The 115,343-nt window shown below is 38.7% G+C and carries 92 protein-coding genes and 2 pseudogenes (1 of these 94 running past the window's edge); 45 read left to right on the plus strand and 49 right to left on the minus strand.

Features of this window, described 5'->3' with window-relative positions; genetic code table 11:
• Positions 1-245: 245 nt before the first annotated feature.
• Positions 246-590 carry a hypothetical protein gene (locus KTI78_RS01945; protein ID WP_016141667.1) on the plus strand — a complete coding sequence of 115 codons (345 nt, stop codon included), beginning with the start codon at positions 246-248 and terminating at the stop codon, positions 588-590.
• Positions 591-650: 60 nt separating this feature from the next.
• Here KTI78_RS01945 and KTI78_RS01950 read toward each other — a convergent pair whose 3' ends face one another.
• Positions 651-1,262 (minus strand): glutathione binding-like protein, encoded by a 612-nt coding sequence (locus tag KTI78_RS01950; protein WP_182003420.1) that lies wholly within the window; start codon positions 1,260-1,262, stop codon positions 651-653.
• Between the two features lie 207 nt (positions 1,263-1,469).
• The gene (locus tag KTI78_RS01955) at positions 1,470-3,908 is read right to left on the minus strand and encodes an ExeM/NucH family extracellular endonuclease (protein ID WP_262445027.1); all 2,439 of its coding nucleotides are present in this window, start codon (positions 3,906-3,908) and stop codon (positions 1,470-1,472) included.
• Between the two features lie 145 nt (positions 3,909-4,053).
• Between KTI78_RS01955 and trmB the strand changes: the two genes are divergently transcribed.
• Positions 4,054-4,770 (plus strand): tRNA (guanosine(46)-N7)-methyltransferase TrmB, encoded by a 717-nt coding sequence (gene trmB / locus KTI78_RS01960; protein WP_016141670.1) that lies wholly within the window; start codon positions 4,054-4,056, stop codon positions 4,768-4,770.
• Positions 4,771-4,897: 127 nt separating this feature from the next.
• Here the strand turns inward: trmB and KTI78_RS01965 are convergent, their stop codons facing one another.
• From KTI78_RS01965 to KTI78_RS01975, 3 genes are all read right to left on the minus strand, one after another.
• Positions 4,898-13,564 carry a putative Ig domain-containing protein gene (locus tag KTI78_RS01965; protein ID WP_262445028.1) on the minus strand — a complete coding sequence of 2,889 codons (8,667 nt, stop codon included), beginning with the start codon at positions 13,562-13,564 and terminating at the stop codon, positions 4,898-4,900.
• 201 nt (positions 13,565-13,765) lie between these two features.
• Positions 13,766-14,752 carry a hypothetical protein gene (locus tag KTI78_RS01970; protein WP_262445029.1) on the minus strand — a complete coding sequence of 329 codons (987 nt, stop codon included), beginning with the start codon at positions 14,750-14,752 and terminating at the stop codon, positions 13,766-13,768.
• Positions 14,749-15,522 carry a hypothetical protein gene (locus KTI78_RS01975; protein ID WP_224992470.1) on the minus strand — a complete coding sequence of 258 codons (774 nt, stop codon included), beginning with the start codon at positions 15,520-15,522 and terminating at the stop codon, positions 14,749-14,751. Before KTI78_RS01975 ends, KTI78_RS01970 begins: the two co-directional genes overlap by 4 nt.
• 215 nt (positions 15,523-15,737) lie before the next feature.
• On the opposite strand from KTI78_RS01975, the gene KTI78_RS01980 reads away from it, so the two are divergent.
• Entirely contained in the window at positions 15,738-16,364 is a 627-nt protein-coding gene (locus KTI78_RS01980) for a glutathione S-transferase family protein (protein ID WP_262445030.1), read from the plus strand.
• A gap of 13 nt (positions 16,365-16,377) precedes the next feature.
• Here KTI78_RS01980 and KTI78_RS01985 read toward each other — a convergent pair whose 3' ends face one another.
• The 5 genes from KTI78_RS01985 to KTI78_RS02005 form a co-directional block, all read right to left on the minus strand.
• On the minus strand, positions 16,378-17,157 hold the full coding sequence (locus KTI78_RS01985) for a Rossmann-like and DUF2520 domain-containing protein (RefSeq protein ID WP_262445031.1): 780 nt from the start codon (positions 17,155-17,157) through the stop codon (positions 16,378-16,380).
• Positions 17,158-17,250: 93 nt separating this feature from the next.
• Positions 17,251-18,678: an OmpA family protein gene (locus tag KTI78_RS01990; RefSeq protein WP_239968028.1), complete on the minus strand. Its 1,428-nt coding sequence runs from the start codon at positions 18,676-18,678 to the stop codon at positions 17,251-17,253.
• A 213-nt stretch (positions 18,679-18,891) separates the two neighbouring features.
• On the minus strand, positions 18,892-20,127 hold the full coding sequence (locus tag KTI78_RS01995; protein ID WP_239968027.1) for a dihydroorotase: 1,236 nt from the start codon (positions 20,125-20,127) through the stop codon (positions 18,892-18,894).
• 12 nt (positions 20,128-20,139) lie between these two features.
• Positions 20,140-21,156, minus strand: a complete 1,017-nt coding sequence (locus KTI78_RS02000; protein WP_262445032.1) for an aspartate carbamoyltransferase catalytic subunit — start codon at positions 21,154-21,156, stop codon at positions 20,140-20,142.
• 124 nt (positions 21,157-21,280) lie between these two features.
• Positions 21,281-21,625 carry a hypothetical protein gene (locus tag KTI78_RS02005; protein WP_224992465.1) on the minus strand — a complete coding sequence of 115 codons (345 nt, stop codon included), beginning with the start codon at positions 21,623-21,625 and terminating at the stop codon, positions 21,281-21,283.
• 239 nt (positions 21,626-21,864) lie between these two features.
• Between KTI78_RS02005 and rlmKL the strand changes: the two genes are divergently transcribed.
• On the plus strand, positions 21,865-24,075 hold the full coding sequence (gene rlmKL, locus KTI78_RS02010) for a bifunctional 23S rRNA (guanine(2069)-N(7))-methyltransferase RlmK/23S rRNA (guanine(2445)-N(2))-methyltransferase RlmL (protein ID WP_262445033.1): 2,211 nt from the start codon (positions 21,865-21,867) through the stop codon (positions 24,073-24,075).
• Between the two features lie 18 nt (positions 24,076-24,093).
• Here rlmKL and KTI78_RS02015 read toward each other — a convergent pair whose 3' ends face one another.
• Positions 24,094-24,510: a hypothetical protein gene (locus KTI78_RS02015; RefSeq protein ID WP_016141679.1), complete on the minus strand. Its 417-nt coding sequence runs from the start codon at positions 24,508-24,510 to the stop codon at positions 24,094-24,096.
• 261 nt (positions 24,511-24,771) lie between these two features.
• A complete protein-coding gene (gene clpB, locus KTI78_RS02020) occupies positions 24,772-27,351 on the minus strand; it encodes an ATP-dependent chaperone ClpB (RefSeq protein ID WP_005070314.1) in 2,580 nt (859 codons plus the stop codon).
• 300 nt (positions 27,352-27,651) lie between these two features.
• On the opposite strand from clpB, the gene KTI78_RS02025 reads away from it, so the two are divergent.
• On the plus strand, positions 27,652-28,461 hold the full coding sequence (locus KTI78_RS02025; protein ID WP_262445034.1) for a peptidoglycan DD-metalloendopeptidase family protein: 810 nt from the start codon (positions 27,652-27,654) through the stop codon (positions 28,459-28,461).
• On the opposite strand, the gene KTI78_RS02030 is transcribed toward KTI78_RS02025, so the two are convergent.
• The 3 genes from KTI78_RS02030 to KTI78_RS02040 form a co-directional block, all read right to left on the minus strand.
• Complete coding sequence (locus tag KTI78_RS02030; RefSeq protein WP_262445035.1) at positions 28,458-28,883, minus strand: GNAT family N-acetyltransferase; 426 nt, start codon at positions 28,881-28,883, stop codon at positions 28,458-28,460. The two genes, KTI78_RS02025 and KTI78_RS02030, sit on opposite strands and share 4 nt — an antisense overlap.
• A gap of 95 nt (positions 28,884-28,978) precedes the next feature.
• A complete protein-coding gene (locus KTI78_RS02035; protein ID WP_004642007.1) occupies positions 28,979-29,401 on the minus strand; it encodes an OsmC family protein in 423 nt (140 codons plus the stop codon).
• 78 nt (positions 29,402-29,479) lie between these two features.
• On the minus strand, positions 29,480-29,599 hold the full coding sequence (locus tag KTI78_RS02040) for a hypothetical protein (protein WP_002121587.1): 120 nt from the start codon (positions 29,597-29,599) through the stop codon (positions 29,480-29,482).
• Positions 29,600-29,839: 240 nt separating this feature from the next.
• On the opposite strand from KTI78_RS02040, the gene crp reads away from it, so the two are divergent.
• Together crp and KTI78_RS02050 are read left to right on the plus strand one after the other, a co-directional pair.
• A complete protein-coding gene (gene crp, locus KTI78_RS02045) occupies positions 29,840-30,547 on the plus strand; it encodes a cAMP-activated global transcriptional regulator CRP (RefSeq protein WP_016141682.1) in 708 nt (235 codons plus the stop codon).
• 159 nt (positions 30,548-30,706) lie between these two features.
• Positions 30,707-31,756: an NADP(H)-dependent aldo-keto reductase gene (locus KTI78_RS02050; protein WP_262445036.1), complete on the plus strand. Its 1,050-nt coding sequence runs from the start codon at positions 30,707-30,709 to the stop codon at positions 31,754-31,756.
• Between the two features lie 55 nt (positions 31,757-31,811).
• On the opposite strand, the gene KTI78_RS02055 is transcribed toward KTI78_RS02050, so the two are convergent.
• The 6 genes from KTI78_RS02055 to KTI78_RS02080 all read right to left on the minus strand — a co-directional run bounded on the left by KTI78_RS02055 (position 31,812) and on the right by KTI78_RS02080 (position 38,149).
• Complete coding sequence (locus tag KTI78_RS02055; protein WP_016141684.1) at positions 31,812-32,591, minus strand: M48 family metallopeptidase; 780 nt, start codon at positions 32,589-32,591, stop codon at positions 31,812-31,814.
• 114 nt (positions 32,592-32,705) lie between these two features.
• Entirely contained in the window at positions 32,706-33,023 is a 318-nt protein-coding gene (locus KTI78_RS02060) for a hypothetical protein (RefSeq protein ID WP_262445037.1), read from the minus strand.
• Positions 33,024-33,144: 121 nt separating this feature from the next.
• Positions 33,145-34,464, minus strand: a complete 1,320-nt coding sequence (locus tag KTI78_RS02065; RefSeq protein ID WP_016141686.1) for an adenylosuccinate synthase — start codon at positions 34,462-34,464, stop codon at positions 33,145-33,147.
• Positions 34,465-34,529: 65 nt separating this feature from the next.
• Entirely contained in the window at positions 34,530-35,696 is a 1,167-nt protein-coding gene (locus tag KTI78_RS02070) for an ATP phosphoribosyltransferase regulatory subunit (protein WP_016141687.1), read from the minus strand.
• Positions 35,697-35,879: 183 nt separating this feature from the next.
• The gene (locus KTI78_RS02075) at positions 35,880-36,971 is read right to left on the minus strand and encodes a hypothetical protein (RefSeq protein WP_262445038.1); all 1,092 of its coding nucleotides are present in this window, start codon (positions 36,969-36,971) and stop codon (positions 35,880-35,882) included.
• Positions 36,972-37,129: 158 nt separating this feature from the next.
• Entirely contained in the window at positions 37,130-38,149 is a 1,020-nt protein-coding gene (locus tag KTI78_RS02080) for a type I glyceraldehyde-3-phosphate dehydrogenase (RefSeq protein ID WP_262445039.1), read from the minus strand.
• 270 nt (positions 38,150-38,419) lie between these two features.
• On the opposite strand from KTI78_RS02080, the gene alaS reads away from it, so the two are divergent.
• From alaS to csrA, 3 genes are all read left to right on the plus strand, one after another.
• Positions 38,420-41,056 (plus strand): alanine--tRNA ligase, encoded by a 2,637-nt coding sequence (gene alaS, locus KTI78_RS02085; protein WP_262445252.1) that lies wholly within the window; start codon positions 38,420-38,422, stop codon positions 41,054-41,056.
• Between the two features lie 65 nt (positions 41,057-41,121).
• Positions 41,122-42,402, plus strand: coding sequence for an aspartate kinase (locus KTI78_RS02090; protein ID WP_016141772.1), 1,281 nt, complete (start codon positions 41,122-41,124; stop codon positions 42,400-42,402).
• A 246-nt stretch (positions 42,403-42,648) separates the two neighbouring features.
• Positions 42,649-42,903: a carbon storage regulator CsrA gene (csrA, locus tag KTI78_RS02095; protein ID WP_000906487.1), complete on the plus strand. Its 255-nt coding sequence runs from the start codon at positions 42,649-42,651 to the stop codon at positions 42,901-42,903.
• A gap of 67 nt (positions 42,904-42,970) precedes the next feature.
• Here the strand turns inward: csrA and rnhB are convergent, their stop codons facing one another.
• Both rnhB and KTI78_RS02105 read right to left on the minus strand, forming a co-directional pair.
• A complete protein-coding gene (gene rnhB, locus KTI78_RS02100; protein WP_262445040.1) occupies positions 42,971-43,537 on the minus strand; it encodes a ribonuclease HII in 567 nt (188 codons plus the stop codon).
• Between the two features lie 71 nt (positions 43,538-43,608).
• The gene (locus KTI78_RS02105) at positions 43,609-43,992 is read right to left on the minus strand and encodes a hypothetical protein (RefSeq protein ID WP_262445041.1); all 384 of its coding nucleotides are present in this window, start codon (positions 43,990-43,992) and stop codon (positions 43,609-43,611) included.
• 238 nt (positions 43,993-44,230) lie between these two features.
• On the opposite strand from KTI78_RS02105, the gene KTI78_RS02110 reads away from it, so the two are divergent.
• Positions 44,231-44,788, plus strand: a complete 558-nt coding sequence (locus KTI78_RS02110) for a cytochrome b (RefSeq protein ID WP_239968014.1) — start codon at positions 44,231-44,233, stop codon at positions 44,786-44,788.
• Between the two features lie 43 nt (positions 44,789-44,831).
• On the opposite strand, the gene KTI78_RS02115 is transcribed toward KTI78_RS02110, so the two are convergent.
• The 3 genes from KTI78_RS02115 to KTI78_RS02125 all read right to left on the minus strand — a co-directional run bounded on the left by KTI78_RS02115 (position 44,832) and on the right by KTI78_RS02125 (position 47,813).
• Complete coding sequence (locus KTI78_RS02115) at positions 44,832-45,830, minus strand: adenosine deaminase (protein ID WP_224992454.1); 999 nt, start codon at positions 45,828-45,830, stop codon at positions 44,832-44,834.
• A gap of 116 nt (positions 45,831-45,946) precedes the next feature.
• Complete coding sequence (locus KTI78_RS02120; RefSeq protein ID WP_216969224.1) at positions 45,947-47,266, minus strand: NCS2 family permease; 1,320 nt, start codon at positions 47,264-47,266, stop codon at positions 45,947-45,949.
• A 304-nt stretch (positions 47,267-47,570) separates the two neighbouring features.
• Entirely contained in the window at positions 47,571-47,813 is a 243-nt protein-coding gene (locus KTI78_RS02125) for a hypothetical protein (protein ID WP_262445042.1), read from the minus strand.
• A gap of 607 nt (positions 47,814-48,420) precedes the next feature.
• On the opposite strand from KTI78_RS02125, the gene KTI78_RS02130 reads away from it, so the two are divergent.
• Entirely contained in the window at positions 48,421-49,143 is a 723-nt protein-coding gene (locus KTI78_RS02130) for a pirin family protein (protein ID WP_057106166.1), read from the plus strand.
• A 75-nt stretch (positions 49,144-49,218) separates the two neighbouring features.
• On the opposite strand, the gene KTI78_RS02135 is transcribed toward KTI78_RS02130, so the two are convergent.
• Positions 49,219-49,839: a TetR/AcrR family transcriptional regulator gene (locus KTI78_RS02135; protein ID WP_002163161.1), complete on the minus strand. Its 621-nt coding sequence runs from the start codon at positions 49,837-49,839 to the stop codon at positions 49,219-49,221.
• A 525-nt stretch (positions 49,840-50,364) separates the two neighbouring features.
• Between KTI78_RS02135 and KTI78_RS02140 the strand changes: the two genes are divergently transcribed.
• From KTI78_RS02140 to KTI78_RS02155, 4 genes are all read left to right on the plus strand, one after another.
• The gene (locus KTI78_RS02140) at positions 50,365-51,324 is read left to right on the plus strand and encodes a metal-dependent hydrolase (RefSeq protein ID WP_262445043.1); all 960 of its coding nucleotides are present in this window, start codon (positions 50,365-50,367) and stop codon (positions 51,322-51,324) included.
• 64 nt (positions 51,325-51,388) lie between these two features.
• Complete coding sequence (locus tag KTI78_RS02145) at positions 51,389-52,222, plus strand: SDR family NAD(P)-dependent oxidoreductase (RefSeq protein WP_262445044.1); 834 nt, start codon at positions 51,389-51,391, stop codon at positions 52,220-52,222.
• Positions 52,223-52,244: 22 nt separating this feature from the next.
• Positions 52,245-53,768: a flavin-containing monooxygenase gene (locus KTI78_RS02150; protein WP_262445045.1), complete on the plus strand. Its 1,524-nt coding sequence runs from the start codon at positions 52,245-52,247 to the stop codon at positions 53,766-53,768.
• Positions 53,769-53,881: 113 nt separating this feature from the next.
• Positions 53,882-54,757 (plus strand): class I SAM-dependent methyltransferase, encoded by an 876-nt coding sequence (locus KTI78_RS02155; RefSeq protein ID WP_262445046.1) that lies wholly within the window; start codon positions 53,882-53,884, stop codon positions 54,755-54,757.
• A gap of 7 nt (positions 54,758-54,764) precedes the next feature.
• On the opposite strand, the gene KTI78_RS02160 is transcribed toward KTI78_RS02155, so the two are convergent.
• The gene (locus KTI78_RS02160; RefSeq protein ID WP_262445047.1) at positions 54,765-55,778 is read right to left on the minus strand and encodes an AraC family transcriptional regulator; all 1,014 of its coding nucleotides are present in this window, start codon (positions 55,776-55,778) and stop codon (positions 54,765-54,767) included.
• A gap of 136 nt (positions 55,779-55,914) precedes the next feature.
• Here KTI78_RS02160 and KTI78_RS02165 point away from each other — a divergent pair, with 136 nt between their 5' ends.
• From KTI78_RS02165 to KTI78_RS02180, 4 genes are all read left to right on the plus strand, one after another.
• Positions 55,915-57,402 carry a flavin-containing monooxygenase gene (locus KTI78_RS02165; protein ID WP_262445048.1) on the plus strand — a complete coding sequence of 496 codons (1,488 nt, stop codon included), beginning with the start codon at positions 55,915-55,917 and terminating at the stop codon, positions 57,400-57,402.
• A 44-nt stretch (positions 57,403-57,446) separates the two neighbouring features.
• Complete coding sequence (locus KTI78_RS02170) at positions 57,447-58,301, plus strand: SDR family NAD(P)-dependent oxidoreductase (protein ID WP_262445049.1); 855 nt, start codon at positions 57,447-57,449, stop codon at positions 58,299-58,301.
• A 70-nt stretch (positions 58,302-58,371) separates the two neighbouring features.
• On the plus strand, positions 58,372-59,265 hold the full coding sequence (locus KTI78_RS02175; RefSeq protein WP_262445050.1) for an alpha/beta hydrolase: 894 nt from the start codon (positions 58,372-58,374) through the stop codon (positions 59,263-59,265).
• Between the two features lie 28 nt (positions 59,266-59,293).
• Complete coding sequence (locus KTI78_RS02180; RefSeq protein ID WP_262445051.1) at positions 59,294-60,964, plus strand: GMC family oxidoreductase; 1,671 nt, start codon at positions 59,294-59,296, stop codon at positions 60,962-60,964.
• A gap of 63 nt (positions 60,965-61,027) precedes the next feature.
• Here the strand turns inward: KTI78_RS02180 and KTI78_RS02185 are convergent, their stop codons facing one another.
• The 3 genes from KTI78_RS02185 to KTI78_RS02195 all read right to left on the minus strand — a co-directional run bounded on the left by KTI78_RS02185 (position 61,028) and on the right by KTI78_RS02195 (position 66,137).
• Positions 61,028-63,226 carry an OsmC domain/YcaO domain-containing protein gene (locus KTI78_RS02185; protein WP_262445052.1) on the minus strand — a complete coding sequence of 733 codons (2,199 nt, stop codon included), beginning with the start codon at positions 63,224-63,226 and terminating at the stop codon, positions 61,028-61,030.
• A 252-nt stretch (positions 63,227-63,478) separates the two neighbouring features.
• Entirely contained in the window at positions 63,479-64,759 is a 1,281-nt protein-coding gene (locus tag KTI78_RS02190) for an OprD family porin (RefSeq protein WP_262445053.1), read from the minus strand.
• Positions 64,760-64,790: 31 nt separating this feature from the next.
• Positions 64,791-66,137, minus strand: coding sequence for an MFS transporter (locus tag KTI78_RS02195; RefSeq protein ID WP_262445054.1), 1,347 nt, complete (start codon positions 66,135-66,137; stop codon positions 64,791-64,793).
• Positions 66,138-66,513: 376 nt separating this feature from the next.
• On the opposite strand from KTI78_RS02195, the gene KTI78_RS02200 reads away from it, so the two are divergent.
• From KTI78_RS02200 to KTI78_RS02220, 5 genes are all read left to right on the plus strand, one after another.
• Positions 66,514-68,199, plus strand: coding sequence for an arylsulfatase (locus KTI78_RS02200; RefSeq protein ID WP_262445055.1), 1,686 nt, complete (start codon positions 66,514-66,516; stop codon positions 68,197-68,199).
• A gap of 25 nt (positions 68,200-68,224) precedes the next feature.
• On the plus strand, positions 68,225-69,178 hold the full coding sequence (locus tag KTI78_RS02205; RefSeq protein ID WP_262445253.1) for a formylglycine-generating enzyme family protein: 954 nt from the start codon (positions 68,225-68,227) through the stop codon (positions 69,176-69,178).
• 12 nt (positions 69,179-69,190) lie between these two features.
• Positions 69,191-70,378, plus strand: a complete 1,188-nt coding sequence (locus KTI78_RS02210) for an OprD family porin (protein ID WP_262445056.1) — start codon at positions 69,191-69,193, stop codon at positions 70,376-70,378.
• A 232-nt stretch (positions 70,379-70,610) separates the two neighbouring features.
• The gene (locus tag KTI78_RS02215; protein ID WP_262445057.1) at positions 70,611-71,687 is read left to right on the plus strand and encodes an aromatic ring-hydroxylating oxygenase subunit alpha; all 1,077 of its coding nucleotides are present in this window, start codon (positions 70,611-70,613) and stop codon (positions 71,685-71,687) included.
• Between the two features lie 12 nt (positions 71,688-71,699).
• Complete coding sequence (locus tag KTI78_RS02220; RefSeq protein WP_262445058.1) at positions 71,700-72,644, plus strand: PDR/VanB family oxidoreductase; 945 nt, start codon at positions 71,700-71,702, stop codon at positions 72,642-72,644.
• Positions 72,645-72,687: 43 nt separating this feature from the next.
• Here KTI78_RS02220 and KTI78_RS02225 read toward each other — a convergent pair whose 3' ends face one another.
• The 3 genes from KTI78_RS02225 to mhpT form a co-directional block, all read right to left on the minus strand.
• Entirely contained in the window at positions 72,688-73,380 is a 693-nt protein-coding gene (locus KTI78_RS02225; protein WP_079748314.1) for a GntR family transcriptional regulator, read from the minus strand.
• Positions 73,381-73,503: 123 nt separating this feature from the next.
• Complete coding sequence (locus tag KTI78_RS02230) at positions 73,504-73,959, minus strand: MarR family winged helix-turn-helix transcriptional regulator (protein ID WP_262445059.1); 456 nt, start codon at positions 73,957-73,959, stop codon at positions 73,504-73,506.
• Positions 73,960-74,028: 69 nt separating this feature from the next.
• Entirely contained in the window at positions 74,029-75,261 is a 1,233-nt protein-coding gene (mhpT, locus tag KTI78_RS02235) for a 3-(3-hydroxy-phenyl)propionate transporter MhpT (RefSeq protein ID WP_262445060.1), read from the minus strand.
• A gap of 249 nt (positions 75,262-75,510) precedes the next feature.
• Here mhpT and KTI78_RS02240 point away from each other — a divergent pair, with 249 nt between their 5' ends.
• The 7 genes from KTI78_RS02240 to KTI78_RS02270 all read left to right on the plus strand — a co-directional run bounded on the left by KTI78_RS02240 (position 75,511) and on the right by KTI78_RS02270 (position 84,603).
• Complete coding sequence (locus KTI78_RS02240; RefSeq protein WP_262445061.1) at positions 75,511-76,350, plus strand: p-hydroxycinnamoyl CoA hydratase/lyase; 840 nt, start codon at positions 75,511-75,513, stop codon at positions 76,348-76,350.
• A gap of 37 nt (positions 76,351-76,387) precedes the next feature.
• Positions 76,388-77,839, plus strand: coding sequence for an aldehyde dehydrogenase (locus tag KTI78_RS02245; protein ID WP_262445062.1), 1,452 nt, complete (start codon positions 76,388-76,390; stop codon positions 77,837-77,839).
• An 82-nt stretch (positions 77,840-77,921) separates the two neighbouring features.
• A complete protein-coding gene (locus KTI78_RS02250; protein ID WP_224992435.1) occupies positions 77,922-79,808 on the plus strand; it encodes a feruloyl-CoA synthase in 1,887 nt (628 codons plus the stop codon).
• Positions 79,809-79,883: 75 nt separating this feature from the next.
• A complete protein-coding gene (locus tag KTI78_RS02255) occupies positions 79,884-81,023 on the plus strand; it encodes an acyl-CoA dehydrogenase family protein (protein WP_262445063.1) in 1,140 nt (379 codons plus the stop codon).
• Positions 81,024-81,105: 82 nt separating this feature from the next.
• Entirely contained in the window at positions 81,106-82,356 is a 1,251-nt protein-coding gene (locus tag KTI78_RS02260; protein WP_262445064.1) for an OprD family porin, read from the plus strand.
• A gap of 78 nt (positions 82,357-82,434) precedes the next feature.
• Complete coding sequence (locus KTI78_RS02265; RefSeq protein WP_262445065.1) at positions 82,435-82,824, plus strand: PaaI family thioesterase; 390 nt, start codon at positions 82,435-82,437, stop codon at positions 82,822-82,824.
• A 33-nt stretch (positions 82,825-82,857) separates the two neighbouring features.
• Complete coding sequence (locus KTI78_RS02270) at positions 82,858-84,603, plus strand: tannase/feruloyl esterase family alpha/beta hydrolase (protein ID WP_262445066.1); 1,746 nt, start codon at positions 82,858-82,860, stop codon at positions 84,601-84,603.
• 65 nt (positions 84,604-84,668) lie between these two features.
• Here the strand turns inward: KTI78_RS02270 and KTI78_RS02275 are convergent, their stop codons facing one another.
• From KTI78_RS02275 to gudD, 4 genes are all read right to left on the minus strand, one after another.
• The gene (locus KTI78_RS02275; RefSeq protein ID WP_005042034.1) at positions 84,669-85,382 is read right to left on the minus strand and encodes a FadR/GntR family transcriptional regulator; all 714 of its coding nucleotides are present in this window, start codon (positions 85,380-85,382) and stop codon (positions 84,669-84,671) included.
• A gap of 241 nt (positions 85,383-85,623) precedes the next feature.
• The gene (locus KTI78_RS02280) at positions 85,624-87,210 is read right to left on the minus strand and encodes an aldehyde dehydrogenase (NADP(+)) (RefSeq protein WP_262445067.1); all 1,587 of its coding nucleotides are present in this window, start codon (positions 87,208-87,210) and stop codon (positions 85,624-85,626) included.
• A gap of 30 nt (positions 87,211-87,240) precedes the next feature.
• Entirely contained in the window at positions 87,241-88,152 is a 912-nt protein-coding gene (kdgD, locus tag KTI78_RS02285) for a 5-dehydro-4-deoxyglucarate dehydratase (protein ID WP_009387806.1), read from the minus strand.
• Positions 88,153-88,419: 267 nt separating this feature from the next.
• A complete protein-coding gene (gene gudD / locus KTI78_RS02290) occupies positions 88,420-89,754 on the minus strand; it encodes a glucarate dehydratase (protein ID WP_262445068.1) in 1,335 nt (444 codons plus the stop codon).
• Positions 89,755-90,038: 284 nt separating this feature from the next.
• Between gudD and KTI78_RS02295 the strand changes: the two genes are divergently transcribed.
• From KTI78_RS02295 to KTI78_RS02305, 3 genes are all read left to right on the plus strand, one after another.
• Entirely contained in the window at positions 90,039-91,397 is a 1,359-nt protein-coding gene (locus tag KTI78_RS02295) for an MFS transporter (RefSeq protein WP_031947758.1), read from the plus strand.
• Positions 91,398-91,467: 70 nt separating this feature from the next.
• On the plus strand, positions 91,468-93,015 hold the full coding sequence (garD, locus tag KTI78_RS02300) for a galactarate dehydratase (RefSeq protein ID WP_262445069.1): 1,548 nt from the start codon (positions 91,468-91,470) through the stop codon (positions 93,013-93,015).
• A 126-nt stretch (positions 93,016-93,141) separates the two neighbouring features.
• A complete protein-coding gene (locus KTI78_RS02305; RefSeq protein WP_057106428.1) occupies positions 93,142-94,038 on the plus strand; it encodes a DMT family transporter in 897 nt (298 codons plus the stop codon).
• A gap of 14 nt (positions 94,039-94,052) precedes the next feature.
• Here the strand turns inward: KTI78_RS02305 and KTI78_RS02310 are convergent, their stop codons facing one another.
• Complete coding sequence (locus tag KTI78_RS02310; protein WP_262445070.1) at positions 94,053-95,123, minus strand: AraC family transcriptional regulator; 1,071 nt, start codon at positions 95,121-95,123, stop codon at positions 94,053-94,055.
• A 129-nt stretch (positions 95,124-95,252) separates the two neighbouring features.
• Here KTI78_RS02310 and KTI78_RS02315 point away from each other — a divergent pair, with 129 nt between their 5' ends.
• Entirely contained in the window at positions 95,253-96,713 is a 1,461-nt protein-coding gene (locus KTI78_RS02315; RefSeq protein WP_262445071.1) for a coniferyl aldehyde dehydrogenase, read from the plus strand.
• 80 nt (positions 96,714-96,793) lie between these two features.
• Here the strand turns inward: KTI78_RS02315 and KTI78_RS02320 are convergent, their stop codons facing one another.
• From KTI78_RS02320 to KTI78_RS02330, 3 genes are all read right to left on the minus strand, one after another.
• On the minus strand, positions 96,794-98,257 hold the full coding sequence (locus KTI78_RS02320; RefSeq protein WP_224992418.1) for an amino acid permease: 1,464 nt from the start codon (positions 98,255-98,257) through the stop codon (positions 96,794-96,796).
• A gap of 400 nt (positions 98,258-98,657) precedes the next feature.
• Positions 98,658-99,752 carry an arginine N-succinyltransferase gene (astA, locus tag KTI78_RS02325; protein ID WP_224992417.1) on the minus strand — a complete coding sequence of 365 codons (1,095 nt, stop codon included), beginning with the start codon at positions 99,750-99,752 and terminating at the stop codon, positions 98,658-98,660.
• Complete coding sequence (locus KTI78_RS02330) at positions 99,749-100,984, minus strand: aspartate aminotransferase family protein (protein ID WP_262445072.1); 1,236 nt, start codon at positions 100,982-100,984, stop codon at positions 99,749-99,751. Before KTI78_RS02330 ends, astA begins: the two co-directional genes overlap by 4 nt.
• Positions 100,985-101,119: 135 nt before the next feature.
• On the opposite strand from KTI78_RS02330, the gene KTI78_RS02335 reads away from it, so the two are divergent.
• From KTI78_RS02335 to KTI78_RS02375, 9 genes are all read left to right on the plus strand, one after another.
• Entirely contained in the window at positions 101,120-101,542 is a 423-nt protein-coding gene (locus tag KTI78_RS02335; RefSeq protein WP_002120489.1) for an Lrp/AsnC family transcriptional regulator, read from the plus strand.
• 328 nt (positions 101,543-101,870) lie between these two features.
• Positions 101,871-103,301, plus strand: coding sequence for a gamma-aminobutyraldehyde dehydrogenase (locus KTI78_RS02340; protein WP_262445073.1), 1,431 nt, complete (start codon positions 101,871-101,873; stop codon positions 103,299-103,301).
• Positions 103,302-103,329: 28 nt separating this feature from the next.
• Complete coding sequence (locus tag KTI78_RS02345) at positions 103,330-104,100, plus strand: nuclear transport factor 2 family protein (protein ID WP_016141822.1); 771 nt, start codon at positions 103,330-103,332, stop codon at positions 104,098-104,100.
• Between the two features lie 55 nt (positions 104,101-104,155).
• Positions 104,156-104,875 (plus strand): FadR/GntR family transcriptional regulator, encoded by a 720-nt coding sequence (locus KTI78_RS02350; protein ID WP_002120532.1) that lies wholly within the window; start codon positions 104,156-104,158, stop codon positions 104,873-104,875.
• A gap of 65 nt (positions 104,876-104,940) precedes the next feature.
• Positions 104,941-105,648, plus strand: a complete 708-nt coding sequence (locus KTI78_RS02355) for a cache domain-containing protein (RefSeq protein WP_016141823.1) — start codon at positions 104,941-104,943, stop codon at positions 105,646-105,648.
• Between the two features lie 187 nt (positions 105,649-105,835).
• Entirely contained in the window at positions 105,836-107,167 is a 1,332-nt protein-coding gene (locus KTI78_RS02360) for an APC family permease (RefSeq protein WP_224993216.1), read from the plus strand.
• Between the two features lie 19 nt (positions 107,168-107,186).
• On the plus strand, positions 107,187-108,632 hold the full coding sequence (locus tag KTI78_RS02365; protein WP_262445074.1) for an NAD(P)/FAD-dependent oxidoreductase: 1,446 nt from the start codon (positions 107,187-107,189) through the stop codon (positions 108,630-108,632).
• Between the two features lie 146 nt (positions 108,633-108,778).
• Positions 108,779-110,137, plus strand: coding sequence for an amino acid permease (locus KTI78_RS02370; protein WP_224993213.1), 1,359 nt, complete (start codon positions 108,779-108,781; stop codon positions 110,135-110,137).
• A gap of 376 nt (positions 110,138-110,513) precedes the next feature.
• On the plus strand, positions 110,514-110,873 hold the full coding sequence (locus KTI78_RS02375) for a hypothetical protein (protein ID WP_016141827.1): 360 nt from the start codon (positions 110,514-110,516) through the stop codon (positions 110,871-110,873).
• 77 nt (positions 110,874-110,950) lie between these two features.
• Here the strand turns inward: KTI78_RS02375 and KTI78_RS02380 are convergent, their stop codons facing one another.
• The 7 genes and pseudogenes from KTI78_RS02380 to KTI78_RS02410 form a co-directional block, all read right to left on the minus strand.
• Complete coding sequence (locus KTI78_RS02380) at positions 110,951-111,628, minus strand: DUF799 domain-containing protein (protein WP_224993211.1); 678 nt, start codon at positions 111,626-111,628, stop codon at positions 110,951-110,953.
• The gene (locus tag KTI78_RS02385) at positions 111,625-111,993 is read right to left on the minus strand and encodes a DUF4810 domain-containing protein (RefSeq protein ID WP_262445075.1); all 369 of its coding nucleotides are present in this window, start codon (positions 111,991-111,993) and stop codon (positions 111,625-111,627) included. The genes KTI78_RS02380 and KTI78_RS02385 overlap by 4 nt, the downstream gene beginning before the upstream one ends.
• A gap of 17 nt (positions 111,994-112,010) precedes the next feature.
• The gene (locus tag KTI78_RS02390) at positions 112,011-112,682 is read right to left on the minus strand and encodes a CsgG/HfaB family protein (protein ID WP_224993207.1); all 672 of its coding nucleotides are present in this window, start codon (positions 112,680-112,682) and stop codon (positions 112,011-112,013) included.
• A 292-nt stretch (positions 112,683-112,974) separates the two neighbouring features.
• Positions 112,975-113,394, minus strand: a pseudogene (locus KTI78_RS02395) (TetR family transcriptional regulator); the annotation flags it as partial.
• Between the two features lie 233 nt (positions 113,395-113,627).
• Positions 113,628-113,855 (minus strand): annotated as a pseudogene (locus tag KTI78_RS02400) (RHS repeat-associated core domain-containing protein); the annotation flags it as partial.
• Positions 113,856-114,037: 182 nt separating this feature from the next.
• Positions 114,038-114,394, minus strand: a complete 357-nt coding sequence (locus KTI78_RS02405; RefSeq protein WP_224993205.1) for a hypothetical protein — start codon at positions 114,392-114,394, stop codon at positions 114,038-114,040.
• Positions 114,394-115,343 carry the 3' portion of a hypothetical protein gene (locus KTI78_RS02410; protein ID WP_262445076.1) on the minus strand. It continues 301 nt past the right edge of the window, so 950 of the gene's 1,251 nt are visible here — the last part of the coding sequence; its start codon lies off the right edge, out of view — the gene reads right to left on this strand; the stop codon is at positions 114,394-114,396. The genes KTI78_RS02405 and KTI78_RS02410 overlap by 1 nt, the downstream gene beginning before the upstream one ends.

The following is a 115,343-nucleotide window of genomic DNA, read 5'->3' on the forward strand; positions in this document are numbered from 1 at the left end:
TCATTATTGCCACAGGTGAAGGCGCCAAAGCATCACTCTCTGCGTTTGATTACATCATCCGTTCTGGGCAGTAAAATCGGTCAAATCATTATGGTTTAGTTCAAGCCTAGCATTACAAAATGCTAGGCTTTTTTAATAATAGAGTTACAACTTCTTAACAATTTTCGATCTTTATTAATCATTTACTTTATGTTTATATTTTAGACATCCATATTTGGATGCCATGAATTAGAAGGAAAAACACAATGAATAAATTACTTGTTGCTTTAGGTCTTGCTGCGACTGTTGCCCTTGTTGGTTGTAATAAAGATAAAGCTCCAGAAACTGGCGCGACTACAGGTGAACATTTAGAAAATGCTGCTCAACAAGCAAGTGCTGATATCAAGTCTGCTGGTGATAAAGCTGCTGATGATATTGCAACTGCAACAGACAACGCTTCAAACAAAATTGATGCTGCTGCTGACCACGCTGCTGATGCAACCGCTGATGCTGCTGCGCAAACTGAAGCGACAGCTCGTAAGGCAACTGCTGATACAGCTCAAGCTGTTGAAAATACTGCTGCTGAAGTGAAAAAAGACGCTCAACACTAATCGTCTTTAGTATAAAAAAGCCCCTATTGATTAGGGGCTTTTTCATGTCTTTAAAATCTATTATGAAATTAAACCTTCATCACGCATCGCAATTTGTACAGATTGACGTTCTGCAACTTTATTACGTAATGCAATAATGTGCTTATATGGTGTTAAATCATGCTCAATTGAGTTTGACCAATTTGTTAAAACAAATAGATAAGCATCTGCTGGACCGAAATTATCATTTACTAAATAATCGTAATCAGATTCAGACAAATAATTATCGATATATTTTAAAAGACGATCAATTTCTGCATAAGCTTTGTTTTTTTCATCAGTGGTTAACGGCGCCCCAAAGAAGACTGCATAAGCATCATGTAATTCAGAGTTCAAATATCCCAACCATTCCAATACTTTCGCACGGCCCATCCCTGATGGCGGAATTAAATCCTGCTTAGGATCATGCTGAGCAAGGAAAGGTAAAATCGCAACATTTTCAGTTAACATTAAACCCGGATTAATTTCTAATGCCGGTACATATCCCTTTGGATTAATTTCGTAATAGTCGGCGCCTTTTTCTGTTTTATGTGTTTTTAAATCTACTCGTTCTAAGTCAAAATCAACATTAATTTCATTTAAAATAATATGTGCAGCTAAAGAACATGCGCCTGGCGAATAATATAATTTCATATCTGATCCTTGTTATCTCATATTAACGTTTTAAATTGCTTCTAGAAAACCTGCAAGGTTTGCACAATTCCTTAATTGTAAAAAAGCGTAAACTTATAAAATACTTACACCATCTAATATTCTTGAAAAACTTATTCCTTGCAAGTTGTCTTGCGTGACGATTGTTTAAAATATGATAAAACACATTTGCATCACGCAACTTTTCCGTTAATTACGCTTAAAAAGCTGACTAAGCCAATTCATTAATTCAGTTAAGAAATCAAAAATACCGTTTTTCTTATCATCATCAGGATGGCTTGAGTCTTTTCCATTTAAATCTAGATCGACAATTACAGGGTCATGATCTGAAGAACGATAAGCATCTTCACCATAGAACAATGTCTTTTGCTCATCAGTTTTATATTCTTCGTTGTAGTCTAAAGCTGTTGGCTCATCTGCATTGATATGCCATGCAAAGGTTCTTACCACTTTTGGATATAAAGAGGCATCTGCAATTGCATGGTCTAAGTTACCTGCTCCACCATTACCATTGGCATCACTTGCAACACCAAAAACATAGCTATATGCCTGAGCCCCTTGCCCTACCTTGGCGTCATTTAGCAAAACTTTGTAGTTCGCTTTTTCAAATGACAAAATTGGTTCTTCTTTTGCATAGCTGTTCATATCCCCGACAAGTAAAGCATTTTGCTTAGGCACTTGAGTTGGATTTTTCGCGAGCCATTGCACAATTTGATCAACTGCTTTTACACGAGTCGGGTTCCAGCAACCTTGACCATCTTTCTGGTCTGCATCACTTGAGTTAGCCTCAACTCCGCTACAGCTTTTCGATTTCAAGTGGTTTGGAATAACAGTAAAGGTTTTATTGCCACGAACGGCTTGGAAACTTTGCGCTAATGTTGTTCGGTTCTTGTCGCCTAAATCAAGCACAACAGGTTTATTTAAAGGCTTAACACGCTTGCTGTTATAAATAATAGCAACCGCAATTGCATCACTACCTAAGCGATCTAGATTTTCAGGGACGACGTACTTCCAGTCGCTACCTAAAGCACTCGTTAAATGAGCAATTGCACTGTTCGGGCCATAACCATTGTTCGCAATTTCCATTAAACCGTAGACATCGGCATCAATCGCTTTGAGTGCACTCACAATTTTACGGTGCTGTTTATCAAACTCAGCTTGTGTCGTTGCGCCGCGCTCTGTCGGGAAACCAGTTGCACCATTGTCATAGTTCAAAACGTTAAATGAAGCTACGCGAATGTGATTAGCATTTTTGGTAATGACACTTTGACGCGGGTTTGTTTGAGTAATCACTTCAGGTTGATTGCGCCCAAGTACAGGTTGCACACGCCAACCATTAAAACGGTATTCCAAAATACCTTCAGCATTTTTAAGTTGATAACCTGAACGTAGCGTATTGGCAGCGCTAAAATTTGTCGGTAACCACGGAGTACGGTTTTGATTGTTATAGCCGTCATCAAAAATAATTTTCGACAGTAAGTTTTTCTGGGCTAGAGCTTTAGCTTCAGGAGATAACGCTGGGTATAAATTGGTTGGAATATATAAGCGACCTAGACTTAAAGATAGTTCACCATAACGACCATAATTGTAGTTCTCGCTCACCGTTAAAGTCTGAGGTAATTTAACCAACATGCCTTGATAACGCTGCGGTGAATTAAGGGAGCCACTCGTTAAACTAGCAAACGGAAGTTCGAGGCTAATCGGCTGAACCTGATTTGCCATATTGCTATTACAGGCTTGAATATCTTGTTGTAATTGATCTAATTGTAATTGGCTTTGATAAGACGTTAAACGACCACGCAAAATAACTTCATCGCCAACTTGCCCACCTTTCACGGCACTACTATTCGGAATATAAACAAAAATGGCATTGCTGACATTTGCACGTGCTTTCGTATCAGGTGTTTGAACATAAAAACCTGAGAAACCATTGGCATAACGATAGTCGGCAGTAATCACCCCACGTACGGTATAAGTTTGATTTTGAGCTGCGGTTGCTAAATCAGCAATTGGTGTATCGGGGCTTGAACAACTCACTGTTTCAACAGGTGGCTGTGTTGTTGAGCCAGATAAATTTGAAAAGTCATTTCGGTTTGTCCAAGCCGACCATGAATGATCTAAATCAAATGCTGCAGTTGCATCAATGCTTAAAGCTGGGTTCTCTGTTTCAATACGCTTAAAACTATTTCCGAGGCTTGAAACGGCTGTTCCCCATCCAGCAGCTGGGCGTTCACCAATGCGGCCAAAACGATCTACAGGTGTGCCTTTGTACACAAGCACAACGGCATCATCCCCATTAAAAGAAAACGCAGCGACCTGATTTACTTTACTACCAAGCTCAGTTTGCAACTCTGAGCGGCCCACTAAAAACTTCTGCTTACTCGCGAGTGTGCCTTGTAAACGAAAAGCCACTGTCTTTGCTGTACCACCATTATTAAATTGTTGAATTTCATAGTCGGCTAAATTAACTGTAGTGCCGTCTGGATTATAAATTTCCAAACCTTTGCGGTTACTACTGCCGTCAACATATTGACTAAACATGAGCTGTGCTTGTGCCCAAGGACTATAGGTAAAAGCACCCAGTGCCCCTAATAGCACATAAAGTGTGCGTAATTGAAAAGTTTTCATGAGTAAATATGTTCATTTGAAATTTATATAGATTCTTAGATTAAATATTGAACATGACATCTACATGAAGAAAAACACCGAAACATTTGACTTGACCACATGAAGACTTAAAATACCGCATTTGAATTTCAATATTGCCAAGGTTATGTCGATCGATCAGTTAGAAACGCAAATTGCAGACTTAGACAATTTGCCTGAACACCGTGAAATTGTGACGTTTATGCGTCGTTCAGCACCACTTAATACGTCTCAACGCACGGCATTAGAACAACATCGCGATTTAATTTTGGAATATCCTGTTGGTGACTTACGCCAACACTTCGAACATCCAGAACGTCCTTTAACTGTTGAAATCGGTTTTGGTATGGGTCGTTCATTAGTGCTTATGGCAAAAGCCAACCCTGAGCGCAACTATGTAGGTATTGAAGTCCACGTACCTGGTATTGCTCAGTGTCTTTATGAAGCAGGTATGGCGGAACTTAAAAACTTACGTGTACTTGATGCAGATGCAATTCAGGTTTTACGTGAAATGCCAGACAACAGCATTAACTGTGTACAACTTTACTTCCCAGACCCTTGGCAAAAGAAACGTCATTTCAAACGCCGTTTTGTCATTCATGAGCGTATGCAATTGGTTGAACAAAAACTTGAGCTTGGTGGCACATTCCACGCAGCAACAGATTGGGAACCGTATGCTGAATGGATGCTTGATATTTTAGATAACCGTCCAGATCTTGAGAACTTGGCGGGTAAAGGCAACAGTTACCCTCGTCCAGATTGGCGTCCAGTGACTAAGTTCGAACGCCGTGGCATCGAGTCAGGTCATAAAATTAATGACTTTATCTTTAAGAAGATTAAGTAAAATTTGACTACCAGATAGCGAAAAAATAAGGGTATTAAATACCAATATTTAATGCCCTTAATGTTTTGAAATTATTTAAAAAGTTAAGATAAAGACCAAAATACTTTTGATCTTATCATCCTAATTTTTAAATAATAATTTGTTGGTTATTGATTAGATCATTTAAATTAGCGTTTGTATTATTCAATGTTAACAACAATGAACTGCTATACGTCGTTCCTACTCCATCCCTATCAATATACAACTGTGTATTTGAACCACTCACAACCGTTTTGATAAATGGTTCTAAACTAGTAAAATTATAAGTTCCTGAATAACCAATCAATAAATCGCCAATATCAATTTTGTCTGCATTTGTATTTGATGTGGTATTACCCATAGTGAAATCAGACCAGACATCTGTACCATTTCCACCAAGAGCATCAGATTGAACTAATAATTGATATAGTGCGGTATCAGCCCCCGTTCCGCCGGTAAGTTGATCATTTCCTCCTTGCCCATCCAAAATGTCATTACCAGCTCCACCATTTAAAGCATTTACTCCACTATTACCTGTAAGTGTATTATTTAATGTATTACCTGTTGCATTGATGGCTGTTGAACCAGTTAAAGTTAAATTTTCCAAATTACTGCCTAATGTGTAAGTAATAGAACTCAGAACCGTATCCATACCTTCACTAGCATTTTCTGTAACAGTATCACTTGAATTATCAATTACATAAGTATCATTACCTATACCGCCCAGTAATTTATCAGCACCAACTCCTCCATCCAGATAATCATCACCTGCACCTGCTGTTAAAGTGTTAATTGCACTATTACCAGTCAATACATTATTAAGTGTATTACCCGTAGCGTTAATAGCACTTGTTCCTGTCAGGATTAAATTTTCCACATTATTACTTAATGTTAGAGACACTGAACTTCGTATAGTATCAGTACCTTCATTAACATTTTCAGTAATTACATCACTTATATTATCAACAACATAGGTATCATTGCCTAGTCCACCTAGTAATTTATCTGCACCTACGCCACCATCCAGATAGTCATCACCAGCGCCTCCTGTTAGAGTATTGATAGCACTATTTCCTGTTATGGTGTTATTCAGTGTATTTCCCGTTCCGTTGATTGCAGTTGTGCCAGTTAATGTAAGATTTTCCACATTATTTGCTAATGTATAAGTAATACTACTTTGAACAGTATCTGTACCTTCATTAAGGCTTTCACTAACAATGTCGGTTGCACTATCTATAATATAGATATCATCACCTTTTCCGCCGTACATAGTGTCGTTACCAGCCCCACCATTTAGAGTATCATTGCCAGATTGTCCATAAAGAATATCATTACCAGCTTGTCCTGTTATTGTGTCATTACCAGATGCCCCATATAAGGTATCAGCATTACTTGTTCCATTTATAGTCTGGTTCTGCACCATAAATGTTAACTTAAACACATCAGAAACCGATTGGTTAGCAATATCTTTTACTGTGATTTTAATATTTAACGGTACTGTATTATCAGGTGAAGTACCACTCAACACTCTTGTAGTTGGGTTGAAGCTAAGCCACGATGGTAATGGAGAGCCATCTTCTAAGGTAGCCGAATACGTTAATGTATCGCCATCTGGATCTTTAAATGTTGTTGTTGGAATTGTATAACTAAATGCTTTAGCATCCGTCACGCTTTGATCTGCAATTGCATTTAACAATGTTGGGGCTTGGTTCGGCAGACTAACTTTTAAATTAAATGAAGTTGCTGTACTGTAACCATACATATCTGTTCCCCAATAAAAGAACGATAAGTTACCAGTCACACTAGCAGGCGGAGTACCAGATAAAGTTTGTGTTGCTGTATCAAAACTTAACCATGATGGAATAGATTGATATTGCCCACTACTATCTTTAGTCGTTAAGGTAATTTTGTAACTTAAAGAATCCCAGCTATCTTGATCAATAATAATATTATTAGCAAATTTATAGCTAAATTCAGTTCCCTGATTACTTGTAATTAATGGTATAGCTGCATTAACAGTTGGAGCATGATTTGTTAAGGCTCTATTGACTAATGTGTCAATATCATCAACACCCCAAATTTCGCCAGAGTCAAAAACAATCTGGTCCATCCTATATGTTGTATCTTCGGTATCTACAGCATAATAATTTGAAAGCCAAATATGATCATTTGTACCTTTAAAACTGAGATATACACTATCGCCATATTTTTGAGCAGATACATCATTAGCTGAATAATCTTGAATTTTTAATATATTTACAGCATCAATATTATCTTCAAAGCTATAGGTATCTGTACCACCACCTCGACTAAAAATATAAGTATCATTTCCAACTAAACCATCAATATAATTATTCTGCTCATTTCCGACAATAATGTTATCAAGATCATTGCCAAATCCTGTTTTAGCATTACCTTTTAAAATAAGATTTTCGATGTTATTTTCTAATATTTTATAACTGTCTGTTAAAACAGGGTTTCCATTTTCATCTTGACCTATAAAGCGTGCATCTTCCCAACGCTCAAGAGTATCTATTCCACCATCAACATCTTCAACAACTTGGTCACCCTCTATAATGTAAGTATTACCATTCTCATCAGTTTCGATAGTTTCGGTTGTATCAACAACATAATAGTCATTACCTATACCCCCTTGCATATAGTCACTACCTGCATGACCGTCAATATAGTTATTGCCACTATTGCCAATTAATTTATTATCAAACTCATCTCCATAGGCATTAATATTCTGGTTACCCAATAATGTAATAGCCTCAAAATTATTTAATGCAAGATCAAAATTTTTAGCAATATAAATTGTATCGTAACCACCATTTAGATCATTTTCTTCGTAAGTATCTTGTTCATCCACAATAAAGATATCATCACCCGAGCCACCCACAAGATGATCTGTCCCAGCTCCACCATCTAAATAAGCTCCACCATTTCCAGCCTTCAATGTGTCATTTCCATCTCCTCCATATAAAAACTGTATATTTGATGAAAGAGAATAACTTACAATAATATCATTACCATTATCGCCATATGCTTCAGTTTTTTGATTACCTAAATAAATATAATCATCACCCTCTCCACCATAAACAACATCTTTAATATCATAGATATTACGCGCTAAATTTATATTTAAATAGGGACTATTACTAATTTGATTATTAGACAAAGGGTCGTAAGTATAAATTACATCATTACCAGCTCCGCCACTTATTTTGTCAATTGCAAAGACATCAGGTGTAATGATTACATCATCCCCCTCTCCTGCATAAACTTGACTAGATCCTAAACCAGTATTTATTTGATCATTGCCATTACCTGCATAGATAATATCTCCAGATCCAGCACCACCGACATAATCAGTTAAACCTAAAATAATATCATTATAAGCAGTATATTCTGAAATAACTTCACCCTGTGAAATAAAATCACCAAAAGAAAGTTTTGTTTTATTAAAAGCATAGGGATTAGGTTCTAAATTAAATTTAAAACCAGAAATTTCTACATCCATATTTTTCAAATTTTCAATATCATTAGGATTAAAAACTCCACCAATTGAAAACTTATAATCCATATCTTTAATTTCTTTTTGTGATTGATCTCTAATTAATAGTCGAATTTCACCTAATGAAAAATCATAATAGATACTTGAAATCCTTTCGCTATATTTATTATAGTTATAATATTTAACTCCATCATAATCACTTGAAAATTCAGATAAAGAGTTTATAAAAGGACTAATAACCATGTTAGCTTTTTCTTGTACAAAATTGCTTTCATAGATATCAGAAGCATTATGAATATAAATACTTCCTTTAAAATCTGAATCAAATATTTTAGCATTTTTTCCATTTACTTGATAGGAGTCATATCCCTCCCCGCCATAAAATTCACTGTTATTATTCCCTATTAAATTATCGTCTCCGTTACCTCCATAAAGGTATCCAATATTACCTGGATCAACAATAATATCATTGCCATTGCCCCCATATATATAATCAATACCATTTCCACCATAGATTTTATCATCACCATTTTTTGAATATACAGTATTATTAAAATAAAGATTACCGACTATAATGTCATTTTCATCACTACCATTATGAAGAAAATTTATTTTTTTGCTTAAATCTTCTGAATACCATACAGTATCGCTAAATTGTATTTCTTTTATATTATAATTCAAAATAAAATCAGTAATAGTGACGCTTGAATCAACCCCATAAAATATATTTAAATTATTACCAACAATCTCTAACTTTATATTTTCTGAACTTGCAGATAAAAACCTTAATACACTTGCATCTGTATCATTAATTACATTGTTATATCCTAATATATCAAATACATATTCATCTTCTCCATTTCCTCCTTCTAAAATATTATTACCTTGTCCACCACTTAAAATATCATTACCATCCCCACCATATAAATGATCATCACCATCATTACCGTATAGTGAATCTTCCCCCGAACCTCCAATAAGTTGATCATTACCTGTACCTCCTTCAATAAAGTCATTTCCATTGCTAGCTTCCAAGTAGTCATCACCCTCACCACCTTGTAACTGATCATTACCGTCTCCCCCTAGTAACCGATCATTACCTGTACCTCCTATTAATTGGTCATTTCCTTCTCCACTATCAATAACGTCATCACCATTACCACCTTCTAATTGGTCTTCTCCATCACCACCAAAGAGTTGATCGTTTCCTTCTCCACCATGAATAAAGTCATTTTCATAACTCCCATCTAACCAGTCATCTCCCTCATCTCCAAATAGCTGATCTGAACCCTCAAGACCTTTAATTGTATCATTGCCTGTTCCCCCATAAATCGTATCACCAATATCTGAGCCACTTAACTGATCATCTCCACCGAGCAGGTGATATTCATCTGCCTGATATTGCCCATTGGAAATAACATTATTTCTAATTTGTTGAATATCGACAAGGTCGCCTAAATCAGAGTTGCGATAAATCAAGTTATCATTGTCAATATAACTATTTGTAAAAATTAAATAGAGTCCTTGAATACCATGCCAAGATCCATTCCAAATTTTATAACTTAACCCTGCACGCTCTTTCAAATAAGTATCGAGGTGAATAACATAATCATTTTGAATAGTATTATTTAAAATTAAATTTTCATCGTATATACTCTTACTAAAATGAAGATATTGATTATAACCACCCGTAACATTATTCCCATATTCATCTGTGATAATTCCCCCATCAACTGTTGGTTGAGTTTCATGATCATCAAAGAAAGTTAATTTAAATTGAGGTAAAACAGCATTAGGGTCTTGACTTGTTGTTGGGCTAATAATACTAACAGCATTGTTATACCAATAGATATTTATATTTGAAAGATTAAAACTTCCTTTTAAATAATAGTGATTCTCTCCAGAACTATCTAAAACTTTAACTTCCGAATCTCTTACTTGAATATGATAGATATCATTTCCTTCACCCCCAGATAATTGATCATTTCCTTCATTACTTATGAAATAATCATCACCTTTACCACCAAAAATGATATCATCTCCAGCACCACCATCTAAAGTATCATTACCATCAAAACCAGATAAACTATCTTTTCCATTGCCGCCATAAAGCTGATCATCACCATCAAATGCACGGTTATTAATCACATCCCCTACAAGGAAATCATCTCCGTCTCCTCCATATATAATATCTGAACCTCCATCACCACGAATATTATCATTCCCAGCATCACCATATAACGTATCATTATTATGATATTGGATATCTATCTGATTACTATCACCATAAATATAATCGTTATCTTTTCCGCCATATATTATATCTCTGCCACCATCTCCAAAAATTGTGTCATTTCCTTCCCCACCGTAAAGCAAGTCGTCTTTATGATATTGAATATTTATACTAGTTTCATCACCCTCTATATAATCTTCACCCTCTCCGCCATATATAGTGTCTGAACCTCCTTCTCCCCAAATCAAATCATTTCCATTACCACCACTAACAGTATCATCTCCATGATATTGAACATCTATATTAATGCCATCTCCTGAAATTCTATCTTCGCCATCACCACCACTTATCGTATCATTGCCTCCCTGTCCCCAAATTTCGTCATTTCCGTCGTTACCCTCAATATTATCTTCAGCATGGTATTTACCATCTAACTCACTATTATCACCGAATATTAAATCATTACCATTTCCACCTTGAATTGTATCTTTTCCACCATCACCAACAATTTGATCATTACCATTCCCACCATATAAATAGTCATCGCCGTGTATATCCCCAGCTAGATTAGGATGATCTCCTGCGATTTGATCATCATCATCGTCACCATAAATTTCGTCACTTCCTAAATTCCCCCAAATTTGATCTTTTCCAGCCCCCCCATAAACAAGATCATGACCAAAACGACTATAAGTCTTAGGTTCAACCGGCGGAGCTAAGGTATCTATTGAATCATTTAAATCAGCTTGAATAATGTCATCGCCATCACCACCGTAGAGTTCATCGCCCTCTAACCCGCCAGTAAGCTCATCATCCCCTTGCCCACCAATAATTTGATCAGCACCATCGCCACCATATAAGATATCTTTATTTTCTCCCCCATATAAATAATCCTTACCATCCATTCCATAGATAGCATCATCACCCACTTCACCATATAAAAAGTCTGTATCAGATGAACCCAAAATAATGTCATTTCCTATACCGCCATAAGCGATATCACTACCAGCATAGCCATGACCGTAATTTAAAGATTCTAAAAAATTATAAATATAATACTTACCATTTTTCCCTGTATAATAAATATCAAAAGAGGGTAGAATCTGCTCTGTAATTTGTCCTATACTATTATTTGTATAATGTGAAAATCTATTATTATCACCTAAATTAATTTCAAAATTAAAATTTAAAATATTATATTCTTTATCTAAGTCTGTGAGACCTGTATCTGCATCTCCCATTTGATTCAATAATGAATCTTTAACAGCATTTAGTCTGTTTGAAGTCATAATAATATCATTACCAACTCCTCCATAAACCTGATCTCTACCACCACCCGAAAATACAATATTACTATCTTGATCTGAAGTAACTACTCCAGCGTAAATAACATCATTCCCAACACCTGTAGAAATCAGATCATTACCATCACCAGCAATAATTACAGCATCCTCATTGGTTGAATGAATAAAGTCATTTCCTGAAAAACTTGCTACATAACGTTCACCAAAAATAATATTATTACCCTCTGATCCAAAGGCATAAATCGAGGTATTGGATGGTGGAGTACTATTATTCTCTAAATCACCGAAATTAAGTCCTAATGCCCCATTTTTAAAATATTTTATAATAATACTATTGTTGTCATTTTCTTTACTAATGACTACTTTTTGTGTTGTAGCTACCCCATCAAAGTCTTCGACTAAAGCTAGTGAGTATTGTCCGTCAGCACTTTTCCATAGTTTATTATTAATTTTTTCTACAACTGAAAGAGCTATATCATCTATTTTTATTTGACCATTACCATCTAAATCATAGATAGTATCGCGCCCAAAATTCCCATTAAAAATATAAGTATCATTGCCTATTTCATCAATTAAGTTATCATTACCATTTCCGCCATCTAAAATATCATTGCCTTTGCCACCATTGAGGTAATCATTATTTTCAGCACCATTTAACAGATCATCATCACTTCCACCGTATAAAACATCAGAATATTTTGTTCCAGTAAGTGAATCTTCCCCATCACCAGAAACAATAGAAATACCTTTTTGAGTTAATAAACTCTTCGCCAAATTTATAAGGTTAACTAATTGTGCATTGAGACTTAATGAAGAAGGTAAATTGGCTATACTCAATAGAATTGATTTTTGTAAAACTAAATTCGTTAAATCTCCATCGCTCAAATTATCTTGTTCACTTGAACCATAAATGGTTGTACGTCCAGAATTATCTACATAATTAACAATATCATTATTAATTAAAGTTTCTAATGCTTCTAAAAGTTTTCCAGCATCTGGAATAGGTAAATTATTAGGTAAAGATGATGAATAATCTTTAGCTTCTGTAATTAAATCTTGCAAATAATTCTCTTGTTTTATTAGAAACGGTAAATCACTTTTATCAAGATCAATTTTCTGCAATTTTTCTTTTTCATCAAACACCATTTTTACTGTCTTTCCTATATGATATGGATCAATAGCTCCTTCTGTAAGTAAGTTCGTTAATTTAGCAACATTATTATCAGATTTATAATCAAAATTATCATCTACAGGAATTACCGAAATATTTTTAATTTGAAAAGATCCATCTTTTCCAACAATAAACTGAGCATCTGGATTAATGGTAAAGGACATTGAACCAAACACATAAGATCTATCAATATAGTCAATACTACTGGTATCAAGACCATAATTTAAAACCCTAAGCTGAGTTTTTTCATTAGTAGGATAACCTTCATGACCAAGTGCATCGAAAAGTTCACTTGTACTATAAATTTTTCCAATTATTAGTTTATCAGCATACTCACCAGCTAAAAATTTTCTTACTGCCGTAAAATTACCCAAACCTACATAACGTCCAGCTCCACTGGTCATAAATTCTATTGAATTTATATGGGCTTCAGTTACTAAGTTATTACGATCAGAAGAAATAATTTTATCATCAAGTAAATTTTCTGGTTTTGTACGCTGCCCATATAAATAATAACTAATCATTTCAAACATATTAATAATAGAACTCACACATACCCCTTAACTAAAAATAATCATATTAAAAAAAATATTACTTAAAAAATTAAAAATAAATTCACAAGATCATTTCAATACCCCAGCCTTACCAAAAAAAATATAAAATTATTTAAATTAAAAAACACAAAGGCATAACTAATCATCTATATATTTTATAAATATAATATTATCAAAATACTATTTAAAAAATTTAAATTAATATAGTTTATTTCTTTTTCTTAATGAAACATCTTCACCACTTTGAGTTTCACTAGAGTTAAATACTTGCTCTTCTTCTGAAATAGTACCACATGCAGTTACCAATATTCTCCTAATAAATGGATATATATCTTTTCTTAGAGAAGCTATACTCATACGCACCCCATATCTTTGGATTTGTTCTGGCTCATTAAGTGCTAAATTTTCATATAACTTCATAATATAAATATTATCAACATTTTGACCATCAATTTGATCCAAATTTAAATCAGGTTCTTTGGCGCTATAATTTTTTTCACCTTCTTTCATTCTTTTCATATTCCCTATCATTTTTAAATCAATTGTTTTAATTGTTTTAAGGATTTCTTTATTATCACAACAAAGTTTATCAATAGAGTATTCTTCTATACTATAATTACTGTTACTTATTTTCTTCAAACTTGAAAGTGGATAAATTGTTCGTCCATAAGTTATTACAGAATAATTTATTGGCAAGCTTTTCAAATAATCAATATCCACACGATTATCCTTTGTCCATAAACTTTTTAAATTATTCTTATTTTCACTTAAATCTTTGCATCTTCTTTTATCTTTCTTACAATCCTTATTATCATAATATTCCTGCATTGTTGCCACTGCTACAACCCCCATATTATCTTCGAATGTTTTATCTAATTTTGCAGTACTTATTACTTTAATAATTTCCCCCTTATTATTAAAATTAAATTTAGAAATATACATTGCATTATCATACACATTAAATCCTTCACGACCGGCCCTAATCCAATGTTCCATTTCTATAGCCAAAAAATCTGCTTTTAAGTTTCTTAACTTTTCTTCATCAGTAAGATACTTATTCTCACTTGTACAAAAGCCTTTTTCTTCATTTCTATTAATTATATATTCCTGATATTTATTATTAAAAAATTTAAATATCAAGAAAAACACCAATATAGCAAAAAAAAATATTTTATATTTCTTCATTTATAACCTCTTTTATTTTCAAGCAGCCTATTTGGCCTTATTTTCTCCACTTCATCAAACAAACTAAATGTCTGATTCATATAATTGACAACACCAGATATTTGCTCAATATAATGTATAAGCTCAGGAGTTTTTTCTGCTTGAATTAACTTAACTGCTCGTGATGGATCAAAACCATCAAACTGACAATAAAATAAAGGTTCCCCACGTTTTAATATTAAATCCTTTGATGTATCGTGCCATTCAAACGCCCACATTAATGGTCTAGGCCAAATATGAATTGGAAAACGCCCGCCAAAAATAGTTCCAGGTAAGGGATTTTTACGGTAATGTCCAAATGCATCGAGTTGAGTTAAATACACAACTTCATCAGCTATAAAACAGTAAGGTAATTTAAGTTGAAGAATTGGTATTTTGGGTGTACGCCATTCATTTTCATTTACCAACGTTAGCAACTCACGTAATTTATTGGCTCGAACAGGTGATTGGTCACCAAATACATTAACTAATGTCGGTTTTCCGTTTGCATCTCGTGCAAATCTTAAATGAAAATCAAAAGGACAATTCACCACGAAGTAGCGGCTTTCAAGTTGTAATACTGCAGGACAACGACTCGCTGACTTAGCATGCTTGGTTTCAGACTTTGAGCGCATTCGATAAGGTGGTTCATAAAGTAATGCAGACTTATCATCTACCAGAAACCACCCTACTTGGATTACGCCTTCCCCTATGATCTTATCTTGATCATCAATTGTAAAATTAAGATACATTTTGAATTTATATTTTCATTTTCAATACATTATTTTAACACTTAATATACAAAACTGTCTGTATTTTTTACTTCAGCAATATAATAAATATCAAAAAATTATGCTTTTATAAACGGTCTTTGTTCTCTTATCTTTTTTTACTATTAAATCTTAAATAACTAAAAAATTTGTATTACATTCAATTTACTTAAACTCACGAAAAGCCAGAAAACATTATGTTAAAAATTTTAGGGCGCGATAATTCCATTAATGTTCGCAAAGTCTTATGGCTGTGTGAAGAACTAAATCTTGAATATGAACGAGAAGATTGGGGAAGAGGCTTTCGTTCAGCACAATCACCTGAATATTTACAATTAAACCCAAATGGACAAATTCCTGTAGTTTTAGATGGTGATTTAGTCCTTTGGCAGTCCAACAGTATTATCCGTTATTTGGCAAATGCTTACGATAAAGAACATCAGCTTTACCCTACTCAAGCGAAAGAAAGATTTTTTGTAGATCAGTGGATTGATTGGCAAGCAATCGAGCTGAATAACAGCTGGACTTATACCATTATGTCTTTACTTAGACATTCACCAGATCATCAAGATCCAAACTTATTAAAACAAGGTATTGATGACTGGAATCATCATATGCAGATTCTTGATCAACAGCTTACAAAAACTCAAGCCTATGTTGCAGGTTCACGATTTAGCTTAGCCGATATTCCAATTGGGCTGTCTGTACAACGCTGGAAGGCCACTCCTTTTGACCATCCAACGCTTAAGCATGTCGATCAATATTTTGAACTGTTAAATCAACGTGCGGGTTTCTTAAAATGGGGCAATAACGGCGAACCTTAATTTTGAATAAGCCTTAGTCCGAGTGATGGCGCTTTACGATGCCATCACTTAAAAGTTGATACACCTGTTTTAAATCATCCCGCTCTGCTTGAGCTAATAAATCTTGATGCATTGCTAAGATGTTTTGATCACCTCGCATTGCAGGCCCTGTTTGCATTTGCTTTGGATCATTTTCAGTGGCTTTTTTTGCTGTTTCCACAATTAAAGGATAGAGCAAGCTAAAGTCGACCTGCTCTTTATCTACAATCTGCTTTGCCATGTCAAAACAATAATTACTAAAATTACAGGCAAACACAGCTGCCAAATGCAAAGTTAAACGCTGTTTTGAGGTGTATTGATACACTCGATCACTTAGGCTATTTGCTAAATCTACAAGTATTGCTTGATCCGCATCTGTTACCGCTTCAACAAATAAAGGCGTTGCCGACCAATTAACTTCTCTTTCAAAGCTAAATGTCTGTAATGGATAAAATACCCCTGCTCTTTCATGCACATGACTGATGACTTCAATATCTGTGCTACCAGAGGTGTGCACTATAAGTGTTTCAGGAAATAACTCATGAACCTGTTTTGCAAGCTCTGCAATTGCGCTATCTGAAACTGCCAGAATAATTAACTCAGTCGGTTGAAATTCGCGAAGAGACTGACAGGCTTTTGCTTGGATTTTCTCTGCAAATTTCTGGGTCTTCTCAAAATCACGCGCATAGACTTGTACGATGTGATGACCTTGAGCCAAAAGTACTTTTGCCAAATGAAAGGCAACTCGCCCACTTCCCACCAAACTGATTTTCATATCAATCCAACACTATTTGTTTCAACAAAAAAGCTTCTCAAAATGAGAAGCTTTTTTCAAATTAAAATAACTAATTTTTAATTCATCAGAGCATTATTGAGCTACTGAAAACTCGATACGACGGTTTTTAAAACGCCCTTCTTCTGTCGTGTTCTCTGCAACTGGTTGATCAGAGCCATGACCTTGTGCAACTAATTTAGACCCATCTACACCTTTAGATGTTAAATAGTCGACCACAGCTTGAGCACGGCGTTGTGATAAAGCTTTATTTGCCGCAGCATTACCAGTCGAGTCAGTATGACCACCTACATTTAATTTCACACCACTTACTTTATTTAAAAGTGTTGCAGCTTGATCAAGAATGGCTTTGTTATCTGCCGGAATGTCACTAGAACCACTCGCAAAATTAATGATTTGCAAGTTAAGCGCTTTCACTAACGCATTTACATCGACATTGTTCGGGTCAATTGAGCCCAAAGCAGTTTGCGAAGCAGTTAAGCTATTACTTACAGACTGTTCAGTTGTTTCTGGTGCTGTAGAAACGACTTCAGTGTGAGGAACAAGTGCTTTTACTTTTGCGGTTAATGCTGCTAAAGCTGCTGCATCACCTGCTTTCAAAGTAATTTTGTCACCTATCCATTCTAAAGATGCATTTGGCACACCTTTTAATGCACCAAGTACGCCCGCCAGCGCATCTTTGTCTGTAAATCCAGCCGCATAAGTTTGACTAGTATCCACATTACAATCTTGAGTTGATGAGAAAACTTGCTTAACTTGGGTTTGTAATGTTGCTAAGAATCCTTGATCACCAATACCTGCCTGACACTGGCTCACAGCACCTTTATCATCTGTACTTAAAGTTAAACTCGCAGGCGCGGCTGCAGTAGTTGCTTCAACACCACTAGCAGCCGTAGGTTCAGGTGCTGGTACAGCTTCTTTATGCTGGCAAGAACGCCATAACCAAGCAATGATAAGACCCAAAATAATTAAGGCAATAATAGGGAGGAACCCACGAGATTTGCCTGTTTTTTCGCTGGCTGCAGCTAATGGCGGGGCTGCTGAAGTTGCATGTGGAACTGAAGATAAACCTGCACCAAGTCCTAAAGGAGCTAATAGACCTACTGCCCATCCCGGTAAATGCGAACGAATGGTTTCTGCGTGCTGACGTAAATAATTCACAATACTCTGTTGATCATTTCCGGCAACATCCGAAATTGCATTAAGGCTAGGTTTAATTGCACTGTTGAGTGTGCTTTCGATTTCATTATTTGGTGCTGTACCACTTAAATGAGTCAGTACAGTATTCTTGATTTGGTCATTATGAGAAAAAAGGTCTGATAACGAGGGAGCCAAACTGTTTTTTAATTGTCCAATAAGATCAGGTTTAGCAGCTAATAATGAAAGTAAAATGGGATAAAACTTAGATAAAGCATTCGATTTTTCGCCTAGGTATCCGTCCTGGTTATTTAATAATGTTGATGATACTTTTTCTTTAAGCAGTTCTATAGGGTTTATCGACATTGATTATTCTCCCGAATCTTATAAGTCGTAACCAGCAACTTTTGATTATTCAAATACTTCTCTTTGCTGATAGTTTTTTATTCTAATCCGTGCTCAATCTTTTGTTGTTTTTTAAATAATTTATATACAAATTTCCATCTATTATTTACAAAACAGGTAGACCTCATTGATCTACCTGTTTATATTTTAAATTTAATTTAACTAAGCGTTTAATCAATTAGCAAAAGTTTGAAGTACTTTACCCGTAAGGTTTTGACCCAATAATGGGGTGTTTTTCCCTTGTGATAAAATAGTTTCTTTGCTTACCGTCCAGCTTAATTCAGGATCTACTAATACCCATCCTGCTTCATCTTTCCAACGCGTAGTCATATTAGCCACCTGCGCAGGCACGCTGGTCACTTTTTCAACCCACTCTAAAGGTTCGAATAAACCTTCATTAATAAGCTGAATACCTAAAGATACATAGGTATCAAAAGCGGTAATGCCCGGTTGAGTTTCAGCAAACGGCGCCATTTTGGCAGAACTACTTAAAGGCTCATGATGCGTACAAATCGCATCAATCACACCTTCTTTTAAGCCTTGACGTAAAAGTTCTTTATCTTGCTCAGAACGCAATGGTGGACGAACATGCGCAAGCGAATTGAAACCATCCGTTAAATGTTCAGTTAAATGCAACTGATGCATTGCGACATCGGCAGTTACAGGTAAACCTTTTGCTTTTGCTGCACGGATTAATTCAACTGACGCACCACAAGACAACAAACCAAAGTGTGCTTTTACACCAGTTGCTTCAATCATAAGTAAATACTTTGCAATTGCTACAGTTTCAGCAATTGCCGGAATCATTGGCAAACCTTGGCGAGAAGCAATAAAGCCTTCGTGCGCACAACCGTCTTTAGCAATTTGAGGCTCTTCGGCATAAAACACGACTGTTAAACCAAGACCCGCTGCATATTCCAAGGTACGAATAACGACATCATCATTTTCAAAAGCAGCATTTGCGTTAGAAACAGCAGTACAACCACCCTTTTTCAAGCCCGCCATATTCGCTGGTTGTTTCCCATTTAAACCTTGGGTTTGAGCACCAATGATATGCATGTGAATGCCACCATCATGCCATGCCTTTTCAATCAAGCCATGAATGAGAGCACCATTGTCTTGTACAATCGGCTTTGAGTCAGGTGGAGTAATGACATGCAAAATACCATTGCTACGTGCTGCCTTGCCTTCCGACTTTAATGTCCCATGCTGTTGTTGACCCGGTTCACGTAAACGCGCGCACAAATCAACCATGGTTGGCATTAACCATTTACCTTGTCCATCAATAGCTTGTTCAACTTGCTCTACCGGAGCAATCAACTTGCCATTTTCAAGATATACAGTTTGTACGCTGTCTGTTTTCTGGATTGGGTCTAACACACGTACATTTTCAATTTTTACAATACTCATGTGATCCATTCCTTACAACGTAATCGCTTCAATTAAACCTTGCTCTTGGAGTTGGCCTTGCATTGATAACGCCAATACGGCCATACGAACTGCAATACCATTAGTTACTTGTTTCAAAATAACCGACTGGTCTCCATCAGCAACACTTGAATCAATTTCTACACCACGATTCATCGGTCCCGGGTGCATTACAATACAGTCCGGTTTAGCTAAACCAAGACGTTCTTTGTTTAAACCATACATTCTGTAAAATTCAGACTGTGAAGATAATGCTGGAGAGTCAATACGCTCATTTTGAATACGTAAAGCAATAATTACATCACAATCTGTAATTCCAGCATCCATGTTGTTGAATAAGCGAACATGCTCGCCGTATTCAGAAAAGCCCACCGGCAATAATGTATTCGGTGCAATCACACGAATATCTTTACAGCCCAATGTTTGCAGTGCAGCCACATCTGAACGTGCAACACGAGAGTGTTTAATGTCACCAATAATGGCAACGCTTAAATCTTCAAATGGTTTTTTAGTTTCACGGCGAATAGTCAGCATATCGAGCATCGCTTGCGTTGGATGTGCATGACGGCCATCCCCTGCATTAATAATGGCGACTTTTGGACATACATCTTTAGCAATGAAATGTGCAGCACCCGAAGATGAATGGCGAACAACAAAAATATCCGCTGCCATTGCTTCAAGGTTCCAGAGCGTATCTCGCAGTGTTTCACCTTTTGAAGTACTTGAACGTGCAATATCAATGTTCAATACATTGGCAGACAAACGTTTAGCTGCTGCTTCAAAAGTAGTACGGGTACGGGTGGAGTTTTCAAAGAAGAGATTCATAACCGTTAATCCCTCTAAGAGCGGACGGTTAATTAAATTATTATTATCATCTAAAAAGCTTTGTGCGGTATCTAAAATCTTGGTGAGGTTTTCTTTTGAAAGTCCCTCAATCGTTAAAAAATGTTTTAAATTTCCGTCTTGATTGAGCTGAACCTGGCTCGGTTGATGCAACGCTGCAATATGCATAATGGATTCCTATGGGTCGAATCGCGAAAACGTGCATAGTGTAGCTGAATTCCGCTCTTTTCGCAGAAGAACTTTACAGAATAAGGCCCTAAATTGACCAGAAAACTTAGAACCTTATTGGCAATTACCTTAATGCACCAATGTAATGGTGTGGAACTTGTGCCCGATAAATATCTTCGGCGGTAATTTCCGACTCTTCTTCGACTTTCCCAACAGCAATTTTTTCTTTTTGAGAAGGCTCAGATATTGTATCAACCAACGATTTCAATCGCTCAACACATCGTTTTAATTCGTCATCTTCAGTTTCTAGTGCAAGCGCAATGACATATTTGGCATAATCTTTGTTTTGAACCATGTACATTACATCTATTACCCGCCCCGTCACTCTACGCATGCGTACATAGATCTGTGTGGCTACCGAGAAAGCATCTGCATTGGCAATAAAACCATTCCCCATCATGTCTTTCATTTATTATTACCCCATCACTTTAAAATAATAAAATGGTTAAAAAATAGCTTTGTTTGTTAAATAAATAACCATTGATGGGATAGAGTTAGCAAAATACATACCACTTTTACTGTATTAATCTATAAAAATCAGTTTATTGGTTGGATTGTGATAGGTTGCAATAATTTAAAAACCTTTACACATCAAAATAAGTTAAACTTTGCATCGTTAATATTTATATGTTTTGGTCAATCGAGTTTATGAATACCTCTTTACGTTTAAACCACTATTGGATTACTTGTGCTGATGGTTTAGAAGCCCTCTTACAAGAAGAAATAGAACAGCTTGGCACCAAAGTGACAGAACGTAAAGCAGGACGTTTAATCATTGAAGGAACGCTTGAACATGCTTACCGCATCTGTATGTGGTCACGTCTTGCTTCTCGTGTTTTACTTCCAATTCATACTTATGAACTTGAACATACACACGATGCACGTGATGTCGCTGAAGAGCTTTATGAAGGTGCAATTAGCTTTGACTGGTCACTTATTTTTGCACCACAAAGTACTTTTGCAATTCGTTTACATGCAGAGCGTGAAATTAAGGTTAACACTCAATTTGCAACACTTCGAGCAAAAGATGGTGTTGTCGATTCCTTTATGGAAGCTGTAGGTCGTCGTCCAAGCATTGACACCAAACAACCAGAAATTACGCTCTATGTTTTAGCAGGTAAAACTGAACATACCTACTGCCTAGATTTATCTGGTGATTCATTACATAAACGTGGTTACCGTCGTTATATGACGGATGCGCCAATTAAAGAAAACCTTGCTGCGGCAATCTTACAAAAAGCTCAGCTTCAGCAACGTAAGCCAGAGATTGTGCTCGATCCAATGTGTGGTTCAGGTACATTTATTATTGAAGCATTAATGATTTTGACTGACCGTGCACCAGGACTTGTTCGCCGTTTTGGTTTTAATGGTTGGCATGGTCATGACCGCGAACTTTGGCTTTCACTTAAAGCTGAAGCAGCAGAACGTCATGAAAAGGCGCTAGAATTACCTTTACCTAAATTTTATGCCTACGATGCAGATTGGGAAGCGGTAAAAGCAACTCGTGAAAATATTATTGCAGCGGGCTTTGAAAAAGTATTAGGTCAAATTCAAATTGAAGAACGTACTTTAGCTGACTGGCCTGATTTTTCTACTGAAGGCAAAACTGCATTTATTGTGACAAACCCTCCATACGGTGAACGTTTAGGTGATAAAGCATCTAACCGCTCTCTTTACTTAGGTTTATCTGCACTTTTACAAAAACATTTCCCAAATCAATATGCAGCTATTATTGCAGCTCAAATTGAACAAGCCGATGTTTTAGCATTTGAAGCGCCTGAAACCTTGCGTTTAATGAATGGTAAGTTACCGATTTACATTCGTTTTGGTTCAATTAAGCCAGAAAAAGTAACTCAGCCATTTTTAGCAACTTGGCAAGCTCAACCTATTGAAATGGAAGAAGCTCAAGATTTTGCTAACCGTCTGCAAAAAAATATGACTGCCTTGAAAAAATGGGCAACGAAAGAAAATGTTTATTGCCTACGTTTGTATGATGCGGACTTACCTGACTTTAATGTCGCTGTAGATTTATATGGCGATCGCTTACATGTTCAGGAATATGCACCACCAAAATCGATCGATCCTGAAAAAGCAAAAAAACGCTTTAATTTAGCACTCGCTGCGATTCGTGCTGTTACCGGTTTAAACCGCGATGCTATCTTTATTAAGACGCGTGCGCGCCAAACAGGTACTAATCAATATACAAAACAAAGCACAGCTTCAAAACGTTTTATCGTTCAAGAAGGTAAAGCTAAAATTTTAGTGAATCTAACAGATTACCTAGATACAGGTTTATTCCTTGACCATCGTCAAATGCGTTTACGTATTGCTCAAGAAGCTCGTGGTAAGCACTTCTTGAACTTATATAGTTATACGTCTACAGCAAGCTTACATGCTGCTTTAGGCGGTGCTGCAAGTACGACAAGTGTAGACTTATCTAATACCTACTTAAGCTGGTCAAAAGAAAACTTCGTTTTAAATGGTCTTACTGTAGATCATGCAGATGAACAGCACATGTTCTTTGCGAGCGACTGTTTTGAATGGTTAAAAGAAGGTCATGAACAATACGATCTTATTTTTATCGATCCACCGACATTCTCAAACTCTAAAAAGTTCTACGGTACTTTCGACGTCCAACGTGACCATGTTTCACTCATTAAACGTGCAATGAACCGATTAAACAGTGAAGGAACGCTCTATTTCTCAAACAACTATCGTGGTTTTGAAATGGATGAAGAGATCGAAGCTATTTTTCAAGTTGAAGAAATCACTTCTGAAACGATTGGACTTGATTTTAAACGTAATCAGAAAATTCACCGTGCATGGAAAATCCAGCATCCTGGTCTAGATCAATATTAATAAGATTAGAGGTTATTATTACTTCACGGTAATAATAACCTCACCATGAACATTTTTTGATTCAAAATCATATTTGGTAAATCGGTCTGCTCTTTCCGGTAACGCAATCATTTCCAGTTTCTTCTTTTCTTTACTATCTAGCACATGATTCTGTTTTTGTTCTTGATAAGGAGAAAGTACGCTCGTTCTAAGCGCATCCCATCGAACTTGCTGTAAATAATTATCGCCCAATGCCTGACGTGCTTGTTGTTGTTCTACCATAGGTTTTTTAGCATCATCTTGAGCTTTTGCAATAATCACAGGTAAAGCTGCATTTACCGCTCCAGTCTGTGTCGCTAATGCCCCTTCACTCAAAGGCTGCGCTGCCAAAACATTCATTGGTATCAGCGTAATAAGGCCCAAAACACACAGCGCAGATCCTTGTTTATTGTTCATTACATCTATCCTAAATTGTTATTGTTCGTTATATCGAACAAAATTAACAATTTTTTAAACATGTCGCAATCTTATAAATAGACTTCCCGACCATTAACATTGATCATTTTAAAACCTGAAATATTTCACACATATTTTGTGAAGATTCACGTTGTTTTATAGATTTTTATCTTAGGTCTGTACGTCAGTGCCAACTCAATAGAAAATAAAAAAAAAGAGAATATGTTTCCATATTCTCTTTTCGGTTTTAGCAGAACAAGCTTAGCTGAGTTTCATTTTATCGAAGACTAAATGCCCATTTTCGCCTTTAACTAAAATGGTATCACCTGCAACAAAATCACCCGACAAGATTTTTTGAGCTAATGTGTTTTCAATCTGTTGTTGAATCGCACGTTTTAATGGACGCGCGCCATAGACAGGGTCGAAACCAGCATCAATCAATAAATCAAAGGCAGTGTCATCTACAGTTAAACTCATGTCACGATCAACAAGACGTGAACGTAATCGATCCAACTGAATATCGGCAATGCCACGAATTTGTGCTTTTTTGAGTGAATGGAAAATCACAAGCTCATCAATCCGGTTAATAAATTCCGGACGGAAATGCTGACTTACCGCATTCATTACAATAGTACGCACTTCATCGTCTGTTGCACCCTCACCTAGTTCACGTACATCTTGTGAACCTAAATTCGAGGTCATCACAATGACCGTATTTTTAAAGTCAACTACTCGACCTTGTGAGTCTGTTAAGCGTCCATCATCCAACACTTGTAGCAAGATATTGAAGACATCTGGATGCGCTTTTTCAACCTCATCAAACAACACCACACTATAGGGTTTACGGCGAACGGCCTCAGTTAAAACACCACCTTCTTCATAACCCACATAACCCGGAGGTGCACCAACCAAACGGCTCACCGAATGTTTTTCCATGAATTCACTCATGTCGATACGAATCATGGCATCATCGCTGTCAAACAAGAAGTTCGCCAATGCTTTGGTCAATTCTGTTTTACCAACACCTGTTGGACCTAAGAACAAGAATGAACCACTTGGACGATTCGGGTCAGACAAGCCTGCACGTGAACGACGAACCGCATTCGATACAGCTACGACAGCTTCATCTTGTCCAACAACACGGTCATGTAAAAACTCTTCCATATTAAGAAGTTTTTCACGCTCGCCTTGCATCATTTTAGCAACCGGAATTCCTGTTGCAGCACTAACAACTTCAGCAATTTCATTTTCAGTTACTTTAGTACGAATGAGTTTTGGCTCTTCGTTCTCTTCTGCAACTTCATCTTGCTCCAGTTGTTTTTGAAGCTCTGGAATTACGCCATACTGTAAACGTGCTGCCTCAGCCAAATCACCTTCACGCTGAGCTTTCTCAAAAGCAATACGGGCTTTATCAAGTTCAACCTGAGCCTGTTTAGTACCTTCTACCAAAGTTTTTTCAGACTTCCAGATTTCTTCAAGATCGTTGTATTCTTTCTCGACTTCAGCAATCTGTTTTTCAAGATGAGTGACTTCAGCTTTGCTGCCGACATCTTCATCTTTTTTCACCGCTTCCAATTGCATTTTTAACTGGATTAAACGGCGATCAAGTTTATCAAGCGCTTCAGGTTTAGAGTCAATCTCCATTTTAATACGAGAAGCTGCCTCATCAATCAAATCTATTGCCTTGTCCGGTAATTGACGGTCGGTGATATAGCGATGAGACATTTTCGCCGCAGCAATAATCGCAGAGTCTAAAATTTGCACACCATGGTGAGTGGCATATTTCTCTTTTAGACCACGCAAAATTGCAATCGTATCTTCAACACTAGGTTCATCAACCAGTACTTTTTGGAAACGACGCTCTAAGGCCGCATCTTTTTCAATATATTGGCGATATTCATCTAAGGTTGTTGCACCCACACAGCGCAATTCACCACGAGCCAACGCAGGTTTTAACATATTCCCTGCATCCATCGCGCCATCACCTTTACCTGCACCTACGAGTGTATGTAACTCATCAATAAATAGGATGATTTCGCCTTCGTGTTTTGCCAAGTCTTTTAAAACAGCTTTTAAACGTTCTTCAAACTCACCACGATATTTAGCACCAGCCAGTAATGAACCTAAGTCGAGGGATAAAACACGTTTATTTTTTAATCCCTCTGGCACTTCGCCATTCACAATACGCTGTGCCAAACCTTCAACAATAGCGGTTTTACCAACACCCGGCTCACCAATAAGAACAGGGTTGTTTTTGGTACGACGCGATAACACCTGAATGGTACGGCGAATTTCATCATCACGCCCAATGACAGGATCAAGTTTTCCAGATAAAGCCCGCTCTGTTAAATCAATCGTATATTTATTAAGTGAGTCACGTTGGTCTTCGTGATTATTACTCATGACTTTGTCATTACCTCGAATATGTTCAATTACTTTGCGTAAGCTGTCGGGAGTTACACCTACCGCACTTAAAATATTTTTAGTTTCGCCGGTCTCTGCCAAGCCTAATAAAACCCAGTCAGTTGATAAAAATTCATCACCTGCTTTTTGCGCATATCTGTCTGCCAAATTAAGCGCTTTAACCGCTTCCGGGTTTAAGTTGACATCACCCGTTGGATTGGCAATAGTCGGCGCATCTTTTATAGCTTGCTCAAGCTTTTGTTTAAGTTCAGGTAAGCGCGCACCTGCTTGTTGCAACAAACTAATATTTGATGGCTCTTCTAATAAGGTAGACAAAATATGAATACCTGCGATAGCAGTATGGTCTTTACCCATCGCTAAAGATTGAGCATCTGAGAGGGCTTGCTGCAAGCGGTTTGTAAATTTTTCAAAACGCATTCTTGTTATTCCTCACAACAAATTTGTACTTGTCTAATAGATGGGAACACTTCTTCGGATTTCAAATAAATTTTTATATATTTTTCATAATGTTATTTAAATAACAATGAGTAAAACTCCATTATAATATGGGATTGTTTTGTATATATTTCAAGTACAGTTCAGCTACATTTTATTAAAATGCTTGATTATTTAAATTCATGCTTATTCATACTACACTTTTCACAAAGTCTTCATTGAGAATTTAATAATTAAGCTTTAGTTTATCTGGCTAGTTTCCTACTCGTTTTGAAATGAAAAATGCACTTTAAACACATTATATTAACAACAACTTGTCTTTTTACTTCGGCACTGGCAATCGCTCAGCTTCCACAAGATTCCAGAAGACCCGGTGGAATTGCAGTTGTTCCTCTAAGTGCTGATATTACTCAGGTCACTTTTCAACAAAAGCCCGTTTTAATCAGTCAAGAAGGTCAGCAGCGTTATGCTGTATTTGGCATTCCGTTGTCTACTCCAATCGGCAGTATTCAGCTCGACACGAATAAAGCTCCGATTCAAGTAGAAGTTAAGTCTTATCCTTACGCTGAACAACGAATTAAAGTCACTAACCAAGATTATGTGAACCCTAATCAAAGTCAGTTAGACCGTTACGCTCAAGAAGCTAAAGAACAAAATGATGTGTATACCTCATTTACACAAAGTTCATGGCAAACCCTACCAACATTTATACGCCCGACTTCAGGGAAATTTACCAACTCTTTTGGCAGAAAACGCTTTTTTAATGGTGAAGAACGCGCGCCTCACTCAGGGTTAGATATTCCAGCGCCAGTAGGACAAAAAGTAGTTGCTCCTGCAGATGGTGTGGTTATCCAAACTGGATCTTATTTTTTTAATGGACAAACCGTTTTGATTGACCATGGCCAAGGTCTAGTCAGCATGTTCTGCCATTTAAGCGCAATTAAAGTAGAGAAAGGCCAACGCATCCGCCAAGGAGAAACACTAGGTTTAGTAGGCAAAACTGGACGTGTGACAGGCCCTCACCTGCATTGGGGTATGAGCCTTAATAATGCTCGGGTAGATCCTCAACTTTTTCTAAATACAGCTCGTTAATTTAAAGCTTTACGAAAATACTTTGGTGCCTCGACATAACCTTCTCTTAGGTAAAATTGATGTGCCAAAGGTCTTTGCATGCCAGAATGAAGTTCCATTCTGTCACAACCACGTTGTCTTGCTAACCTTTCTGCTTCCTGCACCAGTAAATGTCCCACTCCTTTGCTACGCATCTTCTCGTCAACGCATAGATAACATATTTTGGCAAAGTCACCTTGCAAAGCTATTTGCGGAATAAAGTAGAGAGATAAAAAACCACAAATTTTATCCTCCTCTTCAGCAACTAAAATTTTTGAGTTAGAGTCATTATTTAATAATTCAAATTTTTTTTGAATAAGAGTGAGAGGTTTTAGATATCCCATCTGTTTAAGTAAATCACATATTGCTTGAGTATCTTCCGATTTCGCAAAACGAATATTCACTTTTATTCTCCTTGTTATTTTTTAGTTATTTTTGACAATAAAAAAGCCAACTCTCATGTCAGCTTCTTATAATTACTAGCTATCAAAAAACTGCCTTATTCTGCTTCAATAATTTCGAAGTCATGTGTAATTTCCACACCACCATCAGAAAGCATTTTACTCGCTGAACAATATTTCTCGGCAGACAATTCAACTGCTTTTGCGACCTGCTTTTCTTTCACAGCTTTACCAGTTACCACAAAATGTAAGTGGATTTTAGTAAAGACAGCCGGAATTGCGTCAGCGCGCTCAGCTTTTAAGTTACATACAACATTCGTCACATCTTGACGAGATTTTTTTAAAATGGTCACAATATCAAACGAAGCACACCCACCAAGTCCCATTAATAGCAGCTCCATAGGACGTGGGCCACGGTTTTCACCACCATACTCAGGTGAGCCGTCCATGATGACACTATGCCCACTATCCGATTTCGCTTCAAAAGCAACATTCTCTAGCCAATGTACACTTGTTTGCATTGCAACTACCCAAAAAAAATTATAAATTTAAGCAGGGTCTGTTGACATTTCATCTATGGATTGCGTTATAGCTAAAAATTAATCCAAATAAGACGCAAAACCCAGACAATGGCAATCCTTTGTCCAGTTTTGTAATAAAGTTTGTGAAATTTCAGCCATAATCTGAGTTGCAATTAAAGCAGCGCAGGCATAGCGCAAGACCAAGTTATTTTGTACGTTCCATTGTTAAGATCTATTTATTTAGAATGGCTAAATTTCATAGTTCTTATTTGGTACGTCTAAAAGAATTGTCTTATGTCGCAACCATCTGTGAAATGTCAACAGGCCCTTGTTTTGTACACTAACATAAAATGAGTTGATAAGGAATTTCATCTCTTCTGTGTAATAGCTCATCTCGAGCTTGTGTGAATTGTTTACCCTATTCGGAACATATTAAGCATGACTTCAAATTTTTCACAACTCAGCACAGATGCTTTATCTCCGGGGCAACTACCTGAATCCGTTAAAGCATTGTTAAAACGTGCTCACATCAACAGATATCCAAAACGAACCACAATTGTTGATGCCGGAACAGAGTCAAAATCTTTATATTTAATTTTAAAAGGCTCAGTTTCAATTATTTTACGTGAAGATGATGAACGTGAAATTGTTGTCGCATATTTGAATCCAGGCGATTTCTTTGGGGAAATGGGGCTTTTCGAACCGAACCCTCAACGTACAGCCGAAGTTCGTACTCGTGATGTCTGTGAAATTGCAGAAATTTCATATGACAACTTCCACGAACTTAGCAAACAATATCCAGATTTAAGCTATGCTGTTTTTGCACAATTAGTTCGTCGTCTAAAAAATACAACACGTAAAATGACAGATCTTGCTTTCATTGATGTGTCTGGTCGTATTGCACGTTGTTTAATCGATCTATCTTCTCAGCCAGAAGCAATGATTTTGCCGAATGGTCGTCAAATTCGTATTACTCGTCAAGAAATTGGCCGTATTGTTGGATGCTCACGTGAGATGGTTGGTCGTGTACTCAAAACCTTAGAAGATCAAGGTATGATCCAAACTGATGGTAAAGCTATTCTTATTTTTGATGCTTCATTAGAAGAAAACCCTGTTTCTGATGATGACTACGACGATGAAGAATAATATTCTTTAAATTTTTAATAAAAAGCAAACTTCGGTTTGCTTTTTTTATATGCAACAATGAGTTAATACACAAAACTTACAAACTATTCTAATTTTATGATTTAAGTTGAATACATATTCTCCGTTAGGCTAACTCAAAATTTCCAAGGATTTCGCTGTATGCAATTTAACCCACTTAGTCGCACAGGCCTTAAACTTCCAGAAATTTGTTTAGGCACCATGACATTTGGCGAGCAAAACTCCCAACAAGAAGCTTTTGAACAACTCAATTACGCCTTGGCACATGGTTTATATTTTTGGGATACGGCAGAGATGTATTCTGTTCCACCCAAACCGGAAACCTACGGCGCAACTGAAACGATTATTGGCAATTGGTTTGCTCAGCACGGACAACGTGACAAAGTCTTTCTTGCATCTAAAATTGCAGGCCCAGGCTTTGGAGGAACCCACATCCGAGAAGGCCATACCCGCTTTAACAGCGACCATATTGCCAAAGCCCTAGATGGTTCACTTAAACGCCTCCAAACGGACTATATCGATCTTTATCAACTGCATTGGCCTGAACGTCATACCAACTTTTTCGGTACGCTCGCTTATGGTAACAAACAAGCACAAAATGATTACGACACAACACCTCTAGAAGAAACATTACTCGCTCTACAAGAAGAAATTAATCGCGGACGCATTCGCTATATTGGTTTATCAAATGAAACCCCTTGGGGCACTATGAAATTTTTACATTTGGCCGAAAAGCTAGGTGTCAGTAAATTCGTAAGTGTTCAAAACCCATATAGTCTTCTCAATCGCACCTATGAAATAGGTATGGCAGAGATTGCTAAATATGAAGATGTCGGCTTGCTCGCCTACTCTCCTCTGGCTTTTGGTTACTTAACTGGCAAGTTTAGAAATGGAGCTCGCCCTGCTAATGCTCGTGTAACACTATTTCCGCGTTTTAGCCGCTACAGTAACCCTCAAAGCGAATGGGCAACTGAACAATATGCGCAACTAGCAGAAAAGCATGGGCTAAGTTTGACTCAGATGGCTTTAGCTTTTATTAAACAACAGTTCTTTGTGACCAGTACAATTATTGGTGCCACGAATTTAGCTCAACTTAAAGAAAATATTCAGGCATTTGAAATTGAGTTACCTAGTGAAGTTCTAAAAGGTATTGAAGCCATCCATACCCAACAGCCCAACCCTGCGCCTTAAATAAAAAACGGATGCTGAAGCATCCGTTTTCTTAATCTATAAAGAATTTTATAACTTATCTACGGCTATTATAAACTGCCATTGCTGCAGGTAAGTTTTTACGCATATCACCAATACGTTGAGCGTTTGATGGGTGAGTAGACAAGAAAGATGATCCACTGCCTTCAAGTTTGTTCATTTTTTCCCAAAGCGTAATCGCTGCATTTGGGTTATAGCCTGCACGTGCCATTAACATTAAACCGCCTTGGTCAGCACGGCTTTCCAAACTACGAGAATATGGCAGCCCCACACCCACTTGTGTGCCTAACTGAGCCGCAGCCGTCCCTAGTTGACCCACATTCCCACCATTAATCTGACTTAAGCCAATATTTAATGCTAAATCAGTTAAAGCTTGAGCACCAATTTTACTTTTCGCATGCTCTTCCAAGGCGTGAGTCATTTCATGGCCCATAACAGCTGCGATTTCAGCATCTGTCAGGTTGAGTTTATTCACAATACCTGTATAGAACACTACCTTGCCACCAGGTGCAACGTAGGCGTTAATTGTATCTGATTTCAACACCGCTAACTGCCAGCTAAATGGCTGACCAGTCTGATTCATCTGGTTTGCATATGGTTTTAAACGGTTGAATACAGCATTAATACGGTTATATGTACTAGAACTTGTATCGAGAGCACCCTTACCACGTGCTTCCTGCACCATCTTATTAAAACCTTGAGCAGATTGGGCATTTAAGGTTGCAGTATCTGCACCGGCCATGTCTGCTACTGTTGCACAGCCAGAAATGGTCATCACACTTGCTGCACACAAGCTTAAAAAGAGTTTTTTATTCATAACATGGATCACCTAATCGATAAAAAGCTGTTTATTCTTTTGCACTTATTATAAGAAATACCATTCATGCTTTGAATGTCTGATTTCTTCATGATCATAGTATTTATGTAACGATCAAGTCGATAAAGTCATTAAATAAATCCAGAAAATTAAACAGATTATATTTAAACCCAGATAAACATGACTTAAGGTCTTAACTTTGTCTTCAAGATTAGAACTTTCGCTTTTCCAGAGTAAATAACTATTTTGTATGAGGACGACAGGAATTAACACGCATGCAAACAGAACTGACAAGCTCATAAAAGCGGTCATAAAGAAATCTTCATGATATTTTTGCCCATAAATCACCAACATCGCTAGTGTGGGTGAACCTCCAATAGCAAATAAAAAAGAATAGAAAATTGTTTTTGAAATAGTTGGTTGCAGCTTCATCCTGAGCCCATCATTCCTTATCTATATAGAACGTTTTAATCTGAATCTGATAAAACGAAAACTGCACTTTAGTCGGGTATAAAAAAGCCCCCTGTTAGGAGGCCTTTTTAATCTTTGCTAATTAAGCAGAGAATGGATGACGTAAAACAATTGTTTCTGCGCGGTCTGGACCAGTTGAAACGATATCAATCGGACATTCGATTAATTGTTCAATACGCTTAACATAAGCCAAAGCATTTGCTGGTAATTGGTCGATACTAGTTAAACCAACAGTTGACTCACTCCAACCCGGCATAGTTTCGTAAATTGGCTTCAAGCATTCAAAAGAAACCGCATCTGAAGAACCTACACAACCTGAATCCGTATTTTCATAACCCACACAGATTTTCACTTCTTCTAAACCATCTAAAACGTCAAGTTTAGTTAAGCAAATACCTGAAAGAGAGTTTACATCTACAGAACGGCGAAGAATTTCAGCATCAAACCAACCACAACGACGTTGACGACCAGTAGAAGCACCAAATTCATGACCAACTGTACCTAGGTGTTTACCAATTGGGTCACCAGAATCAGCCGCTGCATCGTAAACCAATTCAGTTGGGAATGGACCGGCACCTACACGTGTTGTATAAGCTTTAGTAATACCTAATACATAATCAAGATGTAAAGGTCCCATACCAGAACCAGCGCTCACGCCACCAGCAGTTGTATTTGAACTTGTAACATACGGGTAAGTACCGTGGTCGATGTCTAGAAGTGAGCCTTGAGCACCTTCAAACATTACCGCTTTACCTTCTTTGCGATAGTCATGCAACACTTTAGTCACATCAATCACTAATGGAGCAAGAACTTCACGCCACTGGTTGCAAAGAGCTAATACATCTTCAAATTTAACTGCTTCTACACCGTAGAACTGAGTTAATTGGAAATTATGTAACTCAAGCATTTCTTGGAGTTTTTCTTCTAATGCTGCACCACCACGAACAAGGTCAGCAACACGCACTGCACGGCGAGCTACTTTATCTTCGTAAGCAGGACCAATACCACGACCAGTAGTACCGATTTTAGCGTTACCACGTTTCTTTTCACGTGCCTGATCAAGTGCAATATGGTTAGGCAAAATGAGTGGACAGTTTGGAGAAATACGTAGACGTTCTTTAACAGGAACACCTTCCGCTTCCAAAATTCCCATTTCTTCAATTAACGCGGCTGGTGAAAGTACTACACCATTACCAATTAAGCACAATACGTTTTCACGTAAAATACCTGATGGAATGAGGTGCAAAACAGTCTTTTTACCACCTACGACAAGAGTATGACCTGCGTTATGTCCGCCTTGATAACGTACTACCGCAGCCGCCTGGTCTGTGAGCAGGTCGACGATTTTACCTTTACCTTCGTCGCCCCATTGGGTACCAAGTACCACAACATTTTTGCCCATAATAGCCTCATTACATCATGCTGTTAAAATTGAAAACCACCAGTAAAAAAACTTACCGTTGGCGATTAAATCTTTTCAATATTCCATTGTCCATTTTGCGACACGAATTGATGGGTCGCATATGGAATAGAACTTAAATCATCATTACCCAACAATTGAACGACACGTAAACCTTGAGCACGTGCATTCGAAATTGCTGAGAGTAAATCCTGTTCTGAACCTTTTGGAGCAACAACAGTTTCGATTTCGGCGAACTGATTTGCACCTAAAGCATATAAATCACAACTGAAGCCAGTAGCAGGACGTGCGCGGCCAAAGTGCTCACCAATACCATCGTAACGGCCACCCTGTGCTAAAGGTGCAGCACGGTTCGGTGCATAGACTGCATACATTAAGCCAGTGTGATAGTGATAACTGCGTAGTTCTACAACATCAATACCGATATTGAGATTTGGCCAACGACCTTTAATTTGCGCAAGCGTTGTTTTAAGTGCATCTAACGCTGACTTAAATTCAGCATCTTGTAAGATGTTTGCACTTAAATTCGCCTGTAATGCTTCTAGATCACTAGAATAGCGGCCAAGCGCATAAAAATCAGAACCCATATTAAGGTTTTGAGTAAATTCAGCTAACTCTGGTAATGCTTTTCTTTGATAAAGATCCGAAAGCTCACGCTCTTCATTTTTTGACAGGCCAGCATACTTTACTAAACTGCGGAACAACCCTACATGGCCCAAATCTAGATGCGCGCCTTGTAGAGTATAGATGTTCTCAATCAACCCCAGCATAACATCGACCATTTCGACATCAGCTTCGATACTGTCATGCCCGTATAACTCTGCACCCAATTGTAGAGGTGCACGCGTGGCATTAAAATTTTGTGGTTTAGTATGTAATACAGTCCCTGAATAACAGTAACGTGCAACGCCTTCAACTGGTCTTACATGTGCATCGATACGTGCAACTTGTGGCGTCATATCAGCACGAACACCGAGTAAACGGCCTGAGAGCTGATCAATGACCTTAAAAGTTACTAAATCCAAGTCTTGATTTGATTCTGATAATGAAGACAACGATTCGATGTATTCAATAAATGGTGTATATACCAATTGATAACCTCGTACCGCGAGGAAATCTAAAGCTTCACGGCGAAGTTTTTCAATGACTTGTGCCTGTTCCGGCAATACATCTGCTACCCCGTCAGGCAGCAACCATGTCTCTGAAATGGTCATATTTCAAGCCTAAAATCTGATCAACGTGGAACGACCCCACATAAAAAAATCGGGAACACACCCGATTTCTCTTAGTGTAGCATGATACTTTCTGCCATGCACCTGACAATTTGCATAAATCTTTCTTAATAAACTCTAAAGTCAAAAAGAAGATTTTATGAATTAACAAGAATATTCAATACCTTATTCTGCTTCACTCACATTATAGGCAAAAGTTCTTCGACCAAAGAATGGGCCAATATCTGAACTATCACCTGGTTGCCAGTTAACTAAATTTAATCTTTGAATAGCTTGAGCTGCTTGAGTATTAAAAGCAAAACAACCTTTTTCAAGATTTGCGATTTTTAGCTTTTGTTTGAAAGCAATTAATGAGTGCACCTCATTAAGCGGGTTATCATCGGCAGAATATAGATGAGACTTCTCATAAGCTAAATTTCTATCAGCATCCCACCGACTACTTGATATAAAATTAATAAAAAAAGCAGACTGGTTATTATTATTTCCCAATGCGCTTTGAATATCACCTGTTTCTAAGTTTTCTAAAACAGTTAAGTTATAGCCGTACCACTGTGAATTTAGAAGCCTAAAATACTTTTTATCTGAACCTAGGTTATTATATCTTTCGATAATTTTCTGCTTTTTCTCACTAAACGATGGATTTGAATCAAAACCAGATATATCTGAAATATAAGATTGATTCCATTGAGTCTCTTTTAAACGATAACAATAACTATTTTTTGGAAATCTAACATTCTTATAGTTTTGATAAAATTCAATTAAATTTTTATCAAGTTGATTATGAAGACCAGTTTCTAGATTTTTATTTTCTTTATAGCCCGGCAATACACGGTCAAAGATATTTTCACTATCCAACTTCACAATTTCAAACTTTAAATTCTTTTTCAAATCAGGTGTTAACTCATAAGTCCAACTGCTAGATGTTAACCTTTTCACAATATTGGTTTGTAAGGTCCCTTTATTTAAAACTTTCTTTTCAGTTAAAACCTCAGTTTCTAACGGCTGGTTATGTGACTTTGCAAAGAAGATTTCATTATTCTTAATTGGATATTGAGTAATTTCAAAAGAATCACTATAGATACCTGAAGAAATATCAGAAGGTTGATAATAAACTTGGTAAATTTTGTCTTCTTTTTCTAAATTATTTTCAGCTTGATCATGGGTATTTTGATCTGAGCCTTCACCACCACAAGCAGCTAAAATAATAGTAGATGTAAAAATTAAAAAACCACTTATTTTTTTTGAGTTAAATTTCATATGAACTCTATAATTAAAATTTTAATGTTTGCGAATCATACAAATAGATATAATTTTACACAACATGAATATTTAGAATTTTAATTATTTTTAAATTATAAATTAATAATCATAAAAAGGATGTTAATTCAACACCCTTAAATGATTTAAATTTACATTTAGAAAGAGTCACACAGATCCAATAATCGATTTGCATAGCCCCATTCATTATCGTACCAGGCGAATACTTTAGCTTGATGTCCAACCACCATAGTTTGGGTTAAATCAACAATGAGTGAATAAGGTGAATGATTAAAATCACTTGAAACCAATGGCTCATCTGTTACTGCCATAATTTCTGCATAGTCTGTTTGAGATGCTTTAATGAGTAACTCATTAATATGATGCACAGTAATTGGAGATTGCGCGATAAAAGTTAAGTCAATTGCAGCCACATTAATAGTTGGCACTCGAATTGAATAACCATCAATACGGTCTTCCATTTTAGGCATAACACGTTTTAATGCGCCGAGTGCACTAGACGTGGTCGGAATAATATTTTGTCCTGAAGCTCTAGCACGGCGTAAATCACGGTGCGCGTGATCAAGTACAGACTGGTCTGCCGTTACTGCATGAATCTCGGTCATAAGCGCAGTTTCAATACCAAATGCATCATCAATAATTTTTACTAATGGCACCAAAGCCTGCGTAGTACATGACACACTCGATATAATTTTATCAGTTACTTTGACTTCATTATGGTTCACACCATAAACAATAGCTGCATCTACATGATCAAAAGGTGCTGCCCCAATAATGACACGCTTCGCCCCTGCTTGTAGATGACGTGTTGCATCGGCATGAGAACGGAACAGTCCAGTACACTCAAGCACCACATCAATATCTAAACTAGACCATGGTAAAAGTTCAGGTTGTTTCTGCTTTAAAACCTCAACTTTTAGTGTTCGTTGATTTGACTGAATATTCAAAAAAACTTTTTCATTTTCAATCAATATTTCTACATTTCCATTGAAACGGCCATGTGTAGAATCATATTTAAATAAATGCACTAATGTCTGGACATCTGCTATATCGTTAATCGCCACGATTTCAAAATGAAATTGTTTTGGGCTCTCGAACCAGGCGCGTAAAACATTACGTCCAATTCGACCAAACCCATTAATGGCGATACGTTGCATGACCTATCCTTATCAACAAAACTACAAACTAAAGAAGGCATATAGTAAAGCACGTCACAGCCAATTGAATATAGATTTTTAGCCAAATCACAGTTTTGTAAGATATTCCTTTTAAAATCGTTGGTTCGGTGGGGTTTTTCCGCTACAATTTAGCGTTTTTAAAAAATAAGCCCCGTATCACATGCTCAGGTTTTGTATAAAACAAACAGGCATTGATACTTTTAGCCAAATTCGAAAATATGGAGTGACTTGGTTGTGAGTACTCGTTTAATGACATCTGCTGAAATTCGTGAAGCATTTTTGCGCTACTTTGAAACGCAAGGGCATACACGTGTCGCGTCGAGTTCTCTTGTTCCTGCCAACGACCCAACTTTATTATTTACAAATGCTGGGATGAACCAGTTTAAAGACTGCTTTTTAGGTCTTGAGAAGCGTGACTATGTACGTGCGACCACATCACAAAAGTGTGTACGTGCTGGCGGTAAACACAATGACTTAGACAACGTTGGTTACACTGCACGTCACCATACATTCTTTGAAATGTTAGGTAATTTCTCATTTGGTGATTATTTCAAACGTGATGCACTTAAATTCGCATGGGAATTTTTAACCAGCGAACAATGGCTCGCTTTACCAAAAGATAAACTTTATGTCACGGTTTACCATACTGATGACGAAGCTTACGACATCTGGAACAAAGAAATCGGTTTAGCGCCAGAACGTATTATCCGTATTGGTGATAATAAAGGCGAAAAATACGCATCTGATAACTTCTGGGCAATGGGTGATACTGGCCCATGTGGTCCATGTTCTGAAATTTTCTTTGACCATGGTGATCACATTTGGGGTGGTTTACCAGGCTCACCTGAAGAAGACGGTGATCGTTTCATTGAAATCTGGAACAACGTTTTCATGCAGTTTAATCGTACTGCTGATGGCGTACTTCACCCTCTCCCTGCTCCATCTGTCGATACAGGCATGGGCTTGGAGCGTATCTCTGCTGTATTGCAACATGTGAATTCGAACTACGATATTGACCTGTTCCAACACCTATTAAAAGCTGCTGCAAATATTATTGGTATTGAAGACCAAGGTCAGCCTTCTTTACGTGTTGTTGCCGACCATGCGCGTTCATGCTGCTTCTTAATTGCTGATGGTGTTAACCCAAGCAATGAAGGTCGTGGGTATGTACTTCGCCGTATTATCCGCCGCGCTGTGCGTCACGGTAATAAACTTGGTGCAACTGGTACGTTCTTCTACAAAATGTTGCAACCTTTAATTGAAGTCATGGGTGATGCATATCCAGAACTTGCAGCTCGTAAAGATGTGATTGAAGCAACTTTAATTCGTGAAGAAGAACAGTTCGCTAAAACACTTGAGCAAGGCTTAAAGCTACTTGAAGGCGAACTTGCTCAATTAAAAGATAAGACGATTCCTGGTGCGACTGTATTTAAACTTTACGACACTTACGGCTTCCCAACTGACTTAACTGCTGATATTGCACGTGAACGTGGCTTTATCATTGATGAAGCAGGCTTTGAAGTGGAAATGGCTGCACAGCGTCAACGCGCTCGTGATGCTGGTAAATTCGCAGTTGACTACAACAACATTGTAAAAGTTGAAGGCGAAACCCAGTTTGACGGTTACATCAACACCACTGGTCAAGGTCAAATTGTAGCGATCTATAAAGATGGCGTACAAGTTGATGAAGTTTCTGAAGGTGATGAAGCACTTATCGTTTTAAACCAAACTCCTTTCTATGCTGAAAGTGGTGGTCAGATTGGCGACACTGGTATCTTCAAAAACGAAACTGGTATTTTTGAAGTTCAAGATACTAAAAAGTCCGGCGGTGCCTTTGTTCATCAAGGTATTGTGACCGTTGGTAGTCTTAAAGCCGAGCAAAATGTTGAAGCGATTGTTAAAGCAGACATTCGTGATGCAACAGCTCGTAACCACTCTGCAACTCACCTATTACATGCTGCCCTTCGTCAAATCTTAGGTTCACATGTACAACAAAAAGGTTCTTTAGTTGCAAGTGATATCTTACGTTTCGACTTTGCTAATGATCAACCTGTAACTTTTGAACAGTTACAACAAGTTGAGCGTTTAGTGAATGCAGAAATTATCGCAAATAGTGCTGTAACAACCGAACTTCTTGACATTGAAGCTGCAAAAGCTAAAGGTGCCATGATGTTGTTTGGTGAAAAATACGGTGATGAAGTACGCGTACTTTCTATGGGTTCAATTATTGATGAGAAAAACTTCTCAATTGAACTGTGTGGTGGTATTCACGTTAAACGTACAGGTGATATTGGTTTATTCAAAATCACTTCTGAAGGTGGTGTAGCTGCTGGTGTACGTCGTATTGAAGCTGTTACAGGTACTAAAGCGCTAGATGTAGTACAAAAAACTGATGCTGATATCCAGCACATTAATGGCTTATTAAAAGCACAGAAAGACCAAACTGTTGAGCGTGTACAAGCCAATGTTGAATTGGTTTCTGCATTACAAAAGCAGATTGAACAACTCAATCAGAAATTGGCAAACTTCCAAGCGTCAGAATTGATTGACCAGGTACAAACCATTGCTGGTCGTCAAACGCTTATTACCACTGTCCAAGGTGTAGATGCAAAATCACTTCGCAACTTACATGACAGTGTTAAATCAAAATTAGAGAATGCAGTTATTGTGTTAGCTGGTGTAGAGGGTGACAAAGTTAGTCTACTTGCTTCAGTTGCATCACAATACACTGCAAATCTAAAAGCAGGTGACATCATCAAACATCTAGCAACTGAGTTAGGTGGTAAAGGTGGTGGTAAACCTGACTTAGCACAAGGTGGCGCGCCACTTAACGAGAAGTTTGGACAAGTGATCGCAGCATTGCCTGCATGGCTTGAACAAAAATAAGACTTCACTTTTTGTGTAACTGACCCTGAAAAGCCTCTCAGGGTCATGGCTTATATGGAACAACTATGGCATTAATCGTTCAAAAATATGGCGGTACTTCTATGGGTACCCCCGAGCGCATTTTAAATGTTGCTCGTCGTGTGAAGCGTTGGCATGATCACGGTCACAAGGTTGTTGTGGTCGTATCTGCAATGAGTGGTGAAACAAACCGCTTACTTGCTCTCGCTAAAGCCATTACCGAAACACCTGACCCACGTGAGTTAGACCAAATGGTTTCAACCGGTGAACAGGTGACGATTTCCATGTTAGCTATGGCACTTAATTCGATTGGTGTGGAAGCTAAATCCTATACCGGACGTCAAGTCGGTATTAAAACTGACAGTGCATTTACCAAGGCGCGTATCGAGTCTATTGATACAGATGTCATGACCAATGATCTAGATGCAGGCCGTGTTATTGTAGTTGCTGGTTTCCAAGGTTTTGATGCCAATGGAAATACTACAACACTAGGTCGAGGTGGTTCAGATACTTCTGGTGTTGCCCTTGCTGCTGCTTTAAAAGCTGACGAATGTCAGATTTATACTGATGTAGATGGCGTTTACACCACTGATCCTCGTGTTGCTCCTAAAGCCAAAAAAATCGACCGTATTTCTTTTGAAGAAATGCTAGAAATGGCATCATTAGGTTCTAAAGTTTTACAGATTCGCTCAGTAGAATTTGCCGGAAAATATCAGGTTCCTTTACGCGTATTATCAAGTTTTGATAATGATGACGACGGCGCATTTGACGACGAATTTAAAGAAAATGTAGGTACACTCATTACTACTGAGGCAGAAGACACTATGGAACAGCCAATCATTGCAGGTATCGCTTTTAACCGTGACGAAGCAAAATTAACAATTTTAGGTGTACCTGATGAGCCAGGTATTGCTTCTAAAATTTTATCACCAGTGAGTGATGCCAACATTGAAGTGGATATGATAGTCCAAAATGTTGAAGAAGATGGCACAACAGATTTTACTTTCACTGTAAACCGTGTTGATTTAGCGAAAGCTGAAAAAATCTTAAATGAAACTGCCAAAAATATTGGTGCACGTGAAGTTTCAACACGTGATGACATCGTTAAAGTGTCTATCGTTGGTGTAGGTATGCGTTCACACGCAGGTGTAGCGAGCAAAATGTTCACTGCCCTTGCTGATGAAGGTATCAACATCCTTATGATTTCAACATCTGAAATTAAGGTTTCTGTCATTATCGACGAGAAATACCTTGAGCTTGCAGTTCGTTGTCTACATACCGCTTTTGGTTTAGATCGTGAACATGGTGAAAGCAGCGCACGCGCTTAAATGTACCGAACGGTCAAGAATTCATTAAAAAATGTTTACTTGTCCGACAATAATCAAAGAAAACACAGAGCCGCTATAGTTTTTTTTATAGCGGCTCTGTTATATTAAACGGAAAGTTTTTTGGCAGAGATTATCAAAATATGACTTTGTTCTCATATTTCTGTTAGAATCTGACTGAAAACTGAGGTTGAGCTTTTTATTTGGGTACCAATATTGCAGTTTTAAGCGTTTAGCAAGGAGATAAACATGCTGATTCTGACCCGCCGTGTCGGGGAAACATTAATGATTGGGGATCAAGTCAGTGTTACTGTGCTTGGCGTCAAAGGAAACCAAGTTCGAATTGGTGTGAATGCACCAAAAGAGGTTTCTGTTCATCGCGAAGAAATTTATCAACGTATTCAACATGAACGTGCAATGCATGAACACCTTCAACATCTTGATCAAGATTATCAAGTTTCTTATGAAGATGATAATTATGCACAGAAAAACTTCAATCGTTAGTATGAAGTTGTTCTCTCCCTAATTAAAGCGACTTTATAGTCGCTTTAAATTTTTTAAGTGTTTGTATTTATAAACCTAAAGCACGTTTAACAGGTGCATAACTACGGCGATGCTGATCAATCACGCCATACACAGCAATCGCTTCAAAGTGCGCTTTGGTTGGATATCCTTTATGTTTGGCAAAACCAAATAACGGATATTGCTGATCTAATTCTGCCATTTGTCGATCTCGTGTCACTTTTGCCAAGATACTCGCTGCACTAATTTCAGCATGGCTTGCATCTCCACCAACAATGGCTTCACAAGGAATAATAATTCCTTTCGGAATTTGGTTGCCATCTACAATTACTTTTTGTGGTTGCGTTTTCAAACCATCAACAGCACGTTGCATAGCCAAAAAAGTTGCCTGTAAAATATTTAGTTCATCAATTTCAGCATGTGTTGCTTCGGCAATTGACCAAGCTAAGGCTTTTTCTTGTATTTCAATAAACAACTTTTCACGTTTCTTTTCAGTTAATTTTTTAGAATCATTCAATCCCAAAATTGGATTATTCGGATCTAAAATCACAGCTGCTGCCACAACCGAACCTACTAAAGGCCCCCGTCCTGCCTCATCTACACCAGCAATAAACATCGACTCACTACCTTTAAAAACAAAAGAGGCTGATCAATAGTAATCAGCCTTCTTTAACACAAAATTATTAATTACTTTTGTAAAGCTTCTGCCACACAAGCGTTTACAGTTTTAGAAACCACTTGGTTTACGATTGTAGCACGTGTGTTTACATCAAGTGCAGCTGCTGCTAATTCTACTGCAGTCACACTGTTTGGAGCTTTTTCGCTCACACAATCACATACATTGGTTTGGATGCTATCACGTTGCTCAGCAGTCATATATTTTGTTGCTGTTTTCCAAGCGGCAACATTATTAATCTCTGTAATACATTTAGCATTTACAGCAACTTTTAACGCAGCAACGCCTAATTGTTGAGTTGTCGTTTGTGCAGAACCTGTGTCAGTGCCTGTAGTCGTTGCACATGCTGTTAAAGCTAAAACAACTGGTGCTAGAGCGAGCATCAATTTTTTCATCATTTTTTCCTTTGATTGAACCTTGGCAGCGCGTATTGTGCCTAAACTCGACTTTAGAAGAAACAAATAATTTGATGCATTTATGCAAACTCTTTTCCGAAACGAAACTCAGCTCATCAATTGCTTTTTTAGCTTAATACGTTCTGTTTTTAGCACGCTCCGTTACATTTAAAATATTTCTCAAAATCTGCGATTTCCCCTAAAATCACGAATCAAAACGACAAAAAAAGGGTCTTTTATGCCTGCTGTTTCCTCTCAGTATTACACCCGTACCGCACAAATCCTGCATTGGGTGATGGCAATCATTTTCATCACAGCATGGGTTATTGGCTTTTATAGTGGAAATTTTTTAAGTTATGACGTTGATGGCAGCTTTAAAGGCGATGTCATTACATTGCACAAGAATATTGCAACGACCATTATCTTTTTAGTCATTATCCGGATTTTATGGCGCTATACTCATCCAGCTCCAAAACTACCTGACACCATGTCTCCAATGATGAAAACTCTGGCACATGTTGGTCATCTATTCTTGTATGTAATTTTGGTGGCTTTACCTGTCACTGGTTGTTTGTTTAGTTGGAGTGCTGGTCACCCTGCTCCAGTTTTATATTTATTTGAAATTCCGCGTTTAGTGCAAGATAACCCAGAGCTTTTAGCTGTTGTGAAACCATTACATATTTATATTTCTTGGTTTGCAGGTTTTCTTATTGTTGGGCATGTACTTGCAGCTTTAAAACATCACTTTATCGATAAAGACAATATTTTAAATAGTATGACCAAACAACCTAAATAAAACGTAAGTATAAAAAAACCGCCTGAGATAGGCGGTTTTTTATTTAGATTTTTTGGATTTCTGCAATCCACTTTTGTTTTTCTTCATCTGAAATGAAAGAGGCTTCAAAAGAGTTAATTGCGAGTTGCTTCAATTCATCATTGTTTAAGTCTAAAGCTTGCTGGACGGCAAAGAAATTGTCATTCATATACCCACCGAAATATGAAGGATCATCTGAGTTAACCGTCACGTGTACGCCTTTTTGCAATAGACGACGGATATTATGATCTTTCATATCTTTAACAACACATAGCTTTAAGTTACTTAAAGGACAAACGGTTAAAGGCATTTTTTCGTTAATTAAACGCGCCATTAATTGTTCATCTTCTTCAGAACGCACACCATGATCAATACGGTTCACTTTAAGTAGATCTAAAGCTTCCCATACATATTCAGGCGGACCTTCTTCGCCAGCGTGAGCAACGATTAAGAAACCCTCTTCACGTGCCTTAGCAAAAACACGTTCAAACTTAGCTGGTGGATGCCCTACTTCACTTGAATCGAGGCCTACTGCAATAATGTCTTGCTTAAACGGCAGCGCCTGTTCAAGCGTTTCAAATGCAGCTTCTTCGCTTAAATGACGTAAGAAACACATAATCAGTTGAGAGCTGATACCAAACTTAGCTTTAGCATCTGCACAAGCGCGCTTTAAACCGCTAATCACTGTTGAGAATGCAACACCACGGTCAGTATGGGTTTGCGGATCAAAGAACATTTCCGTGTGAACAACACGATCTTCGGCACATTTTTCAAAATAAGCCCATGCTAAATCGTAAAAGTCTTGTTCATGTACAAGAACATTCGCACCAGCATAGTAAATATCTAAGAATGATTGAAGATTATGAAAGTTATAAGCTTGCTTTACTTCTTCAACAGATTTGTAAGGAATCTGAATCTGATTGCGCTGGGCAATTGCAAACATTAATTCAGGTTCAAAAGTCCCTTCAATATGTACATGCAATTCGGCTTTTGGTAAGGCGCGAATCAGCTCGACTTGATTCATATTAACTCCACGTCTAAAGAAAAAAGGGTGTGGTCAAAATCACACCCTTTTATAATTTTCTTCTTATTGAAAACTATGTCTAAGATAGCTCAAGAAGAAAATTATAAAAAATCATATTAACCGCCAAACGCGATAAATTTAAATACCCAAAGCGCAGCAATAATCCATACCATGTACGGTACAGTTTTTGCCTTACCCGTGAATAATTTAACTAATGCATAGCTAATAAAGCCCATTGCAATACCATCAGCAATTGAATAGGTAAATGGCATAAATACAATGGTTAAAAATGCTGGAACAGCTTCAGTAATATCATCCCAATCAATGTGAGTGATCCCTTGAATCATCAACACACCAATGAACAATAAAGCTGGCGCAGTTGCAAAACCTGGTACAGATTGAGCAAGAGGTGCTAAAAATAAACAGCAGATAAATAAAACTGCAACGACAACAGCGGTTAAACCAGTACGTCCCCCTGCTGCTACACCTGAAGCTGATTCAATATATGGCGTAGTTGAAGATGTACCTAATGCAGCACCAGCAACAATTGCAGTAGAGTCTGCAAATAATGCTTTTTTCAAACGAGGTAATTTACCGTCTTGTAAAAGACCAGCACGATGCGATACACCAACCAAAGTACCCGTACTGTCAAACAAGTCGACAATAAAGAATACAAAGATGACACCGACCATACTTGCTGTAAATAGACCTTCAAAATCCATTTGCATGAACGTTGGTGCAATTGAAGGAATTTGCCCCACTACACCCTTAAATTCGTTTAGACCTAAAGCAGTAGCAATTGCAGTAACAACTAAAATACTAATGATGATTGCGCCGCGAACCTTTAATTGGTGTAAAACCACAATCAGTAAAAATCCGAATAACGCTAATAGTACTGTTGGTTGTTTGATATCGCCCAAACCAACCAAAGTTGCTTGGTTATCAACAATAATTCCGGCATTTTTTAGTGCAATCAGTGCTAGGAATAAACCAATACCACCGCCAATTGCAAACTTAAGCGACATCGGAATCGCATTGACAATCGCTTCACGAATTTTAAAGAAGCTAATTGCAAGAAAGACAAGGCCTGAAACAAAAACAGCCGCTAAAGCTGTTTGCCATGGCACGCCCATCCCCATACAAACCGAATAGGTAAAGTAAGCGTTTAAACCCATACCAGGGGCCAGTGCGATTGGATAATTAGCAATGATCCCCATCACTAAACATCCGATTGCTGCCGCCAAGCAGGTCGCAACGAATACGGCACCATGATCCATGCCGGTTTCAGATAAAATGAGTGGATTGACAATAATGATGTAACACATCGTTAGGAATGTAGTTACACCAGCAAGAACTTCAGTTCGGAAAGTGGTTTTATTGTCGCTTAACTTAAATAAACGCTCTAACCAGCCTGCCGAAGAATTGGGCGCCGCCATAAGTAGCCTCTATGCAAAATCTGAACTGTGGAATATTTACGTCTATGTAGGTCACTGAACAATATTGTTTTTCTGTTCAGCCCTATAAACAAGAATCTCAAACTTATGAAGCAACAAATATGCCACTCATTTGATGTCTGTTTTATGCATAGAAAATAACCACAGCCCCTCTTGAAACACAAAAAAGCTGCATAACCCCTATGCAGCTTTTTTACTATACGTTCAATAAGTTTAACAGATTCAACAGAAATATGATCAAAATTTATGAAAAGATATGACCAATGACACTGTAAAAGTTAGAAATTTATAGCTCAATACTGCCAGAAAATAATTTTTTGTCACCGATATATTCTTGCATATTATAAGAAGCTAAATTGCTGTGATGAGCATGGTTTGGATTACGTTCGATACTTTGTAGGTTTCTTTCAGCTTCTTGTATGATCCGCATGAGCTCTTGATGTCTTTTATTTTGACTATCCAAATAGGCCCAATATCCTAATACAAAGACAATACTCACACACAACACTATTAATACTTTATTGATCATTATTATTATCTCTATGTTTTTAATGTTAATGATCTTAACAAAAAATTATAGCTTTGTGAATATTTTCACATTTATTTACAATAGCACCCTCTTACTCAAATAATTGAAAAGAAAGGTGATTTTTTAATTATTTATGATACTCTTAATAATTATTAAACTTTTCAATTGAAAAGTAACTTTATTTTATATCAGCTTATTTTAGTTATTTTTAATATTAGCTTTTTATCAGTTTTAATTATTAAGTTATTTTAAAGATAGAGCATAGACAAATGTGTATATCGCTTAAAATTTCTTTGTATTTATTAAACCTTGAATAAAATAAAAAGAAGTTATTTTTGTCGTTGAGGTCTTCTTGAAAATTGTTTCTTTAGCGACTAATTTTTTGTGTTTCCTGTTTAACTTATAAACTAAAAACTTCTACCCCAAGAATTCCACATATCGTTTAAAAATAATTTTTTGTTTCTTTGCTTTTCTGTTTAGAAGCAAAACTACGTCCTATTTTTATCGTTCCATAAATCGCACCAAGCTTTCTATTTTCGGTGCTTCACTCCTATAAACGCTACGATAAACTGTGCTCAGATAAAAAATTAAATGAGGAGAATACATCATGTTTGATATGCGTTTATCTCACGAACGTGGTGCAGCACATCATGGTTGGTTACAATCAAAACATAGCTTTTCATTTGCTAACTATTGGGACCCTAAACAAGTTGGTTTTTCAGACCTACTTGTAATTAATGATGATAACGTTGCTCCATCTAAAGGCTTTGGTACCCACCCTCACCGTAATATGGAAATTATTTCGTATGTGCTTGAAGGTGCATTAGAGCATAAAGACTCGATGGGTACAGGTTCGGTGATTGTGCCGGGTGACATTCAGCTCATGAGTGCAGGTCGTGGTGTTGCACATAGTGAATTTAATCATTCAGCTCAAGAAGGCGTCCATTTCTTGCAAATTTGGGTTGTCCCGAATGAAGTGAATACAGATCCGGGCTATCAACAAGTTCATATTGATGAAGCAGACAAACGCGGTAAATTGCATTTGATCATTTCACCTAAAGGTGGTGAAAAAACTTTATTCATTAAACAAGATATTAATATTTACTCAGGTCTTTTTAATGGTGAAGAAACTGCTGAATTTGTGATTCCTGAGGGTCGATATGTTTACCTACACGTTGCTAAAGGTCGTGTCGATGTAAATGGTAAAACCTTTAACACTGGCGATGCGGCACGTATTCGTGAAGGTGGAAGCTTATCTTTTACCGATGGTGATCATGCCGAAATTTTGATTTTCGATATGCGTCCTGAAGAAGTTCCAACCATGCCATAATGCAACTAAGCCCTCGCATAAAACTTATGCGGGGCTTTTTATTGTTGATCGGACTTATAAAAATCCTAACTCGGCTCAATGCTCTTCTGAACGAGCCATCTCTGTATTGATATAGCTCATAATCATAGTCGTTAATCCCTGCACCATTTCATCAAAACTAATATAAGGGTTTGGCAAAATAAGATGCCGCGCGACGTTAAAAATTCCACTATTGATACAAATATAGGTAATTACAGGCAAATTATTAATTTTTAGGTATTTAGGATTATGCATCATATATTTCATGATCACTTCCATTAAAGCCTGTTCAATTTTGGGAATATATTTGTCGTACTGTAACTCTCCTGCATAACGTAGAACAGTCAAATAGCGGTCGTTATTTTTCTTTAATAAATCACTAAAAGTATAAAAAATCATTTCAATGACAGGCTCTAACTCCAACTGTAAAATCGTCGGGGTAAGTTCTGTAATCATGTCCAGAATTTCCCGAACAAAAAAGTGATTCATCGCATCATAAATTTCTTCTTTATTTTTAAAATATTCGTATAAAGACCCGACACTCACACCTGCAATCTCTGCAATATGACGTGTTGTAGTACCACTTGGTCCATGAAGTGCCACTGCAATAAAACCTGCTTCAATAATCGTGTCGACAGTGACTTTGGCTCGAGTTTGACGAGGTTTACGCGTAGTCATACGATCTAATCAATAATCCGAACATAAAGTCAGATTAGCATGTAATTTGACTCGGTAGAAATAAAAAAACAAAATCCGAATAGTTGTCAAACTTAGTTAGAAAAATTCAGAAAAGCAGAGCCTAATCTCTCAATCAACACATAGTTTAATTTATTACTTTCGGAGAAATAATATAGTTTTAAATTATTATTTTTCAACCTCATAAGACAAAATCAATTAAAAATCTTATCGCAAAAAATGTCTATAAAATACTTTTATATATTTAAAAATTTACCCGAATTGAATCCGAACATAATGTCAGATTAATATGAAAAAATTAAAGAAGACTCATTAAGTAGCTCTTGTCTACATCCGCTCTTCTTTCCGTTATTCAGCCAAATAATCAAACAAATAACGGAGCAACAACACCGTAGTCAATGCAGAGAATCATCTGTTTTTGAAAATGGAATTTTATAGTGCTTTGTTGATCATTGAGTTTATTGATTTTCATCAAAATGCACCACTACTTTGCCTCAGGGTGTCGCCATGATCTCGACCGCAGTTAAAAAATCATTCAAGAAACTTACATTTCAGCGTGAAATTGAGTTACCCGATTTTGCTAGCAAAAGTTTAATTCCAATTCGTCATTTAAATATTGGTTTTGATGGTAAGGAAATTGATGTCAGATTTTATATGGACAACCAATTTGCTACTTTGTTTTTTGCCACACTTTCGGTGTTTTTAACCTATGGTGAAGATCTAGTGATTGAAACCGCTCGTCATCACCGCGAATTTATTAAAGATCCAATTTTAAAACAGCGCGTTACTTCGCTGATTGGCCAAGAGGCAATTCATTCAAAATTGCACAATGAATATAACGATGCCCTTCAAGATGCCGAATATCCTGTTGCGCTCTATCGTTTTCTTGGCTCGAACTTCTTTAAATATGTTTTCTTAAAGTTTCCACAACCACTCAAACTATCAATGATGGCGGGTATTGAGCATTTTACTGCGGTACTTGCTGAATACATGATGAAGCATGAAAAGAATTTCTATTATTCAGATGATGCAAAAAGCCGTGCGTTGTGGATGTGGCACATGCTCGAAGAATCTGAACATAAAGATATTGCCTACGATGTCTATCAACTTTTAAATGGTAGTTATCCACTGCGCGCATCTGGTTTCTTCCTTGCGTTATTTACAATCTTAGGTTTAATTCCTGCAACTACATTATTTGTGCCTGTGTTAAGAAAGCCACAAGAGATGTTGACCTTGAAATTCTGGAAAGATGCTCGTCGTGGCGTAGGCTTAATCTTTGGTCCAAAAGACGGAGTTTTCGGCAGTACGATTGGTCAAATTCTTGACTACTTACGCCCAGATTTTCATCCAAATGATCATGATACGACTGAATATCTTGAGTATTACAAAAAGAAATTGCTGACCGAAGGCGGTGCAATTGCTCCTTATTTTGTTAAAGAATTTACCCCCCCAGTACGCATGTCTTAATCGTCCTGCATTTCCAGCTATCAAAAGGTAGCTGGTATCTCTTCAAGCTATTTATGGATGAATCATGATTTTATTTGGCAAAAAGAAAGTTAAACCAAGCCAAAAAGCTTATGCCGTAGTGACGGGTGCAGGCAGTGGGATTGGTCGAAGTTTTGCAGTTGAACTGGCAAACCGCGGTGGCAGCGTAGTATGTGCAGATATTAATCTCGAAGCTGCTGAAGAAACTGTAAAGTTAATTGAACAGTTAGGACAAAAAGCATTTGCTGTAAAGTGCGATGTTGGGCAAGCAGAACAAGTACAGGCTTTGGCTGATCAAGCAGAACAGTTACTTGATCATCCGGTAACACTCATCATTAATAATGCGGGTGTAGGATTGGGCGGTAAATTTGATGAACTCAGTCTAGAAGACTGGAACTGGGTCATGAATATTAACCTTTGGGGTGTCATTCACGGTTGTCATGCCTTTGTTCCAAAGTTTAAAAAGTTAGGTTACGGCGCGATTATTAATGTGGCATCTGCGGCATCGTATACGGCTGCACCAGAAATGACTGCTTATAACGTGACTAAAGCTGGTGTGCGTGCGCTCTCAGAAACGCTTTCTGCCGAACTGAGTAAGTTTAATATTAAAGTGAATGTACTCTGCCCGACGCTGGTCCCTACCAATATCATTAAAAATGGTCGAATTCCCGGACGTTATTCAAAGCTTGCAGACCATGCACTGATGAACTATGCCTTAACGACAAGTGATGATGTTGCAAGATTAACGCTTAATCGCCTTGATCAGGATGAGCTTTATACCATTCCTCAAATTGATGCGAAGTTATTCTGGCTCATGAAACGTGCATCTCCAAGCTTGTATACCAAGTTCCTTGGTACATCGTACAAATTATTTAAATAAGAAATTTATAGGTAGTACACATATGACTGCGCAAATGAAAACAAATGCTTCAGCAAAAAAAGCTGTCAAATCACTAAGCCATATTTTCGATACTTTTATTGTGGGTGCAGGCATTTCAGGGATCGCTGCTGCCATTCGCCTAGATCAAGTTGGTTATACCAATTATAAGATTATTGAAAAAGCTGGCCGCGTGGGTGGAACATGGCGTGAAAATACCTATCCAGGTTGTGGTTGCGATGTACCGTCTGCTCTTTATTCTTACTCATTTGCACCAAGTGCAAAATGGAGCCATTTATTTGCGCGCCAACCAGAAATCTTAAGTTATCTGGAAGATGTGAGTAACGAATTTAATGTGACGTCTAAAATCGAGTTTAATAATGAATTGCTGAATGCCGCATGGGATGACTCACGTCACGTGTGGGTACTGGATACCACGACTGGTCAATATTTGTCTAAAACCGTTATTTTTGCCACAGGTCCAATTACCGAAGCTCAGATTCCACGTCTTGAAGGACTAGAAACATTTAAAGGCGAAATGTTCCATTCGGCTAAATGGAACCATGATTATGATTTGACAGGTAAACGTATTGCAGTGATTGGTACTGGCGCATCTGCCATTCAGTTTGTGCCACAAATTCAACCAAAAGCGAAAGAACTTTTTGTATTCCAACGTACAGCACCTTGGGTACTACCAAAACCAGATACAGACTTGGGCGAGTTTAGTAAATCAGTGATTGCTAAATATCCAGCTATTCAGGCGAGCTGGCGTAAAAGTGTAGCGTTAACGCTAAATGCAATTAACTTTGGTTTACGTAATCCACTTGCCCTAAAACCAGTAAATGTTTTGGGTAAGCAATTACTTAAATTGCAGATTAATGATCCTGTGCTACGCAAAAATGTCACGCCAAACTTTGATATTGGCTGTAAACGTATTTTATTTGCTAACAATTACTACCCTGCGCTACAAGCACCAAACACGACTCTCATTCCTCATGGTTTAGTGAAAGTTGAAGGGAATACGGTGGTTGCTGCCAATGGTGAACGTCATGAAGTTGATGTGATTATTTGGGGTACAGGCTTTGAAGTATCTCACCCGCCAATTGGTAAACGTGTCCACAATGAAAAAGGTCAATGTTTACAAGATATATGGAAAGATAGTTCGCCAGAGGCTTACTTGGGTACCAACATTGAAAATGTACCAAATGCATTTTTAGTTTTGGGTCCTAACGTATTGGTCTATGACTCTTTCATTGGTCTAGCAGAAGCGCAGTTAGACTATATCGTAGATGGCTTATTGAAAATTAAAAACAAAGGAATCAGCAAATTAAATGTTAAATCTGATGTGATTAAAAAGCATAACGATTTAGTGCAAAAGCACTTGCAAACGACCGTATTCAATAGCGGCGGATGTAAGAGTTACTACCTTGATGCAAACGGTCGTAACTTTGCCGCATGGCCTTGGTCATTAAAAAAGCTGAAACAACGTTTGAAAAAAGTAGATTTGAAAGATTATGAAGTGACGTATCAAACGACAAAAACTCACTAATTTGTAATTTCGATCAAATCAGTTGTAAGAAACAGGCAGTGTATTTTTGATTTTCATGAAATACATTGCCTTCTTCGTTGAATATCTTCAAGAAATAAAAAAACAGGATAAAGATGAAAGAAGGTCAATCAAGTCGTACCGCCGAGGCTGCTGCTGCATTACGGGCCAATCATTTTCAGAACACAAATAACCCTGTATTTTCAGATCCTTATGCTTTTGAGCTAACCAGTAAAGGCTGGAAAAAACTTCTCTCTAATTCACTGATTGTTAAGGTCATGAATTCTGCGGTTTTAAATCGTACTTTAGGTCTACTTACTGGACAAGTGGTCGGGCGCTCGCGTTATGCCGAAGATTTACTTGATCTAGCAGTTCAACAGAACACTCAACAATATGTATTGGTGGGTGCTGGCCTAGACTCTTTTGCCCTACGCGAGTCTCACCATTACCCTGCTTTGAAAATTTTTGAAGTGGACCATCCCGACACTCAAGCGGCAAAACAAGCCAAGCTAAAAAAGTTAGGAAATATTCCTGCTACCGTTGAGTTTGTCGCGATTAACTTTGAAAAAGAGTCTATTTCGGAAGCTTTGACTAGAAGTCTCTATGAGCCAATCGCTCCTGCATTTTTTTCGTGGTTAGGCACAACACACTATTTAAACCCGCAAACAACCTTACAAACTTTAAAAAGTATTGCTGAATTTGCTGCAAACGGTAGTGAAGTTGTACTCGACTATTCGACTGATTTTCAGGAATTAAACGGTATTGAGCGACTTGGAAGCATGGGCGTTGCACAGTTTACCCACTTGCTTAAAGAGCCTTTACTAGGTCAATTTAAACCAAAAGATTTACATCATGCAGTGGAGCAGATGGGTTTTGAAGTAATCGAAGATCTTTCAGGTGAAGCCATTACTGAACGATATTTTAATGCGCGTATTGATGAAATTCGCCACACTTCAGCCACACGTTTATTACATTTGCGTTTAGCGAAATAAAATTTGGCTATTGATTATTTAAACGCATGGCATGAGGGGTTTTACCATGCCATCTTTTATAAGCATGAATAAAACTGGCCGTTTCTGCATAGCCTAACCACTCTGCAATCTGTTCAACTGAAGCCTTAGGTACGGTCAAATATTGCTCTGCTAAAACCTGTCTAACTTCTTCACGAATCTGGATAAACGTCATCTCTTCTTGCGCTAAATGGCGACGTAAAGTGCGAGTATTTAAATGCAGTCGATTAGCAACCACTTCCATGGATGGCATTTCACCGCGAATATTCATCAATTGTTGTTGCACCAATGCCGTGAACTTCTTTTGTGACTGACGTTTATCAAGAATTTGCCGACATTGCTCTTCAGCTGTATGTAAAACCAGATCATTCGCCATCTGCAATTTCTGGTCGACTTTGTGCGCATCGAGTAGAACAAAATTCCGACCTGCGCCAAACTCTGGCAAGATGCCAAACAAATCTATATAAGGTTGTACATCATGTTTAGGCTGAAAAGAAAAAGCCAAATACTGGCAAAAATTATCTTGTACTAAGTCGCGTTGCACCGTAATAAGCGCGGCAGCATCACGTTGAATAATAAATTGTCTGACCGAAGATGGTATATCTTCATCTGTGAGTTCAATAAGAGTACCGTCTTTAGTATCTGAAACAATAAAACGGGTAAACGCAAATGTTAATGAAAAATAAGTCAGTGCAAAATCAAGCGCTTCACGGATGCTAGCACTACTTATAAGCGCCATGCCTAAAGGTCCAAATGTGGTGAAATGGTAACGTGTACCTACTTCTAAACCTAAAGTTGGCCGATCTTCAAAGAGTTCAACTAAATTATGGATGAGCTTTAATTCTTGGTGCCCCGAGACCACCATATTGGGATCAAGCAATTGCTGCTGGCTAATTCCAGTCCCTTTTAAAATCGTTTGATAAGAAACGCCTGATTCAACCGCAAAATCAGCCATTAACCGAACACTATGTATACTGCGTTCAAAAGCCCATGCATACGTCACTATATTGCTCAGAATGTCCTCGAATCACAATATTTTGTCCTCATCCATCCTCTAAATCAAGTTAATAAACGTCTATTCTGCATACAGGAAATTGCGATTTCTTCGCCCACTGTTTTTAAGGATTTTAGAGCAGCCTATGTTTAATTCGACGTCTAATTCAAATAAAAATGTACGTATCGCTATTATAGGTACTGGTTTCGGAGGCTTAGGTTTAGCCATTCGACTCAAACAAGCAGGTTTTGAACAATTTACTCTCTTTGAAAAAGCTGCTGATGTCGGTGGTGTATGGCGTGACAATACTTACCCAGGTGCTGCATGCGATGTGCCTTCTCATCTTTATTCTTTTTCTTTCGAGCAAGAGCTGGGCTGGAAAAATCGCTACGGGACATCTCAAGAGATTTATCAATATTTACGCCACTGTGCCGACAAATATGATATTCGCCCGCATGTTCAATTTAATACTGAAATTGCCAGTGCCGAATTTGATGCTCTACAGGGTGTATGGCACATTCAAAGTACGACTGGTGAACAGTTTGAAGCTGAATTTTTAGTCGGTGCGGTGGGTCAGCTTAACCGCCCTGCCTATCCGAAACTTAAAGGTATTGAAAACTTTAAAGGTAAAGCATTCCACTCAGCGCGTTGGGATCATGACTATGATTTAACTGGCAAACGTGTTGCGGTAATCGGTACAGGTGCAAGTGCAATTCAGTTCGTACCTGAAATTGCAAAACAGGTTGCCCATCTCGATGTTTACCAACGCTCTGCACCCTACGTGATTCCTAAACCAGATCGGGTTTACCAACCTTTAGAGAAAAAGGCTTTCCGTAAATTGCCAATTTTGCAAAGTCTGGATCGAGCTTTGCAATATGGTCATCATGAAATTCGTTTGCTGGCCTTTACTACTTCTTTAAATGAAATGCCTTTGGTGGAATATTTATTCCAGCGTCACATTCGTAAAGTCGTCAAAGATGGGAAGTTGCGTCATCGTTTAATGCCGGATTATCCAATTGGCTGTAAGCGTATTTTAATTTCAAATCATTGGTATGAAACCCTGACTCAGCCTCACGTAGACGTCATTAATACAGGCATTCAAGAAATTACCGAAAACGGCATTTTAGATACGAAAGGAATTCTACGTGAAGTCGACACCATTATTTATGGTACAGGCTTTGCCGCAACAGAATTTATGGCGCCAATGCAGATTACAGGTCTTGATGGTCGTACCTTAAAAGACACATGGAAAAATGGTGCAGAAGCTTATCTCGGCTTAACTGTGAGCGGCTTTCCAAACTTCTTTATGCTCTATGGCCCAAACACCAATCTTGGGCACAACTCAATTGTGTATATGATTGAAAGCCAAGTAAATTATATTTTAGATGCTATTCAGACAACCCTACAAAACAAACTTCTGTTCACTAATGTTCGTGCGGAAGTTCAACACGAGTTCAATCAAAGCATTCAAGAAAAAATGAAAAAAACTGTCTGGGCACAAGGTTGTACCAGTTGGTATCAGACTGCTGACGGCAAAAATACCAATAACTGGCCAGGTTTTACCCTTGAATATCGTCAACGCACTCGTCGCTTCGATATTGAAAACTACAATCAGGTTTCGGCTGTTTCTTAAACAAGCTTCACCATAGGAAATGAGAAAAATAAACGGAGAATTTTATGAAGTCTTTTAAAAATAAAGTCGCAGCTGTGACAGGTGCAGGTTCTGGGATTGGTCAAGCACTTGCCATTGCACTCGCAAAACAAGGTTGCCATCTGGCACTTTCCGATATTAGTGAAGCCGGGTTAGCCAAAACAGTCGAGCTGTTAGCACCTTATTCTGTCAAAGTGACTACTCAAAAAGTTGATGTTGCTAAACGTGATGAGATTGCGGCTTGGGCAAAAGCGGTGGTAGATGAACATGGTCAAGTTAATTTAATTTTTAACAATGCGGGTGTCGCAATTGGTAGCACGGCTGAAGGTGTGAGCTATGAAGATCTTGAATGGCTGATTGGTATTAACTTTTGGGGTGTGGTTTATGGCACCAAAGAATTTTTACCTTACTTAAAGCAAAGTGGTGATGGGCATATTATTAATATTTCCAGTATGTTCGGCTTAACAGCTCAACCGACTCAAAGTGCTTATAACGCCAGTAAATTTGCTGTTCGTGGCTTTACTGAATCTCTACGCCAAGAACTCGATATGCAAAATGCTGGAGTGAGTGCGACCTGTGTGCATCCGGGTGGTATTCGTACCAATATTGCCAAAGCTGCCCGCATGAATAATAGTGTCCAGTCTTTAGGAATGGATCCTTTAAAAAGTCAGGATGCTTTCGATAAATTACTTCGAACCCCTGCTGATGAGGCCGCTCAACAAATCTTAGAGGCTGTGCGCAAGGACCGTCGCCGCTTACTTATTGGAGCTGATGCGAAGGCCGTTGATGTCATTCAACGTATTCTTCCACAGGGTTACCAAAAGATTTTTGCAACTGCGACTGCATTGCAAACTCGTCTACTCAATAAATCAGCAAAATAAAAATAGTGGTCAGCATATCCTTAATTTTAAGAGATGCTGACTGATATTAGGCTTAGTATGAGTCCTTATTATGAAGCAGCTTCTTGCATGGACTATTCGTACCACACTACGTCCAGCTTTATCCCCTAAAACACCACTAAAGCTTCAGCGCTTATGTAGCGATGCAGCTAGTGCTATCGTGCTTGGGCCACGTGGCTATAAAACAAAAAAGCAAACCATCGCTCAAGTACCGACAGTCCATATTCAGCCCAAAACGACTAAATCAGGCCTTGGCATCTTATATTTACACGGCGGTGGCTATGTAGTTGGTAGCTCAAAAAGTCATACTAAGCTTGCTGCGCAAATCGGACATGCAGCTCAAGCACAAGTCTGGTTACCTGAATATCGCCTAGCCCCTGAACACCCAAGCCCAGCTGCTCTTGAAGATGTAATTGCGGTTTATAAAGCCTTACTTGCTCAAGGACAAGACCCGAAAAAACTCATGATTGCTGGGGATTCTGCGGGCGGTGGATTAAGCTTAATCACGGCAATTGCTTTACGGGATGCAGGTTTACCGTTACCTGCGGCATTAGTTTTACTTTCACCTTGGGTCGACTTAAGCCTTTCTGGAAGCACGATGAAAACGCATGCTACTCAAGATGCAATGCTGTCCAAAGACTGGTTAGCTTGGTGTGCAAATAACTACTGCGGCCAAAAATCGCTAACCGATCCAACCTGTTCTCCACTCTATGCTGACTTAACTGGTTTACCGCCTATTCTAATTCATGTCGGTACCGAAGAAGTTTTATTAGATGATGCAAAACGCCTCGCTGAACAGGCTAAAAATTACGACATTTCGACGAATTTACGGGTTTATGACAAAGTCGGTCACGTTTTTCAATTTCATGCAGGTATACTAAAAGAATCCAATGACTCAATTGAGCGCATTGGGCAATTCATTGATAAACATATGCAGTCAATATAAAAAATATCACTAGACAGGAGCCTTTGGCATGGCATCAAACAGTTATGATTATGATTATTTAATCATTGGTTCAGGCTTTGGCGGCAGTGTTTCTGCTTGCCGACTAACCGAAAAAGGCTACTCAGTTGCTGTAATGGAAATGGGGCGACGCTGGAAAGCTGAAGATTTTGCTAAAAACAACTGGAATACCCGCCGCTGGATCTGGCGCCCGGGCATGAAACTTTTCGGTTATTTCAATATGCGATTTTTTCGCCATGTCACCATTATTTGCGGTAATGCTGTAGGCGGCGGCTCAATTACCTATGCAAATACCCTGCTCGTTCCACCCGAACATATTTGGGATGAAGGTACGTGGGCAGATGCAGCAGACTGGAAAAATGAAATGCCGCAGCACTATGCTGAAGCAGAACGTATGCTTGGAGTGACTGATAATAAAATTTTAGGTCCTGCCGACCATATGCTAAAGAAAATGGGCGATGCAGTTGGTGTTGGGCACACATTTAAGCCCACTCGTGTTGCAACGTTCTTTCCACCCGAAGGTGAAGAAGGTGGCAAGACCTACCCTGACCCTTATTTTAACGGTGAAGGACCAGACCGCGGAACCTGTACCGCATGTGGCGGCTGTATGACAGGTTGCAAACATAACGCAAAAAATACCTTAGATAAAAACTATTTGTACTTTGCCGAAAAAAATGGCGCCAAGGTTTACGAAGAAACCAAAGTTGTTGATGTTAAGCCCCTCAATGGTAAAGCAGATGGCAGCGATGGCTATGAAGTCACTACCGAATGCTCAAGCTCATGGTTCAATAAACAACGTCGTACATGGCGTGTTCGCAATGTCATTTTCTCGGCTTCCTCTTTGGGCACCCAAGAGATGTTGTTCCGCTTAAAGCAATCAGGTTCGCTGCCAAATATTTCCGATGATTTAGGTAATCGGGTACGTACCAATGCCGAGTCGATTTTAGGGGTCCGTTTCTTTGATAAAGATGTCGACATGAGTAAGGGCGTTGCGATTGGTTCAAGTATTTACATTGACCATGATACTCATATTGAAGCGACTCGCTATCAGGGTGGTTCCGATGCCATGGGCCTTATGTGTACTTATATGGCAAAAGGTAAACCAGGTTGGACCCGTATTTTTTATTGGTTATGGATACTCATTAGCCACCCACTTATATTTTTACGCATGAGCAACCCTGTTGGCTTTGCACGGCAAACCTTGATTTTCTTGGTGATGCAAACTGCCGATGCTTCTATTAACATGCGGTTAAAACGAAATTGGTTCTGGCCTTTTGGCAAGGTTTTGTCTAGTGAAGGTAAAAAACTTCCTGTTTATATTCCACAGGCCAACACCTTTACTGAAAAAGTCGCAAAAATGTTTAATGGCCACCCAATAACCACCATTACTGAAATTTTGTTTAACGTGCCTTTTACGGCTCATTGCATGGGTGGCTGCGCGATTGCATCTAGCCCAGAGCAAGGTGTAGTCGATGGAAAAAATCGTGTGTTTAACTATAAAAACTTATATGTCGTAGATGGTTCAATGTTAGGTGCCAATTTGGGCGTTAACCCAAGTCTCACCATTACAGCTCTAGCAGAACGTGCAATGTCTTATATTCCGGCTAAACACACTTTGGATGAGCAACAAGATCATCTCACAACTACACAAACTGTAGAGATTACAAAAGCTTCTGCTTAACATAGCAATTTGTTTTATAAAAAAAGCCTATTTAAAAATAGGCTTTTTCTTTCGCTTTTTAAATTACATCGCCACGGCTTTAGCACGAGCTGCATGTAATTTTTTATAGCTCTCGATCAGACGTAAATGGCGGTCAAGTCCTTCTAGTTTCATGCTGGTTGGTGTTAAACCATAGAAACGAACACTACCATCGACAGAACCTAATACCGCGTCCATTCGGGTATCACCAAACATACGACGGAAATTCGTAAGGTAATCTTCAAGCTCTAGCTCTTCATCCAACATCACTTCAAGCACTACGTTCATGCACTGATAGAACAAGCCACGCTCAACAGTGTTAGTGTTGTATTGCAAGTAAGTTTCGACAAGCTCTTTTGCTTCTTCAAATTGTTGTAAGGCAACATAAATCAGCAATTTCAGTTCTAAAATGGTGAGCTGTCCCCAAACTGTATTGTCATCAAATTCGATGCCAATGAGGGTAGTGATTTCAGTGTAATCATCTAGCTCACATTCTTCTAAGCGCTCAACCAATGCCTCAAGCTGTTCATCATCCAAACGATGCAGATTTAGAATATCTTCACGGAATGAAAGTGCTTTATTGGTATTGTCCCAAATCAAATCTTCAACGAGATAAATTTCTGAGTAATCTGGTACTAAAATACGGCAAGCGGTCGCACCTAAGTGCTCGTACACTGCCATATATACTTCTTTGCCCATCTCTTCGAGAATGCCGAACAATGTTGCAGCTTCTTCTGCATTCGACTCTTCGCCTTCGCCAGAAAAATCCCATTCAACAAAGTCATAGTCAGATTTAGAGCTAAAGAAACGCCAAGATACCAAACCGCTTGAGTCAATAAAGTGTTCAACAAAGTTGTTTGGTTCAGTGACTGCATTACTTTGGAAAGTCGGTTGAGGTAAATCATTTAAGCCTTCAAAACTACGACCTTGAAGTAATTCAGTCAGACTACGTTCTAATGCAACTTCAAAACTTGGATGCGCACCAAAAGATGCAAACACCCCACCCGTACGTGGGTTCATTAAAGTCACACACATTACCGGGAACTGACCACCTAACGATGCATCTTTAACTAATACAGGGAAACCTTGCTCTTCTAAACCTTTAATACCGGCAACAATACTTGGGTATTTTGCTAATACGTCTTCAGGAACATCTGGAAGAGCAATTTCACCTTCTAAAATTTCACGTTTAACAGCACGTTCAAAAATTTCTGACAAGCATTGAACTTGGGCTTCTGCCAAAGTGTTGCCCGCACTCATACCATTACTTAAGTATAAGTTTTCAATTAAATTTGATGGGAAATAGACAACTTCACCGTCAGACTGGCGCACAAAAGGTAGCGAGCAAATGCCGCGCTCTACGTTGCCTGAGTTGGTGTCATATAAATGTGTACCCAATAACTCTTCATCTGGGTTGTAAATCTCAAGACAATATTCATCTAAGATTTCTTTAGGTAATTCACCATTTGGACCCGGTTTAAACCATTTTTCATCTGGATAATGCACAAATTCAGCATTGGCAATTTCTTCACCCCAGAACTGATCGTTATAGAAGAAGTTACAGTTTAAACGCTCAATAAACTCGCCTAATGCAGAAGCTAAAGCACTTTCTTTAGTTGCGCCTTTACCATTGGTAAAACACATTGGTGACTGTGCATCACGAATGTGTAATGACCATACATTTGGCACGATATTACGCCAAGATGCGATTTCGATCTTCATGCCCAAATTTGCCAAAATGGCAGACATATTAGCAATGGTTTCTTCTAGCGGTAGGTCTTTACCTTGAATATAGGTATGGTTTTCAGAAGTTAAGCTTGGCAATAACAATGCTTGTGCATCTGCATCGATGCTTTCCACTTCTTCAATAATAAATTCAGGACCCGTTTGAATCACTTTTTTAACAGTACAACGGTCTATCGAACGTAAAATCCCTTGGCGATCTTTCTCTGAAATATCGGCTGGTAATTCAATTTGAATTTTAAATGTTTGCTTATAGCGGTTTTCAGGGTCAACAATATTATTTTGCGATAAACGAATATTATCGGTTGGGATATCTCGAGCGGCACAATACACTTTTACAAAGTACGCTGCACACAATGCTGACGATGCTAAAAAATAGTCAAATGGGCCCGGTGCCGAACCGTCACCCTTGTAGCGAATTGGTTGATCGGCAATTACCGTAAAGTCATCGAACTTAGCTTCCTGTCGAAGATTGTCGAGATAATTAACCTTGATTTCCATGCTGGCACCTAAATATTTTTATGTGTCAGCACAGACACATAAAATTCTAAATATTGAAAAATAAGCCGAATCACAGCGAAGAAATTGACTTAAAAAAATGAGAGATTAAAGCCATGTGTTTAATGAACGACTCAATTGGCTTTAATAAGATTGGCGGTATTATAGAGTGATTTTGTGCAGTTGATAACTAAAGTTAAAACATTGATCGTCACAATGTTTTAACTTGTCTTAAATTTAGTTAAATATTAATCATTAAAATTTAAAGGTGTAATCGACATTTAACCGCGTTTCATTTGTCGAATGAAAGGTCATATTAGTCGGCATATCGTTGCGATAATGAGAAAAGCGAGCACGCATTCCCAAACCTTTTAACTTACCTTCAGGAATTTTATAGCCCAAATCAAATTCCATCGACTCTTCTTTAAAACGCTGATCGCCGTATTGCAACAAATCAATATCTTCGCCTTTTGCATAGCGGGTCATAAAGCGTAATCCGTTTAATGAAACATCACCTATCCGCGCATTTTTAAAGTCATATTCGTAACGAATCGAGTAGACTTTTTCATCTTTATTCGAATAGTCCGAACTCATAAAATCAAGCACGACCGGACTTTCTGTTCCAGACAAAAACGGCAGACCAGTCGAGCCAAACGACTGCATATAGCCCAAAGAAACCGTATGGTTTTGATAGTTCAAACCAAATAGGCCGCTCACATGTCGGTTATCGACCTCTCCTATTTTCTTGCTCCCAGTTTCCTCACTATTAAAAAAACGTACATCACTTAAAAAGTTAAGCTGATCATTTAAAGGCTGCTTTCCGTTAAAACCCAAAAATTGTTGCTGGTAAATATCTTTGAGTTCAGCATGATAAGCCCGTAAACGGTAGTCCTTTAACTGATAACTTCCTCCCAAGGTATAAAATGAGTCCGTAGTTGCTGCTTTATCGAAACGATGATTGATATTGTCTGTTCCAACATCGGTATAACGAATCGAATCACGTTGACGTACTTCATCAACATAAAAGCCTTCAAGTTGAAGATTTGGTATTTCATTTGAAACAAAACGGATACCGCGATAAGTCTGTGGAAACAAACGTGCTGGCGATGAAAATATAGTCGGTAATTGTGGAACTAAATCCCCCACAAAAAGCTCATTTTTTCTAAATTTAGCTTTCCCTGTAATACCTATTTTTCCATAATAATCATCACGCGAGTTATCGGTATTCACTGGTAATAAGCCACTCCGTGCATAGTCATCAGCACGGCTTCCCATCAGGTTAAAACCTGCCATTGCCAGTACATCAACACCGAACCCAACTGTCCCTTCGGTATAACCAGACTGTCCTTTAAAAATGAGACCCTGCGCCCAATCTCTGCCTGCGGTATAGGGATATGGGTCTTTTTTATAGTCTCGGTCAAAGTAAAAATTACGCAGTGTCAGCTCAGCTTTACTGTCTTCAATAAATTCAGCATGCACAACTTGACTAAATAACGGGCACAAGCATACCCCCACCCATAATGGTGTCTTTTTCATTTTTTATCTCAACTATTTATTTTTTAATAACTTAAGGTGCTGTTTTAAGTGAATAGCTTAGTTCTTTCTTATTTCGGTAAAAAGCACTGCCCAAACTCAGAATTAAGAAAATAGCTAAAATAAAGACCACACCGTAATAGGCATAAAGCGTTGCGGGAGCAATACCTTTATCTAGAAAAACACCTGCAACTGTTGGTGATAAAATTGCCCCAATACGACCAAAACCAATCGCATAGCCCACGCCACGACTACGGATTTCGGCATCATAAATTGTTGGAGAAATCGAATATAAACCTGCCACACAGCCATTAATGAGTGTGCCGAGTAATAAGCCGACTATGAGAGCAATACTCACTTGAGCCGAGACTGCGACAAATAAGAAAACACATGCAGACGTTAGCCCTAAAAATAGACTTAAGGCATAGAAAATTTTCATACGTGATGCCAATAAACCAATGATGGCTGCACCGAAAATCCCACCAATACTAATTAAAATGCCGGTACTTACCCCTTGTTGTGGTGACATTCCCATTGAAATAAGAATTTTTGGTGTCCAGCTCATGACAAAGTAAAAGCCAAACATCACTAAAAAGAATGCAAACCAAAGACAAAGTGTTTGAAATCCCTGTTGTCCTGCAAATAACTTGCTGAGCTCACTACCATTTTGTGTGTTGATTTTTTCATAACGTGGCATAACTGGCAGTTGGTTAAGTCCCATACGACTTACCGTTGTGTTAATCCGTTCGAGTGCCTGTTTTGGTCGTTTCGCGAGTAAATAATCTAAAGATTCTGGTAATAACCATGCGCTAATGAGTAGCATTGCAATGGTAGTAACCCCACCTGCTAAAAAGATTGAGCGCCAACCCAAATGTTCAATCAAAGCCAGTGATAGCACTCCACCGAGTGTTGCACCAATTCCATAACCTGTAGACATTAAACTCACTGCGAGACTACGCCAACGAGCATTGGCATATTCACTTGCCAACACATTACTACTTGCAAGAATCCCACCTACCCCAATTCCGGTAATAAACCGAAGTGCAGCTAACATGCCGTGGCTTTGTACTAAAGCACAGCCCAACATGCTAAGACCTGCAATGACAAGACAAACCAAGATGAGTAAACGACGACCGATTTTATCGGCTAAAGGTGCGAGAAAAATGGAACCGGCAGCCATTCCAAAAAGGCCCGAACTGAGCAACAAGCCAATTTGCGCCCCTGAAAGTGACCATTCTGCTGACACCGATGGCGCGGTAAAAGCCATCACCATCACGTCAAAACCATCAATAATATTAAGACAAATACAGATCAAAATGACGAACCATTGATAGCGGCTCATGTTGTTTTGATTGATCTCACTTAGAACGTCTCTTTCCATTTGTGTATCTCCCAATGTGGATAAGAGATACACACGACATTGCCGATAAGAGCGATTGGGTGGTTATGCATATCCGTATCCATAATGACCTAGAGGAATATTTATTTTTTGAGCATCCTGCTCTTTTTCTATACTGAATATTTGGATCCAAAAAATCAACTAAAATTATAAATGGATTATTAAAAAGTATATAAACACATAAATTATATAAGTATAAAATTATTAAAAACATAAAATTAGAATGCTTAAATATTTTTATGGATCCATATTAAAAAATCCATTATGATCGATTCCAGAGCATTTTTTAGGCAAAAAAAGCTTAGTTTATTTCTAGGAAATGCAAGATGCATTTTTAAAACATCAAAGGATTGTTGTTATGAAACTCAAAAGAGTAAGTCAGCTTACATTAGGACTTTTTTTTGCCAGCCAATTGTTTTACACAACGCAAGCAGCACCTCCAAAAAATCAACAACCACCTAACATCATGATTATTTTGGCCGATGATCTGGGTTTTTCAGACATTAGCGCTTATGGCGGCGAAATTAAAACCCCTCATATTGATAGCCTATTAAAGCAAGGAAAAATGCTTTTTAATTTTCATGCTTCATCAATGTGCTCACCCACTCGTGCGCAACTTATGACAGGTGCAGATAACCACTTGGTAGGTTTAGGTGCGATGTATGAAACTTCAAAACGACAAGAACAATTGGTTGGAGCCGATAGCCCGCGTGTACTACTCAAAATTGATGGATATTCAGGTCACTTAACGCAAAATGCTTACACACTCGCAGAAATTTTAAAGACTAAAGATTATTATACTTTCATGGTCGGTAAATGGCACTTAGGCTATGCTCCCGACCAAAACCCTAAAGCCCGTGGTTTTGATCAATCTTTTGCTCTACTCGACGGCTTCGATTTACACTTTAAAGACCAACCTAAAAACTATCCACGTAACACCCAATACACTGAAAATGGTCAAAAGACCACTTTGCCTGACAACTACTACTCGACCGACTTTTTTACACAAAAAGCGTTTGAGTACTTAGACAAAAATAAAGCGCAAAAACCATTTTTTGCCTACCTAGCCTATACCGCTCCACACTGGCCGCTACAAGCACCTGCTCATTATAGAGACTTATATAAAGGTAAATACGATCAAGGCTACGATGCAATTCGTAAACAACGCTTTCTTAGACAAAAGCAATTAGGATTGATTCCCGCAAACGCAGAATACCCAGTCGAGCGTGGCAACCAAGCTTTAGGTACCAAAAGCTGGAATGAACTCACCCCACAAGAACGCAAGTACGAAGCGCGTAAAATGGAAGTTTATGCGGGCATGGTTACCCAGTTAGATGACCGCGTGGGTGATGTCATTCAATATCTTAAAAAGCATCATTTATATGACAACACATTAATTGTGTTTATGTCAGATAACGGCGCTGAAGGTGGTGATCACAATTTCCCAATGGGTGATGCCGACAATCGCTATGAAAATATAGGCAACGCCAGTTCATATGTTTATATGGGTCCACGCTGGGCCGAAGTGAGCAGCACACCATTTACCCACTGGAAGTCAGCTGCTTCAGAAGGCGGAGTACGAGTTCCATTTATTGTTAAATCGCCTGTGCAGATTTCCAAACAACGTGGAATTAACAATAACTTTGCGACAGTCAGAGATATATTCCCAACTGTAATGGAACTAGCGGGTATTCAAAATAATCAGGTTTATCCAACTTCAAGCACCAAAATTAAACCGTCGGGCTTTAGCCTAATTCCTGCGTTTAAAGATAATACTGCCCGTATTCGACCTGTTAATTATTATGACTTTAAAGAATTGCATGGCAGCCGCTACGCCAAAACTGACCAATGGAAACTTATTGAAAACTCACCTTCTAAATTTAAGAGCCATGGCTGGGAGCTCTACAATTTAAAAACAGATTTTAATGAGCAACATAATGTTTATGCAGAACATCCTGAGATCGTCAAAGTCTTAAATGACAAATATTTAAGATATGCAGACGAAAATGGTGTCGTGGATTTTGAGCAATACAATAAAAAGTAGGGAAAACCAGATGAAACAGATCATGATGCTTTCATCGTTTCTCTTACTTTGTGCATGCCAAAAAATCACACCTCAACTAGAACAGACCACCTTGCCCAACTTAGGTAGCAAAGCTAAATGTAATTCTTATTCGGGCCTTCCTTCGGGTTGGCCTAAAAATAAAGAAGCAGGCATGGTCAAGCTTCCGCAAGGAAAAATTGTTTTAGGCACCACACAAGGTTATGAAGATGAACGCCCATTAAACTTACAGGCAACTTCAGTTCCCGCTTTTTTAATTGATGCAACTGAAGTCACCAACGCTCAATTTCAAGAGTTTGTTAAACAAACGGGTTATGTCACCGATGCAGAGAAGCAAGGCGGCGCAGCTATGTTTGTACAGCCAGATCATCCAGTTGAAGAATTACAGTGGTGGAAATTTGAAAAAGGGGCCAATTGGAAACACCCATGGGGCCCAAACACCCCTAAACAACCAGCACCTCACGAGCCTGTTCGCATGGTGACATGGAATGATGCCTATGCTTATGCAAACTGGCTGGGTCATGACTTACCGACTGAACTTGAATGGGAATATGCAGCCAAAGGTTTTCAGCAAAACTCCGATATTGGCCCTACTCATGAAGGCCATATTGTAGCCAACTTCTGGCAAGGTGAATTTCCATACAAAAATGTTCAGGAAGATGGTTTTAAGGATGTTGCCCCTGTTGGCTGTTTTAGTAAAAACCCATTTGGTTTATATGACTTGATTGGCAATGTATGGGAATGGACGCAAACACCCTATACAGGTCCACGAGATCACCATATGGGGGATCCATCGAAATATAGGCAAAGTCACGAACAGATTTTGCAATACACGATTAAAGGTGGATCTTATTTATGTGCAACCAACTATTGCGCGCGTTATCGTGCTGCCGCGAGGCATCCACAGGAACTCGACCTTGCAACTAGCCATGTCGGATTTAGAACAGTAAAACGCTTTTAAACGGATTTAAAAATGAAGCATATTTTTATTTATGGGATTTTCTTCTCAGGGACAGCCCTTGCCTGCTGTTTAGCTCACAGTGCAGTAGATGTTAACTTTCAAAATACACTCACACTAAAAACATTCAACTTCGACAGACAATATGAAAATGGTACTAGTCCCGATACTCATAGCTTGAGCCAAGGTCTGATTTATCGTGGTGACTGGTCAACCAAGCTTAATGATGTACAGCTCCACCTCAATCCAAGCATTCAATATGCTTATCGCCTAAGTAGCGACCAACACACCAATGATATGGTCATACCCTTTGACCCTAACACCCAGAAACAAGCACAAGACCAAGTTAAATATGGCTTAGGTGCTGGAGTTGAATATCAAAACTTTCGCATGAATGTAGGTGAAATCACTCCCGATTCACCACTTACGCCACAAGTGGATACACATCAATTACGAGTTAACTATAAAGGCTTGGAATTAAAATATAAGACACCGCAACAAAATTTCGAGCTGGGTTTGATTAACCGTTATTCACCAAAAAATGAGGAGGACTACCACAAACTCGCCATTTCAAAACATGAATCTGACGGACTCTATTTCTTTCAATGGGACGGCAATACACCTCGGTACCACTGGAAATTTTATAATGGTTACGTAACAGATCTCATCAATCAAAGTTACTTTGCTTTTGATTATCAATGGACAAAACAGCACACCACAAAATTACGTGCGTTTCGCCACGACGACGTCGGTAAATCAAAACTTGGAGAATATGACAATACATCCTTAGGCGCTATGCATTTTATCAAACATGGCAACTTTACAACTGGAATTGGCTACCAAGAAAACTTTGGCAAAGATGGAATTCCAAAACTCGACAATATGCCCATCCCCCATATGATGAACTGGACCTTAGGCGCGTTTACCAAAGCAGATGAAAAATCTTATCATTTCGTTGCCTCGTATGACTTTAAAGACTATATCAAGGGTTTAAAAATCACCTATAAATACATTTATGGCGATTCATTTCAGACCATAAACCAAAATGATTTTGAGCAAGAAAGTGACGTGTTGATTCAATACGACCTAAATGCTTGGGTTAAAAATCTTAAGTTTCTTTTCTTAAATATAAATTACGACACCAAACACGGCAAAAGTCTGGATGAACAGCGCATGATGCTTCACTACACCGTTAATTTCTAAATTATCACTCTCCATAATGGCCTCAACCATAGCCATTATGGATCCAAATTAAAATTAATAAAAATTTCCTCCTAAAAACTCAAAGAAATATAAAAGCCTTTATTGGTAAACATAAAATACAATTTCATCAATTTCAAAGAACAATATTTTTTAAAAAATATACTGCTTATCAATTGACCATTATTTTTATTTATTATAAATTGGATCCAATAAGTGATAAGGAGTCGTCACAATGTTTATTAAAAATGCATGGTATGTAGCCTGCCGCCTAGAAGAAATCCAAGACAAACCATTAGGTCGTACGATCTGTGGTGAAAAAATTGTTTTTTATCGTGGTAAAGAAAACCAAGTTGCAGCCGTTGAAGATTTTTGTCCGCATCGTGGCGCCCCACTCTCACTTGGTTATGTCGAAGATGGCAATCTCGTGTGTGGTTATCATGGCTTAGTGATGGGTTGTGATGGAAAAACAGTTTCCATGCCAGCCCAACGTGTAAACGGTTTCCCTTGCAACAAAGCATATGCAGTTATTGAAAAGTTCGGCTTTATTTGGGTATGGCCGGGCGAGAAAGCTTTAGCAGATGAAGCAAAACTTCCAACTTTAGAATGGGCAGATCATCCTGAATGGAGCTATGGCGGAGGCCTGTTTCACATCCAGTGTGACTATCGTTTGATGGTCGACAACCTCATGGATTTAACCCACGAAACCTATGTTCACTCAAGCAGTATTGGGCAAAAAGAGATTGATGAATCATTGCCTGTGACTAAAGTTGACGGCGACCATGTCATTACCGAACGCTATATGGAAAATGTGATCGCACCTCCATTTTGGCAAATGGCCCTTCGTGGTAACCACTTAGCAGATAATGTACCAGTTGACCGTTGGCAACGTTGCCACTTCTTTGCGCCAAGTAATGTTCATATTGAAGTAGGTGTCGCACATGCTGGACATGGTGGTTATCACGCACCGAAAGACAAAAAAGTTTCTTCAATCGTGGTCGATTTTATTACACCGGAAACTGAAACCTCACATTGGTATTTCTGGGGAATGGCACGCAACTTCCAGCCAGATAATGCTGAACTCACCGATCAAATTCGTGAGGGTCAAGGCAAAATCTTTACTGAAGATTTAGAAATGCTTGAGCAACAACAACAAAATATTTTAAACAATCCACACCGCAAGTTACTAATGCTCAATATCGACGCAGGCGGTGTACAGTCTCGTAAAGTGATTGAGCGACTACTTGCCGAAGAAAATACAACACCTCCTGAAACGTCCACACAGAAGTTTCCAAACATTCGGATTATTTAAAGGAGCATAAACATGGACGTTATTATTCAAAAAATTCACCAGCTCACCCCAACTATTCGTGCATTTGAATTGGTTGCAGCAAATGGCACAGAGCTACCGAGTTTTGAAGCAGGTGCGCATATTGATGTGCATCTGAAAAACGGCCTAACCCGCCAATATTCACTTTCAAACTGCTGCACTGAAAAGCACCGTTATGTGATTGGCGTTTTACATGATGCCAATTCGCGCGGTGGCTCACGCTGCATCCACACTGAATACCGCGAAGGCGACCACTTAAAAATTGGTGAACCGCGTAATTTATTTGAAATTCACCCTCAAACCAAACAGGCAGTTTTATTTGCGGGTGGTATTGGTATTACCCCTATTTTATCAATGGCATATCGACTTAAAGTCGCAAATATTCCTTTTGAATTACATTACTTTGTTCGTAGTCATGAAATGATTGCCTTTTATGGCAACTTAACCGAGCATTTTGGTGAGCAAGTCCATTTTCACATTCAAGACCAACTAGACACGGAATGTAATATGGCAGAGGTTTTGGGCCAAGCTTCACCAGATAAACACTTATATGTGTGTGGCCCTACAGGGTTTATGCAGTTTGTTATGAACTCGGCTGAACAAGCGGGTTGGCATAGCGAACAGTTACATCAAGAGCATTTCGTCGCTCAAAAAGTAGATACGTCCAACGATGAAGCTTTTACCATCGAAGTTAAAGGTACAGGCCATCGAATTGAAGTATTACCAGAGCAGACTGCTACTGAAGCATTAATTGCAAATGGTTTTGATATTCCTGTTTCGTGTGAACAAGGCATTTGTGGTACATGTATTACCCGTGTGGTAGAAGGCACGCCAGATCATCGAGATCTATTTATGACCGATGAAGAACATGCACTAAATAACCAGTTTACGCCCTGCTGTTCTCGTGCAAAAACTAAAAACCTTGTGATTGAGCTTTAACTCGAAAGTTCCTTTATTCGAAAATAAAGGAACTTATTTCACTTTAAACATTGAGAACATTTTTTAGCGTTTCACCCAAAATCACCACACTGCTATGTTCGCGCATTAAAGTTTCAGCGCGTCCTGCCTGACGATGTACCAAAGCATCAAAAATCGAACAATGCTGTAAATGTGCATAGTGCAAACGGCGATATTCCGACAAAGCTTGATTCTGGTCATAGGTAATGGCTTGGGCAGAAGCCATAGGCAATTGGTTGTTTTTCGCTAAGGCTTGTATAAGTGCGACGTTTTGCGCGCCTTCAATAATGGTGTCATGAAAAATGACGTTAAAATGGTGATAACGTTCTAGTTCAGCATCGCCAAACTCGTCTTTTTCATTAAAAAGTTTTTCAGTTTCCTGAATGCAATGTTGCAGCGTCTTTTTCTGCTCTTCGCTTAAGCCTTGTTCTGCCAAAGTTTTCGCAGCTAATCCTTCCAGCACGCCGCGCACTTCGAGCGCATCATGAACAAGTTGTTCTGAAATTTCACGAACCGTATAACCACGAGTTGGGTTTTTGATGAGGAGCCCTTCTTGCTCGAGCAAACGAAAGGCAATACGAACAGGCTGCCTTGAAACCCCAAGTAACTCGGCAGTCGGAATTTCAGCAATTCTGGCACCGCCTTCAAGTTCCCCTGAAATAATCATTTTTCTTAGTTTAAGTAAAACTTGTTGTCCTGAAGACATTCGCTGCCACACATCACCAAAAACGTCACTTCGATGCTAGCAAGTTCATTTGTAAAATGAAATAAATTTTCTGTGTGAATCAGTGCTTAAGCATTTCTGTATATTTTAAAAAATTAAATTACCAACCACCTTTTATCAAAGGTTTTTAAGATTATTGACCATAATATCAAGGTTGTTACGAATTAAATAAGCCAAGTTAATATCAATGCCTTCAAGCATTTTTTCTTCGACTTTTAAAACCACTTCATTGCATTTATTCAGCTTATCAATACCGCTTTCGGTCAGTGTAATTAAAATACGGCGACCGTGGGTTGGGTCAGGTTTTTTCTCAATCCAACCATTCACCAGTAAATCTTGCAGAATTTTATTAGCAGATTGCGGCTTTATAAAAGAACGCTCAGCAAGTTTGGCATTAGATAAATTACTTTTGGAAGCTAAAACAGAAAGTGCAGTAAATTGCGGTAAGGTAATTTCAAGCTCCTTTAAATGTTCTGATAAATGTTTACTAATAATTCGATCAACACGAGCAATCATATAGCTTAACTTAGGCTCATCTTCTACTTTTTTTGGAACTAAATTCGAACGTACCATAACCTTTCATTCATCATAAGAAAATCTGTAGTGAAAGTATGAGGATCTACCTCATACTTTCGTTAAAACTTAGCGAGCACCTGAGCTTTGTACTAAATGTACAGGCTGTTTAGGTTTTTTGACAAGAAGTAATGCAGAGATCGCTGCAATTAAAATCACTGGAATACTTGAACCAATTACAATGGTCGAGCTTTGTCCAAGCGAGAGTAAAAAACCAGCCATTAAAGGACCTGCAAAAGAACCTATACGTCCAATTGCAACCGCTGAACCTACTCCTGTTCCACGCATTTCGGTCGGATAATACATGGCAGCCAGACCATACAACGCCGATTGTCCACCCACAATAAACAGACCACAACCTACTGCTGAAAGTGCGAGTAAAGCCACTGTCGGAGAAACAGCCAAACAGCACAGCGAAAATAAAATACCGAGATAAATCAGCTTAATCACAAAACTCATGCGTAATTTATCAAGCAATACGCCCATGAGAATTGAACCTAAAATTCCGCCAACGTTGTACCCCATCTGTACATAGTTTGCCTGTAGTTTCGATAGGCCTTGCGCGCCCATCAGTAACGGCAACCAATTCAATAAGAAATACAGTACCACCAACGTACAGAAAAAGCTTACCCAAAGCTGAATGGTCGACATACGGCGTTCTTTAGCAAATAAAACTTCCAAGAATGGTGTCGTTTTTTGTGCTTGACCTTTACGTTGCAGATAATCATTTGACTCAGGTAAAAAGCGCATAATCAGTGGAATAAGTAAAATAGGCGCGATCCCCCCAATATAGAAAATATGGCGCCACTCTGCATCACCTGCCAACGACATAGCAACCACAGAAGTGAGTAATCCACCAAAAGGAATCCCGCTGTACATAATACTTACTGCTGTCCCTTTATATTTATCGGGTACGGCTTCAGATGCCAGTGTAATCATCATCGGAAGTGCCCCGCCCATTCCTAAACCGGTACAAAAACGGATGAGCAGTAACAGGCTGAAATTGGCCGCATAGGCGGTCAGTAAAGACATAATTCCAAAAAGTAAAATACTAAAAATCAGAATTTTCTTACGCCCGACAATATCAGCAAATCTGCCGCCTAATATTGCACCTGGCAGTGTTCCCAAAATTGCAGCACTAAATGCCCATGCCATTTGGGCATTGTCTAACATAAACTCAGCCCGCATTCGTGGAGCGGCTACCCCCATTGACTGAAGATCAAACCCTTCAAAAATTGCTATTGCAAAGCACAGTAGCAACGTGATTTTTGCCCTTGAAGGCTGTCCCGATATTTTTTCCATTGTGTTATCCCTTATTGACTAGTCGTTCCATTTAGCCCTTTGTGTATTATTGTTTAAACACATCAAAAATATCAGTTAAACTTACCAAAAAATCAATACTTTTTCATATTAAATTATTTTTATATTTATTTAATATTTAAAATACAATGAATTATAAAATATTTATGAAATTCTACAAAAAAGACTTGAATGTAAGTTTAACTGATATTAGATTAAATCCCAGAACAGCAAAAATATCATTCAAGGAGTATGAAGATGAGTTATGAAAACCGCTGGGAAACAGTAGATGTTAAAGTTGAAGAAGGAATTGCATGGGTTACCCTAAACCGCCCAGAAAAGAAAAATGCCATGAGCCCGACACTCAATCGTGAAATGATTGATGTACTCGAAACACTTGAGCTTGATCAAGAGGCGCGTGTTTTAGTGTTGACGGGTGCTGGCGATTCTTGGACAGCGGGTATGGATTTGAAGGAATATTTCCGTGAAGTCGACACTCAACCAGAGATTTTCCAAGAACGTATTCGCCGTGATTCATGTCGCTGGCAGTGGCAACTTCTTCGCATGTATTCAAAACCAACGATTGCCATGGTCAATGGCTGGTGCTTTGGAGGCGGTTTCTCACCTTTAGTGGCGTGTGACCTAGCAATTGCAGCAGATGAAGCAACTTTTGGTTTATCTGAAATTAACTGGGGTATCCCACCGGGCAACCTCGTAAGCAAAGCAATGGCAGACACTGTAGGTCACCGTGCATCTTTGTATTACATCATGACGGGTAAAACCTTTGGTGGTAAAGAAGCAGAAACGATGGGCCTTGTAAATAAAAGCGTACCACTTGCCCAGTTAAAAGCAGAAGTGACTGAACTTGCAAATTGCCTACTTGAGAAAAACCCTGTGGTTCTTCGTACTGCTAAAAATGGCTTTAAGCGTTGCCGTGAACTGACATGGGACCAAAACGAAGACTATTTATATGCCAAGCTTGACCAATGTATCCACCGCGATACGGAAAATGGTCGCCAAGAAGGTTTGAAACAATTCTTAGATGAAAAATCAATTAAGCCAGGTTTACAGAGCTATAAACGTACTGGTTAACTTTTGATTTTTTAATGGCAATGTAAGGACACAACCCATGCAAAATGTACAGTTACTTATTCACGGTCAATCTGTTGATGCATCAAATCAGGCAACTTTTGAGCGTATTAGCCCAATTGATGGCTCAGCGGCAACTCAAGCCGCTGCTGCAACGTTGGAAGATGTTGATCGTGCAATCGATTCGGCACAACGAGCTTTTAAAATATGGTCGAAACTCTCGCCTACCGAACGTCGCTTACGTTTGTTAAAAGCAGCCGATTTAATGGACCAAAAAACTGAGCAATTCATTCAAATTGGAATGCAAGAAACAGGTTCAACTGCGACATGGTATGGGTTTAATGTTCATCTTGCTGCCAACATGTTACGTGAAGCAGCAGCCATGACTACACAAATTGACGGAAGTCTGATTCCGTCAGATGTGCCGGGCAATCTCGCAATGGGTGTGCGGGTTCCTTGCGGTGTCATTGTTGGCATTGCGCCTTGGAACGCCCCTGTCATTTTGGCAACACGTGCGCTTGCTATGCCTTTGGCTTGTGGCAACACCGTTGTATTAAAAGCATCTGAAGCTTGTCCAGCAACACAGCGTTTAATTGGTGAAGTGTTACATGAAGCAGGTCTTGGCGAAGGTGTGGTGAATGTGATTACCCATGCAGCCGAAGATGCCCCACAAATCGTGGAACGTTTAGTGTCTCATCCAGCCGTGAAACGTATTAATTTTACCGGTTCAACCAAAGTCGGAAAAATTATTGCAGAGACTGCTGCAAAATATTTAAAACCAGTTTTACTCGAATTGGGTGGTAAAGCGCCAGTTGTGGTTTTAAATGAAGCTGATATTAATGAAGCCGTAAATGCTGTGGCTTTTGGAGCATTCTTTAATCAGGGGCAAATTTGTATGTCGACCGAACGTGTTTTGGTTCAAGACAATATTGCCGACCAATTTATTGAAAAACTGATTGAGAAAACCCGCTCTATTCAAGCAGGTAATCCAACTTCAAAAGACAATGTACTCGGTGTTTTAGAAAGTCGCCGCGCCGCAAACCGTATTCAGCATTTGCTAGAAGATGCCCAAAACAAAGGTGCTGACTTACCTTTAGGTATCCATATTGAAGACACCACCATGCAACCGACGTTGGTGCTGAATATTAAACCTGACATGCTGCTTTACCGTGAAGAATCATTTGGCCCTGTATGCACAGTTCAACGCTTTTCAAGTATTGAAGAAGGTGTAGCACTGGCAAATGACAGTGAGTTCGGCCTTTCTGCGGCAGTGTTTAGTCAAAATATTTCGCAGGCATTAGAAGTCGCTAAACAGATTGATTCGGGTATTTGTCATATTAACGGCGCGACCGTACATGACGAAGCTCAAATGCCATTTGGTGGAACAAAATCGAGTGGTTACGGACGATTTGGTAGTAAAGTCTCTGTTGCCGAATTTACTGAACTACGCTGGATCACCATCCAAATCCAATCACGTCATTACCCGATTTAGTCAGGCTAATGCGAAGACAGACATATTAAATAAAAATTGCATGATGCAAAAAAATAAAGCGCAGTGATGCGCTTCCCATGGAGTGAAAGAAATGCAAATGAATGCCACTCAATCACAAGACCGCGAACGGTTCGTAAAATTAGGGCAACATGATATTCATTATCACTATAAAGATGACACGCTCTATATCAGCCCAAAAGAGCAATTAAAACCGTATCCACAAAAACTGACAGATCGGTTAATTCATTTTGCGCAAACCAAACCAGACCATATTTTTGCAGCAAAACGCAATGCTCAAGGTGAATGGGTCAAACTAAGTTATGCAGAAGTTTTACAACGTGCATGGCACATTGCTCAGGCTTTACATGAACGTAATTTAAACCAAGAAAGACCGCTGGTCATTTTAAGTGGTAATGATCTCGAACATTTAACACTCTCTATGGGTGCGATGCTGGCGGGTGTGCCATTCTCCGCTATTTCCCCCGCCTATTCTCTTATTTCTCAAGACTTTGGCAAACTCAAACATGTGTTTGAAGTGCTTACACCGGGTATGGTCTATGCCAGCGACGGTCAAGCTTTTGCTAAAGCCATTCAAGCATGTATTACGCCTGATATTGAAGTGGTGACCAACAAGGGTCTTGTGGGCAATCAGATCTGCACGTCTTTTCAATCACTGTTGGATACGCCTGTTTCAAATGTCCAAGAGTTTTATCAAACCCTTGATGAAAACCAGATTGCCAAATTCTTATTTACGTCAGGTTCAACCAAATTACCTAAGGCTGTACCGACCACGCACTTAATGTTGTGTATTAATCAACAAATGCTGTTGCAGACTTTCCCTGAGTTTGAAGAAACGCCGCCTGTCCTACTTGACTGGCTGTCTTGGCACCACACGTTTGGCGGCAGTCACAATGTCGGTATTGCGCTCTATAACGGCGGTACAATTTACATTGATGATGGCAAACCCGTTGCAGGAAAATTTGATGAAACCATTCGTAATCTCAAAGAAATTTCTCCAACTGTTTATTTAAATGTGCCCAAAGGTTGGGAAGAACTCACCGAAGCTTTAGAAAAAGATGAAGAATTAAGAGACCGCTTTTTTGCCAAAGTTAAAATTTTATTCTTTGCAGGTGCCGCGCTTTCAGAAGCGGGCTGGAACAGACTCGATAAAATTGCTCAGCAACATTGCGGAGAAAAAATTCGCATTATGAGCGGATTGGGCATGACTGAAACTGCTCCCTCTTGTGCTTTTACAACTGGCCCACGCGTGATGGCTGGCTTTATTGGTTACCCAGCTCCGGGATGCGAAATTAAGCTAGTTCCATGTGGTGACAAACTTGAGTTCTGTGTTCGTGGCAAACACGTCATGAAAGGCTATTGGCGCTTAAAGGCGGACCAGCAAAGTACTATTTTTGATGATGAAGGCTTTTTCCATACAGGCGATGCCGTTCGTTTAGTCGATATCAATGATCCGACCAAAGGTCTGATGTATGACGGACGAATTGCCGAAGACTTTAAACTTAACACGGGTACTTTTGTGAATGTCGGCACACTACGCAATAAAGTACTGATTCAAGGTAATTTACTGGTTCAAGATGTTTGTATTACAGGTTCAAACCTAAATGCTGTTGGTTTTCTGATTTTTCCAAAACTAGATGCTTGTGCTCAACAAGCTGGCCTTAAGCTGGGTGAACATTCTGCAACAGAGATACTACAGCATCCTAAAGTCCAGCAATGGTTCCGCCAATTTTTAACAACCTTTAATAAAGATGCGACCGGTAGCTCAAATACAGTCTCAATGCTTTATTTAATGACCGAGCCACCTCAACTTGATGCAGGTGAAGTGACCGATAAAGGCAACCTCAATCAAAGCAATATTACTAAACGTCGATCCGCTTTAATTGATGAACTTTATCAAAAGCAGACTGATAACCCGCTGATTATTCGGGTGCCCACCTTAAAGCAATAAGCAATTGAAATAAAAAAAGGAAGCTCAAACTTCGGTTTGGGCCTTAGCCTCACTTTTGCCTAAAAAAGGTTCAACATGCCACACGATACAGAATTTGAACTATTTCGGGACAGCTATCGCAGATTCTTAAAAGAACAGGTTGCTCCGTATTATGAACAGTGGGAACACGATGGCCTTATCCCACGTGATCTATGGCTTCGTCTTGGGGAAAATGGCTTTTTGTGTGTTGATGTGCCCGAGGAATATGGCGGTTACGGCGCTCCTGTTCATTACTCACTCATGCTGGTTCAAGAAACTGCTCAAGCGGGCTTTGCATCTTTGGCTGTTGCCATTGGTGGACAAAATGAGTTGGTCTCTCCTTACCTGCAAAATATTGGAACTGAAGAGCAAAAACGCTATTGGTTACCCAAAATGGTGACAGGTGAAGTCGTCACTGCAATTGCCATGACAGAGGCCAATGCCGGTTCAGACTTACAGGCCATACGCACTCAAGCCATTTTAGAAAATGATCATTACCGTATTAATGGTTCAAAAACCTTTATCTCAAATGGTTTGCATGCTGACCTGATCGTTCTGGTAGCAAAAACCGATCCGCAAGCCAAAGCAAAAGGCATTTCGATTTTACTAGTCGATGCTGCATTAGACGGCGTTAAAAAAGGTCGCTCTTTACAAAAAATCGGGTTACATGCCCAAGATACAGCCGAACTATTTTTTGATGATGTCTGTGTGCCTGCAACTCAGCGTTTGGGTGAAGAAGGACAAGGCTTTGCCTATTTAATGCAAGAATTACCTCGCGAACGTTTAAGCATTTCCATGATGGCTTTGGGGTCAATTTTAGGTGCCATAGAACTCACCAAAGACTACGTGCTGGAGCGTAAAGCTTTCGGACAGCCTTTAAGCCAAATGCAAAACACGCGCTTTGTTCTCGCAAACGCGCAAATTAAAGCAAAAGCCGCTCAAGCTTTTGTAGACCAATGTGCAGCGCTGTATCAACAACACCAGTTAAGCGTCACTCAAGTTGCCGCACTGAAATGCTTTATTACCGATGTCCAATGTGAAGTGATTGATCAATTACTTCAGCTTTTTGGTGGCTACGGTTACATGCAGGAATATCCGATTTCACGCTTTTTTGTGGATGCGCGGGTACAAAAAATTTATGGGGGAACCAATGAAATTATGAAAGAAATCGTCGCCCGAAAACTGCTCGGAAAATAATTCGATTTAAAAACCAAATAAGGCAGACACAACAACTATGCCTTGTTGAAAACAAAAAATGATATTTTCAGGAAGAAATGCTATGTCGAAATTATGGATGTACTCTACCCTTATGCTCTCAAGTTCAGTGTGGGCTGGCAGTTTTATTGATAATAGTTCAGTAGAACTCACCACACGTAATTTCTATTTTGACCGCGACTACCAAGAGCAATCTGCTTACCCTGCTGCCAAGGACTGGACACAAGGGTTTATTCTTAAAGCCAATTCAGGTTATACCGAAGGGACTGTCGGTTTCGGGCTGGATGTGCTTGCAACGGCAGGCTTTAAACTCGATGCTGATGCAGAGCATGGCGGTACAGGAAACTTACCTAGAGACACGCGTACCAATGAACCTACTGACTCTTATGGCGAAATTGGGGTCACAGCAAAAGCCAAAATGAGCCAGACTGAGTTACGTATTGGTACGCTCATGCCAATGAACCCTGTTTTAGTGGCGTCACCTGCTCGTTTGCTTCCTCAAACTTATCGAGGAATTTCACTAACCAGTAAAGATATTAAAGACTTTGATTTACAGGCAGCCTATCTCGATAAAGTGAATCATCGGGATTCGACCAACTATGAAAAAATTAAAATTTCAGGCGTAAATGGACGATTTAAAAGTGCCGAAACTGATGAACTTTATTATTTAGGTGGAAACTATCAGTTTAATCCTGCACTCAAACTCACCGCTTTTTATATGGATGTTGATGATCTTTATAACCAAACCATGGTCGGTGCATTACACCAATACAAAATTAATGACACTACTAATTTTAGCTCTCAATTACGTTACTACCGCAGCCGAGATGATGGACAAGCAAAAGCAGGCTTAGTCGATAATGACCTTTACCATGCGCATTTCGAACTCAAACATCAAAACCATAAATTTATTTTTGGAACCTTCCAACATCATGGCGACACCGCCTTTCCATATTTGACTGGCGGTGAAACTGGACTTCTTATTGATACATGGCCGGGCGAGTTTTTAAACCCAAAAGAAAAAGCCTATAGCTTCCGTTATGAATATGACTTTAAAGATTATGTGCCGGGTTTACGTTTTATGACTCGTTACACCACAGGTCACAACATTTATGCACCCAACTTAGGCGGAACCAATTTAAAAGAACGCGAAACAGACTTTGATTTAGGCTACACCGTTCAAAGTGGCTGGTTAAAAAATCTAGGGTTACGCGCGCGTTATGCCATATATGACAACAACATGCTCTCTACAGCCAACATCAAACCTGTAAACGAAACCCGTATCAACATTGACTACACATGGAAATTTAAATAATTCAAAACAAGAGGTTCTGTCGCACATAGAACCTCTTTTTATTTCGGGAATTAAATAATTCAGCATGGACCCTTCACTATGGACCCAAAAATTTTAGAACATTTACCACCCATCCATCACCATTTGGGTGGACACAATATTTATTGGAATGAAAAAAATACTGAGCTCACCATCCACTACACAGCGCTAGAAAGCTTCACCAATCCACGCGGCACCATTGAAGGCGGCATGATCTGCGCCATGCTTGACGACGTAATGGGGCTTTTTGCATTTCTTGCCAATGACCGTAAACCCGCTACCACCATCAACTTAACAATGGATTTTTTAAGGCCCTGTGCTGTGGGCGAAGTCATTACAAAATGCCGATTCATTAAACAAGGCAAAACTGTACTGAATCTCGAAAGTGAAGCTTGGCAAAACAACAAAATGATTGCACGAAGCACAGCTAATTTTTTGGTTTTAGATTAATTGCAAACATTCATTCAATAAGGATATGAATAAATGAATTACACCAACAAAAAACATTTTTGGGCCCAATCAACCTTATTACTTGCCATTACAGCAGTACTGGCGGGCTGTGGTAATGACAATGACAGTACAACATCATCACCAACACTTCCTAAGCTTACTCCTGCTGTTGGCGTAAAAATGACAGGAAGCTGTTCAGACTTACTTGGATTTCAATACAACAATACAGTCATTAGCTCAGCTACTCTTCAAGAAGCAGGTACTTTGACTGTCGCCAACAAACCGATTGGCGCTCATTGTTTAGTCAGAGGTTATATGGACCAACGTGTAAGCCCAGTCGATGGACAAACTTACCAAATTGGTTTTGAAATGCGCTTACCAATAGACTGGAATGGCCGTTTTCTCTATCAAGGCAATGGCGGAACCGATGGTAATTTAGTCCCTGCAACGGGTCAGGTTGGCAGCGGTGGTCCCCTCACCAATGCCCTGCATGATGGTTTTGCTATCATTTCTTCCGATGCCGGACATAATGCTTCACAAAATCCAATGTTCGGTTTAGACCCTCAAGCCAGAATTAACTACGGCTACGGAGCAATTACCAAACTCACGCCTATGGCAAAAAACCTAATTAAAGCCGCATATGGTAAATTGCCAGACCGCTCCTATGCAGGCGGTACATCGAACGGCGGCCGTCATGCCATGATTGCAGCAACTCGTTTGGGCGACCAATATGATGGAATTTTAGCAAGTACACCGGGTTTTCATTTACCTCGTGCAGCCGCGGCTCAACTCTACACAGCGCAGCAGCTTCGTCGTGTTGCAACAGATGAAAATGACCTAAGTACCGCTCTTACTCTTCCAGAGCGTAAAGTATTAGCAAAAGCGATTTTAGATCGATGCGATGCCTTAGATGGTGTTGCAGATGGACTGGTTCAAGATGTCGAAGCTTGCCGTACGGCTTTTGATATTCACAAAGATGTGCCTGTTTGTCCAAGCACAAGGGATGGCTCTTGTTTAAGTATCGAACAAATTGATGTATTAGCCAACATTTACCGCGGCCCTGTAAATTCAGCTGGACAAACGCTCTATGCAACCCAGCCTTTCGACCCCGGTTTAGTCGGCAGTAACTGGGCAAGCTGGAAATTCGAATCTTCGGTAGGAACAGCGCGTGACCCTGTCGCTGTTGGTATTCTTTTTCAGGTTCCGCCCGACCCAACTGTGACTCAAAACTCTAGACAATTTGCCTTTAATTTTAACTTCGATACTGACTATCCAAAACTCTCGGCAACCAATGATATATACACTGAAAGTTCCATGTCATTCATGATGCCACCCGATGAATTGAATCTGGATAAACTCCGTAATCACGGCGGAAAAATGATTGTGGTACAAGGCACAGCAGACGGTGTTTTCTCTGTAGATGACACCCAAAATTGGTATGATCAGCTGCTACAACACTATAAAAATGATGCAAAAGGTACAGCGCCTGAATTTGCACGTTTCTTTAGAGTTCCGGGCATGAACCATACCCGTGATGGCATTGCGACCGACCAATTTGACGCATTGACTGCTTTAGTCAACTGGGTGGAATATGGCCAAGCACCTGACAAAATCATAGCGACTGCACGCGGCGCAGGTAATCCAAGTGGTCAAGTGAATACCGAGCTTCCTCAAGATTGGGCACCTGACCGTACCCGTCCACTTTGCCCTTACCCACTGATTGCCCGTTACAATGGTCAAGGTGATAGCGAGAAAGCTGAAAACTTTAGCTGTAAATAACACTCTATAAAATTAAAAGAGAGCTTAAATAAGCTCTCTTTTTTATCTTAGTTTTAGCTCAAGCTTTACTGCTTAAACTTTTTAATACTTTTAGATAGATGAGCTCGCATCATTTGTCGAGCCAACAAACCATCCTGATCGACAATTGCGTTATAAATATTGACATGATCATGGTGAACCGCTTTTAAATATTCTTCACGGTTTTCGGGACTTTGCTCAATCGATTTTAAGCGTGCACGCGGAATAATTTTTTCACCTAGATACTTTAAAAAATCAACGAAATATTGATTTTCAGAAGCTTCAGCAATCGCAATATGAAAATCATAATCAGCTTTTACTGTGCCATCATTTGCATCTGATGAAATATGACGTTCAAAATCTTCAAGTGCAGCTTTCATTTTATCGATGTGGATTTGCTTACGGCGCTCAGAGGCTAAAAAAACAGCTTCAGACTCAAGGCTAATCCGAAGCTCAAGTAAAGAAACAATATCGTTAATGGTTTCTAAACTGGCATTAGACAGCAAAAAATTCTGTTCAACCGTCTGCTCTTTTACAAAAGTACCAATCCCGTGACGAGTCTCGACAAACCCTAAAGAACGCAATTCAGTGATTGCTTCACGAATAACAGAACGGCTTACTTCAAAAGTTTCAATTAATTCAAGTTCGGTCGGAATTTTCTCTCCGACTTGGAAGTCTCCAGACTGAATTTTTTCGATCAGTTGTTCTACAATAATCTGGCTTAGTTTTTTTGTTGATCTAGGTTTAATTGCGCTAGACATAATCTGAAGAACTCATGAAATGTTGAAAAAATTAGAAAATTCATTTTACTATAAACTTAGACGATAGTCATATTCGGTTTTTATGCCTCTAAGTTATTAAAATCAAAATATTTTATCTCCCTTATCAAACCCTCACACATATTTAAAAAGTAAGCAACTTATGCTTCTGTTAATATTTAATAATGCGTTGAATAAGTTAAAAAATATGCAGCCCAATAGCTTTAATTGAGCTGCACAACTTTTAAATTTGAGCCTGACTTAACTGTCCATTGACCAGACGAGTAATCTGTAGTGGATTACTATCTTTTAATGCATCGGGTAATAAAACTTGTGGTGTATTTTGGAAGCATACCGGACGCAAGAAACGCTCAATTGCTCCCGTACCTACCGAAGTTCCGCGTGCATCACTCGTTGCAGGGAAAGGACCACCATGTACCATCGCATCAGACACTTCAACTCCTGTCGGGAAGCCATTAAACAATACTCGGCCAGCTTTACCAGTTAGCAAATGAAGAAGTTCGCCTGCTTCAGACAACTCATTTTCATCACCAATAATGGTTGCCGTAAGCTGTCCACCTAAAGCCTCAATCCCTTTTACTAAAGTCGCTTCATCCTCTACGCCAATCACAATTGACATTGGCCCGAAAACTTCATGTTGTAGTTTTGGGTTGCCTGACAGTAAAACAGATTGGTCCGCTTTAAATAGATGTGCTTTTGCTTGAGAAACTAGCTCGGCCTCTTGTCCTGTCGCAATAACTTCAAAACCAGCTTCACTGTTTAGAGCATCAATACCTTGACGGTAGCTTTTTAAAGTTCCTTCATTCAGCATGACCTGAGGCACAGCTTTTTGTGTGCTTTCAGCTAAAGCTGCTACGAAACTGTCAAATTCAGGTCCTTGTACGCCTAAAATTAACCCGGGTTTTGTACAGAACTGACCACATCCCATATTAAACGAGGCAACCGTGTCCCGAGCGATTTGTTCACCACGAGAACTCAGCGCTTGAGATAAAACTACTACAGGGTTCACACTCGACATTTCAGCAAAGAATGGAATTGGCTGAGGACGACTCTGCGCAAGGTTATAAAGCGCCATCCCCCCCTCAAGAGAACCTGTAAATCCGGCTGCTTGAATCAGTGGATGTTCTACCAAGTTTGCGCCAATACGGCCGCCAAAAATCATATTGAATGTGCCTTTAGGCATGCCACAAACTTCAATTGCTTTTTCAATGGCTTCTGCAACAAGTTCGGCAGTTGCCATATGACCAGAGTGTGCTTTAAAAACAACCGGACACCCTGCTGCTAAAGCAGCTACCGTATCACCGCCCGCAGTTGAAAATGCAAGTGGGAAATTACTCGCGCCAAATACTGCAACCGGTCCTACTCCAACTTTATATTGACGCAAATCAACACGTGGCAAAGGCTTACGTTCTGGCAATGCCACATCAATACGAGCACCGTAAAAATCGCCACGACGTAAAAGTTCAGCAAACAATCGAAGCTGACCAGTAACACGGCCTGTCTCTCCTTGAAGACGAGCAAGTGGCAAGCCTGTTTCAAGTGAAGCGACTTCTTGCAAGTTCGCACCTAATGCTTCAATTTGGCGAGCAATTTCTTCAAGAAAAGAGGCCCGTTGCTCTTGAGAAGTTTGGCTATAAACTAAAAAAGCGTTATGCGCAGCTTGAGCAGCTTGATCCACTTCTTCAAGTGTTGCCTGACTAAATACATAGCCTGTTGGCTGATAGTCTTTTGCTGCTACACTTTCTAGCGCTGGCGCATTTGCAGCAACGCGTTGCCCATTAATAAACTGCCGACCGTTATTTTTACTCATTTTAAAGCTCCAATACCTAAACAGTTAAAATTATTGCGGACCAAGTGTCGCAATGAGCGCAGCCAAATCTTCATAGTCTGCTTGAGTTAAATCACTTAATGGTGGACGTACTGGACCTGCGTCGTGCCCAACAATTTTGGCACCTGCTTTAATCATGCTTACCGCATAACCTGATTTACGGTCGCGAATTTTAATTAGTGGCAAGAAGAAATCTTTAATCAAACGATTGGTTGTTTCAAAGTCATCACTGCGAAGCGCGTTATAAAACTCCATTGCAGTCTTTGGAATAAAGTTAAATACAGCTGATGAATAAACTGGGCAACCTAAGGCTTTATATGGCGCTGCAAAAACTTCTGCTGTTGGTAAACCACCTAAATACGACAAACGGTCACCCATAGTCTGAGTCACTGCCGTCATCATATCGATTTGACCAGAGCTGTCTTTAAAGCCGATTAAGTTCGGGCACATCTCGGCTAACTTTTGGATTGAATCGAGATTTAATCTTGAAACGCTACGGTTATAAAAAATTACGCCAAAATCTACTGAGTTACATACTTGCTTAACGTGTTCGATCAGACCTTCTTGGCTTGCTTCAGTTAAGTAATGCGGCATTAACAAAATACCGTGTGCACCTAAACGCTCTGCTTCTTTTGCCTGTTCAATCGCCTGACGTGTCGGACCACCTGCCCCAGCAATAATCGGTACACTACCTTTACAAGTGTCGACTGCAGTTTTAATCACGTCAGAGTATTCACTTCCAGTTAACGAGAAAAACTCGCCTGTACCACCCGCAGCAAATAATGCGCTTGCACCATAAGGCGCTAACCATTCAAGACGTTTTGCATAAGAAGATTTATTAAAGTCCCCATTTTGGTCAAAGTCAGTAACCGGAAAAGAAAGAAGGCCATCAGAAACAATGTTTTTTAACTCAAGAGCATCCATTAGAAAATATCCATACATGTTTATGTTGTCAGACATCTTACATCATAAGTTTTCTTCTGATCAATATCTTTTTCCTATGAAAGTTTAAAATTTTAAAAAAGATTAATTTTTGCTAAAATATGACAAAACAACTCATTGTTTTATAGAATATTTAAAAAATCTCTTACTGCGAAAGTGAATAAATAGACATAAAAAAAGCTGCCCATATGGGCAGCAAAACTTTAAGAAAATTCAAAAAGCGAATTTTTCAAAGATATTGGTAAAACATTAACGAACCAAACACGGCTTTTTATTATTAAACGACCAATTTGGTATTAAAAATTGCATCGCATCGGCATCATTACGAGCCCCTAAACCTTTTAATTTATACAGTTCATGGGCTTGATTAATTCGATCCCAGTCCAGCTCAACCCCAAGTCCCGGTGCTGTTGGCACCTGAATTTTACCGTCTTTAATTTCAAGCGGCGCTTTCGTTAGCTGATCTGTACCTTCTTGCCAAATCCAGTGTGTATCAATTGCCGTAACCTTACCTACCGCGGCGGCAGCAACATGGGTAAACATCGCAAGTGAAATATCAAAGTGATTATTAGAATGAGAACCCCACGTTAAATTGTACATATTGCAGAGCTGTGAAACTCGAACCGAGCCTTCCAATGTCCAAAAATGTGGATCAGCCAAAGGAATATCAACGGCTTGCAATTGAATACTATGCGACATTTCTCGCCAGTCCGTAGCAATCATATTGGTCGCAGTGGGTAAGCCTGTTGCACGTTTAAACTCGGCCATAATTTCACGGCTTGAATAACCTTGTTCTGCACCGCATGGGTCTTCTGCATAGGCCAACACGCCTTTAAGATGTTTGCCTAAAGCAATTGCTTCATCTAAAAACCATGCACCGTTTGGATCAAGCGTCACACGCGCTTCTGGAAAACGGCGCGCGATTGCTGTAACAGCTTCAGCTTCTTGTTCGCTCTGTAACACGCCACCTTTTAATTTAAAGTCTTTAAAACCATAACGGTCATAAGATGCTTCTGCTAAACGCTGTACAGCCTCAGGTGTTAACGCTTTTTCATGACGAACTTTATACCAATCATGGTGATGTTGAGGTGTTGTCGCATAGTCTAATGAAGTCTGTTTTCGGTCACCGATAAAGAACAAATATCCTAAAACTTCAACTTCACTACGTTGCTGACCTTCACCAAGCAAACTTGCGACATTCACATTCAAATGCTTACCAAGCAAATCAAGTAATGCTGACTCATAAGCCGTTACAACATGAATTGTGGTACGTAAATCAAAGGTTTGATTGCCTCGACCACCACTGTCACGGTCAGCAAAAGTTTGTTGAATTTTCTTGAGTAGATTTTTATATTCACCAATCGGCTGCCCTTCTACCAAGGCTTTAGCATCATTTAATGTCGCTAAAATTTTTTCTCCACCCGGAATTTCACCTACACCAATATTTCCAGAATTATCTTCGATAATGAGTATGTTACGAGTGAAATAAGGTCCATGGGCACCACTCAAATTGAGCAGCATACTGTCATGTCCAGCAACAGGAATTGCTCGAATTGATTTAACGATAGGTGTAGAGGTCGCCATTAAAATACTCCTTGGCATTCTGATACTATTTTTTCATCACCAAAACTTATAAGACATCAGACAACTTGTCAATATAAAGCCGGATAAAAATTATTTTTCGACCCTACTTGCCAAAATAATATTTTTAATCATATGATGTCATACATCTAAAGACGCGGTTTTAGAACTAGGACTATAGAGTAGATACAAAATTCCGTTTTCTCATCTATTCTATCGATGAATTTGACATGACGTCACCTATTTCACGGATATGCAAATAGGTCGATTATTAAAAGAGTTTGTATATGGATAATCTGCAAACAAATATTGCTGTAGTGACTCAGCAAAGAGCCAAACATACAAAAACTCGCTACTACATTCTTGCGATGATTTTTTTGGTCACGGCTTTTAATTACGGTGATCGTGCAACCCTTTCAATGGCTGCAACGCCAATGTCTCATGAGCTGGGAATCGACTCAGTCACCATGGGTTATATTTTCTCGGCCTTTGCATGGGCCTATGTAATTGGTCAAATTCCAGGTGGTTGGCTACTCGATAAGTTTGGTGCTCGCCGTGTATATTTCTGGAGTCTGTTTTTATGGTCGTTATTCACTGTTTTAATCGGTTTTACCGACATTTTAGGTGATACTGCGACCATTATTACTTCTCTCTTTGTACTCAGATTTTTAGTTGGTTTGTCTGAGTCGCCTGCTTTTCCCGGTAATAGTAAAATTGCTGCTGCATGGTTTCCAACCAAAGAACGTGGAACTGCCGCTGCTATTTTTAACTCATCCTCTTATTTCTCAACCGTACTTTTTGCTCCCCTAATGGGCTGGCTTGTTGCAACCGTCCACTGGCAGTCTATTTTCTGGGTCATGGGTGGTCTTGGAATCATTCTTTCCTTTATCTGGCTCAAGGTCATTTATAGCCCGACCAATCATCCAACAGTAAATCCCGAAGAAGTAAAATATATTGCTTCAGAAGGTGCTTTACTCGATATGGGCGAAAACAGCCAAAACGCTAAAAAAGAGAAAATTACTTGGAGTAAAGTTAAACAACTGCTTGCTTCACGTATGATGCTCGGTATTTTTATTGGGCAATATTGTGTAAATACACTGACCTATTTTTTCTTGACTTGGTTCCCTGTTTACCTTGTGAAAGAAAGACATCTCAGCATTTTAGAAGCAGGTTTTGCAGCAGTTGCACCGGCACTCTGTGGCTTTGTAGGCGGAATTTTAGGTGGCTTGATTTCAGATAAGTTAATTCGAATGAATTACAGCTTAAGCTTTTCAAGAAAGCTCCCCATCGTAGTCGGCTTCTTGGTTTCAACCTCTATCATTATGTGTAATTACGTCGATTCTCAAGCAGCAATCGTATTCTTTATGTCTTTATCTTTCTTTGGGAAAGGCATCGGCTCTTTAGGTTGGGCAGTCATGTCTGATGTTGCACCAAAAGAAATGGTGGGTTTATCAGGCGGAATGATGAATGCGTTTGGTAATACGGCAGGAATCGTGACCCCAATTGTGATCGGATATATCTTGGCAAGTACTGGTTCTTTCAACCTTGCATTGACTTATGTCGGTGTGCATGCGATTGCAGCAGTAATTTGCTATACCGCTATTGTGGGCAAAATCCAGCGCTTCGAGTTAAAACCTACCTCTTAAAACTTTAAGTCATAACGCTTAACAAATTTAAGCGTTATGACCTCTCTTCAAATGTATACAAGGAACGATCATGCTGAAGCCTCTCCTCATAAAAATTAGTCCTCTTGATAATGTAGCCATTGTAGTGAATGACGGCGGTTTACCACCTTCTACACCTATTGAGGAATACCAACTCATCTTGGTTGATCATGTGCCACAGGGACATAAAGTTTTATTAGAGTCATTAAAGCAAGGTGAAGCAATTGTTCGTTATGGGGAAATTATTGGCTATGCCAATAAAGATTTACCCGCAGGTTCTTGGGTAAATGAAGCCGTTACCCAAATGCCCGAGGCACCTGAGCTAGATGATCTTGAGTTAGCAACTCGTCCTGATCCAAAGCTTCCAGCCTTGAGCGGATATACATTTAAAGGTTATAAAAATAAAGATGGCAGCGTTGGCACAAAGAATATTTTAGGTATTACGACCAGTGTGAACTGTGTCGAAGGTATTGTCGATTATGTCGTTAAAATTATTGAACGTGATTTACTTCCTAAATATCCAAATGTAGATGGTGTAGTCGGATTAAACCATTTATATGGTTGTGGTGTGGCAATCGATGCACCCGCTGCAATTGTTCCTATTCGTACAATTCATAATCTTGCACTCAACCCTAATTTTGGTGGAGAAATTATGGTTGTGAGTCTGGGCTGCGAAAAAATGCAACCCGAACGACTTTTAAATATTCCTAAAGAAAACAAATATATTCCCCTAGCAAACGAAGATATTATTCAGTTGCAAGATGAACGTCATAACGGTTTTGAAAGTATGGTCAACCATATTTTAACCGTGGCAGAACAACACCTTGAAAAGCTTAATCAACGTACTCGAGAAGAAGTTCCAGCTTCTCATTTAGTTGTAGGCATGCAATGTGGTGGGAGTGATGCATTTTCGGGAGTTACCTCTAACCCTGCCGTTGGTTTCGCAGCTGACTTGATTGTGCAATGTGGCGGTACTGTCATGTTCTCTGAGGTTACGGAAGTCCGCGATGGCATTCACCTACTTACTCCACGTGCAGCAAATGAACAAGTTGCCAAAGATCTAATTCGGGAAATGAAATGGTATGACGACTATTTAGCAGCAGGCCAAGTAGACCGAAGTGCCAATACCACACCGGGTAATAAAAAAGGTGGACTGAATAACATTGTAGAAAAAGCGATGGGATCAATTGCCAAATCGGGCCGTTCACCGATTGTAGAAGTTCTCGCACCGGGCCAAAGACAGACAAAAAAAGGATTAATTTTTGCGGCAACACCATCAAGTGACTTTATCTGTGGTACGCAGCAAATGGCATCTGGAATTACCGTTCAAGTATTTACTACAGGCCGCGGTACGCCCTACGGATTGGCAGCAGTGCCGGTTATTAAAATGGCAAGCCGAAACAATATTGCAAACCGTTGGTATGACCTGATTGATATCAGTGCTGGTGATATTGCCATTGGAAAGAAAACTATTGAAGAAGTGGGCTGGGAACTTTTTGAACTAATTTTACAAGTGGCTAGTGGCGAAAAACAAACGTGGTCGGATCGTTGGGGTATTCATAACTCACTCGCTGTATTTAACCCTGCACCCGTGACCTAATAAAGTTTAAAAGATGAGGCATATCACCTCATCTTTTTCACATTTCCCATATTAATTACGACACATTTCACCAAAACTTAACATCGCTGCTAAAATAACATCGAAAATTAAGAACTCAATTTCTCTATGCAAAATCAGACTGCTTCAAACCTCCCCTCAACTCAACTTGGAAAAGCACTGCTTTGTCTTATGACATCGGCATTATTATTTTCCATTATGGGAGTGTGCATTCGTTTTGCTTCACAAACGGTAGACAATGCGACTGTCGTGTTTTTTAGAAATGCAGTGGGTTTATTTATTTTTATTCCGATGCTGTTTAAACAGGGTCTAGACTTTATTAAAACCGATAAACTCTGGATGCATACGTGGCGAAGCCTAGTTGGGCTTGCCGCAATGTATGGTTTCTTCTATGCCATTGCGAACTTAAAGCTATCAAATGCCATGGTTTTTAGTTATTCATCTCCTATTTTTATTCCGCTGATTGCATGGCTTTTTTTAAAAGAAAAAATCACCAAATCGATGATTTTTGCCGCAGTTATTGGGCTCATTGGAGTTTTATTTGTCGCTAAACCCGACCAAGGTTTATTTAACGCATTATCTTTTATTGGCTTGGGTGCATGCTTTTTATCCGCAATGGCATTTGTCACCGTAAGAGCTTTAACCAGTACAGAGCCGCCTGAACGTATCGTTTTTTATTTCTGTATTTTTGGTAGTTTAATTTCATCTATTCCGATGTTCTGGCATTGGCGCATTTTCACTTGGCATGAACTAGCTCTACTCATTGCCGCAGGACTTTTAGCAAATATAAGCCAACTGTTTATGTCTTATGCCTACAGCTTGGCACCAGCAGGACAAATTGGCCCAATGAATTACATTGCCATTATTTTTGCAGGTATATGGGGATTTGTTTTTTGGCATGAATTACCTGATCTATTCAGCATTATTGGCATATTTATTATTTTATTTGCGATTTTGCTCTGTAATCCATTTTTGCAAAAAAAGTTGCTCTCTCGATTTAAATAGCGATATACCTGATTCTAATTTAGACACTGTATTCGATACTCATTTGGTGAAATGCCTGTCCAATGACGATAGGCTTTTCTAAAATTAGAGGTATCTGAAAAGCCAATTCTCTCAGCAATTTCATCTACGGTTAAAGTTGTTTCTCGCAAATATTCATCGGCAAGACGGCGCCGAGTTTCATCTAATAATTCTTGATAAGTCAGACTAAAACCTGCCAAGCGCCGATGTAAGGTACGCTTTGACATATGTAAGCGTTCAGCCATTTCTTGGGCCGATGGGAAAAGCCCTGTTCCATCCAATAATATTAAACGGATTGTTTTCACCAACTCAGGCTCTTCAAGTTCAGCAGCACCTAGCATCCGCTCACAAAACGACTTACACATATCAGCGGTAATCGGGTTGGCATTTGGACAAGGTACATCGAGCCACTTTAAATCAAAGTGCCATTGCATCACTCCAGCATTAAACTGAACAGGACAATGAAAGACTTTTTCATATTCTTCTGCATAGTCAGGCGCTGGATAGGGCAACAAAAGCTTCTTCGCTTGAAATGGGCCTTCAAGCACCCGTTCAATTAAGGTTTGCATAGAGCTAAACCAAAACTCGCACACCAAAGGCAAAAGCTTACCAAGTGCAATAATGTCCTGCCCTTCAAAAATCGCAGCATTATCTTGAATATAAAAAGATTTCTTTAAAATAGGCCCTGCAAGCTTAATGTGTCGAATGCCCAGCTCTACTGCTTGTCTAAAATTACGCGAAGAATATAACGCGTAGCCATACACTCCAAAATCTGACAGCCGCTGCTTTTGCCCTGCACGTAAACCAATGAGCGGATCATGAGATAGCTTTTGAATATTGTGAAATAGCTGAATTTTTTGGACTTGAGAAATATATAAAGAGGATTGATTGATCGTATCGGGCGAAATATTTGTGCCAGACAGAACTTCTGATATTGAATGGCCTTGCAAACCCATTTCATCAAACAAACTGGTCAAACCCAGCAAATATGTATTGGCGCCTAAGGATGTATTATCATAATTTCCTTCGATAGTAGCATTTGTATCTTTATAAATATTTTTAGGCATTTAATTCACACCATCCCTAGAGTGACGTGCATAATGGCACTAAACTACCTCTTGTTGTCTCAATTTAACATCGACCATACGACGCTTCAAGCATAAAGTATGATAAGCAAAAGTATGGAAGGAACAATAATGGAACACTCCACTTTAAAAGAATATAGTGGCTCTGCCACTGAACATATGGAACTTATTTTTTCCAAACAACGTGCCAATTTTGAGGCAGATCCATACCCAACTCTTGAAGCACGCCGCACAAAACTGCATCAACTCAAAAAACAAATTATTCGTTATCAAGATGCTTTGGCTGCCGCGATTAATTCCGATTTTAGTTCAAGATCACTTGATGAATCTAAGCTATTAGATTTGCTTGGCTCAGTGTTAGAGGCTGATCATGCAATTCATCATTTACGCCGCTGGATGCGCCCAAGTAAACGCCGTACCGAGCTTTTATTTTTATCGAACCGTTTAAGTGTGCAATACCAACCTAAAGGCGTGGTTGGTGTCATTGTTCCTTGGAACTTCCCCGTTTATTTAGCACTTGGTCCGCTCATTGCCGCGTTAGCTGCAGGCAACCGAGTTATGATTAAGCTACCTGAAATTACCCCAAATACCAATGCAATGCTTCGACGCATGCTTGCCGAAGTCTTTAATGAAGATGAAGTGGCCGTGTTTGGTGAAGAAATTACAGATCCAGCAAGATTTACTTCGTTGCCATTTAACCATATCGTCTTTACTGGTTCTCCTGCGATTGGCAAGGTCGTCATGCGAGCAGCGGCTGAAAATCTAACACCTGTTACGCTTGAGTTAGGTGGTAAATCACCTGCAATTGTAAGCCGCAACTACCCGCTTGCCGATGCAGCAAAACGCATTACGCATGGTAAAGCGACAAACAGTGGTCAAATCTGTGTAGCGCCTGACTATGCGTTGGTTCCCAAAGAAAGTATTGATGAGTTCTTGGATGCTGCAAAATCAAGTTTTATAAAAATGTTTGGTCAAAACATCGCATCTAATGAAAACTACACATCAATTGTAAATGACCGCCATTTAAAACGCATTCAAGATATTTTGACTGATGCACAAGAGAAAGGTGCTCGTGTTATTCCTTGCGACACGTATAGCTTCGACCAACAAGGTCGCAGAATGCCTGTACAGATTGTACTGAATTGCACTCCCGATATGCGCATAATGAAAGAAGAACTCTTTGGCCCTATTTTACCAGTAGTTGCTTATGACTCTTTAGATGATGCGATTACCTATGTGAAATCAGATGAACGACCTTTAGCGCTTTATTGCTTTACGCATAGCTCAGTAGAACGCGACCGGATTTTACGTGAAACTCATTCGGGTGGTGTGACCATTAATGATTGGGGCTGGCATGTAGTTAACCATGATGCTCCTTTTGGTGGTATCGGCAACTCAGGCATGGGGTCATATCATGGTGAAGAAGGTTTCCGTGAACTTTCACATGCAAAAACTGTATTTATTCGCCATAGGTTCTTCCCAACTCAGCTTTTCCACCCTCCTTATGGAACGTTTCTTCAAAAATTAGCAATACGCTTTTTCTTGAAAAAAGGCGATCCGAATATTAAGTAAGGATGATAAAAAAGCCTCATAATGAGGCTTTTTATTTAATCTAAATTAATAAATTTTCTTATAAAGTTACTGTAACTTATTTAAATATAATCAGCCTTTTGTGCTTTCAAAATATCAAGTTGCATCATTTTTTTCTTTTTATATTTATAGGCAATAAATAAACCAATAAACCAAATTGGTGAGCATTCAAGCGCAATTAAAGTGTCATGATCTAAAGCCAAAATTACAATAGTAAAAACTAAAAATAACATGGTCAGCCATGCCATAAATAAACCACCTGGCATTTTATATTGAGATTGAATATGTAATTCAGGGAATTTTTTACGATAAGAAATATAAGAAAGCACAATCAACATAAATGTAAAAATACATAAAATTGAAGTCAGTGCTGAAATAATCGTAAATGCGGTCATGACATTAGGCACAATAAATAAAATAGATGTTCCCGCTGTCACACATGCCATTGAAAATACTAAACCTCTAATAGGAACTTTTCTTTTTGACAGTTTACTAAAGCTTTTAGGTGCATCGTTGTCTAACGCTAGACCGTATAACATCCGGCTAGTCGCAAAGATCCCACTGTTTGCAGAAGATAAAGCCGAAGTCGCAACAACAAAATTGATTAAACCTGCTGCAATTGGTAATCCAACTAAAGTAAACATTTCTACAAACGGACTTTTTTCTGGTGAAACCTTAGCCCAAGATGTGACCGCAATAATACAAACCAATGCACCTACATAGAATAGCAAAATGCGTAAAGGAATAGAGTTAATCGCTTTTGGAAGTGATTTATGTGGGTCTTTGGTTTCAGCAGCAGTTGTACCAACAAGCTCAATACCCACAAACGCAAATATGGCAATTTGGAAGCCTGCCAAGAAACCTGTTACACCATAAGGAAACATCGATTCTGTTTCAAACAAATGGCTCATTGAAGCCTTAACACCATTTGGTGAAGTAAACCCAGTACCAATTAAATAAATACCAGCCAGAATAAATAGAATAATTGCAGTAATTTTGATGAGTGAGAACCAAAACTCAAGTTCACCGAACAATCGAACGGCCACAAAGTTAAGTATGGTTAAGATGGCCAATGATGTAAATGCCGGAATCCAGACGGGTAAATCGGGATACCAAAACTGCATGTACCCTCCGATTACAATGACATCGGCAATCGCAGTAATAATCCAGTTACACCAGTAGGACCAACCAAGGAAAAACCCCGCCCATGGACCGAGATAAGCTGTTGCAAAATCTGCGAAGGTTTTAAAATTAGTGTTCGCAAGCAACAATTCACCCATTGCCCGCATCACGAAGAAAAAGAAGAAACCAATAATTAAATAGGTTAAAACAATTGAAGTACCCGAAACACTTAATGTTTTCCCGGAACCCATAAATAATCCAGTACCAATTGCACCACCGATTGCGATCATCTGAATATGACGATTTGTCAATGAGCGCTGCAATTTCTCTTCTTCTTGATCAGTCATATGTTGACTACCAAGGAGATCTCCTTCCAGGAACTGCTTTCCTTTATTCTTACTCATGTAATATTTACTCCAATTTATAGCAACCGTCGTAAATGCTTTAATAATAAATAAATTATATGATTATTAATTTAATCCATTAAACCATTCTAAAAATATTATTAAATCACTTAAGACCTTATAAATTCCTTTTTAAAAGCTATCACCTATAACAATAAAAATTATTCATCATTCCTTTCCTTCATTATTATATTAGCCCGCTCTTCTCAATATATTTTCAATAAATACTTAAAATATATAAATTAATTAAATATTTTAATTACTTACCCTTTATATATAGAAAAACAGGCTAATTAATCTCAGCTCAGCGAGCAAGATTGTATTTATCCATATACTCATCTTGCGCTAGCGATAATATATTATTCCTTCTTAAATTTGGTGAAATGTGTAGTATTACTGATTAATTAACAGCCATTCGAAAATGATTAGTCTCTTTGAGCTTCTTTACCACTTCTGGACTCGCAACCTGTTTAACTTGAACACTTAGCACACGAACCAAAGAGCCATTTTCGACATTCAATTGTTTTGCCTGTTCTTTTGTTAACTGCAATATGTTCTGATGAGGCTGGCTATACACAAGAATGGCGCGATAATTTTCATAATCATCATTAGCCACAATGTAAGACTCATCCCCTACAGCGATATTTTGAGGCTGTTCGATTTGAACCGTTACAGACTGGCTCTCTTTAATTGCCCGTAAATTTTCGATATCCGCTTGTAGCGTTGCGCCCCCATCAAAAATATCGACATAGCCTTTATAGCGTAGTCCCTCTTCAAGCAGCAGGTTGTAGGCTGGTCGAGTATTCGGATGCACAATGCCAATTGCGGCTTTAGCATCGTCAGGTAACATATCGACATAGAGTGGATGTCTTGGCATCAGCTCAGCAATAAAAGCCTTCTGCCCTACACCACTTAAATAATCGGCCTTGGTAAATTCGATATTAAAAAACTTATGACCTACCGCATTCCAAAATGGTGACTGCCCATTGGCGTCAGAATATCCGCGCATTTCGGCAACAATCGTTTCTTCAAAATATTGACGGAATGCTGAGAGAAATAAGAAACGGACTTTAGATAAAAATTTGCCATTTTTATTTAAGCGATAGTCAGGATCTAAAAATAAAGTACAAAGCTCACTACAGTTGGTATGGTCATTACTCAAATACAAAGTCGGTAAAGCGTTATAAACACTTAACGGTTCTGACGCATGCACTTGTGTCCCAACATGGAAGTTATACCAAGGCTCTCTTAACCCAAGTGCCACTTCAATACCGCAAACGCCGACAACTTTGTTGAGTTCAGTATCTTCTAAAACAAATAAGTAAACCTGATCTGCCTTTGGGAGTTCGCCTGCGACTGTTTTACATGCCCGTTCAATCCGAGCAGCAAGCTTTTCCATATTTGGCTGCAAAGAGGTCAAACCAAAACCTGCTTTTTGCGCCAACAGGTAAAGGTCATTAACATCTTTAGGTTCAATATAGCGAATAATCATCATGCTGCTTGTTCATCCTTTTGAATTTCTACAAAGCGAGCAAGCGCACGTTCAAAGCGTTTTAGACCTTCATCAATATCAGCAAATGGAATAATTAAAGATGGCGTAAAACGGATAACATTTGGGCCAGCAATCAAACTCAATAAACCTTCTTCGCCCGCAAGATTATTAATATCTTTTGCTTTACCAGCAAATTCGGCTTTTAAAGCACAGCCAATCAGCAAGCCTTCACCACGAATCATTTCAAAAATTTCATATTTTTCATTTAATTTATTTAAAGCGTTTTTATAGTAGTCATGACGCTCTTTAACACCCTCAAGTACTTCAGGCGTATTAATAAATTCAAATACTGCACCCGCAACCGCACTTGCTAGCGGGTTACCACCATAAGTCGTGCCATGTGTACCTACTGAAAAATGTGGGGCAAACTTATCGGTTGTTAACATTGCACCGACTGGAAAACCGCCGCCCAATGCTTTTGCAGTGGTTAACACATCTGGAATAACACCAGAGTTCATGTAGGCATAAAGTGCACCGGTACGGCCAACACCCGTTTGTACTTCATCAAAAATCAGTAAGGCACCGAACTCATCACACAGTGCACGCAAACCTTTTAAAAATTCAATGTCAGCAGGAATAACGCCGCCTTCACCTTGGATTGGCTCAACAATAACAGCACATGTTTGCTCATTAATTACTGCTTTTGCAGCTTCTAAATCATTAAAGGCAACATGGTTGATACCATTTGGAAGTGGTGCAAAGTCTTGTGAATATTTTGGCTGCCCACCTGCTGAAACGGTAAATAAGGTACGGCCGTGGAACGCATTGTTAAATGCAACGATGCCGCTTTTGCCATCTACACCACTGTCTAAACCAACTTTACGAGCCAATTTTAATGCAGCTTCATTGGCTTCTGCACCTGAGTTACAGAAGAATACTTTATCTGCAAATGTATTTTCGGTGAGTTGTTTTGCAAGACGTAGAACAGGTTCATTTGTATAACCGTTACCAACGTGCCAAAGTTTTGTTGCTTGTTCTGTTAAAGCATTTACTGCCACTGGATGCGCATGACCTAATGCGTTTACTGCAATCCCGCCTGCAAAATCGATATATTCTTTATTTTCTTGATCCCAAATACGTGAACCTTCACCACGTACCGGAATGAAATTTGCCGGTGCAAAAACTGGAACCATCCACTCATTAAAATTATTTCTAGAAACTGTAAAATTATTCATCTTATCTAATCCATTAAATTGAATTATTGGGCTTAACTGATGTCCCTATTATTCAAAATCAAATTGATTCAAAAAATTTGTATTTTAGTAAAAAATGAATTATTTTTTACCAATTTGATAATTGACAATTACAATATGGACAACATTGATCAAATTATTTTAGGTTTACTTAAAGATAACGCACGAATGTCCGTTACCGAGTTAGCCGAAAAAGTTCACGTTTCACGCGCAACGGTTAAGAAGAGAATTGAATATTTAGAGTCTTCGGGCATCATTACCGGGTATACGGTACGGTTTAAACCCAATGCAGAACGCAACGTTATCCGTGCATGGATGAGCATTATGGTTGAAGGGACCAAAGCACAGTCTGTGATTAAAGAATTACGCCTCGAAAGTGCCGTGGAATGTCTGCATAAAACCAATGGCAAATGGGACATTCTGGTCGAGCTACGTTCTGATACCTTAGAAAACTTCGACAAAGTTCTAGAAAGAATTAGAAATATTTCAGGTATTTATAACAGTGAAACCAGTATTCTGCTTGCGAGTCATAAGACCTAATCATTCACTTTAATTTCAAATCATAAAAACGAAATTGATGAGCTAAGCATATGGTTTAGTTCATCAAGTGGCTTTTTAATTAGAAAAATTCTGCTCTTGCCTTTCCTTAAATCTCTTGAACTATTACGACAATCAACATCTTCTAAAAATCCTCAATAAATTTTTAATTTTTTTTAAATAATCAAATCAAAAACTTAAAATCTAATCTGATTTAAATTCCAACTTTTTTCACCCACTCCCCTTATCAAAGCATTTGACAGAAAATTTAAAACATAATACATATAGTCTTATATGTTATATGTTAAAACCTAAGGACAAGGTACAAAAAATGGCTAAAACTCAACTACAACACTTTATTAACGGCGAATATGTTGCTAGCAAAGGATCTGATTACTTCGATTTGGTCAGCCCCGTGACTGGTGAAGTTTATGCACAATCACCGAATGCAACTGAGGCAGAAGTTGATGCAGCTTATGCTGCTGCAAAAGAAGCATTTAAAATTTGGGGACGTAGTACACCTTCGACTCGTCAAAAAGCATTATTAAATTTGGCAGATGCTATTGAAGCAAATGCAGAGCGTTTAATTGAGGCGCAAAGTCGTAATACAGGTCAGTTAAAACACTTAATTGCATCTGAAGAAGTGGGTGCCTCAGCAGATCAGGTTCGTTTCTTTGCAGGCGCTGCCCGCTTACTCAATGGCACAGCTTCAGGTGAATATTTAGAAGGTTTAACCTCTTCTATTCGCCGTGAACCTGTCGGTGTGGTTGGCCAAGTTACACCTTGGAACTATCCACTCATGATGGCTGTCTGGAAAATAGCACCGGCTTTGGCTGCAGGTAACACAGTGGTACTTAAGCCAAGCGATACGACGCCTGAAAGTACGCTTTTATTAGCAGAAATTGCAGCGCCATTTTTCCCTAAAGGTGCATTTAACGTGGTATTAGGTCAGGCTCAGGTCGGTTCAAAAGTTGTATCACATAAAACCCCTGCTCTTGTTTCTATTACAGGTTCGGTTCGTGCCGGATTACAAGTTGCAGCTTCTGCCGCAGCAAATTTAGCGAAAGCTCATCTTGAGCTTGGTGGTAAAGCGCCTGTGGTCGTTTTTGAAGATGCTGATCTTGATAAAGCAGTTGAAATGATTGCTTTAACGGGCTATTTCAACGCAGGACAAGACTGTACTGCGGCAACACGTGTGATTGTGGCTGAATCTGTTCATGATGAATTTTTAGCTAAGCTTGTTGAAGCTGCAAAAAATACCCGTTTCGGTGAACCTGATGATCAAGACGCACTTTATGGTCCGCTTAACAATGCCAATCAATTAAAAAATGTTAAAGCCTTCATTGACAACTTACCTGCTCATGCCAAAGTTGAAACAGGCGGTAAACAAGCAGGCCGTCCAGGCTTCTATTTTGAACCCACTGTTATTAGTGGCTTAAAACAACACGACGAAGCCATTCAAAATGAAATTTTTGGACCAGTGATTACCGTTCAGAAATTTACAGATGAAAATGATGCGATTGAAAAAGCCAACGACGTTGAATATGGCCTAGCTTCAAGTGTTTGGACCACAGATCATGCCCGTGCAACTCGTCTGTCTCGTGAACTGGATTTCGGTACAGTTTGGATTAACACTCATATTCCTTTAACCGCAGAAATGCCACACGGTGGTTTCAAAAAATCAGGTTATGGTAAAGATTTATCTGGCTACGGTTTTGAAGAATATACCCGTATTAAACATGTGATGAGTTCAAACGAATAATAACAATGAACTTTGAAAGGAGATCAAAATGAATAAACAAGAAATGAAAGACTTGGTGACTAAAGCCCATCACGAGCTATTTAATTTGCACGACACCACTGCTCTGGACCGTTATTTTTCTGAAGACTTTATAGAGCACTCACCACTGGTTGCAAATGGTCTTTCAGGCCTTCGCCAACTGGTAGAAGACTGCCCCGACATGCAACATGAAGCTGTACGTGTACTGGCAGACGGTGACTTGGTTGCGATTCATGGTCGCTTTCAGGGGTTAGATGAAAATCCTTTAGTCGGTTTTGATATTTATCGAGTGAAAGACGGCAAAATTGTTGAACACTGGGACGGTCTTGTGGCAGAAGCTGCACCGAATGTAAGCGGTAGAACGCAGTTAGATGGACCAACTGAAATCGTCACTCACCATGATGCAGAGAAAAATCGTGAGATTGTGACCTCTTTCTTTAAAAAGTCATTAATTGATGGCAATTACGAAGCTTTTAAAGAATATACCCACGACGATCAGTTCATTCAACATAGCCCAGATATTGGCGATGGTGTTAAAGCAGTAATTGATTTTTTGAACAATATCCGTAATGAAGGACAAGGTTTGGTATACTCCAAAACGCATCGCTCCATTGCTGATGGTCAATTTGTCTTGACACATTCTGAAGGAAGTATTGCCGGAAATCGACATGCCTATTTTGAATTATGGCGTGTAGATAATGGCAAAATTGTTGAACTTTGGGATGCAATACCAGCTGTGCCTGAAGATGAACAGGCAGTCCATCAATATGGCGTGTTTTAACCATTTATCCGTTTCATTAAGCTAAGTCTCTGACTTAGCTTTTAGAGAATTCGCCATGTCAGCATATACGATAATTTTTGCACCTATCGCTCAGGCAACTCGATCGGAACAAGTTGTAGAACGCTTGGAAAATGCAATTATCTCTGGATTGCTCAAAAGCAATGAACAGCTTCCTAACGAGGCGGATCTAGCTCGCTTAATGGGAGTGTCACCGATTACAGTGCGTGAAGCGTTAAATACTTTACGCGTAAAAGGTCTGATTGATACACGACGCGGGCGAAACGGCGGAAGCTTTGTTTGTGAGTTACCTTCCGATTTACTCTTAAACAAACACCCTCTTCGCCAAGCGTCCAATGAGTATCTAGCTGATTTAGGCGAGTTTCATAGTGCAATTTTAAGCCATGGTGCATATTTGGCAGCACAAAGAACCACTGAATATGAATTAGGCAAAATCAAAGAACTTATTGATCAATTTGAACAGGCCGTTGAAGCAGACACACGTGCCCAACTTGATTTACGTTGCTTGTTAACACTCACCTCTTTTGCTCAATCAGCTCGACTGGCAAATCAAGAGTTAACCATACAAGCCGAATGGGCACCCCTCATTGCTGTGCTTTACCAAGATGATCAATTTCATCAATCGGTCGTCGCTCAATACCACCAACTTTTATCATCTTTTGTTCAAGGCAATGAAGATGATGCTGTTATTCAGGCACGAAAAATTATTTCGATGCTAACAGACCAAATGCTTCGATATAAGTTATCTATCGAATAAAAACAATAAAGTAGAGCGCTTATAAAGTATCAAGTGAGAAATACGGAATTTTAGGAGTTATAGGAATGACCCAACATTTAGATATAGAAGAGCTTCAAAATTTGTTAAAGACGGTGGTGGAGGAAACGACAGCCATTACAGAAAAACTGGCGACCAAAGCGAGTAAAATTCTCTCAAAACATGAACCTGAAAAAACGAAAGACGTTAAGCTTTCAGGTTCAGAGCGTTCAGCTTTGCAAAAAGAAATTAAAAAAGCCTTACAGGAAAGCCATTACAGTCAAGGCATCGGCTTTGCAAGTTATAGCCCTGCAACGCAAGAAGAACAAGATTATTGGACACTCGAATGGTGGTATAAAAAAGAAGATCAATTGCAACAAGCTAAGCTTGAAAACTATCAAAATGCTCAGCGATTTTTAGATTTCCGCTCTTTTGAATGGTTCCATAAACCTGCTCAAAATAAGAGTCCGTGCATACATGGGCCTTATGTCGACTATATTTGCAATGGTGCATACACCATCACCCTTGCCCATCCGGTCATGATTCGTGATCAATTTATCGGTGTAATTGCTACCGATATTTTAGTTTCCGCACTCGAAAAAATTCTTATGCCGAAGCTTAAAAACATAAAACAAAAAGCAATTGTGATTAACGACTCTTCTCGAGTGATTACTTCAAATGACATCACCATCAGAACAGGCACATTATTTAAAGGCCAAAGCCAACAGCAGGTTTTGTCACGGCCGTGTCAATCTTTTCAACTGGTCGTGATTTAGAGTGACGTCGAAAAATATAAATATTTGACTTTGCTTTAGGGCATCACCCAGGCAAAACAGCCACCCACTTTTGTACAAAATTTCTTCAAATAGACATGTTTATTCAGGTCTAGGGGAAGTTTTGGCTCAAAAATAGCATCGCTTTTCCGGATGAAAAGCAAAACAACGAATTTGAGGTTGAAATGACATGGAAAATAAAACGTCTTCCTTAAAAAAACTGTCTCTTTGGCAAGTCACCATTATTGGTATTGCCTATATGACTCCCATGACGGTGTTCGATACTTTCGGTATTGTCTCTGGAATTACCAATGGACACGTACCACTGGCCTATTTACTTGCACTTGGTGCCATGCTACTCACCGCTTGGAGCTATGCAAGATTCAGTAAAAATTCAGAAAAATCAGGCTCGGCATACAGTTATACAGCTGAAAGTTTAGGGCCAAAAAGCGGTTTTTTTGTGGGTTGGTGTTCCCTACTCGACTATTTATTACTGCCCCTCATTAATGTTTTACTTGCTGCAATTTATCTCACAGCACTAATTCCAAGTCTGCCTTACTGGTTTTGGGTGCTTGTATCGGCGGGCCTAGTCACTTTAGTGAATTGTTTCCGCATTCGGTTACTCGCCAATTTGAGTCTATTGTTTGTATTTGCACCCATCATCCTCATGGTCATTTTTGTTTATTTAGTGATTAAGGGTATTGGCTCTACTCAAGGTTATGAGCATGTGCTTACTTTGGCTCCACTCTGGCATGAGCACCAATCTATACTACCACTCGTTGCGGGTGCCTCAGTTTTGTGCTTTTCATTTCTAGGTTTTGATGCGGTTACTACGCTTTCAAATGAAACCAAACAACCTACCAAAAACATCCCCCGTGCGGTCATGTTAACAACTCTCGCTGGCGGACTTATTTTTTTCACAGCAGCTTGGTTTATTCAACTTTATTTTCCAAATAATCTACTCTTTCAGCATCCATCAGAAGCGTTGCCTGAAATTGTGCTTTATGTCGGTGGTGCTTTTTTCCAATCCGTATTCTTATGCGGGCAAATTATGAACACTGTCGCCTCTGGTCTCGCTTCTCATGCCAGTGCGTCACGTTTACTGTATATAATGGGCACCGATAATATTTTTCCTAAAAAGTATTTTGGGACAATTCACATCTCCTTAGGTACACCGTTTTTTTCGGTTTTATTTGTTGGTCTTATTTCGATGTCCGCGGTTTTTCTAGACTTAGCCCAAGTCGTCAGTCTGATTAGCTTTGGTGCGCTAGTCGCTTTTACAGCCGTAAATTTCTCAGTTTTTATGAAGTTTTATATTAAAGATAAACAGCGCTCAGGGTTTAAAAATAAATTTCTAAACCTCTTTTTACCGCTTATCTCTGTGATCAGCATTATTTGCCTCTGGCTTAACCTCGACTCATCTTCACTGATTTTTGGATGTTTCTGGTTAGCTTTGGGTATTCTCCTATTTATCTATAAAACGATTAAAAAACAAAGCATTGCTATTAGTAACGCTTATTAATTTTTAAGGAACTTTTGTCATGAAAATTATTTCTAAACCTCAACTTTTAAAAGACGTGGAATATAAACCAAGTAAATCTCTACAAGTGGGCAAAGAGTGGAGCTGGTTAAATCCAAAACATGCAAAATTTGACGCAACCACTGTAGAAGGCACATCGGTAGATAATCCAGCGAACTACTATGAAAGCTCACTTTCTGATTGGCATACCTTTGACAGTTTACAAGCTGATATTGAATGCGATGTGGTGGTTATTGGTGGTGGTTTATTGGGTTCATCTACGGCCTTACATTTAGCTGAACAAGGTGTAGATACCGTTTTATTAGAAAAAAACCGTGTAGGTAGCGCAGCTTCTGGTCGAAATGGTGGACAACTCACCCCTGGTTTAGCTCGTTGGGAAGCCCAAGAAATGGCCGATCGCTTAAGCTACGAAGATGCCAAAAAACTCTGGCATTTTACCTCTACGGAAGCCATGCAACTCATCGATGACATCTCAGAAAAATACCAACTCAACTTTGACCGAAAACATGGTCACATTACTGCTGCTGTTCATGAAGGACATTTGGTTGGTTTAACACAAGGCGCCGATGCACGAAAATATTTAGGTGAAGACCATACGCGTATTGTGGGTAAACACGAACTCATGGACTTTATTAAGTCTGATTATTACACAGGTGGTTTAATTGATGAGTTGGGTGGGCAAATCCATCCTTTAGCTTTAAACCGCGGTTTAATTTATGGCTTTTGCCAAAATGGCGGTACTGTTTATGAACAAACAGAAGTCCTTTCAATAGAAGAAAAAGCAGATGGTATTTATGTTCAAACAGCAAATGCTGTGGTAAAAGCTAAAAAGTCTGTGGTGTTAGCAGTACATCATGCTTCTTTTAAACTTTTATCAGAGCAAAACAATACCACTATCCCTTTCTATACTTATGTTGCAACGACTGCCCCGCTAGAGCTTGATACAAAAGAGCTTTTGCCATTTGGGCATCCAGTTTATGACACTCAGTTCCAGATTGATTACTACCGTCCCGTGTTTAATAACCGCTTATTATTTGGAGGCCAAGGCACAGGAACATGCTGGGGGCCAGAGAAAACTTTAAATTATCTAGAGCATCGAATTCATACCGTGTTCCCGCAAATTAAAAATCTAGAAATGGATTTTGTCTGGAGTGGAACCACTGATTTAACCGTAAATGGTGCAGTCGATAGCCGTAAGTTTGGCAATAAATTTCCAATTTATGCTGTTCACGGCTGGAGTGGTCACGGCGTTGCACAGACGGTACGTATTGGTAAAGCTATTGCGAATGACTTTGTTGGGCAATCTAACGATTTTGAAATGTTATCTAAAATTGATCATCAAAATATTATGTTTGGTCGTACCCTTGCCCCCGTTGTTATTCCACTCGCAAAAAGTATGTATGGCATCGGCGCAATGATTAATCCGGGCAAAATGGTATCTTTCTAATTTATAAGATAACCAATTTTCAAAAAGGGATTCGTATAGCTTTGTACGGATCCCTTTTATTTAGCTGAGTAAAATTCTTTTCAAACTAGGTTATCCCTAACCAATCTATTACAATAGCGCCAGCTTTTTTATTCAGCGCATATATTTTGAGCAATTCATCTTCCCAATTAAAACGCGGACTTAAAAATCGCCATATCCAGTTAATTGCCATGGGTGGTGCTGTCGGGACAGGTTTATTTTTAGGCTCTGCACAAGTCATCCAGTCTGCTGGTCCTTCTATTATTTTAGGTTATGCCATTGTCGGTTTGGTCGCATTTTTAATTATGCGCCAAATGGGTGAAATGATCGTAGAAGAACCTGTGGTTGGTTCCTTTAGTTACTTTGCACAAAAATATTGGGGCAAGTTCCCGGGTTTTTTATCGGGCTGGAACTATTGGGTGGTTTATATTTTGGTCGCGATGACCGAGCTGACAGCCGTTGCTAAATATGTGCATTACTGGTGGCCCCACATTCCTGCTTGGATATCAGCCTTATTTTTCTTTGTTTTAGTCACGTGTTTAAACTTAGGCAATGTTAAGTTTTATGGTGAATCTGAGTTTTGGTTAGCCATTATTAAAGTTGCAGCGGTCATTGCCATGATCGTGTTTGGCTTATATTTATTGCTTACCGCAGGTAATGATTCTATCGCTAGCTTTGCAAACCTATGGCAGCATGGCGGATTTTTCCCGCATGGGTTCTCGGGCCTATTTTATATGCTCGCCTTCTTAATGTTTGCTTTTGGCGGTATTGAACTGATCGGGATGACTGCAGCTGAAGCCGAAAATCCTGAAAAAAGCATTCCACAAGCCATTAATCAAGTCATCTTTCGAATCTTAATTTTCTATGTGGCTTCGCTTGCCATCATTATGTCGCTCATTCCTTGGAATCAGCTTGACCTCGGTGGTTTAGATAAAAGTCCATTTGTGATGATTTTTAGCCATCTTGGTATTGGCTGGGCAGCGCATTTGCTTAATTTTATTATTTTGACAGCTGCACTGTCGGTTTATAACAGCGGTATGTATGCAAACAGCCGTATGTTATACGGACTCGCAGTACAGGGTCACGCATCGAAGATTTTTACAAAAGTAAGTAAACAAGGGGTTCCAACGCCTGCTGTTATCTTTTCTTCTATTCTGATTTTTGGTTGTGTATTACTGAACTATTTTATCCCAGAACAAGCTTTAAGCTATCTCATGTACATGGCCGTGGCTGCACTGGTTTTAAACTGGTCAATTATTAGCTTTACTCATTTAAAGTTTAAACACGCCATGAAGCTTGAAAATAAAGTTGCCAAATTCCCTGCTCTATTTTCACCCTTGAGTAACTATATTGTTTTGATTTTTATTGGCATTATTTTATACATCATGTGGACTCAAGGATTTGAAAAATCGGTAATTCTAATTCCAATCTGGATTACATTCATGTTTGGACTATATAAATTTTTAAGTTGGAAAAAATCAATCTAATCTTTAAAGAAGGCTTATTCAAACCGAATAAGCCTTTTATCATTTTACAGCTCATTACCCTAAGTAACTTCAGAAAATTTACTAAAAAACCCCTTCACATTCTATTCATCATTATTGAAATGTTCTTTGCTAGACACATTGATATGTAAGCCTTAGTCATTCTAAACATTGGTATTTAATGAGATAATTATTAAAGTACAAGTGTTTACATGATCTATAAATATTTGTGTCAATGTTCAGCTAAAATCAAAGCAGACCAGTTATCGTTGCAATCACTCAACAGGCAAAAGATACTCCATCGTAAGACAGGTTCTTTACCCACTTAAATGATTTAGCGCCGTACTGTGTCTCTCAATGATGAAAGACAGGAAATTTTATGGAAAAAGCTCTGCAATGTCCTAAGTGTGGTTCTACAGAAATTGAAGCACGTGACCATGACAAATTACTTAGAACAACTGGCGGTGTTTTACTGACAGCTGCTGGCACAACTGCAGGTACGGTAGGGGGTGCAGCAACTGGCGCGACTGTTGGAGCAGCTATTGGTACTGTTGCTGGCCCTTTAGGCGTGATTGTTGGTGGAACTGTAGGGACTTTTGTTGGTGCCATTAGTGCAGGAATTACTGGCGGTGTCGTTGGTAATATTTTTGGTAAAAAAGCAGGCGTGATGATCGATAAAAATATTTTTCAAGACTATCGCTGTTTGAAATGTAAGTATCGTTTTAAGCAAAAGAAGTAAAACGAATTAAGCAGGAGAACTAGTTGCTCTAGCTCTCCTACCTAACCAAAAATTTATAAACCAGCTGGAATAATAATTTACTTAGCTGCTCCATCTTGTTGATACTTTGGTGAACGTGGACCATATAACAACCCCATACCCGGATTATAATTAGTCGGGGTAAAAAGTTGAGTATTTACCATGCCTGCTAATGGATAAGCGCGGTCAGTTAAGCTGCCAGCAATCTGTTCCACTAAAGCACCAACGACCATTCCGATTAAACCCGAATTACCATTATCACTTCCTTGAACAAGTTTTTTCTCACCTGTCCAAATCACATCTCCAGTTTTTAAATCAACAAGCTTTGCATCAACACTAACTGTAGCCACACTTTGAACCACTTGATATTTAGAACCATATTCTTTAATTCGAATATATAAAGCAGCATCGGCGCCAAAAATCTCTTGCAACTTCTGAGGTGCAATTGACTGTGCATCACTGCCATTAGTAACACCATTCTCTTTAAACATATTGTCTACAACAGAGATGGGAAAAACGTAATAACCAGCTTCCGCTACAGGTGCCACTACAGTAGGCCAATAACTATAAGTCGCTTTTACATCTGGTGAATCATTGACTGGCGGTAATACCAAAATCGATTTTGGCATATGAGCTTTATAAGCTGTAATATCTTTATTAGGTGATGGAGTAACAGCACAGCCAGTAAATGCAAGGCTAGAGATGACCAAACCAGCAATTAAAAATTTCTTAATCATGATTTTGTATACTCACCCTTAGCCTTCATTTTTTGCAATAAGCGATCCATTAAAACTGTAGATTCTGGATATACTTGTTTTTCAAGCTGGAAATACTCAATTGCTTTTTGAGAATTATTTTCTTGCAAATACAATAATCCCAAATGAGCATATAAACCTGGTGGAACAGCTAAGCCCTTACCTTTTGTTTGTTCAATTTCAGCTTCTAATTTTGCGATTTGCGTACTTGGCGTAGCTTTTTCAGGTGCGTTATACATCAAATAGGTTTGATGAGTATAAGTTCCCCAATTATATAAAGGCTGAGGACCAGCGGCACAACCAACCAATCCTATAGCAACAAAACTGCTCAAAAGAATTTTTTGCATTTAACAAATATCCAAAATTATTGAACAGACCAACGGTTATTTTGAATATCTGTTACTAGATTATTAACTGCTTCACGAACAGCTAAATCGAGCACTTTGCCATTTAAAGTAGAATCATAAGAAGCTGTAGAACCAAAACCTAATACTTCACGAGCTCCTAGTGCATATTCACCAGCGCCTTGTACGGAATGCACAACTTCTGATGTTTTAACATCAACAATATTTAAATTAACTTTTGCATAAGCAACTTGCTGTTTACCACGCCCTAAAATACCAAATAATTGTTGATCGCCTACTTCTTTTCGACCAAACTCAGATACATCACCAGTAATAACATAACGAGCGCCCTTAATAGCTTGATTCGTATTGCTATAACCTACTTCTTGTTTAATTTCAGATAAATTATCACGATTTAAAACTGTAAAATAACCAGTTTGCTGTAAATGTGTCTCAAGAATAGTTTTTGCTTGTCCGCCTAGACGGTCTACATTATCAGAGAAAACACCTCTCATATAACTAGAGCGATTATCAAATTTACCAATAGAAACTGGAGCTTTTACTCCATTATATTTAATTTGTGTTGTTGCTACAGCCACTTGCGAGCTTTGTATCGTTCTTGAAGTTTCAGTAGTTGAACATGCCATTAAACTGAAAGAACTCAAAGTAGTAATGATTAATATTTTTTTCATAGTTACTCTACAACAATTACAAAATACAAAGAATATATATTATATACAAAAAGATTATCGAACAATTCAATAATGTAACCATTAAGTAAAGAGTATATTTTCTGAACTTCTATTTAATAAAAAAACTCCTATTTTATAAGAGTTTTTCGAAGTTAGTTGCAGTGATATATGTCTGTAAGCATTCTAAGTAATTTTAAAAAATATTATAAATACAGGAACAAATCGAGTAACGATTTTTACTGGCTTTACATCTGATTTTTAGTATCTTTTCTTAATTATGCCCTCACCTCATTTACCCCAAAGAAATCAGAAAATATTCTAATAACCGCTCTCTTTCATCGGGTTTGTTTGGGTCTAAAAGCTGAACCATGGCCCCATCAATTACAAACAAAAACATATGCGCCTCTTGTTTTGAGGCATTTGTATAACTCGCTAAAAGCAATTGATAGATTTCATTAATCAGCCAGTTTCGATAGTCAACAACGACCTGATAGGCCTTTGGATACGTTTTCGCTATCTCGAAAATAGCTTTAAATGGCAAATGATAGAGTCCGTCTAAGTCGGCATGTAAATAGTAAATCTTGCGAAGCTTTTCAAGCAGCGTTAAATCTTTTTGAACATAGATAATTGAAAGCACCTCATGTTTAAGTCCATCTTTTTGAAAGGTTAGGCTCATTTCAATAAGTCGTTCTTTTGAATGAAAGTCATTATAAATATTGATGAGAAAATTTTTATATTTTATGATAAGACCTTGTTATAAATACCAGTTCAACAAATTTATTCCTTATTAATTATTAATTTTTTCTAAATAAATATCAGCATCGCACCTATTACTTTAAATTTAACAGTATTTTGAACACCGTTAATACATTGTGAAGTTAAATCATAAGACAATCCTGTTACAGCAAATACCGTATAACTTTTTTCTGTACCCCTCCATTCAATTAAGCCAAACATATCCACCAGTTGAATAGGATTATTTACATATTTCGTATTATATAAACCACCAAATAACCCAATCGGATCTTTACTCACATATCTTGCACTATGAGGTTCATAATAACGATAACGGTTATAGTGCAGTTCTGTTTCCAGATCGTAATATTGTCCTTGAAAGCATAAATTATTTTGCTCAAATGGATTATCTTGATTTACCGCTTTAATTTCCAATGATCTAGAAAAATTTAATTACCTGAACGACTACCATGACTAAGAAGGCTTTCAAATATTAAAATTTATTGTTAAATTTGCAATAATAAAAAGTATAAATAAAAAAATAGTCTAAAAGTAATAGACTATTTTTTATTTATAAAGGGAAAAGTTTAATTTTATAAATTCTTAAAAATTCAAGATATTTATTTCTCAACTTTAAGAGTATATGTTTTCTTGATTTCCTTGCCGCCACCTGCATAAAAACCAGCCCAAATATGAATTGTAAATATACCTTCGTACTTTGGAGTACCCTTGACCTCAATAATATTATAGCCATCTCGATCATTAGCAGGTTGAATTGTTATTCCTAAATCTTCAGGTATATCTGTTTTTAAAGGCGAACTTGTATCACTAACCTTACCCCCAGATATTTTTATAGTCTGTTTATATTCTTGATTAATATGGGCCACAGGCAAACTATCAGGTGTTATTGAATATTTCTTACCACAAGCTGTAAGTATCAATAAAACTGAAAAAATAAAGACTAGTTTACTTTTCATTAGAATTTTTCCTTTTTTATTACAAGTGCAAAAAAAACCTTTCTATCAAAGCTATACAAAGATAACCCTTCTTTCAATCTTGTTCTATTCTCTCCCCAAGTAAACATTTTGAGTGTCACTTTTGTGTCATATGTATTTGATGATTCATTGATGGGGTGGCCTTTTAAATCTCTTAATTTATCTGTCCAAACAATCCAATGGTCTGGAAATATATTAGTTCCTGAACTCGAACCACTATCCAATAGACTTGCGGAAATTAAAGTGACAATATAATAATCAGGTCCAGCATATTTACTATTAATGTCAGAAATAAAATCTCGATCATACCCTCCCATTTTGATTGGGTAGGAGGCTACTACGTGAAAACCAGACTTTCTAAACCATCGTTCCAAATCCATCGGAGGTGTAATTCCTGCGACCTCTTGTTCGGGATCATTTAACTTTAATTTAAAATTTTCTGATTCGCGTAAACTTGCAAGCGTAATCCAATCAATTGGAGGAATTCTAGGATATCCATCGAGTTGTTTATGAAAATTTTTAACCCGTCTACAGCCATCCTGTGAAGGTTTAATATCAAGTTCACCAATTTTAGTTTGACCAGTTTCCCATAGTTGTTTTACTGCTAATTTATATTTAGAGGGACTCAAATTTATTAGACAAAAAAAGTAAGCTGCGGGACCACATAAAGATGTCTGATCTTGATTTGGTAAAGGTTCATTTAATCTCGACTGTAAGCCTGCTTCAATTTGGGCCTTAGAAAAAGGATCTTTAGCCTCTCCTGGCTTACACTCTGGGTCAACACACTGAAAAATTCGTTTTCGATTTAAAGCAAGTTCAAAATTATTTTTAGAAACATCACCTTTAACGACTTTAGTGACAGCCGTTGACTCAACGTATTTTATTACAGGAATATTTTTATTCTTTTCATGATTTTGATAAGGATAAGATT

This window comes from Acinetobacter sp. WU_MDCI_Abxe161, assembly GCF_025514355.1.
Lineage (GTDB): Bacteria > Pseudomonadota > Gammaproteobacteria > Pseudomonadales > Moraxellaceae > Acinetobacter > Acinetobacter pittii_E.

Bases quoted from the DNA above. Each gene is read 5' to 3' on its own strand.
- KTI78_RS02355 (WP_016141823.1), top strand. From the start codon at position 104,941: ATGACCCAACATTTAGATATAGAAGAGCTTCAAAATTTGTTAAAGACG.
- KTI78_RS02140 (WP_262445043.1), top strand. From the start codon at position 50,365: ATGATCTCGACCGCAGTTAAAAAATCATTCAAGAAACTTACATTTCAG.
- KTI78_RS02405 (WP_224993205.1), bottom strand. From the start codon at position 114,394: ATGAAAAGTAAACTAGTCTTTATTTTTTCAGTTTTATTGATACTTACA.
- KTI78_RS02305 (WP_057106428.1), top strand. From the start codon at position 93,142: ATGCAAAATCAGACTGCTTCAAACCTCCCCTCAACTCAACTTGGAAAA.
- KTI78_RS02365 (WP_262445074.1), top strand. From the start codon at position 107,187: ATGAAAATTATTTCTAAACCTCAACTTTTAAAAGACGTGGAATATAAA.
- KTI78_RS02240 (WP_262445061.1), top strand. From the start codon at position 75,511: ATGAAGATGAGTTATGAAAACCGCTGGGAAACAGTAGATGTTAAAGTT.
- KTI78_RS02275 (WP_005042034.1), bottom strand. From the start codon at position 85,382: ATGTCTAGCGCAATTAAACCTAGATCAACAAAAAAACTAAGCCAGATT.
- KTI78_RS02265 (WP_262445065.1), top strand. From the start codon at position 82,435: ATGGACCCAAAAATTTTAGAACATTTACCACCCATCCATCACCATTTG.
- rnhB (WP_262445040.1), bottom strand. From the start codon at position 43,537: ATGTTTATTGCTGGTGTAGATGAGGCAGGACGGGGGCCTTTAGTAGGT.
- rlmKL (WP_262445033.1), top strand. From the start codon at position 21,865: ATGAATACCTCTTTACGTTTAAACCACTATTGGATTACTTGTGCTGAT.
- KTI78_RS02125 (WP_262445042.1), bottom strand. From the start codon at position 47,813: ATGATCAATAAAGTATTAATAGTGTTGTGTGTGAGTATTGTCTTTGTA.
- KTI78_RS02185 (WP_262445052.1), bottom strand. From the start codon at position 63,226: ATGGAAATCAAGGTTAATTATCTCGACAATCTTCGACAGGAAGCTAAG.
- csrA (WP_000906487.1), top strand. From the start codon at position 42,649: ATGCTGATTCTGACCCGCCGTGTCGGGGAAACATTAATGATTGGGGAT.
- KTI78_RS02245 (WP_262445062.1), top strand. From the start codon at position 76,388: ATGCAAAATGTACAGTTACTTATTCACGGTCAATCTGTTGATGCATCA.
- KTI78_RS02200 (WP_262445055.1), top strand. From the start codon at position 66,514: ATGAAACTCAAAAGAGTAAGTCAGCTTACATTAGGACTTTTTTTTGCC.
- KTI78_RS02090 (WP_016141772.1), top strand. From the start codon at position 41,122: ATGGCATTAATCGTTCAAAAATATGGCGGTACTTCTATGGGTACCCCC.
- KTI78_RS02005 (WP_224992465.1), bottom strand. From the start codon at position 21,625: ATGAAAGACATGATGGGGAATGGTTTTATTGCCAATGCAGATGCTTTC.
- KTI78_RS02230 (WP_262445059.1), bottom strand. From the start codon at position 73,959: ATGGTACGTTCGAATTTAGTTCCAAAAAAAGTAGAAGATGAGCCTAAG.
- KTI78_RS02070 (WP_016141687.1), bottom strand. From the start codon at position 35,696: ATGACCATTTCAGAGACATGGTTGCTGCCTGACGGGGTAGCAGATGTA.
- KTI78_RS02050 (WP_262445036.1), top strand. From the start codon at position 30,707: ATGCAATTTAACCCACTTAGTCGCACAGGCCTTAAACTTCCAGAAATT.
- KTI78_RS01950 (WP_182003420.1), bottom strand. From the start codon at position 1,262: ATGAAATTATATTATTCGCCAGGCGCATGTTCTTTAGCTGCACATATT.
- KTI78_RS01985 (WP_262445031.1), bottom strand. From the start codon at position 17,157: ATGAAAATCAGTTTGGTGGGAAGTGGGCGAGTTGCCTTTCATTTGGCA.
- KTI78_RS02295 (WP_031947758.1), top strand. From the start codon at position 90,039: ATGGATAATCTGCAAACAAATATTGCTGTAGTGACTCAGCAAAGAGCC.
- clpB (WP_005070314.1), bottom strand. From the start codon at position 27,351: ATGCGTTTTGAAAAATTTACAAACCGCTTGCAGCAAGCCCTCTCAGAT.
- KTI78_RS02075 (WP_262445038.1), bottom strand. From the start codon at position 36,971: ATGAAATTTAACTCAAAAAAAATAAGTGGTTTTTTAATTTTTACATCT.
- KTI78_RS02110 (WP_239968014.1), top strand. From the start codon at position 44,231: ATGCCTGCTGTTTCCTCTCAGTATTACACCCGTACCGCACAAATCCTG.
- KTI78_RS02015 (WP_016141679.1), bottom strand. From the start codon at position 24,510: ATGAACAATAAACAAGGATCTGCGCTGTGTGTTTTGGGCCTTATTACG.
- KTI78_RS02340 (WP_262445073.1), top strand. From the start codon at position 101,871: ATGGCTAAAACTCAACTACAACACTTTATTAACGGCGAATATGTTGCT.
- KTI78_RS02120 (WP_216969224.1), bottom strand. From the start codon at position 47,266: ATGGCGGCGCCCAATTCTTCGGCAGGCTGGTTAGAGCGTTTATTTAAG.
- KTI78_RS01975 (WP_224992470.1), bottom strand. From the start codon at position 15,522: ATGTATCTTAATTTTACAATTGATGATCAAGATAAGATCATAGGGGAA.
- KTI78_RS02025 (WP_262445034.1), top strand. From the start codon at position 27,652: ATGCACTTTAAACACATTATATTAACAACAACTTGTCTTTTTACTTCG.
- KTI78_RS02375 (WP_016141827.1), top strand. From the start codon at position 110,514: ATGGAAAAAGCTCTGCAATGTCCTAAGTGTGGTTCTACAGAAATTGAA.
- KTI78_RS02205 (WP_262445253.1), top strand. From the start codon at position 68,225: ATGCTTTCATCGTTTCTCTTACTTTGTGCATGCCAAAAAATCACACCT.
- KTI78_RS01970 (WP_262445029.1), bottom strand. From the start codon at position 14,752: ATGAAGAAATATAAAATATTTTTTTTTGCTATATTGGTGTTTTTCTTG.
- kdgD (WP_009387806.1), bottom strand. From the start codon at position 88,152: ATGGATGCTCTTGAGTTAAAAAACATTGTTTCTGATGGCCTTCTTTCT.
- KTI78_RS02105 (WP_262445041.1), bottom strand. From the start codon at position 43,992: ATGAAAAAATTGATGCTCGCTCTAGCACCAGTTGTTTTAGCTTTAACA.
- KTI78_RS02315 (WP_262445071.1), top strand. From the start codon at position 95,253: ATGGAACACTCCACTTTAAAAGAATATAGTGGCTCTGCCACTGAACAT.
- KTI78_RS02255 (WP_262445063.1), top strand. From the start codon at position 79,884: ATGCCACACGATACAGAATTTGAACTATTTCGGGACAGCTATCGCAGA.
- garD (WP_262445069.1), top strand. From the start codon at position 91,468: ATGCTGAAGCCTCTCCTCATAAAAATTAGTCCTCTTGATAATGTAGCC.
- gudD (WP_262445068.1), bottom strand. From the start codon at position 89,754: ATGGCGACCTCTACACCTATCGTTAAATCAATTCGAGCAATTCCTGTT.
- alaS (WP_262445252.1), top strand. From the start codon at position 38,420: ATGACATCTGCTGAAATTCGTGAAGCATTTTTGCGCTACTTTGAAACG.
- KTI78_RS02175 (WP_262445050.1), top strand. From the start codon at position 58,372: ATGAAGCAGCTTCTTGCATGGACTATTCGTACCACACTACGTCCAGCT.
- KTI78_RS02080 (WP_262445039.1), bottom strand. From the start codon at position 38,149: ATGCAACGTATCGCCATTAATGGGTTTGGTCGAATTGGACGTAATGTT.
- KTI78_RS02360 (WP_224993216.1), top strand. From the start codon at position 105,836: ATGGAAAATAAAACGTCTTCCTTAAAAAAACTGTCTCTTTGGCAAGTC.
- KTI78_RS02000 (WP_262445032.1), bottom strand. From the start codon at position 21,156: ATGCATATTGCAGCGTTGCATCAACCGAGCCAGGTTCAGCTCAATCAA.
- crp (WP_016141682.1), top strand. From the start codon at position 29,840: ATGACTTCAAATTTTTCACAACTCAGCACAGATGCTTTATCTCCGGGG.
- KTI78_RS02345 (WP_016141822.1), top strand. From the start codon at position 103,330: ATGAATAAACAAGAAATGAAAGACTTGGTGACTAAAGCCCATCACGAG.
- KTI78_RS02310 (WP_262445070.1), bottom strand. From the start codon at position 95,123: ATGCCTAAAAATATTTATAAAGATACAAATGCTACTATCGAAGGAAAT.
- KTI78_RS02165 (WP_262445048.1), top strand. From the start codon at position 55,915: ATGTTTAATTCGACGTCTAATTCAAATAAAAATGTACGTATCGCTATT.
- KTI78_RS01980 (WP_262445030.1), top strand. From the start codon at position 15,738: ATGTTAAAAATTTTAGGGCGCGATAATTCCATTAATGTTCGCAAAGTC.
- KTI78_RS02385 (WP_262445075.1), bottom strand. From the start codon at position 111,993: ATGCAAAAAATTCTTTTGAGCAGTTTTGTTGCTATAGGATTGGTTGGT.
- KTI78_RS02150 (WP_262445045.1), top strand. From the start codon at position 52,245: ATGACTGCGCAAATGAAAACAAATGCTTCAGCAAAAAAAGCTGTCAAA.
- KTI78_RS02270 (WP_262445066.1), top strand. From the start codon at position 82,858: ATGAATTACACCAACAAAAAACATTTTTGGGCCCAATCAACCTTATTA.
- KTI78_RS02260 (WP_262445064.1), top strand. From the start codon at position 81,106: ATGTCGAAATTATGGATGTACTCTACCCTTATGCTCTCAAGTTCAGTG.
- KTI78_RS02335 (WP_002120489.1), top strand. From the start codon at position 101,120: ATGGACAACATTGATCAAATTATTTTAGGTTTACTTAAAGATAACGCA.
- KTI78_RS02350 (WP_002120532.1), top strand. From the start codon at position 104,156: ATGTCAGCATATACGATAATTTTTGCACCTATCGCTCAGGCAACTCGA.
- KTI78_RS02115 (WP_224992454.1), bottom strand. From the start codon at position 45,830: ATGAATCAAGTCGAGCTGATTCGCGCCTTACCAAAAGCCGAATTGCAT.
- KTI78_RS02055 (WP_016141684.1), bottom strand. From the start codon at position 32,591: ATGAATAAAAAACTCTTTTTAAGCTTGTGTGCAGCAAGTGTGATGACC.
- KTI78_RS02280 (WP_262445067.1), bottom strand. From the start codon at position 87,210: ATGAGTAAAAATAACGGTCGGCAGTTTATTAATGGGCAACGCGTTGCT.
- KTI78_RS02210 (WP_262445056.1), top strand. From the start codon at position 69,191: ATGAAGCATATTTTTATTTATGGGATTTTCTTCTCAGGGACAGCCCTT.
- KTI78_RS02220 (WP_262445058.1), top strand. From the start codon at position 71,700: ATGGACGTTATTATTCAAAAAATTCACCAGCTCACCCCAACTATTCGT.
- KTI78_RS01955 (WP_262445027.1), bottom strand. From the start codon at position 3,908: ATGAAAACTTTTCAATTACGCACACTTTATGTGCTATTAGGGGCACTG.
- astA (WP_224992417.1), bottom strand. From the start codon at position 99,752: ATGATGATTATTCGCTATATTGAACCTAAAGATGTTAATGACCTTTAC.
- KTI78_RS02330 (WP_262445072.1), bottom strand. From the start codon at position 100,984: ATGAATAATTTTACAGTTTCTAGAAATAATTTTAATGAGTGGATGGTT.
- KTI78_RS02135 (WP_002163161.1), bottom strand. From the start codon at position 49,839: ATGACTACGCGTAAACCTCGTCAAACTCGAGCCAAAGTCACTGTCGAC.
- KTI78_RS02065 (WP_016141686.1), bottom strand. From the start codon at position 34,464: ATGGGCAAAAATGTTGTGGTACTTGGTACCCAATGGGGCGACGAAGGT.
- KTI78_RS02035 (WP_004642007.1), bottom strand. From the start codon at position 29,401: ATGCAAACAAGTGTACATTGGCTAGAGAATGTTGCTTTTGAAGCGAAA.
- KTI78_RS02180 (WP_262445051.1), top strand. From the start codon at position 59,294: ATGGCATCAAACAGTTATGATTATGATTATTTAATCATTGGTTCAGGC.
- trmB (WP_016141670.1), top strand. From the start codon at position 4,054: ATGTCGATCGATCAGTTAGAAACGCAAATTGCAGACTTAGACAATTTG.
- KTI78_RS01990 (WP_239968028.1), bottom strand. From the start codon at position 18,678: ATGTCGATAAACCCTATAGAACTGCTTAAAGAAAAAGTATCATCAACA.
- KTI78_RS02390 (WP_224993207.1), bottom strand. From the start codon at position 112,682: ATGAAAAAAATATTAATCATTACTACTTTGAGTTCTTTCAGTTTAATG.
- KTI78_RS02320 (WP_224992418.1), bottom strand. From the start codon at position 98,257: ATGAGTAAGAATAAAGGAAAGCAGTTCCTGGAAGGAGATCTCCTTGGT.
- KTI78_RS02130 (WP_057106166.1), top strand. From the start codon at position 48,421: ATGTTTGATATGCGTTTATCTCACGAACGTGGTGCAGCACATCATGGT.
- KTI78_RS02145 (WP_262445044.1), top strand. From the start codon at position 51,389: ATGATTTTATTTGGCAAAAAGAAAGTTAAACCAAGCCAAAAAGCTTAT.
- KTI78_RS02195 (WP_262445054.1), bottom strand. From the start codon at position 66,137: ATGGAAAGAGACGTTCTAAGTGAGATCAATCAAAACAACATGAGCCGC.
- KTI78_RS02215 (WP_262445057.1), top strand. From the start codon at position 70,611: ATGTTTATTAAAAATGCATGGTATGTAGCCTGCCGCCTAGAAGAAATC.
- KTI78_RS01945 (WP_016141667.1), top strand. From the start codon at position 246: ATGAATAAATTACTTGTTGCTTTAGGTCTTGCTGCGACTGTTGCCCTT.
- KTI78_RS02170 (WP_262445049.1), top strand. From the start codon at position 57,447: ATGAAGTCTTTTAAAAATAAAGTCGCAGCTGTGACAGGTGCAGGTTCT.
- KTI78_RS02155 (WP_262445046.1), top strand. From the start codon at position 53,882: ATGAAAGAAGGTCAATCAAGTCGTACCGCCGAGGCTGCTGCTGCATTA.
- KTI78_RS02380 (WP_224993211.1), bottom strand. From the start codon at position 111,628: ATGATTAAGAAATTTTTAATTGCTGGTTTGGTCATCTCTAGCCTTGCA.
- KTI78_RS02190 (WP_262445053.1), bottom strand. From the start codon at position 64,759: ATGAAAAAGACACCATTATGGGTGGGGGTATGCTTGTGCCCGTTATTT.
- KTI78_RS02060 (WP_262445037.1), bottom strand. From the start codon at position 33,023: ATGAAGCTGCAACCAACTATTTCAAAAACAATTTTCTATTCTTTTTTA.
- mhpT (WP_262445060.1), bottom strand. From the start codon at position 75,261: ATGGAAAAAATATCGGGACAGCCTTCAAGGGCAAAAATCACGTTGCTA.
- KTI78_RS01995 (WP_239968027.1), bottom strand. From the start codon at position 20,127: ATGAGTATTGTAAAAATTGAAAATGTACGTGTGTTAGACCCAATCCAG.